This is a genomic window from Agrobacterium sp. V1 (assembly GCF_030518355.1).
Lineage (GTDB): Bacteria > Pseudomonadota > Alphaproteobacteria > Rhizobiales > Rhizobiaceae > Agrobacterium > Agrobacterium cucumeris.
In genome coordinates this window covers 1,958,099-2,060,000 of sequence record NZ_JAULSF010000002.1, presented here as the reverse complement: position 1 = coordinate 2,060,000, position 101,902 = coordinate 1,958,099, and the positions used below count along the sequence as shown (strand labels likewise).

Below are 101,902 nucleotides of genomic sequence, written 5' to 3'. Positions count from 1 at the left end.
AATTAAGGGCATTTGGTGGATGCCTTGGCATGCACAGGCGAAGAAGGACGTGATACGCTGCGAAAAGCCGTGGGGAGCTGCGAATAAGCTTTGATCCATGGATCTCCGAATGGGGCAACCCACCTTAAATGCTTGGAAAATCCAGTCTGTTTTAACGAACGGCCTGGGTTTCCAAGCATTGTGATAAGGTATCTTACTTTCGAATACATAGGGGTAAGAAGCGAACGCAGGGAACTGAAACATCTAAGTACCTGCAGGAAAGGACATCAACCGAGACTCCGCAAGTAGTGGCGAGCGAACGCGGACCAGGCCAGTGGCAATGATGAATAAAGCGGAACGATCTGGAAAGGTCGGCCATAGAGGGTGATAGCCCCTTACGCGTAGAACAGTCATTGTCCTTGAGTAGGGCGGGACACGTGAAATCCTGTCTGAACATGGGGAGACCACTCTCCAAGCCTAAGTACTCGTGCATGACCGATAGCGAACAAGTACCGTGAGGGAAAGGTGAAAAGCACCCCGACGAGGGGAGTGAAATAGAACCTGAAACCGGATGCCTACAAACAGTCGGAGCCCGCAAGGGTGACGGCGTACCTTTTGTATAATGGGTCAACGACTTAGTGTAACTAGCAAGCTTAAGCCGGTAGGTGTAGGCGCAGCGAAAGCGAGTCTGAATAGGGCGATTGAGTTAGTTGCATTAGACCCGAAACCGAGTGATCTAGCCATGAGCAGGCTGAAGGTTGGGTAACACCAACTGGAGGGCCGAACCCGTATCTGTTGCAATAGATTGGGATGACTTGTGGCTAGGGGTGAAAGGCCAATCAAACTCGGAAATAGCTGGTTCTCCGCGAAATCTATTTAGGTAGAGCGTCGACCGAATACCCTCGGGGGTAGAGCACTGGATGGGCTATGGGGACTCACCGTCTTACTGATCCTAACCAAACTCCGAATACCGAGGAGTACTAGTCGGCAGACACACGGCGGGTGCTAACGTCCGTCGTGAAAAGGGCAACAACCCTGACCTCCAGCTAAGGTCCCCAAGTCATGGCTAAGTGGGAAAGGATGTGAGGATCCCAAAACAACCAGGATGTTGGCTTAGAAGCAGCCATCATTTAAAGAAAGCGTAACAGCTCACTGGTCTAAATAAGGGTCTTTGCGCCGAAAATGTAACGGGGCTAAAGCCATGCACCGAAGCTGAGGATATGCCGTAAGGCATGTGGTAGCGGAGCGTTCCGTAAGTCTGTGAAGGCGGACCCGTGAGGGCTGCTGGAGATATCGGAAGTGCGAATGTTGACATGAGTAACGATAAAGGGAGTGAGAGACTCCCTCGCCGAAAGACCAAGGGTTCCTGCTTAAAGTTAATCTGAGCAGGGTTAGCCGGCCCCTAAGACGAGGCGGACACGCGTAGTCGATGGGAACCACGTTAATATTCGTGGGCCTGGTGGTAGTGACGGATCTCGTGTGTTGTACATTCTTATTGGATTGAATGTGCGGCGAAGAGGTTCCAGGAAATAGCTCCACCGTATAGACCGTACCCGAAACCGACACAGGTGGTCAGGTAGAGTATACCAAGGCGCTTGAGAGAACTATGTTGAAGGAACTCGGCAAATTGCACGCGTAACTTCGGAAGAAGCGTGACCCCATTTTAGGCAACTATGATGGGGTGGCACAGACCAGGGGGTAGCGACTGTTTATCAAAAACACAGGGCTCTGCGAAGTAGCAATACGACGTATAGGGTCTGACGCCTGCCCGGTGCTGGAAGGTTAAAGGGAGGGGTGCAAGCTCTGAACTGAAGCCCCAGTAAACGGCGGCCGTAACTATAACGGTCCTAAGGTAGCGAAATTCCTTGTCGGGTAAGTTCCGACCTGCACGAATGGCGTAACGACTTCCCCGCTGTCTCCAACATAGACTCAGTGAAATTGAATTCCCCGTGAAGATGCGGGGTTCCTGCGGTCAGACGGAAAGACCCCGTGCACCTTTACTATAGCTTTACACTGGCATTCGCCAAGGCATGTGTAGGATAGGTGGTAGGCTTTGAAGCAGGGACGCCAGTTCTTGTGGAGCCATCCTTGAAATACCACCCTTATCTTCGTGGATGTCTAACCGCGGTCCGTTATCCGGATCCGGGACAGTGTATGGTGGGTAGTTTGACTGGGGCGGTCGCCTCCGAAAGAGTAACGGAGGCGCGCGATGGTGGGCTCAGACCGGTCGGAAATCGGTCGTCGAGTGCAATGGCATAAGCCCGCCTGACTGCGAGACTGACAAGTCGAGCAGAGACGAAAGTCGGTCATAGTGATCCGGTGGTCCCGTGTGGAAGGGCCATCGCTCAACGGATAAAAGGTACGCCGGGGATAACAGGCTGATGACCCCCAAGAGTCCATATCGACGGGGTTGTTTGGCACCTCGATGTCGACTCATCGCATCCTGGGGCTGGAGCAGGTCCCAAGGGTATGGCTGTTCGCCATTTAAAGCGGTACGTGAGTTGGGTTCAGAACGTCGTGAGACAGTTCGGTCCCTATCTGCCGTGGGTGTAGGAATATTGACAGGATCTGTCCCTAGTACGAGAGGACCGGGATGGACGTATCTCTGGTGGATCTGTTGTCCTGCCAAGGGCATAGCAGAGTAGCTATATACGGAATGGATAACCGCTGAAGGCATCTAAGCGGGAAACCAACCTGAAAACGAGTGTTCCCTATCAGAGCCGTGGAAGACGACCACGTTGATAGGACGGGTGTGGAAGCATGGCAACATGTGAAGCTTACCGTTACTAATAGCTCGATCGACTTCTTCGTTCCCATTGTTCATGCTCATCGAACGCAGTTCGATGATCTGTTCTGTCCTGACGCCCGAAGGGCTCCGGACGGAGCCGCGCCACAGGGCGCGACGACCTCTGGTCTGTATGGCTGCCATGCTCAACCTCGAGCAAAGGTGGAATACGGATCGGTCACGGAAAGACGTGTTAAATTAAATAGGGCCTTGAGCTCTCCAGCTTCTCGAAACAGCAGTTTCCATGTGAAAACATGGAGCATGTTGCGTTTTGCCGACCTGGTGGTTATCGCGGGGCGGCTGCACCCGTTCCCATTCCGAACACGGCCGTGAAACGCCCCAGCGCCAATGGTACTCCGTCTCAAGACGCGGGAGAGTAGGTCGCTGCCAGGTCTGCAAAACGCAACATCTAATCTTCTCATTCACATTCTTCGGCCCAGCCGATAAAAAAAGGGCCGCTCAAGCGGCCTTTCGTCGTTTAAGACCAGAATAAAAAAAAGACGCCTCGTGCGTCCCTTAAAGGAGACAAATCGCCTTCGGCAATTTGCTCCGGCACCAAGCATAACCGCCATGCGGTTACGCTCTCGCGACAAGTTCTGCGAACTTGCGCTGGTAACGCGGGGTGGAGCAGCCCGGTAGCTCGTCAGGCTCATAACCTGAAGGCCGCAGGTTCAAATCCTGCCCCCGCAACCAAATCCCCTCAAAGACGACAATACAATAAAATACCCTCCCGCCGCGGAGGGCTTTTGCGTTCCAAGCACTCAAATACCCATGCGTCAACTGAAACGCGCCGCCATGACATGTGGTCGAGGCATATACAACGTGGCAGTATGCCAACGCCGCTTCTCGATAGGCCGGATGCGTCAAGGCCAAATGCTGCCCTATATATGCGCAATTGGTCGCGTGCCCCCGTAGATGCTCTTAAAAGAGGAAACAGCTAGGATATGAGTATTGCTCAGTGGTAGCTTAGGGATAGTGAATAATTATATCCAATAAAAACTCGTCACGACTAATACGGCTTTATAAAGTAATTTAATTTGTGTAATTATGGATTGTCTATAAATCTGAATAGATTGCCTCTGCCATTGATAAGTATTCCTTATCGAACGTGACAATGATTGTATATTGAGGGCATTGGGGAGTTGTTTGAGCATAAATAACTCTGTTTTCACAAATCCGATTGTATGGGTATTCACGTGAAGCCCGGCGGGGATATTGCCAAAAGAGGTATTCAGATTTCTCAACCGCGTGCCCTTTGGAATGCCAGGTTATCCTACCCACCCAATTCAAGGCAGATCTAGATGTTCAACTCAATTGTTACCGTCGAACAAGCGGCAGATCTGCTGCGCCCTCACCGCACGAAAGCTATCCGACTTGAGCGCGTCTGGCCCCCGCATCAAAAGACAAGTCTCCTGTCGCAGATTGGGGGAAGCCCCAATTTCCCACCGGACTGGAGCTGGCCGAAGATCGACTTTCCAGACTCGACGTCAGCCTCGCTCGACTTCTTGGCCCAGATAAACCTCGAAGAACTTCCAGACATGGAAGACCGGGACCTCTTACCCAGGGAAGGCATGCTTTACTTCTTTGCGCTGTCCCTATCGCACGAGCCTCTGCAGACATTTGGCAGCGATGCGTGGCGCGTTCTCTACTATCCTCACGCTCCCGATGGTCTTCCGGTCAGGGATGCGCCTGATGATGCCGGATGGGCAAAGGATTACATGTATTATAGCCGCATGCCCGGTTGGGAATATCGTGAGCCAGGAGCAAGCCCGGCATCGCTCTTCCCGAAATGCCCGATCCGTTTTGCGATCGCTGAGCTCTGGGCAGAACCGGAATTTACAGGTCCTGACGATCCAGCGTTGGGGCCGTTCGCCGCGACTTTGCTCAGCCAACAGATGGTCTGGGAACCTGAACCTCTCGGACTTACTGATCGACTTATGAACCTCGCCAGGCGGTTTGGGAGGCCGGGGAATTTAAAGGTGCCTGCCGCTTCTACGCGCAGGAATAGCGTCGATTTGCGTGAGATGAAAATGAAAATGCTCGTTCGGGACTGTCTAACGCTGGTCATGCGTGATGAGGATCGTGGAGGTTACGATCAGGATAAAGTCTTGGAGGACATCAGCCTCCCTTATCGTGCCGATGACGCCATCCTGCTTTTGAATGCGGTCCGCAACGATTGGCTCGAGAACGTCATGCCCATCAAGACCGTGTTGAATAGCGAAGGTAAATATTCTGACGATCTGTTGCTGCGCTATGAGGCCTGGAGAGCTCAAGCAGTTGATCTCACGCAGACACTTGTCGCAATCGGCAGGCAAACGAAATTGTCCGACGAGCAACGCGAGAGGGTCAACGATGTGCTGAAGCAACATGGGCAACTCCGAAAGGAGGCGACCTCTTGCGGTCTCATCCCATATAACCATTTGGCTCTGCGAGCATCTCTTCAGCCGCTGATGACCGCCTTCCCTGATATCGCCAATGAGGAAACGGAGCTCCTTGCGAGCTACGATCCCGCGCGCGATCCGCTCCTGAATGGCCCGGCCGCTCATCTGATGCTAAGCAAAGTCGGCGGCATCCAGTCCGATTTGGACCCTGATGAGGTCTTGCTCCTTCAGCTGGCAAGCGACTGCGATGGACCGCGCTGGAAATGGTGGGACCTCGGCGTTCTGAGATTCTCAATTAAGAAGGATGCACTTGCGGCAATGCGCTTCGATCTGGCGCAAGCGGAAATAGAGGGTCACTGAATGGCAACGTAAACTTAACGGGATGTGGAATCCGCTGTGCGATGAGGGGGCATGACAGATCGAGATCCTCTCTACCGTCGGTATCGCTATCCCGCTGAGGTCATTGCTCACGCTGTGTGGCTGTATTTCCGTTTCCCTCTCAGTCTGCGAATGGTGGAGGACCTGCTGGCAGCGCGTGGGATCATCGTCTCACATCAAACGATCCGGCTTTGGGCGGAGAAATTCGGGCGAACCTTCGCCAACGAGATCCGTCGACGCTCGTCCGGTCGGCTTGGTGACAAATGGCATCTCGATGAGGCCGTCGTTTCGATCCGGGGCAAGAAGCACTGGCTGTGGCGCGCCGTTGATCAGGACGGTTTTGTCCTGGAGGTGCTCGTGCAAAATCGCCGCAACGCCAAGGCGGCCAAGCGCCTGATGCGTAAGCTGTTGAAGAGCCAGGGCCGAGCACCGAGAGTGATGATCACCGACAAGCTTCGCTCTTACGACGCAGCAAAGCGTGACATCATGCCGGCTGTCGAGCACCGCTCGCATAAGGGCCTGAACAATCGGGCGGAGAACTCTCATCAGCCGATCCGACGGCGTGAGCGGATCATGAAACGCTTCAAGTCACAGCGACATCTACAACGTTTCGTATCGATCCACGACCCGATTGCCAACCTGTTCCACATCCCACAACACGACATCCCCTCCAGCCATCATCGCGAACTGCGTTTGGAGGCGTGGAACCTGTGGGCGAAAATTGCAAGAGCATGACCGACGAACTCCACCGGCGCCATGAATTGCCCTATTTGCCTTTAAGTTTACGATGCCCATTCCCGGTTAGCTATTCGATTTACTGCCGAGAGGCAGACACAGTGGCGTGCCATCGGCGGGATGCGGAATGACCATCGCCTCGACGCCGAAAATGGCGTTGATGAGGTGTGGGGTCAGCAGGGCGGAAGGGCTGCCTGTGGCGAGTATGCCGCCATCTGCAAGGGCAACCAGGTGGTCGGCATATTGCGCAGCGTGGTTGAGGTCATGCACAACCATGACGATCGTTCGGCCTTCGTCTGTGTTCAGCTTTCTCAGGAGGTCGAGAATTTCCAGCTGATGGGCGATGTCGAGATAGGTCGTCGGCTCATCGAGCAGGAGGAGCGGAGTCTCCTGCGCCAGCGCCATGGCAATCCAGGCGCGCTGCCTTTGACCACCCGACAGCCGATCGAGCTCGCGCTCGGTAAGCTCAAGAAGGCCGGTGGAGGCCAGTGCCTGTTCGACAATCTCTTCGTCGTGCCGGCTTGGGCGCGACAGGATGCCTTTATGCGGATGGCGACCGAAACGGCAGAGTTGTCTGACGGTCAGCCCATCCGGAGATACCGGGCTCTGCGGCAACAGGGCAAGCGATTGTGCAACCGTTCTTGCGGCCATCGTTCTGATTGGTTTGCCATCAAGATAGACCGTGCCGGAGGAGGGGTGAATGACACGCGCCAGCGTGCGCAGCAGTGTCGACTTGCCGCTGCCGTTTGCGCCGATCAGGGCCGTGATTTTCCCGTCCGGTATGGCGAGATCGACATCGTTCAATACAGGGGCGGCGGCATAGCCGACGGTGATTTTTTCGCAGTGAAGGCGTGTCGGGTGGGCATCAGCCATGGCGACCTGTCTCCTTGATCAATAGAAAGACAAGATAGGGACCGCCGATCACAGCGGCGACGATGCCGGCGGGAATTTCATTCGGCAGGGCGATCACCCGGCCGATCAGATCTGCCGAAGAAAGGGCAAGGGCGCCGACAAGGGCGCTTGCCGGCACAAGATGGCGTGCGCGGCTGCCGACGAGAATGCGTGCGGCATGCGGTGCGATGAGCCCCAGAAACCCCATGCTTCCAACAGCCGCGACGCCACCGGCGCACAGGAGAACGGATATGAGGATCAGGCCGCCACGCAGGGCAGGTGGTGAAATTCCGATGCTGATCAGCGTATCGTCACCGAAGCCGCCGGCATCCAGCCGCAGCGCAGAATAGATAACGGCCGGCAGGCAGGCGAGGAGCCAGAGCGAAAGGAAGAGCCCATCGCGTGCCGTGCTGCCATAGACGCTCCCAGCAAGCCAGACCATGGACTGGTCGGCGCGGGAAGGGTGGAGCACCATGATGTATTGCATCAGCGCCTGGGCAAGCATTCCGAGAGCGACGCCCGTCAGCGCGAGCGAGGCAACGCCACCAAAGCGCCGACCGATGAAAAGGAGCGCGGCCGCGCCGAACAGGGCGCCGGCGATCACGCCGAGCGGTACCGACCAGCTCACCCAGGCCGGTGGTGTCGCGAGCCCGGCGAGAAAAGCCCCTAGCCCCGCCCATTTGGTGATGCCGACGACATCCGGGGAGGCGAGTGGATTGCGCAGCGCACCCTGCAGGAAAACGCCGGCAAGGCCGAAGGAGAGACCTGCCAGAAGGGAGACGGCGATCCGCGGCAGACGATATTGCATCACGATGAAGGCGTTTTTACCGCCGCCGAGCGCATCGAGAACCTCGTGAAAACCGAGCGTGACGGCGCCCGCCATGATGCCCAGAAGAGCGATGGCCGCAAGCAGCAGAAAAAGTATGCCGCAGATGCCGATGGCACGCGCGTCTGCCTGTCGCTCCAGCGCGCGGCTCATGCACCCCTCCGGCGGTTGAGCAGCAGAAGAAAGGCTGGAGCGCCGATCAGGGCCGTCACGATGCCAACGGGCAGTTCAGACGGAAAGGCGGCGATGCGGCCGAGAAGATCGGCGGTGTTGAGCAGGAGCGGGCCGCAGAGCAGGGAGAGGGCAAGGACGGTTGCCTGGTCGCTGCCCACGAGACGCCGGACGATATGCGGCACCAGAAGGCCGATGAAACCTATGGGGCCGCTGACGGCGACGGCCGAGCCAGCCAGGACGACGATGAGAACCGCAGCCAGTCCGCCGACGCGCCGCGCATTCTGCCCGAGTGACACGCCGGTGCTTTCATCGAGCGACAGAACGCCGAAATGCCGCCCGGCAACAAGCGCCAATCCGCCACCCACCAGCGAGAACGGGAGGATCGTCCAGACCTTGGACCACTGCGCGCCGTTGACCGAGCCGGCGAGCCAGTAGACGATGTCCTGCGCCGCATTGTTGGCGATCAGGATTGCCTGGACGAGCGCGGACAGCACGAGCTGGATCGAGATGCCGGCAAGGGCGAGTTTCATATCGTTCATCGCCCCGGATACCGAGAGCGCCCACATCGCAAAGCCCACGATGGCAGCGCCCACGAAGGCCGGCCAGACTGTGCCTGCTCCCCGAAGCGCCGGAAAGGCGATCAGGCAGACGACGATGGCAAGCGACGCGCCGGCATTGATGCCGAAGGTCTGCGGCGATGCCAGCGGGTTGCGTGTCAGGGTCTGGATCAGGACACCGGCTACTGCCAGATTGGCGCCGACCAGAACGGCAAGAAGGACGCGCGGCAGGCGGATGTCCCAGACAAGTGCGTTTTCTGGCGACCCGTCGGGAGCCACCAGAAGTCGCAGGGCCGTCATTGGCGGCAATTGCGATACGCCGAAGGCAATCCCGGCGATCACGCTTGCGGCCAGAAGCACGATGAGAAAGGCTGCGATGAGAAGTGGCCGCCGTGTTTTGTTGTCCGGGCCTTTGGAGGCCATCGCCGTCACGATCCCTATTCCGCCCTGTAGACCTTGGCCAGCAGCTCCCGGGCGATCATTTCGGCAGTTCGCAATCCGCGGAACCGGGCGAACTGGTTGCGATCGACCTCGAAGACCATGTTGCTTCGGATTGCCGCGATGTTGGCCCAGGCGGCATTGCCCTTCCATTGGTCAAGCGCGGTACCGCCCGGGTCGGTAGCGACAAGCAGGATGTCGGGATTGACCGCGATCAGCCGCTCAAGGCTGGCCCCGCTCTCCACCGGATCGGAGGACCGGAGGGCGGGCACGAGGCCGAGAGCCTCAAAAACCGAGCCGGTGAAGGATGACGAGGTATGAAGGCTCATCGAATCCGGCGTCGCCACCGCAAGCAGAATGCGTCGCTGTTCACCGGGCGGGATGCGCGCGACCAGTGCGGCGATGGTCTCATCGTGCGCTGCAAGCACCTGCTGGCCCCTGTCGTGTTCGCCGAGGGCGTCGGCAATGGTGGCCACGCTCTCCTTGATGGTCCTGTAGTCACCTTCCCAGCTATTCAGAACGATGGTTGGCGCAATGGCACTCAGCTGGCCATATATGGCGGCGTGCCGTACCTCATCCGCGATGATCAGGTCCGGTGCAAGGGTGCTGACGAGTTCGAGATTGGGTTCAAGCCGAGTGCCGACCGAGGCGTAATCGATGCTCTTGCCCAGCAGCAGCTCGATGCGCTGGCGCTGGTTGTCGTCAGCTATGCCTGCGGGAACGACGCCAACTGCATCGAGAGCCTGCACGAAGGAGAATTCCAGTGCCACGACGCGGCGTGGTCTGCCGACGATTTCCGTCGAGCCAAGCTGATGGGCGATGCTTCTTGGTGCCTCTTCGGCTATGCCGGTTCGTGAAAACATGGCCGACGCGATCGTCGAAAGAAGCAGGATGCCTGTTGTTCTGCGAGTAAAGGTAATCATCGATGGTTCCGGAGAGTGCGGCAGGCCGGTACTATACCGGCCCGCAAATTTTACGCGATCAGAAAGCAACCGAGGCACTGACAAAGAAAGTGCGTGGCTGGCCGACGAACTTGCCGCCGTTGTTGTCAGTTGAGCGTGTGAAATACTCGTTGTCGAAGAGGTTTTTCACGCCGAGTGCGAATTTGGGGGCGTTCTTGTTGTTTTCCGGCTGGTACGCCAAGCGCAGGTTGACGGTGCCATAGCCCGGTATGTCGCCAAGGCGTCCGGTAGAGTCTTCTTCCGTGACATAGGTTGTGCCGCTTCCGGGGGAGCGCTGCTTCGACTGCGCCGTGACATCCGCATTGATGACCCAGTCTTCATATCGGTAGCTTGCGCCGACGGTGCCGAAGTGGCGAGAATAAAAGGGAAGATCTTTCCCCTTGAAATCTCCTGCTTCGTAAACGGCTTCCGTATAGGTGTAGTTCGCATAGACAGAGAGCCCGTCCAGCGACGGGGTGAGGCTGCCGAGATCGTAACGCCCCGCCGCTTCTATGCCCTGGTGGGTGGTTGCGCCGAGATTTGTCCACACGCCTTCACCGACGATGTTGCGGCTGAGCAGCAGTTCCTTGTCGAAATCGATGTAGAAGGCCGTCAATTCCGCGCTCAAGGCATCGCCCTGATAATGCGTGCCGATTTCATATGTCTTGGCCTTTTCAGGATTAAGGCCATCCGTGGTCGAGGCAAGATGGCTATATTGCTGAGGCCCGAAGGAAACGCCGGCATTTCCAAAGACGCTCCAGGCATCATTGATCTGGTAGGCGACGGAGAGCGTGGGCAGCAGTTCGTTCGCGTCGAATTGCGGCGAGCGCGATGCGGTGACGACACCACCGGCGAGGTCATTTACGGTGTTATTGGTGCTGATCATCTCGTAGCGGACGCCGGGCGTGACGGTCCAGTTGCCGAACTGGATCTTGTCGTCGATATAGATGGCGTGTGCCTTGGTGCCGCCCTCGCTGGTCTGGTAGGTGACCATCGGACGCGTATGGGGATTGTAGCCGGGAAGGCGGTCGTAATATGCGGTGCGCGCTGCCACCTCGGAGCTTTCCTCCCATAGATAACGATAGCCGACAGTCACCTCATGCGTGGTGTCGCCGATGTCGAACAGGCGCGAGTAGCGTGGTTCGATGCCGAAATATTCATAGTCGCGCGGTGCCGAAGTCAGACGATAGCGGTTTGCGCTTGCCCCTGTTCCCTGCTGTTCGACGAAGCTGCCGCGGAACGAATTTACATAATAGCCGAGGATCTCGAAGTTGTTTTCGCCATCATTGTGCTGATAGCGCAGCGAGATATCATTACGGCGTCCATTGAACTCGTCGTATTGCCGTGTCGACTGGAATGGGTCTGCCGCATATTCACCCGTTGTCAGGCCCCCTGGCATTTGCCCTTCGCCGCTGTAGTGGTGATATTGCAGGCTCAGCGTGTCCGTATCCGAAAATTCATACTTGCCCTTGAAGATCAGGTCGTCGATATCCGTGCGGTCGTTGCTGTCACGATAGCCGGTGCCATGAATGCCCGAATAGAGAAGTGCGGCCCCAAGCCCGTCATCATTGGTCCCGCCGATAAGGAAACTCGGCGTTGCCTTGGTGCCGCCGCCGAATTCAGCGGAGGAAGACATGCGAACCGTGACGTCATCCGGGATCGGGTGTGTCACGAAATTTATGATTCCACCGACATTCTGCGGTCCATAGCGTACGGAGCCTGCCCCGCGCACCACATCCACGGTATCGACATTGCCTAGCACGAGAGGGAATAGCGACAATTGCGGCTGGCCATAGGGAGCGTAGGACAGCGGTATGCCGTCCATCAACACGGTGGAGCGTGGTGACAGGCGCGAGGTGAGGCCTCGAACACCGAGGTTGAGAGAGACATCGCTGCCGCCGGTGCCGGCACTTTCCTGCACCTGGATGCCGGGAATCTGGTTGAGGGCGTCACGAATGTCGACGGCGCCGCGCTCTTCCAGCTCCGTTTTGTCCATGATGGTGCGAGCGCCGGGGTGCTTCAGCACCTTTTCCTTGTTGGGCTGCTCCAGCCAGTTGCCGGTAATGGTGATGGCTTCTAGGACGGTTTCGCCGCCATTGGCGCTATCCTGCGCGAAAACGCTGGCGGGTGCGAAGGCGACCGAAGCGAGGAGAACGGAATTTGCTAATCTACGGTAGGAAATCATCAGGGCCCCAGACTGAAAGCAGGACAACAAAATTCCTTCCGTGCCGGTACGGCGCGGTAAAGGGATCATCGGTTTGAAATGGTGTGTGGGAGCGGTTGCTTGCGCGCTTCCGCTAGAAAGTGATTTTTCGACTAGATTTCATGAGTGCCCCTCGACGGAAAATACGGGATCGGCCGCTGTCGCCCGCGGTTATGTCGTCACCACTACATTATTGAAGTGTGGATATCAATAAAACATTACTGATATTCTCATCTTTTTGAATGGCTCTTTCGAGATCCGCTATTGCGGTATCTGTTCGCGCAGCCGCGCGAGGCGCTTTCGGCTCTTGAGCGCTCGGTCCTGATTACGTGTAGCAATGCCGTAGGCAAGAATATCGGAGGTGACGACGGCACCGAGCGTCCAGCTTGCAAGTCCTGCCGCGGATCCGACGCATGTCAGCACTGCGGAAGCTCTGTCGCGATAACACTCCGTCAGCTGGACGCCACATACCAGGATGACACGACAGCCGATGTCGCTGACCTGATTGACAATGAGCCGCAATTCGGCTGTGTCGCGGGCGACGTGGAACAGAATGACGACGTCCTCCTGCCGCAGATCAACCAACTCGTTGGCGAGCGAAAAGCCGGATGATCCGGAATGACGGGTTCTCAGCCCGACGCGGCTGAGTGCTGTCGCGCAATGCCTTGCTTCCACCTCGGATCGTCCCATACCCAGGCACCACACGGTATCGGCGGCATCGAGCAACTGGATCGCATTCGCAAGCGAATCGATCTCCAGTTTTTCTTCACAAGAGGTCATGATCTCATGGGCTGTGGAGAAGATGCGTTTTTTGATCCTGCCAAGATCGTCGCCGGTGGCGCGGAACCGCTGCGACAGCCGTTCCGTTGTTGGAACGCTTTTCGCCATGTTGCGGCTGGAGAGCCGCTTGAGTTCCGGCAGGCCGGTGAAGCCTAGCCGTCGCGCCGCACGAATGACCGTTGCGTCGCTCGTACCGCTCTTGGCGGCTATATCTTCCGCGCTTTCGAAGATCAGGACATCGATCGGCGTTGCCAGTAAATATTCGGCAACAGCCAGTTCCGAACGGCTGAGTTTCGATTTGTGCTGCTGAAAGCGGTCCCGCAACACCATATGATTGTCGTCGCTCATGCCATTCCCGTTTTGAAAATGAAGTACTCACGACAAACTAGATAGCTGACAAGCCTTTCCATCGAAACAGGAAATCCGTTCACCGATGAGAATGAGCGGCGAAGGGATGAGCGGGCGCCAGCTTGGATCGCGGCACCCGGCGATTTTCATATCAGTAATCCGAGGCGAAGTTCAGGCGGAAACGCGCAGTCTGAACCGGGCGAGGATATGGTTCTGTCGCAAAATTTTCACTTCTGTTGAGCTAAGTCACCATCAACGTGCGTAATTGATTGAGCTGAATATAGGTGACAATTGATTTCAAAGGTGCTCATTTCCCCAAAAGTGTCATCCTGTATGCTGTTTTCTTCTATGTCCGTTATTCAGTTTCTTATCGCGAGCTTCAGGAAATCATGGCCGAACGCAGCGTAGAGATTGATCATGCAACGTTGAATCGGTGGGTTGTTAAATATTCGCCGCAGATTGCTGCTCAAGCACAAAGACGTAAACGACCAACCCTTGCATCCTGGCGTGTTGATGAGACGGAACAAGTACATCCCGATCAAGCGCTCGTTTCCCGGCAGGTATTCGAGCCGAACATTTTCTGGATGCAACATCTCCGCAATAGCTACGGCTTTCTTTGATTTGACCTACTGCCTCACGTGAGGTCGCACAGACGACGTCGGTTCTTCGTTGTCAGTCAATGCGACTGGCGGCAGAACTTCGGTCCTAACTCGACAAACTGCTCAGAAAGCTCCCCGCTGGATGCCTAGTGAGGAATATTCGCGGAGGGATAAAGCGCCGCGCCAACCTTCTGAGCCGCAGCCGCCAGGCGTTTATCCCTCGTCCACAAGCTTGATCGTCGATCGAGGAGGGTTGAAGTCAACAGATGTGCATCAGTATAGCCGATTCCCATGCTGAATATTGAATAGCCATCAATGACGGTCATTACCTCTGCATGGGTCGCGACTACTGCCTCACGCTGAGCTGCAAGAAATGCTAATACCGCATCCCGATCTCGCAGACTGCCTAGGGCCAGTTCGCCGACAATGAAAGGGTGGCAAAGTAACCGATCATCTCCGATGATTTTGATCAGCTCCGAGTCGCCGTGTCGAAAATGATCAATCCAGATTGAGCTATCGACAAGGATCACTTGCCCACTTCGCTCCGGCGGCGAGGCGCTACCTCGGCCTCGGGCATAGTGCCCCCAAGGGCGATCAGCCGTTTGCCGGATTCGACTCGTACCAAAGTCTCGAGTGCTTGACGCACAAGAGCCGCCGTTTCCTTTGTGCCTGTAAGGGACTTGGCCCGTTCCATGAGATTGTCGTCAAGATTGATAGTAGATCGCATAGCTAGCTCCCAGATGTTGATACGCTCATAGCACCAATTGGTGCGATAATCTACGCCCCTCGATCTGGCCATTGCCACCATGCCTATCGCGGGTCGCTGGTTCGATCCCCTTCAAGGTGTTAACCGGAAAATGTCTGCTCATGCGTTCTATTCCATCAACCGCAACTCAATGTCACTGAGGTAGATAAGCATCTGCCCCTTTGACGATGATATCTTCCTCGCTGAGACACCTGTGCCAGTGCGAATAGAGCACGAAGCGGTGACGGGGAAGCCCGACTTCCTTCTTCAGGTGGCGATGAATGGCACTGAATGCCTTGTGTTCGCATCCACCCCAGAAGAAGGTGTTCTCAGCGCATGCCGGCCACTGAATGGAGCGGATTGCATCCGGAAGCAGCGTCGTTGTGCCTGCAGCCTTGCCGTTGCGATACAACCACCGGATCGAAACATCGCTGGAAGAGCAGAGCGGCAATTCGTCGGCGGGCGTATCGACTTCGATGAAGACATGGCCGGTTGCCGTCGCCGGCAGATATTCGAGAATTCTGGCAATGCCGGGCAATGCGGTTTCGTCGCCGGCGAGAACGTAGAAGTCCGCCAGCCCCGGGCCGTTCGCCGCCGGCCCCAGAATACCGACGACATCGCCTGCCCGTGCATTCATCGCCCACACGGTCGCGGGACCGGGATGAGCATGGAGCGCGAAATCGATTGTGATTGTCTGTCTTGCCGTGTCGATGAAGCGGATCGTATAGACGCGCGTCGGAACCGCATTATTGTCCGGCCAGACGACATGCCCGCGATGGTCAAGTAGCGGCCAGCGTGGCGCGGCGATGTCGCGCGGCTGGAAAATGAGACGACAGTGGAGCTGGTCTTTACGGTCGTAACGTTCGAGGTTCTCTCCCTTGAAGACGATCCTGCGAAAGCGGGGCGACAGGTCCTCAATGGTCTGCACCCGCAAAATGCGCAGATCGTCGGGTAAGGCAGGGTCCGCATGGTCGCCTTCCCATTGAATATCGAGATTTTCACGGGCGGCGATGAAACCGATCGGCCCGACCAGAGCATGTTTCAGCCGGTTCAGGCCGCCGGGATCGGAAGCTTCCGCCGTCAACCGAAAACCGTTTGCCGTCGCCTCGAATGTGGCGTCACCGAATGGCGAATGGATGTGATGAATGCCACCTGCCTTCTTGACGGTCATGTCGTGCGTTGCAATCGATTCAACAATCGGTTCGATATAGTCGTTAATCTTTTCAAACTGGACAGCGGCATGTGCGCGGTATCGGTTGTTGCTGGTCGATGGCATCGGGTGTGGCTCCGTGTCTCAGATCGCCGCCCACAGCGGTCCCTTTATGGGAAATGCTGCGAAGTCGCGATTGATGGTGTCGAGAATGGCGGTTGGATCGATATCGGCACATCGATCCGGATGCAGCCATCTGGCTGCCTGGGCGATAAACAGCACGTTGAGGGGCAAGTTGGTAATCAACCCGGTCCATATCCCGTAAACACGTTCTGAGCGAACGCTCGGCAGATGTTCGAAACTCGGGCGGCCCTCGATCAGGTGCTGTAATCCCTGTCGACCCTGTTCGGCGTCGATTCCAGGGCCGATGGACGGACGGCCACCCGAGGCCCAGCCGCCGCCGGAGGCGATGTAGACCTCATGCGGTGTGGCAAGAAGATATTCGAGCGACAGCTTCTCAAACCACGGCGCGACCACGCCCGGAAGCGGCTGACCACCGGCCAGCGCCAGCAATTCGCCCCAGTTCTTTCTGCCTGCCGCCCAGCAGCAGTCGTCGAGTGTCGACTGGACCTCCAGATAGGTCGTGACGGGCTTCGCACCTGAAACGCACGTTGCAATGCCCGCCAGTTCCCGCTCGACAAAGGCGATGTAGGCCTCTGCTTTGCCTGAAGCACCCAGAAGTGTTCCCCACATGCGCATAGATGCTTTCATCGCATCAACCGGGCCGCTTGCCCGCGCCTCATCCGCCGCGTTTGAGGAGATGTCGCTGAAGACCACGGGAATGCCGATCTCCTTCAGCCTCTGCAGCAGGGAATTATCATCACCCTGCGGCGTCATGAAGGCCGTGGTCACGATCAGGTCGGGAGACAGGGCGATCAGCCCTTCAAGGGAAAGCGTGTCCGGGCTCAACGTCCCGACCGTGCTGACGGAATGGCCGTTCAGCAGGATCGTCTGCAATTCACCGCTGTCGAGCCGATCGACGGCGGCCCAGCCCACGACCAGCGACGCAGGATCGCGATGCAGGAGCGACATCGTCAGCAGGTCATGCGCCTCCAGCAGAACGATCCTTTTCGGCAGGGCGGGAAGATGTACCTCGCGCCCCGCCATATCCCTCACGATAACCGGCTGCTCGGCTCCAGCGGGCTGAATGCCGGAAAGGATGCCAGCTGCCGCAAAGGAGATGCAAAAGCCTCGTCTCGTTATGATCACGGCGACATCACCATTTATATCTGAGGCCGGCGAGCACCGTGCGGCCATTGCCGTACTGGCAATAATACTCGGAACTGCAGGAGGAGTAATAGTCCTTGTCGAGCAGGTTGGTGACGTTCAGTGTCGCCTGCAGCCCCTTGAGTTTCGGGTTCGTTGCTCCAAAATCATAACGAAGTGCGGCGTCAAGCAGGGTATAGCCATCGGCTTTCACCGTGTTGGTGTCGTTACCATAGCTGGAGCCGACGAAACGCATTCCGCCGCCGATGCTTAAGCCCTCCAGCGCACCGGATGAGACGGTGTAGTTCGCCCAGAGCGAACCATAGTAGCGTGGTACCGCCTGCGGGCGGTTACCTATGATCGACGTGATGCCGGATTCGGAAACTTCCGTGTCGAGCAGGGAAACCGCAGCGATCAGTTCGAGATTGCTGGTGAGGTTCCCCCTAGCCTCGAACTCCAGCCCGCGGGAGTGGATTTCGCCCTGTTGTTCATTGAAGCCTGATGAGGCGTTGTAATAGACCACATTCTGCTGGCGAATATCGAAAGCGGAGAGCGTGAACATGGCGTCCAGCCCTGAAGGCTGGTATTTTACGCCCACCTCATATTGCTGCGCTTCCGTCGGCTTGAACGGACTGCCATTGGCGCCAACGCTGGTGGAAGGTTCGAACGAGGTGGAATAACTGACATAAGGCGCAATGCCGTTATCGAAAAGGTAAAGCAGGCCGGCGCGATAGCTTGTTGCGCTGTCGGATCGTTTCAACGATGTTCCGGCAAGGAGATTGTCAGTGTCCTGACGGGCCCAGTCGTGCCGCACCCCGAAAACGCCGCGCAGCCCGCCGATCTCGATCTGATCCTGGAGATAGATGCCTGTCTGGCGAAGCGACTGATCATTGTCGACTGCCGTCATGAACGGGCCGACCGGTCGGCCGTAGACGGGATTGGCCACATCAAGCGGCGTCGCGCCACCCAGCAGATATTCCCAGCTGCTGCTTGAGCGCTGAATGTCGAGGCCGGCAAGAAGCGTATGACCGATGGCGCCGGTTTCGAACTTGAATTCAGCCTGGTTGTCGAAGGAAAAGCCTTCGGTGTCCTCGATGGAATGGACAGCCCAGCGGGGAATAATACCCGTCGCGGACATTGGCCCGTTCATCTGGAGCGAACGCATATCGGTATCCACGCCGGAATATCGGAAGTTGGAGCGGATGGTCACCTGGTCATCGAACCTGTGCTCGAACTCGTAACCGGCACCATACTGGGTGCGCCTGAACGCGTCGTAGTTGGGATCCCCGACATTGAGGTCCCGACTGAGGAAACCGGCATAACCTGCGGGCGCCAGAAACTTCGGATAAAGCGAGTTGAAATAGCCGCCTTCCGGATCGTGCTGATAATAACCGGAAACAACGAGCGAGGTATCCTCGTCCGGCTGCCACTTGAGGGATGGCGCAATGCCGAGACGCTTTTCATCCACATCGTCATAGCGTGTGCCGGAGGAACGGCCAACAATGCCGATACCATATTGCCATGTTCCATCCGTGGCGATGGGGCCGGTGGAATAAAGACCGCTTTGCACCCTTCCATCGGTCCCGACTTCGAGTCTTGCCTCGTTTGACTGCACGCTCGATGGCTTGCGGCTGACCTGATTGACGAGGCCGCCAGGGCTCACCTAGCCATAAAGAAGTGCTGCCGGCCCCTTCAGGACGTCGATGCGCTCAAGGAGAAACGGATCAATGGAGGGTGTTGCAAAGGCCTGACCACGTTGAAGTTTCAAACCATCCAGATAATTCACATAATTGGTCGCCGTGCCAAATGCGCCGAAGCCGCGAAGAAACACGGAATCGTAACGCGAATTCGAGTCCCGATCAGACAACACACCGGCTGTGTAGCGCAGCGCTTCACCGACCGTCTGCGGGTTCTGGTCGTCGATCTGCTTGCGCGTTATCACCGTAACGGATTGCGGCGTTTCGGCTAAAGGTGTTCCGGTCTTGGTTGCCGACCGAGTGGACTTGGCGACAATCGCAGCGGAGGTCCCGGCTGCCCCGCCATTGCCCTGCACGACGATTGTTTCCAACTGTGTGCCCTGCTCCTGCGCCAGGGCATGGGTCGCCACCAGAAAGGTTGTGGCTGTCAGAATGTTTTTAAAGGAAAGACCTTGCTTCACGAATTCGCCCCCATGGTCGAAGCTTGGGAAATCTGCTAGAGTGCATAAATCAAACGGGACCGTCCTGTCCAGTTAATATGAAGGCATTGGTCAACTTTTATGTTGGCAATCCTGTTCGACGTCTTCAAACAGGCCGGGCATGGGCAAGTGCGGAGGAAATCTGGTGTCGGAAAAAACAAATGCCACAGCGCGGGTCGGTCGGCCCTTGAAGGCGGAACAGAACGCCGCAGCCGAACGGATAATCGACGCTGCGACCACGCTTTTTGCGACGCGCGGCTTTGCCGGCACTTCAATGGAACAGGTCGCTTCGCAGTGCGGGGCAGGCAAGGATACTGTTTATCGCCGATTTCCCTCGAAAGTCGCCCTGTTCGAAGCCGTGGTGGAACATGCTCACGCCCGAGCGGTGGCGCGGCTGAGAGACTTGCCGATGGCACAGGGCAACGCTCTTCAGCGCCTGCGGGCCCTGATGCGCGAATTGCTGCATATCAACATGGAGCCGGACCTCATTGCGCTGAAGCGTATCACTTTCAGTGAAGCGGTCGTGTTCGAAAAGAAAAGACCGATCCCGCCGCAGCCCGATCCGATCATGAACCGGCTCGTCGATGCCGTGCAGACAGCGCAGGATGCGGGCATGGTTGCGACCGGGGATGTGAGCCTGATCGCCAGCCATCTCATTCACTGTCTTGTCGCAATGCCCACCTCATCCGCGATGATGGGCAGCGCCGAATTTGATACAAGACAGTCTGTCGACCTGTATTTCGACAGGACCTGGAACTGGCTCTACAGAGGAATATCGGCAGACGGCTAACAGCAGGGGTGACCATTTTTGTGGAGAGTTCTGGAGTTTGAAATCGAGCGTACTATCGCAAATCTTCCAAAGCCTGCCACCCGCCTCGTCTGGTGCCCCGTGCCGTTTTGTGATGCCACGATCCAGCTGTGAATGACTTGGAGGTTCCGAGCTGCCTCCTTCAGAACTATCGATAAATGACCGCTATTTCAGTTTGGATATTGGAACGGGTCATTCGGTCCCAGCCCCCCAAGCTCTTGGTTAGCATACGAATCTCGTACTGAGGGAATTTCGTAATAACGGGGCCGTCGGTTCATATCCCTTCAAAGCCAGGAAGCCTGGTACGGCATTTTAACCGGTATTACCTACAGCACATGTTCAACGACCGCTAGCGCTTTACTCATGAGGAACGCGGGTGACCAGAAAACGCGCTGGCAGGGCGGGATTCATTTCTCTTCCAAGTTTGGTGTCGATGACAAGAACCAAGGACTTCTGCCTCAAACCGAAGATCTGGAATATCGGCGAAGTCTTTCATCAGCATGTCTCGATACCCCGACAGCCCAAACGGCCGTCCGTTGTGTTCGACATTGTCATCAACGAAGGCGGCGAGTTCGTCGAAGGCCTGAGGCAGTCGACATAGGAAAGATAGATGTCGTTGAGTGCTTGCATATTGTCCTCCCGCATCGGCATGGCATGTCCCCCTCGATGGTGTGGATCAAGCTGCGATGAGATCGCAGCTGCCGTCATAAGGTCGATAAAATCCGTCCTGTGGAACGGGAAGTTCAAGCATTTCCCGCTTGGAAAGTCCGAGAAGAACACCACGAAAGATCCGCCCGAACAGACCATGGGAAATGGCGATGGTCGGGTGCTGGACATCCGATATCCATGACGTTGCCCGCTTGCAGGCGTCATCGAAACTTTCTCCTTCCGGCGCCCTGAAATACCAATCGAACCCGTCGGACCCGTCAAGGTGACCCGGAAACTCGCTGTCGATCTCCAATCGGGTCATCCCGTCCCAGGACCTGGTGGTGACCTCTGCGAGCCGGTAATCTTCGACACGCGGAAGCGGCACCTTGACCAGGATCCGCTCTGCAGTCTGCCGCACGCGGCCCAGCACCTTCCGGTCCGTCTCCGCGCTGATTTATCAGCAGCTTGGTGCCTTGGTTATATCGCCGTTCTGTCGATTATCCTTTCGATGGACGTCATTCCTATTAGCCAGCAAAACCAAGTTACCGCGGCCCTGCGACTGTGAATGAATTGTGTTGCAAATGTTTAGCCAATTCCAGGCGCGGGGTTGACGGTTCGACTACTTTCAAGAGCAATTAAAACATTCGACAGTCCATCTATCGTAACTGCCTCGCAACGGAGGAACTTGCGTCGCAAGCGCGATACTGATGCGCTGTTGCGACTGGATCCAAAAATCTTCTCGCGTTAATCATGACAACCGACTTTGCTTTACAACAGCAACGTCCGGTAATAGCGAATGAGGTAACCAACCTACTGAGCGGGTGCCCGCAATTTCGAATAGTGCTGCACTATGGTCTACAAGGCGTTTTTTCCGGTACTTCTTGCCCTCGTCATTCTGACAATACTTGTCATCAATATTCCCCAATTAGTCACGATTGCGGCGATAAGCATTATTGGTCTTCCAATAGCGTTGGCGCTATGGGCGGCGCCGTCACTTCTACTCTGTTGCATTGTCTTTCTGATCATCTTCAGGTTTTTACCGTTTCGCCGGCCACGTCGTGTGTTTCTTTCGGTCGCGCTTGTGCCAGCCACGCTTGCTTTGTTGCCACTTATCCTCACACTGCCGCTTTACCTAGAGGCACGAGAGTGGATTTCGGACGATCTCAACCGCGTCAGCCTTCCGCTCAATTCGCGAACAATCGCATTCCGCCAGGCAGAGGGTGACAGATGCGATGAGTTCTGCATTCTTGTATTGCTGGCAGGCTCAGTGGAAAAGGTGATTGTGGCGCGGACGATCCCCGGGCAAAAGGAGCTTGAACCACAGCAGAGCGCAAATGCGTTTCGGTTTGAGAGAAGGCCCGTCTGCCCGGTTGCCCAGGAAAAATTTAGTGCAAACGCGCTAGTTCAGGCTCAACAGGCGCGGCATACACCGCCGATCCGCATCAACGATGTCGTTAATCTGAAAGCAAGCCAGGGGCTATGCCTTGTCAGCGAACACGCCACGCTTTCCGAAGCCGACCTCGTGGTCACACGACAACAGGTCAAGAGCCGCGGTTACTCATTCGAAGGAAAACAGCGCGGCTACGACGACGCGCTTTCGGTATACAGGTTAAGTGCCCATGCCAGAGACGCGGCGTCGGCATCGTTTCGTGAAATCTATCGGCACACCGAAGTACGATACCGTACGCTCGGATATTTGTTGCTGCCTGTCCCACAAGGGGGCGGCTGGGTTCAGGAAATTGGTTGGTGGCAAATTGATCGGCGGTTGAGTGGGGGTGAAAGTGGTGAAAAACATGTAGACAGCGAAGAAGCCTGGAACAGATTTCTGACTGGTACGCTTGGGCTCGATTTAGTAATCGACGCCAGCGGTATCGAAGAAGCTATTGCTGCCGATATCGAAGCTGCAATAGCGGCTGGGCGCGCACCAACTGCTGGGGAGTGGAAAGCTTACACGGATTATCACAACAACCTACCGCTGTTCTTCGAACTCTCCAAGCCGGCATTTGATCTCCAGCTGAAAACCCTGGCAGATCCGGCGTTCCCACCACCTCCACGTCTTGGTCCTCTGGTGGAAGACGCGCGTAAGAACGAACGGGCGGCGTTATCGGTGCTGGCAAGCGAAATGATCAGACGCGCTCTCGCCGGCAAGACCTGGCCGGACTCGATTGGTGTCACCGTAGAGCAGTCACTCGAAAACCTGAGCAGTGGCATTGTGGCTTTGCCTGACAAGTCCCTTGAGCCATACATCGTCGAGATGACGCGGCTTTCCGGGCAACGGGAAGCACGAAAATGGATGAGGGGAGCGCTGACGAGACTTCACGTCTACGGAGAGGCGGCCGTTCCCGCAATGTTGAAGCTGATCGAAACCGGCTTAACAGAGAAAGACGGCATCTCTCAAGAAGGTCGTTATGAGGCCTATCTTGCGGGTGTACAAGGCCTCTGTCTGGCGGGTCGCTCCGCATCGTCCGCGCTCCCACAGCTGCGTGAGTGGCTCTCAAGCCATCGCCTTTCTCTGTCTGGCAGAGCCGGCGAAATTCTTGCGATTGCAATGGCAAGGATGGTCGCGCAACCCCCGGAGGCCTCTTCGGTTACAAATCGCGGCAAGGAGCGAAGTCAATCCGTGAGATATCTAGAGCTCAGCCGGTCGAGTGATCGCGATTGTCAAGGCTGATCGACGCGCCGCGCGATAGCGGCGATCCGTGCAGCAGACGTACCTTCCTCAAGACGGATTGTGACCGGGCTTACGACAATCTCGGCGCGGGAAACCGGCGTGACACTCGGCGGCTCAGACGAGAGGTGGTTCGCCCTCAGACCCGACGTTCCGCCCCTTCGTTCAACGTTTGCGGCGATAAGCCATGCAACGGGCAGAGATAACTTCTCCGTAATCTACGATCTTGGCTCGCGGGAGTTTCAGCGTCAGAATACGATCAAGCAGCTGCGGAAACGGCTGGGATCACTCAAGGCAAACGGAATGCAGCTGGGTGGCACGCTTGTTACCGATCCGACGATAACAGAGTGGCCAGACCTCGCGAGTTCAGAACTCCTCCGCACCGCCGGATTTTTTCCAGCGAACGGTGGGCTTGTCCTGCAATTCATAATCGTGCAGCGCTATGCGGAAGGGGCTCTACAGCTCGAGGGGTTTAGCGTTAATCTTGTGCATCCCGACAATGCGAATGCCCTGAAGCGAGAGGGCGAGCAGCAATGAAATATCCCCGCATTCTGATGTCGGCACTCTTTTCGCTGGTCCCTCAAGGAGCGTGGTCTGAGAAACGTGACGCACAACAACAGGCCATCCCGTTGCCAGTTCAGCAAGTGGGAGAAATCGGCCTCACGCAGTGCTCCTCTATTGTTCATAAAATGTCCCGAGCTGGGCTACAAGGCAGCTTTGAGAGCCAGGCTGGCTGGCATGAAAAAGCGCCAGCAGAACATCTGTTTCAGAGTGTCGCTGCTCTCCACCGGCCCGATGTGAAGCCGAGCAATGGTTTGGTAGCCATTATTGCCAGTCCAACCGATAAGTCCAATTGTGACGGCGCGCTTGTGCGGATATTCCCGCTTTCAGGCAGTTGCGCGACTGCGGAGTCAAAAATGATCGAAAATGGCGCGGTACGTACACCGATTGCGAATATCAAGATGATAATGGCGAACGTATGTTCCTCCTTCCTGGAGCAAACGAAACTTGCGTTGCAATTTCTGTAGATTCGTACTTTGGGAGCTAAGTGCGCGCTTTCTAAGCTGCGGCTTGAGATATGCTGAAACGGGATGGGAAGAGGCGCGCATTGTGGGATCCGGCCAAGAGATTACGCGGATCGTTGACCGCCACCGCCGCCGAAAGGAACGCGACGGACGTAGTAGCCGCCAGCCAGCAAAGTCATGGCGTTAATCCCGAATATTGAGATGCACGGCGCGCTTAAGTAGCCTTTTGGCCCTCTTTCGATCACCGAGCCGTTTCCCGGTTGTTGGTCGCTTTGCAGATCGCGGCTACTAAAATTCGTAGCCGGCAGACAAAGCGAAACCTGAACCTCCTCGTTGGGCAATACTGGCTGCGCCACGGACCGTCCAGTTGTTGTCAAAGCGATGAGATGCGCCCAGCGCAAATGCGCTCTGATCCCGCCACTGCCCAAATCCTATTGTAACCAGGCTTTTGCCCGGGGTTGTTGCCTGAACCAGATTTGCTACTGCCATTGCCGCTGCCGTACCGCCGTTCGAATCCTTTCGGTTTTCCTCAATCGAGGACTCAAGCTTCTCCATCCGGTTACCGAATCCGCCTAATTGACTATCGATCGCGCCAATCGCGCTGCCGACATCACTGTAGCCTCTGTCATTTACCGTATAAGATGGGCTAGTGATTTCACCGGTGCTGGTGACCGAGGAACCGCCCCCGATTGCACGTGCAACTGACTGCGCGGATTGATAGGCTTGCGCTCCATTCACCGCTTGCGTCGAAGTAGCATTGACAGCACCCGCCGCAATATTACTCAGCGTTGCTGGACCGCCAGCCGCGACCAAGGTTAAGCTGTTTGAAGCGATCCCTCCGTTGGGCACATCCGGTGTGGCGGCATTAGAATACTGAACAAGGCCTGCGCCGCCCGACGTCAAGCTTTCCAATGCTTGGTGCGTGGCAAATAGCTGGCTGCCGTTTACAGCATCTGTTGAAGATGCGGTGATTTGTCCGGCCGCGACGTTCTGTAACTGACGTTCTTGGCCGGCTGCTCCGACAGAGACCACGCCTGCCGGAGCACCTCCAGCAACTTGATAAGTCGTGCCTCGGATAGTCATCGATGAAACTGCCGTTGCGGAAGAGGTAGCAGAACCCGCACCGAGCGCCACGGAATTGGCTGTGTTAACACTCGCTCCGGAACCAAGTGCAAGGCCATTGAGGGTAGAGGCCTGAGCGCCGTCACCTAATGCGACTGACCCAGCAACGCTTGCGATTGAGGCATTACCCAATGCCACGGAACCTCGTCCTATTGCTTGGTTACCGTTACCGATAGCTACGGCACCATCGGCTGCAATCGTTCCCCCGGTGTCGCCGGCTGAAATATTGTCTGCGCCCAGAGCAACCGCGCCGGTTCCATTCGCGATATTTGGATCCCCGATTGCAACGGCCCCATTTCCTATGGCGGTTTGGCCACTGCCGATTGCAACGGCCTGACCGCCACTTGCACTGGAATTTTGGCCTATTGCAATCGAATTATCGCTTGCTGCATTCGCTCCGCTGCCCATGGCGATCGAAGCTGCTCCCGAAGATACGGCGGCAGGTCCGATCGCAACACTGTCCGTGCCGGATGCAATGCTGTCGGCCAGTGTAGAATTCGAATGGAAGAATTTGATGCCGCCACCGTTAGCTATGTTTGACAGACTTTGGTCAACAGCGGTAAACGCCGCGCCGACGTTATCGTAATTGCCTCCCTGGATCGTGTAGTTGGGTGCAGAAAAACTCCCGGTCAGAGGATCGTACGTAGCGCCTCCGCCGAGGTAACTGGCAGTGTTGCTGCCCAGCGTTGCTACCACTTGATTGGTGGCGTTAAGTTGAGATCCATTTACTGCATCAGTCGAAGTGGAATTGAGGGCGCCGGATGCAAGATTTGTTAGGGTTTGCGATTGCCCGGGATTAGCTCCGGACCCTCCTGGAGCAACCAACGCAAGCTGATTGGACACGCCAGTTTGTTGGATGGCGCCGATCGTTCCGTTCCCTAAGTTGTCTGCAATACTTGCCACAGCCGCGTTTGTGGCAAAAAGTTGTGAACCGTTCACCGCTTCTGTCGAAGTCGCGCTGATCGCACCCGCTGCCAGGTTCGAAAGCGTTTGTTCTTGACCGGGCGTTGTCCCGGTGCCGCCCGCAGCGACAAGTGCAACACGGTTGCCAATACCCGTTTGCTGAATTATGCCGATTGTCCCGTTATTAACGCCGTCTGACAAGTTGGCTATGTTTTCATTTGTCGCAAATAGCTGTGAACCATTTACAGCGTCACGCGACGAAGCATTTACGTCGCCAGCGCCAACATTCTTTAAGCTAACTGGCGATGTTGCACCGACACCGCCTAGTGTGATGCTGGATTTAGAGGCGTCATCATAGCCCACCGAACCGGTCGCAATCGCACCGATAGCGTTTATTGCCTGGTTTGAAGCAAAAAGCTGGGAGCCGTTCACAGCATCTGTGGAACTCGCCGACAGTCGACCCGCGCTTAAATTGGTTATGGTACGCTCAGTATCCGTCCAACCGATGCTGACAGTACCGACGGGCACCGTGCCTGCGAAATTATATGTTGCGCCATTGATTATTGCAGAGGGCGTGCCGACCACGTTCCCCACATCGGTATTGGAAGATGCACCAAGTGCGACGGAGTTTGCCTCATTCGCCAGTGCTCCATAACCAAGTGCGATGGAATCCTGAGACATAGCGTGAGACTGGTACCCCATTGCGATTGATCGTCCGCCTTCAGCCCATGCCCCACCTCCAATCGCAAGATCATCAGTTATGCCGGTTTGACCACTGACACCGGCGATACTATTGACCCCCAAAGCTATGCCTCCCTGGCCGAACGCACGTGCATTTTGCAGGGCAGCGAAAGATGAAACACCCGAGGCTACAGCCGCGTTACCCAGCGCAACAGTGTTTGCTCCAGAGGCAACGGAACTGTCGCCAACGGCTGTAGCATTTGCACCGGACGCGCTGCTCGAATGACCCAACGCGAGAGCCGAGGTATTCGTTGCTCTTGCATTCTGTCCCAACGCGGTGGAGTTGGCGCCCGTCGCGCGCGACATTTCACCGATTGCGGTGGCATTTGTTTGGCTTGCCACAGCGTTATGGCCGAAAGCCGACGTTTGTGCAGCCGTCGCTTCAGCTTGTCTGGCAATTGCAACGGAATTCAAGCCGGTTGAGATGGCGGCATCGCCAATTGCTACCCCGAAATTAGTGGCTTGCGCGCCACTTCCGGCTCCCACAGCTATCGAGAAAGCTCCGCAAGTCGCGGCGACTGTTCCCCCACTACCCATGACCGAGTTAACACCAAGCGCATCCAGCTGGATACATGTTCCTGCTTCCGTCGGTGAAACGAAGACGAAACACGCGGTAACTCCGCATGCTATTCCCAACATGCCCCGTGACAAAGCTGATGAGCCATTTAGCAGGAATGCCGTATAGTGGAGGGATTGCTGTTGATTGCCAATGGACTGCATATGATGGCACCTCATGATCTGAGAGTGAATGATGCGTATGTCATGTCAATTGCGTTCAAATGAGTACCGTTACAGTCAGGTACACGACAGGAATTCAAAGTAGCATTCTCGGTTTGGTGTATAATCTAAATAATGTTGTGTTTCTATTCGATTTTATTTCGAGAAATACTTTGCATTTATGTTGATTGTTGAGCGGCCAGAAATATTGACGATATTGAACGCGTCAGTACAATCCATTGGATTTTGACGCAGGTTTTTGACTGGGTATAGCTACTTTGGCGGCGTTGTCTTTTTTGACCTGCTCAGATGCATTAACAGTTTTTTGACTAACGGATTCAGTTTTGGCGGTTGCCTCAGGTTTACCGGATTTTTGGGTCTTTTCAGTCGACGCGGTTTCCTTTGCCGGTTCATGCAACGCCACCGCCAAGGTGAAGACACGAAACTGACGTTCAACTGGCTGAAACAGAAATTCGAAACTGAGACGCATTGCACCTGCGGGGAAGAACCCTGCGACATGTAGCATCCCGTTTTGTTCGATCTGCGGTCCGAAAGTAAACTGAGGTTCCAAAATGGTAACAGCCGACATGTCCAATAAGTCTTTGCGCTGGTTCGCAAAAATCTCGGCAAGGTGAGCAGGGTTATTACTTTGCATAAACCCGGGTGCACCTAACTCACGTAAAACGCTGTAGTTTCCGGTCCTGTTTGCTTGATCCAGAGCGACGAGAGTATAGCGGATGAGGCTGATGAGGGACGAACGTTCAAGCTGTAAAGGTACGCCTGGAGCGCGCTGACCGACATTCTCCGTTGAGGATTGTGTAAACCCGGGACGGGCCACAACGCTATTCATCATCGCGAGTATCAAAATTGCGGAATATTTGCACCAATACGAGCTAGAGACTGCCATAGAATCTTCCCCTTATGATTCCCATGAATGCAGAACTGAATACCCTTATGTCTAGAACTGATAGAAAATCGTTCCGACGCCGCCGTGTTAAAGAAGGCGTTCACCTTGACGAGAGGAGAATGGAATTTTTAAATTTTTCCTGACGTCGACAACTGGCCAATAGTCGCTTCACCTCCATTCAAATTGAGGTTCCGCAACAATCTGACTGTTCAAGGCTGGCCCTTCGAACCGCCATTCGCAACATCTAGAAAGGACCTACTGAAAAACGGTGGAACTCCGCCTGTATAAATGAAGGTACAGGAATGGACCCACAATCGACGAACGCCTTGCCGTCGACGCCAATGATTTAAAGGCCCCTGAAACGATGCCAGTCACGCCATGTTACTTAGCTCCTCCTAATATACACTAACAGAAGTCGAACCCGTTTGTCGAACGTAAATATGACATGTGCTAAATGTCGGCCTTGAAGGCGTCGAACAGGCTTCGCGGAGCGCGGGAGGATGGCGCGGGATTGTATAACTGCCTTCAAAATCCCGCTTCCTGAGCCTTCAGTGAAGTTGAATGAATGATGCGCCGCTTTGCGCGAGGTTCCTCGATTGCTGGACGCGCGATTACAACGCCCTGAATCAGTCTGGCATTTTGAGGCAGCGAAGCACTTCGAATTCGGCTTTTGAAGCTGCTAGGGGTCGACGTCAAGTCGTGCCTCGTGCTCATCGCTTAACGGGGCTTGAACAACCGGGCCGAAAACTAGCATGAGCCGTTTCGTAATCAGAGGGAACAAGACCGGCTTCCGATTTATATCGGGCCGATGCAAGATTTCGTGTCGATCATGGAGACGAAGAGATGTCATTTTATTGAGGTTATTCTCAAACGTTGCATCTCACATGGTGTAACAGGCCGTGTAACCTTAATGAAACCGTATGATCCCTTCCCCAGCTGCACCCTTCATTACTAATAATAATGATGGTAGCAGCGAAGGCATGGCATGAGAAACAGATCGACCATCGGCGGATTTAGGAGCCGTCTTTTTTCTTCCGTATCGTTACGTGGTGGCGTCTTAGGTTTTGTATTTCTCAATGCACCAGTATTTTTGACGATATCTCTCTCGGGTTTTTCAGGCTCCGCATGGGCTTCCTGCGTCTTGGCGGAGAACTTGTATACTTGTTCAGGAGCAAGCGTAACTGCCGGCAACGTAAATCTGACCAGTAGTACTGCCATACCGAATATCAGTGCAATTCTGGACCCAACTTACCTCCGGACAAATACCAACACCGTTGCGCCAAATGGCTTTGGTCTTCAAGTTAGAGCTACTGCAGGACACGGCGACATCTACCTGACGCAGGACGCAGGCAGCTCGGTCACAGGAGGCGTCACGGGTTTGTCAGTCCAAAACGACGGTTCGGGCAAGATTGACATGAAACTATCGGGCAATGTTTCAAGTCAAAATGGCGCTGCCGCTGCTATACAAGGATCAAGTGGTGACGTGATATTTGCCCAGCTCGGTGGTGTGATTGACGGTTCAACGGGCGCCACGGTAAGATCGGCCACGTCTGGCTCCATCAACGTTGATGTAAACGGGCAGATCATCGGACGACGTGCAAACGGTCTCTTTGTTGCCTCTGCTGGTCGCAGCGACGACCTCACGGTAATGTTCTCTCCTGAAAGCAGTGTTAGTAGCGTGGCTCCGGGTGCAACCGTTGCCAGAGTGGACCATCGAGGAACGGGTCAAATGTTGATAAACGCCGATGGGGCCGTCTTGGCTGGGTCGGCGCAAATAATTGGACTTGACCTCAGCAATTACAACAGTTCCGAGACATTTGTTTACAACCAAGCTTCAACCGGGCGTATCGACGCAACCTCACACGGAATTCTTTCGACAAACCGCGGGAGAGGAGCCACCGAGCTTAGGATAGGCGGCGTGGTCAAATCCGCTGATGGATATGGTGTTTTTGCCCGGAACGAGACCAATTCCACGGATTTCTCCATCGCGATATCTGGCGACGTCAACTCATCGTTAGCGGGTGTGGTTGGACAGCAACGAGGATCCGGAGCAACCGATGTTGTCGTTTCTGGCGACATTACAAGCGCAACCTCTGTCGGCTTACAGGTTGAACACGCAGGTCAAAAGGACGTTTCCGTGAAGCAGACTGCGGGAACGATTACCGGACATGTCGTAGGAATAAATATTAGAAATAATGGCTCAGCCGATGCCTCAATCAGTCTTTCCAGCAATGTTATCGGGGGCGTTCAGGTCCATGGTAGAGGCGATGGCAATATATCATTCACGCAGGACGCCGGGTCAATCAACAGTACGCTGGCGGCGGGTAGCGTCGCTATAGATAACGCAGGCGGGACCCTCGATTTCACTAATGGTGTCGGCCTTCATATCGTCAACTATTCCCGGGGATCATCGAGCATCGAGCTCGCTGGTGATGTGACAGCACCACATGTTGCTGTTGCGGCTGATAACACACATGCTTCGTCTTCCCTTAGTATTGTGCAGAAGTCCGGCGTTATCGCTGCTAAAGAGACTGCTATCAACCTTGGGGTGGCGGGAGACATTGTGCTGGATATCAATGGAACCGTAAGAGGCGGTGACGGCCATGCAATCTACATGCTAGCCCCCATCAAAGCCTCGGTCGATATCCGCGAAAACGCAAACGTCACTGCTACGTCTGGCACTGCAATTTTTAATGCCGACTTCGTGACACCCGATGGCGCGTTGATTGGTGGTGATCTCGTCGTCCGGTCAGCGGGAACCGTGACTGGCGACAGCCTACTTCGCGCTGGCAACGATAGGTTCGAATTACTGGGCGGTCGGTATACCGGAAATATCTACGGGGATTACGGCGACATACGCGATACGACTGCACGGGCTGACACGGATATTCCAGGAGGCAATGACACATTTATCTGGTCTGGTGGCACACTGCTTGGCGGGTTCTTTGGCGGCCAGGGCTCTGATCGAGCAGAAATAAGCGCTCCCGCTTATAATGGAACGCAGACACTCGACGGAGGTGACGACACGTCCATCGAAGACGATATGATTGATACGCTGACTTTCCGGGGCATTAACGCCACCTCCATGGGCGACAAGATCATGAACTGGGAAGACGTCCGATTGGATGCGTCGAACTTTAGTATCAGTGATGGTGCTTGGGCTGTCGGCATGGTCGGTCAACCAGAAACCGGTATTGCTTTAGCCAACAATTCGACGCTGAACGGCATGTCTGGGCTTCACCTGACTTCCAATTTAATGATCGATAACACGTCGTCGTTTATCGGGCAGGGCGGCGGGCAGGGCCGCTTTACCGTTAGTGGGAATGTCAACAGCGCCGGCACAGTTACGACGCAGGACGGCGCAGCTGGCGATATCATCGAGATTGCCGGGAATTATGTTGGAGATAGCGGTCGGGTTGCACTCGATACCATGTTGGGCGACGACAGCTCATCCACTGACCGACTGAAAATCTCCGGGGATACAAATGGCAACACACTGGTGAGCATCCGCAATGCCGGCGGTAGCGGCGCACAGACGAAGGACGGCATTAGGATCATCGAGGTTCAAGGCAAATCTGCCAAGGATGCTTTCGAACTGGACGGCGGTTTCCAATTCAATGGCAGATCGGCTGTTGTTGGGGGTGCCTACGCCTATCAGCTCTATCAAGGCTCGGTTGACGGGAGCAGCATGCAGGATTGGTACCTGCGCTCAGAAAGAAAGGATCCTTTTGCAACTGTTTCAAATCTGGAACCAGAGCATCGTTTCCAACCCGGGGTCCCGGTTTACGAGGCTTACTCCAACGTTCTGCTTGGAATGAATGGTCTCCAAACGCTGCATCAACGCATTGGCGGGTCTGACGAATCTCTTCCCCCAAAAACCGACAGCGGTCCGGGACTATGGACGCGGATAGAGGGCTCACACACTCGCATGGCACCCTCTTGGTCGTCGACCGGGGTAAGCTACCGACAAGACCACGAAAAGATTCAGGTAGGCATTGCCGGGATGGCACTCGATACCGAAGACGGGCAATTGATTGCCAGTGCGGCAGTTCATTATATTCACGGGGACGCAACCACCAAATCGCTCCACGACAGCGATCTCGGAGGCGGCCAGATTCTCACGAACGGCTATGGCTTTAGCGGCTCAGTAACCTGGTACGATGAGCGTGGGTTCTATATAGACATGCAAGGGCAAACCACCTGGTATCGCAGCGATTTAAGCTACGGCGGCGGTGGCGGCATTCTAAAATCCGACGTCGAGACGTTTGGACATGCTGTCTCAATCGAAGCAGGGCATCAGATTCCACTAAACTCGGCGTGGACCCTTGTTCCGCAAACACAGTTTACTTATTCAAGCGTGCGGTCCAATGATTTCACGGACGTCTTCGGCTCTCAAGTGAGGCTTGGCCAGGGCGAGAGTGTTGAGGGTCGGCTGGGCCTCGGGATCAGTCATGATCGTGCCTGGCAGGACGCTGAGGGTCGGACACACCGCTTTCGGTTGAACGGCACCACTGATCTTCACTACGCATTTAGTGATCACATCGGTGCGTCTGTCGCAGGTGTTTCCGCTGCTCAGCACAATGATCGGCTCTTTGTCGGTTTCACACCAAGTGCCTCTTACAGCTGGAACGATGACAAATATTTCATGTATGGCGGAGCGACGATAAAAGGCAGCGTCGATAATTTCGCGAATAGCCACGACATTCGAGGACACGTCGGTTTTCGTCTAACCTGGTGATTTTGGACGATCGGTTGAAATATTCTGGTGGCTAACTTCTCGGGCCGTGCCGATGGCGTCGACATTTTGGTCGACTTTCGAAATTCATGTATAATGCTGGCAGTGAAATCGAGCGGTTCAAACTTCGCTTCGAAGCAAATTATGCCCGGCATCAGATCGAAACCGACCGCCAGGCGCGTTGGTCCAGTCTGAAAGAGGACGCGATTGCAATTATATCGATGCTTGTAATGCCATGGGATACCGGGACTGCAGCAGGCCAATGGCGACAAACCGTCAAGGTGACGCGCGACCCAGGCGCAATTGAAGCGGTCTTTGCCAAACTCAAGGCATATATGCAAGCATGCGCCATCGGAAGTATTGACGCCCCAGACAAGCCGCCAACGGCAACCAGATTTTAACGATTTCTGACGAACATGATAGAGTTCGCGACATTTCTATGATCGGGTTGACGAGTGAGAACAGGAACCACAGTGCGTTTGACCGACGAAATCTGCAAGTGTCATGCAATTCCTGGCCGGTAATGGCATTCAACGCTGACGTCGCTTTTCTCAGGTTTTTGGCCAAGCAGCCTGTGTAACTGAATTCGCCGGGTGTCCAATCTTTCCCCATTGTCTCGCCCAAATGACCATAGCAGCGTTAGCAGTTACGGTGATATCTCTGGAGTAAACTACGACCGCAAAGGGGTGGGTAGTGATTTTAGGGCCTAAGATCGAGCAACAACTTCCTGGCCCGGACACGGTGAGACGAGCACTTGATCACTTGTTTGCCTCAGATGTTTTTAGCAAATCCGAAAGGATGCGGAGCTTTCTTGAATATATCGTTATCGAGACGATAGAGGGGCGTGGTGATCGCATAAAGGCCTACAGTATCGCTCTGGAAGTCTTTGGTCGTCAGGCGGACTTTGATGGGACGGAAGACCCAATCGTACGCACAGCTGCAAACCGCCTTCGCAATGCTCTCGAGCGCTATAACGCTTCGCCTCAGAGCAAGTTGTCTCCTCTTCTCATCAGCCTGCCACGCGGCAGATATGTGCCCGTTTTCGAGTCCAACTCCGATGAGGAGCCTAATGCTGATACACAAGAGAAAAACGAGGTCAGTACTCTTGCGCTCCCACGCCGATACCTCTCCTGGCGTGTTATCGTCATAGTCTTGAGCTTTATCGCCGTAACGATACTCGGCTCAATTCAGTTGCTACCTAACCTGTTTAACAAGGCGACCGCATCGCGAGGGGCTACCGTTCCGCTGCTTCTTGTTCAGAATACTCAATTCACACCGGGCAGCGACCCTGCCGAGCGGTTGGCGCATGACCTCTCGGAGCTAATTGCAATCAAGCTCGCTGCCCATGGCAGCGCTGGGGTTGTGGACTTGGCGAGGGAGCCAGGCAATGTTGCCTACGAGACTGCAGGACGAAATCTGACGCGAGTCGTCTACACGCTGGATTCGGCCATTGTCGATCAAGGCGGGGAGCTAGCTTTAGTCTGGAAACTCAACGATGCTCATACGCGAGAGGTGTCGTGGACTGACCATGTTTCGCTGGGAACCCCGAATGAAGATACTGTGAACAACGCAGTGGATGCTTTAGTTCGCGGGGTAGTTGGCATGGAGGGTGCGATAGCGAGCCTTGAATCGACGCATCAAGGCGAGATCAGTTGTCTTTCACCAAGGGAACGTGTCGCGCTGGTATATGTGGATCAGTCCCTTCCTGATATACGCGCCTGCCTCGAAAGTGTAGTATCAAAGTATCCATTGAATTCCCAGGCTTGGGCAATATTGGCTCGTGTCTACTTCCGTCTCGGCAGAGACGCCGCATCCCGCGGCGAAGATCCCAGCGAATATGGAGGGCTTTTGCGCACTGCAGCGCAAAAAGCAATGGATCTGTCACCTCGTTCGTTCGCTCCTCAACTAGCTGCCCTTTATGTCGCTTACAGTGCAGGTGATTTGGATACATATGAGCGCCTGAGTCGAAAGATGCTCACAGTGTTTCAGGACCCTCATCTCAAGTTAATTGTTGGAAACGCGCTTTGGAGTATCGGACAAAGAGACGAAGGCGTCGAACTGGTTGCGAAAGGCATCGAGGAGACTGGTGATGTGGGGAGCCTAGGCTACCTTGTACTGGCATCAGACCGCTATGAGCGTCAGGATTTTACTGGGGCCCTGGAGATGCTTGAGCGGATTTATAGACGAGAATTTTATCGAATTGATCTTCTTCAGGCGGCGGCGCTGGCGAAACTGGGGCGGAAAGACGATGCCCGTGCCGCGATCCAACGCCTTCATGATAAACGTCCAGGCTACGAAAACCACCTCTACTTCGATTTCCGTCACAACAATTTTCCCGAACCAATGATCGAGCACCTTGCTGAGGGGCTTCGTGAGGCGGGCCTGATCGTGCCGATTCCGGTAGAAAATCCGAAATAACCACCGTCGCTCGAACCTGTCAGGTGACGCCGCTCGCGGTGGAAGGAGCACCATCGCAGGGCCGTCGAGCCGGGCGCTGATCTGCGGTCGTGTTACCGCCCAAATTGGACCTGTCGGATCGCGGAATGCTGTAATGACAAAGGACGTTAAATTGTCAAACCAGGTGGTGGTTTGCTAGCGTCCGGTTCAACCGAGGTAATGAAGATTGGCGATACCTTACTGAGCAGGCCGACAAGTTGGGACTGCTGTGTGGTGCCTGTTTTTTGGAAGACGCGCAACAAATAAGAGCGCGCGGTACCAAAGCTGATATCGAGCTTTTCCGCTGTCTGCCTGAGCGGGTACCCTGCGGTCAATTCACTGGATAATTGCGCCTCCTTGTTTGTCAGACCGAACAGGCTTTTGAGAAGTTCGGGGTCGGGGCCGATACCGTTGCCATTCACCGAGGTAACGAATACAAAGCAGGATGCCGTTGCAAAAATATCGTGGGCTGCCCTGCGGATCGGAACAAGATGCAGGACCATGAGATCACCGGCTTGGTTCCGGATCCCCATGGAGCGGGGCGCGTAGTCCTGATCCGTTTCTACATTGCGTAGCAATGCATCCAGATGTTCATTATAGGCACTCAGATCGAGGCGGTTCCAGGCACCGCACATTTTAGCAAACCTGGTCTCGAACTGCTTGTTCATTGCATGTATGTGCCGGCCGGCGCTGATGCTTATGCAAGGCGTCCCGAGCCCCTCCATGACTTGCACGACGCTGTTTTGCTGCTGCAAATGCGAGCGCGCGGCAATGAATGCTGACTGCACAAGATCGGGGTAAATGGTATTAAGCAGCTCAGCCTGTTGTTTAGCAAAAGCACCATTGCGGACATGGCGGTCAAAACCGCAGACAATCATATTGCCGGTGGGGGGAGCGACGATGGTTGCGATATCATCACCGATGGAATGCTCTCTACACAAATCCACATATCCCTTGAGATAGGGGGGAATGGCGTCCTCATAGCTCGCACCAGACGCGAAGCGTCCGAGGACTGCTTCAGGTGCGCTTTTTCTGACCCAGCTGTGAAAATCATTGCCCCAATGAATACGGTCCTGGTTCACCGGCAACAGACGTTGTTCCGTGTGAACGCCACATTTCTGTCCCACCGAATAGAGATATCCGGCATCAGCATTGATAGCGACGCGCAACTCGTTAAGGACTTCTACCCAACGCTCAGGTATGAACGCTGCTTCGTATAGCTGTGTCCGCAGTGCAGGGTCTAAATGGCTCATTTCGCATACCGGACACAGTGGGTTAGATGGTCAGCGAGATATGTGGTGTAATGTCATTATGCGGACTGCATCCCCGGAAAATGAGTTCATATGACGCTTCATATTGTTCGATTGGAGCATCGAACATAAGGGCTCGCCGCGGTAGGTAGCGAACGGTTTCATCCGGATACAATAACGGCTGTAACAGTACGATTGTAACGCAAGGACCAAGCCCATAATGCACCAAGGTGCGCGCATTCACCGTCGGTGTGGGGTTGAATTTATCGAAGGTGGGGCGGTTCCGGCAGAGATCGTCACAAACGGCTTTCTCAACCTCGGTTTCGTAGAGCATAGCCTGCTGACGATGATCCTGTCCAAGAAGTTCGGCTAGCACCAGCCCTCAACCGCCAAAGCGAACGCTATGCCCATAAAGGCGTCGGCCTCAGCTGACAGACGCTGGGCGACTAGATTGAAACATGTGCCGCAGCATGGAAGTCACTTGATAATCTGATCGAAGCACATGTCTTTGCCGCCGAACGTGAACCTTTTTTAGTCGCAGCGCTCGCAGCTGTCCTCATTTATGATCAACAGGCTAGGCACGGCTGCGGCCCGGTATCCCAACGTCTTTGCTGTTCGCAAAATAAGACGCCAAAGAGCTGACGGTCCTGCCAAATGGCAGCTTTAGAGCCATTGGATCCTATTTATAGAGCTCACAGCTGCGTTCGGGGTTTCAAGCTAGCTGTTCAGGAATTCCGTCGTAGCCGCCTTGGCTATAAGTTTTGCGTGCGGGGCTCACCACTCAAGTTTGTACGCAATTCAAAAAGGACCTCCCCTTGAGAAACCTTTCCATTCGACTGGCGGCTACCCTCGCGGTCGCCGCAAGCCTCTCATCGTGCGCGACTTCCGAAACGAAGGTGCTGGAACCCTACAAGCTGGCAAATGGTGCGCAATACCAGGATGTCGTCACGATTGCGGCCAACGGCAAGGGGACGGCGCCGACGGTTACGCAAGTGAAGACCTTTGCGCTGGAGGAATCCGGTCGTAGCGTGCTGGTGACGGGTGCGGCCGGGTATGACCCGAGTGCGGTCAGCACCGTTGGTGCGGCTGTGGCGGGCGGGCTTGCTTCCAGCGTTCCGATTGCCATCGGACTTCATAACCAGCGCATCAAACGTACCGGCGATGGTAGCAAGAGTGGTAACGCAGGCCCTGCGGGTCCTGCAGGGCCAAATGGTCCAGCTGGCCCGGCCGGAACTGCAGGTGCAGTTGGGGCGCAGGGTCCGATGGGTCCTGTCGGGCCTGCCGGGCCTAAAGGCGAGCCGGGGCCCGCAATGGCAGTTCCTTGATATTGGTCGTGTAGCGCGGCGAACGGCGTTGAGCTTCGGTTTCACGGTATCGTGCGCGCTCAACAGCCGGTCCGACTGGTCTCGGTTGGGCGGGCACCTTCTCATTCACCATGATTCCCACCCTTGAATAGCGATGTCCATCGGAGGAAATTCGTCGGGGGCCTGCCCGGGTACACTGGCGGGCCATCGGCATATACGAAGGTCTCGATGCGGCCCGGCATGACTGCGATCTCCAGCGTCCCGCCTGAGATATCCTGTTACGGTAGATAGGCATCGGTCGTGATGAAACCGGCCGCCTGATGAAATGCATCGATACGGTTGAGTGCGACCGCGATGTCGGTGGCAGACACACTGGCGCCCCGTAGTGCTTCAAAGCCGTAGAGTTTTTTGCCGAACGGCTTGTAGCCTGTGATTTTGATCATCTTGATGTCAAAACAGGGTCCCCCCGGGGCCGGCGGGACGATGCTCGGCTCCGGAGGGAGGGTCAAGGGCGCGTTGGCGCGTTGGCGGGCGCGCTCGCGTCTTGACCGCTCAGCTTCAGCCTGACTGGAACTTTGATTGTGAAGCGTGTCCTGAAGGGCACGGGTTGCACGATCGAGATCCTGGGCTGAAGCGGACGACAGGGCTGCCCAAGACAGGCTGGCCCACGGAAAGGCAAGGGGTGCAAGCCGCATCACATTCATCGGGCGTGCTCCTTGTTGAGGTTTGTAAGTGCGTCCGAGAATCCGATCAGCGAGACCCGAAAATCGAGGGCTTCGCGGTTATCGGACCAAATCCTGAGCCGTTCCCCCAGCGCGCGCCATGTCCTGATTGGTGCCAATGCCAATCTCGAACAGGCGTCCTCGATAAAAGGCACCATTTGCCTCTCCGGCTTCAAAGCCTGCCTCAAACTGCTTCACAGAACCTGGAATGTCGCTACCATCAAGCAGCTTGACGCCTTCGGCAGCATTCGCCTGCGCCGACGAGAGAAGAGCCAGAAGCCAAAACGCAGCACCATATGCCCTGAAAAACATAAACGCCTCATGGAATAATCAACGCGATCACTCAATGAGATCCCAAATTGCAAATTAAGAACCATACCGTTACATTTTGCAACGAAACGGTGTCGGGCCGGATCGTCGATCATAGTTCCGCCCCATGAACACTGCCGCAGTTGCGCGTCATCGCGCACAGGCATGCCAGCCACAATCAACGGACTGGATCTAGCGTCTTTTATAAACCGGCCGTGGCCGTCGAAACAAACAACTCGTCAGGCGATCGGTGCTTGCTATCGCGGTCCGCGATCAGGCATGCAGAGTTTGGCTGTGTCGGCAGCAATTCCGCCGCATCCTCTATCGTGATTGTGCTTTCGTATTGCGGATGAACTGTATGATGTTGTACAGCGCCAACGTCTGGCGACCGGCTCGTTGTATGTCCCAAGCCTCCGGTGCAACAAGTGAGTCAATTATGCCCAGACGGGATTTCGGCCGCTCATTTCGCTCCCGCCAGCCATCGGAGATCAGATATCGCAACTTCGTGTCCATGGGCGCTGGCATACGAACATTGGTTATTCGATTCAAAGATTACAGCGGAGCGCTTTATTCCGAGCTTGTGCGGCTCTAACGAAAGTCTGGATTCGTTAATGGGTGCAACGCAGTTGATGTAACCGTTTGATACTGCCTATCGCCTAGCCATCGACAGCAAATTTGTTATTGCTGGGATGCACCAGTAAAAATCACCGACCTTCAAAGGCGAGACTAGGAAGTAAAGGCTTTCTGTTTCGCCTTTTTTTGGCATTTCGCCAAGCTCAAGGGCCTGCAAGCAGCATACGCATTGTTTCGAGGGTACGCGAAACAGGGAGAACGGCACCAGGTCGTCAAATCCTAACTTTCCGATCGTTGAGTTAACAGTAGGGAGGTGTCAGCCGTGGCGTGACACAATGCATCATGGGCAGATTCATGGCCCTCTGTTCTGCTGCGCGCTGACCCAAGGAAGACACGAGGCGGTGCACTGCCGATGCGGGAATCGTGAAAGGATAAAACATGAAGCGCGATACCTATCAGTTCATTACCGACAAGATCGTGGCTGTGCTCGAAACTGGTGTATGTCCTTGGTTGCAGCCGTGGGGCAAAGGTATTAGGCCACACCGGCCGTTACGTCACAACGGCATCCCTTATCATGGGGTCAACACCATCCTGCTTTGGTTAGCCGCGGCGGAACAGGGCTACAATTCGGCCTACTGGCTGACATTCAAGCAAGCGCTGGGACTTGGAGCATCGGTCAGAAAAGGTGAAAAATCAACGCTAGTCGTCTATTCACGCGCAATCGAAAAGGGCACGACAGTCGACCGAAAAATTTCCTTCTCGAGAGGCTACGCTGTTTTCAACGCCCAACAGATCGATGGATTGCCCGTATATTACTATTATAAGCCCGCGCCGACGGACGAGCCAAAACAGGCGATCAAGAATGCGGACATCTTTTTCGCGAACCTGGGAGCGGACATCCGCAACGGCGGAAACTCAGCCTATTACAGCCTGGAAACTGATCATGTTCAAATGCCGCGGTTTGATGCTTTTTCTTCAGCAGAGGCCTATGCAGGGACACTTGCGCACGAACTCATCCGTTGGACATCAAGCCGAAGCCGCCTTAACCGCGATTTGTTACGCTGTGGTCGGGATAAAGACGCTTACGCGCGCGAGGCGTTGATTGCCGAGCTTGGAGCGTGTTTTCTGTGCTGCGATCTGGGCATCAAGGCCAGGCCCCGCGACGATCATGCCTCCCATATCGGCCTGTGGATGAAAATCTTAAAGGGTGACAAACGGGCCATCTTTCAGGCCGCAAGTGTCGCCGAAAAGGCCGTTGGGTTCATGCAAGACCTACAACCACTTACCGATGTCGCGCCGTCTTACCGTCTGTAATTAGCTTCTACTTTGTGATCGCAACAAAATGGCGGACCCTAAAGGCTTGATCCTCAGCTCCTTATCAACGGATAGGCTCGTTGTTGATCACGAAAGAGCCCGCAGCTGGCGGGCTGCGGGCTCGGTACTGGCTGGTTAACAGCTGCTACCAGCTTGTTAAGACTAGCCAGCGTTTCGAATAAAGCAGGACGCCATTTCAACGAGAACGTTGCATACCGTTTGATACGGTCACGTCACTCCACGTCGATGCAAGTTTTGTCATAAGCCTCGAACCAACAAAAAATGTCGGTGAGAGTACGGGATGAACGAACGCGGAAAAGTATTGCAGAAGCGCCTGTTGCTGGTGAAATCAGGCGTATGCATGAAGGCCTTGCTTTCAGCTTTTCTGTCCACGCAGTCGGCTTTTGCCCAAGAGCGCGATCCAGCACATTTCGGTGCGTTTGGCCAAAACGTCAAAGTCGGTGTGCTCGTTGATGGGACATGGTCAGGCCATCGGGAGTTTAGGACGCGCGACAATCTCATGCGGTTTGCAGATCCCTTTGCAGATACGAACGTTGCCGGCGCGGGCGCCAAAGCCAACCCCGAACTCGTGACGATTGCAAAAGTGGCTGACGCGCTCAGTTACAAAATTCGCGTATTGCCAAAGCCTCAAGCTGATCGCGCTTCGTATCGTGATTGAGATGGATCCGGTTTAACCAAGAGTATCGCAGCCCGGCGGCTTATCGATCGCCGGGCCTTGTATCTGGCGGAAAGATTTTTCCTTTCCCCACACTTCCATCCCTTTAGCGCTTTGCCGTCATAGGTCGCGCAACGGCGCCTATGACCCGTCAGTGCCGGCAACCTCAGACGAAAGCTATTGGATCAAACGCATGAAGAAGGAGTTGACCGTGGTTTTAAGTCCGAAGATTGAGCAACATCATCCCGATCCTGATATGGTGAGAGAAGCGCTCGAGCATGTGTTCTCTTCGGAGGTTTTTATTAATTCCGGAAGAATGCGCACCTTTCTCGAGTACATTGTTACCGAAACAATGGAGGGACGTGGCGATCGTATAAAGGCTTACAGTATCGCTCTCGAAGTCTTCGGCCGTAAAGATGACTTCGCCATATCGGACGACTCAATCGTGCGCACAACTGCGAACCGTCTCCGCAATTCCCTTGAACGTTACAACGCTTCACCCGACAGCAGAAGGTCACCTCTTCTAATTAGCCTGCCACGTGGGAGGTATGTGCCGGTCTTTGAGAACAATCCCGCCTGCGTTCCAGTAGGAACTAACAACGGGCGGAAGCAGCTGTCTGAAGGGTTTGTCAACTTCCGACAAAAATATCGATTGTCACTTATTCTCCCAGGCCTTTTACTGATCAGCGTATTTGCGGCGCTTGTGGGACTTCGCGAGTGGTTTCCGCAGGTTGAGCGATCAACGGTGGCAGAGGCGGCCGGTGCCCCTATGTTATTGGTACAGGATACCCGGTTCTCACCTGGTAGTGCCGTTGCAAAGAAGTTGGCACATGATCTTTCAGCGCTAGCGACGAACAAACTTGCCGCCCATGGCATGGCCCGGGTCGTTGACGTGGCGAATGACGCCCAAAGTCTCGCGCGGGACCTCGCCGAGAGAAATCCCTCGCGTGTCATCTATACGCTTGACACGGCTATCGTCGGACATGGCGAGGAGTTTGCGTTAGTCTGGAAACTCAACGATGCACATACGCGGGAGGTGTCATGGGCCGACCAGATATCGCTGGGGAGCGTGAATCTGAATGGGAGTACTGCAGACTCCGCAGCAGATGCATTGGTAAGTGGCGTATTCGGATTGGACGGCGCTGTCCCCAGCCTTGAGTCCATGTATCAGGGAGAACTTAGTTGCCTAAGTCCACAGCAACGCGTCGCGATTATCTATGATGCCGGATTGATTCCAAATGCTCGCGAATGTCTTGAAAATCTGGTTGCGAGCCACCCGCGTCATGCGGAAGCCTGGGCAAGCTTAGCTCGTGTATATTTCAGATTAGCGAGACATGCTGCTTCCGTTGGCGAGGACCCTAGCGACTACGGCGAGCTTTTGCACGTTGCGGCGGAGAAAACGCACGAGCTGCTCCCTCAATCCTTTGGTGCTCAATTGGCTGTCGCCTTTGATGTATATAATCACGGAAAGGTGGAATTATTTCAGGAAATAGCGCGGGACATGCTCAAGAAATTTAGAGATCCCCATTTTAAAATAATCATTGGCAACGCTTTTTGGAATATCGGTCGTACCGCCGAGGGTACGACGCTCGTCAAGGAAGGAACGGAGGAGATGGATCGCCGGGGAACTCTAGCAGATCTGATATTGGCATTTGACCGCTACGAGAACGAGGATTTCGGTGAGGCTTTGAACATACTTGACGGGATCATCAATCCGGAGTTTTACCGCTTCTATCTTCTTCGAGCCGCGACACTTGCAAAGTTAGGGCGAACCGAAGCCGCTCGAGCGGCTGTCCATAAACTCCACGAGAAACGCCCCGGCTACGAAAATAACCTATACGCAGATTTCCGACACAACAATGTTGCCGATTCAAGGATCGAGCAGCTCGCCGAGGGGCTACGCGAAGCTGGCCTCGCCGTGCCAGTTCCGGCAGTGAATGCGAGATAAATATTTGATTTATCAGCGTGGCGTTTCGGACCGCAGGTTCGTGAACTGACACTGAACGACAATTATTGCAGTCGGAGTTGTCTTATGAGAGGACGCGCATGTCTGCTGGCACCATCTGAGAATTGCCATCGAAGTCGGTTCGGTTCCGTTCTCCGAGATAATTGTTCGAGGTCGTCCGCGTTGGACATGGCGATATCGAGTTCTCACGTTATAGACGCCCTCAAGCTTTCGTCGTGTCGTTGCCTCCGGTTCGAGGACGCGGAACGATGCGTCCTTTTCGTCAAGCTCATCAACGAGGTTGAGCCCGTCGCGGGTAGAGCGGCCAAGACTCACGGCATTTCCGGTGAAAAGTCAGAATTTTCGCGATTGCAAGCCGCCCCGATGAGGCGGCTTGCGTTAGTCGGTGACCGCTCACGCGGCCAGGGGCTTGGAAGCGCGAAGGGCCAGGTTGATCAGGCAGGTGATCGCGATGTTCGCCGCCAAGGCCAGCAGTCCCGTATAGACGGTGAAGGGTTCGCCGCCCAGGCTGACCGCGTGCAGGGGTTTCCAGCCGGCATCCCAGACAAGGTATGTTCCGCCGACAAAGCCAACGACCCATCCGGCAAGCAGTGCCGGCGCGCGGAACCAGTTGGAATAAAGACCAAAGATCAGCGCCGGTAGAGTCTGCAAGATCCAGATGCCACCCAGCAATTGCAGATCAAGAGCAAACTGCGTGGGCAGGAGAAGGATGACCAGCAGCGCCCCGACCTTGACGACGAGCGACGACAGCTTGGCCACCTTGGCTTCTCCTTCCGTGGTCACGTTCGGATTGACATAAGCCTTCCAGAAGTTCCGGGTAAACAGATTGGCGGCACCAATGCTCATGACGGCTGCCGGGACCAGTGCGCCGATCGCGATGGCGGCAAAAGCGAAGCCGGCGAACCAGCTCGGAAACAGCATCTGGAATAGGGCTGGCACGACGTCGTTCGGGCTATCCAGCTTCAGGCCGGCAGCGTGCCCCATATAGCCGAGCAGTGCCAGGAGGCCGAGCAGCAACGTATAGGCAGGTAGAAGCACAGCGTTTTTGCGGATCGTGTTGGCGCTGTTGGACGCGAATATCCCTGTTAGGGTGTGGGGATACATGAAGGCCGCCAGAGCCGAACCCAAGGCAAGGGTCGCATAGGCGACATACTGGTTTCCGCCGAGCAACAAACTCCCGGTGCCCTTGGCATCGAATGCAGCCTTGGCGGATGCGAAGACGTTGTCATATCCACCAAGCTTTGAAGGAATAAGCAGGACGGCGACGATCACCACGATATATATCATGATGTCCTTGACGAAGGCGATCAGAGCCGGTGCGCGCAGCCCTGCCGAATAGGTGTAAAGCGCCAGAATGATGAAGGCGATCGACAGCGGGATTTCGCCGTGAAGTCCGAGCGCCTTGAGCGCGGCCGTCATGCCGATCAGCTGCAAGGCGATGTAAGGCATGGTGGCAATAACGCCGGTTGCCGCGACGGCCAATTCGAGGGCGCGTGAGCCGAACTGGCCGTGGACGATGTCGCCAGCGGTCACGTAACCTGCATCGCGGGCGCGCTTCCAGAGCAATGGCATGACCGCGAAAACAAAGGGGTAGACGATAATCGTGTAAGGCAGGGCAAAAAAACCGTATGCGCCGACGACATAGACAAGCGCCGGTACTGCGATGATCGTATAGGCGGTGTAGAAGTCGCCGCCAACCAGGAACCAGGTGATCCAGGTGCCGAAAGAGCGCCCTCCCAGGCCCCATTCGTCGATATTGTCGAGGTCTTTGGGCTTGCGCCAGCGGGAGGCGACAAAGCCGAGCACGGTGACCAGAACGAAGAAGAAGGTGAAAACGGACAGTGCCGTGACGTCGATCTCAGTCGTCATTGCGCACACTCCGATAGGCGACATAGGTGAGGAAGGCTGTCAACGGTACCCAGGCCAGCTGATACCAATAAAAGAACGGGAAACCGAAAAGGGCCGGTTCCTCGATATTGTAGAAGGGAACCCAGAGAAGACCGATATACGGAAGAGCAAGAAGCGACAAAGCCGCCTTCTTGCGCAGAGACTTTTGCGCCATGGTATTTCCTCCCAACTTGGCGTGTACGCCTGAAGGTCGTAGGGTCATTGATTTATGGTTACAATCGCGCCGCCGGCAAACTTGAACGCGCATACCCAGAAGTGGGTATCGGTCACGGAGCCAAAACGCCAATGCCCCGATCGAGTGCGTAGCGCACTAATTCCGCTGTTGATTTCAGCGCCAGCTTCTTTTTCAGGTGCTTTCGATGGGTTTCGGCTGTCGCGATGGTGATTCCGAGAGCATCGGCAATTTCGCGGTTATTCTTCCCCGCAACCAGCTCGCGCAGCACGTCCCGCTCCCGGGTGGTCAAAAGCTCGGATTCATCTATACGTGCCGCCTCCAATATGGCGTCTGCTACACCGGACGAGAAATAGGTGCCGCCTTTCGCGACCGCTTCGATGGCGGCTGCGATCTCGTCGGTCGAGACATCCTTAAGGATGTAGCCGGAAGCGCCACGCAGCACGGACGACGAGATGTATTCTTTGTCATGGTGCATCGAGAGCATGATGATGCCGCATGCGGGCAAAGCGTTCTTGAACAGGCCTATCGCGTCTATGCCGCTGATCCTTGGCATGTTGATATCCAGCAGGATGACGTCCGGATGAAGCCCGGCTGCCAGGTCCAACCCCGCCTGCGCATCGGCGGCGATCCCCACGACGTTCAAATGCGCATAGGTCTGAAGGATGGCCCGGAGCCCATCCAGAACCACTGGATGATTATCGACAAGCAAGACCCGGATGGTATGGGGTTTATTCATGCCACTGACTCCGTCAGAACACGATGCGCCGAGCGCGGCATCAAGATGGTCAGTACGGTTCCCTTATCGTCGCTTTTGATCAGCAGAATACCGTGGAAATGTGCCACCCGTTCCTGCATGTTGCGCAAACCGAGGCCCGGCGACGTGTTGCTTTCGCTATTAAATCCCGTGCCATTGTCGCCGATCGTCATTCGGCTGCGGCCACGCTCGCTGCGCAGGCGGATGAAAACCGTGGTCGCACCGGCATGCCGCTCGACATTGGTGAGTGCTTCCTGCGCGATGCGGTAGAGGGCCGTACTGGCCTCCGCTTTCAGGCCGTCCGCAAAAAAGCTGGCGTCCAGCGTTGCCTGCAGGCCTGTCCTGACGCGAAAGCCCTCACACAAGGCCCGCAGCGCCGCTATAAGCCCCAGATCATCGAGCAGAGGTGGCCTCAGTGCATGTGACAGTTGGCGTACATCACGGATCGCATCGTTGAGTGTCTTGATGCCACCTTCGATCGCTCCCAAGACGTCATTGTCGCCCGCCTTGACCATGCGTTCGGCCAAATTCATCGCATAACGAGCACCGACCAGACTTTGCGAGATACCGTCGTGTAGATCGCGGGCAAGCCTTGTCCGTTCCTGCTCCTGTGTATCGATTACTCGCTGCGTCAACTGTCGCAGCTTGCGATCGGCAAGTCGTCGCTCGCTGACCGTGAGGACCATGCCCGTCGCAAATACCAGCAGGACCGCCGGTACTGTCACCAATGCGACGACTTTGAATGTCCAGCCGATGGTGTTGCGAAAGTCCAATTGTGCTGTCTTGGTCTGTACATGGATTTCATCAAGGTAGATGCCCGTTCCCAGAATCCAGCGCCAGTCGTCAAGTTTGGCCACGTAGGAAAGTTTGTCGCCGACCTGGTCCGTCGCCGGCCGCTCCCATTTGTATTGGACGAAACCGCCGCCCGCCTTCGCGGTGTCGATTAGGCTTGCGATGACCTTCTTGCCATCCGCGTCGATGAGATCCAGCCAGTTACGGCCGGGGAATTCGTTTTGTCGGGGATGGACGATGCTGTTACCGGCATAATCGTAAACGAAGAAATATCCGTCCTCTCCATAGTCCAGGCTCTTGATAAGTTCGATCGCCCTTTTCTGCTTCTCATCGTCCGAGAGGCCGCTCTGCGCCATGATCCCGCGGACGGCTGACATGGCCACATAGGTGAGATGAACGATTTCGCTCTCTTTGGCTTTCAGCATATTCCGCTCAAACGTGGATATGCTGCTCTCGGCCAACGTCCTGGACTGCCATGTGATGAAGGCCGAGATGGCGAGCACCGCCAAGACCAGCGGTAAGATGGAAAGGGCGATGATCTGCTGCCGAAAATTCATGGAAATGAAGGCCCTTTTCACCGGCACGTTGTTTTTAACAGTAAGATCAGCGCATATTTTTACGGCATTCAGGAAATGCTGCCAGTTTCTGCAATGTCGCTTTAATCCCGACAAAGGTTAGAATTTTGCGCCTAAGTTTTGCAAGGCGCATTTTGGCAGCGCTGTTCATGCGGCGATTTTGCCGAAATCTATATGGCTGTCCAGATCGAGGTCGAACCGGCCGTAGTGATTTTCGTGATGTGAGGCCGCGATAATCTTCCGGTGACATACGGCCGTGTCAGGCTGGTTTAAAGAGCAACGTTTGCAGCATGCAGGTGTTCACATAGATGAGCGAGATTTCAAGAAGATCGCCCCCGAAACATTCCGGTTGTGCATCGCTCGTATAGACGACCACCCTTTTGTCTGGCGATAGATATACTTGAACCCGAGTCGCAGAAGCGATGCTCGTCCCGCCGCCATTAGTTCGTCATATCAAGCAGCTGAAGAACGCGCCGAGCCATATCTGCGCCTCTGTCGTCGTTGCGCCATGCCAACAGCAATGGGACCGAAAATGTCAGCGGCAATGGAATTTTTTTCACCTTGGGGGAGGTTATCCCCACGGCTGAAGGTAATATCGAACAGTAGCCGTGGCCGACAATCAGCTGCACTGCCACCGGTATGCTGTCGATCTCGATTAACTGCACCTTTGACAGCCAGGTTGGTCCAAGCAGATGCTCGAGGAAGCTTTCGGCGGTCTGGCGCAGTCCGGAGGCGCGGGAAGGCAGTACCAGGCGGTGCTTGAGGATCGCCTCGCGCATCTGTGCCGGCGAATCCTGGTCCGCCGGATCAGCCGCGTCATGCTGCAGGAAACAGGAAAGGTGGCTGCGCAGAACCTCGCGGCTGCGGAGCCTGGAATTGTTTAGCGGCATGTCAACAAGCACTGCATCGTACCGCTGCTGTTCAAGCCCTTCCAGCAGGCTGTCTGCAAGCCCCGGCTGCATCAGCAGCGGTGTGTCGAAACGGCGTGCCCAGTTGGCGGCAATTCGCGCAAGAATGATTGCCGACGGGCTGTCCGTTGTTGCTGGAGGAATGCCGCCGAATGACCAATGCCGTAGATGCCGCTTGAAACGCAGTGCCGATGTGGAATCCAGCGTAGCCCAGATATCGCGTAATTTGCTGACGTGAGGTGATATGCGAAGCCCTTCGGGCGACGCGCGCGAACCGTCGCGGGTCCGTTCAAAAAGTCGGACGCCGAGATTTTCCTCCAGCATGGCGATCATCCGTGTAAGCTGTGGTTGTCCGATTTGCAGTCTCAACGCGGATTTGCGGATCGAGCCCGATTCGAGAATGTCCACGAAGCGGAAAAGCGCAATTAGCGACACGCTTTTCTGATAAATACCCTTCGCATGGTCATCACCGCACTTGCCGTGGATCGCGAAGATTTCATCGGCGGCCTGTGCGAGATATGGGCTGAGCCTGCCCCCTTCCGCCGTCAGGATCAGACCTTTTGCGCCGTGAACGAAAAACTTGACCGAGAGGGCGTTCTCCAGACGACTGACGGCATCCGATACGGTCGAAACCGGAATGCCCGTCGCGCTGGACGCAAGATGGATGCCGCCGAGGCGAACCACCTGATCACATAAAAGAATTGTCGAAACCTTCACTTATCGCGTCTCGTTTTTGACCTTCCCATTCCGGCATCAGCCGTCCGGATTTTGGGATATACCACTAATTCCATTGTGCCTCATAGTCGAAATATGACAGGAGGACGATATGGCGGATTTCGATACGGTTTTGGCGGGGCGTGTCATTCTGACGGACCGCGAGATTCCGCGGGGTTTCGTGGCCATTCGCGATGGGAAAACGGTACTCATCGGAGAAGGCCCGGCACCGGCTGGAAGAGAAAATCATGATTTTGGCACCGGTCTTTTATTGCCTGGTGCCGTCGACGCTCAGGTACATTCGCTGTCGCAAAAGGGGGCTGAAGGATTTGCCGCCTCGACCCGTGCGGCGGCAGCAGGCGGAGTTACGACAATCGTGGACATGCCCTACGACGAGGGCAATCTTGTATGTTCCGCCGAGGCCGTGGCGCGTAAGGTCGCGATGATCGACGAAGAGGCGCGCATCGACGTGGCACTTTACGGTACCGTCGATCCGCAAGAGGGTCCTGCCCGCATTGCTGAACAGGCGGCGGCGGGAGTTTGCGCCTATAAATTCTCGACTTTCGGCACGGATCCCCACCGGTTTCCGCGCATCCCGCCAGCGCTGCTGCGGGCCTGCTTCGCCGAGGTTGCAAAGACCGGGCTTGCGGCAGGCGTGCACAATGAGGACGATGCCTATGTCCGCGCCGCGATTGCCGAGGTGGAGGCATCCGGCATCACCGACTGGCGTGCACACGGCCTGTCACGTCCTGAACTGGCCGAGACGCTGGCGATGCTGCAGATTTATGAAACTGGCGCCGAGACAGATTGTCCGGCGCATGTCGTCCATTGCTCCGTCAGCCGCGGCTACGAGATCGCCGAGATGTATCGCAGGAATGGCCGGTATTCTTCCATCGAATGCTGCATTCACTACCTTGTTCTGGATGAGGAGAATGATGTTGCACGGCTTGGCGGCAAGGCCAAGATCAACCCGCCGATACGCGCCCGACGAGAAGTGGAGGCGATCTGGCGACATCTGGCCGAAGGGCGGGTGTCGATGGTGTCTACCGATCATGTGAGCTGGAGCGAGGACCGCAAGACCAACCCCGATATGCTGAAGAATGCCTCCGGCGTGCCCGGGCTGGAGGTAATGGTGCCGCTTTTCGTCAAGGGCGCGATCGCGCGCGGTGTGCCGCTGGTGTGGGCGGCCCGGCTGATGGCCGAAAATCCGGCCCGGCATTTTCGTCTGGACCACCAGAAAGGCGGGTTGCAGGTTGGGCGTGATGCCGACGTCATGGTGCTTGTCGATCGGCCCGCGGTGTACGACGCGGCCACCAGCCCCCACTCGATTGCGGGGTGGTCGCCTTATCACGGCATGGAACTGCCCTGGACGGTTGCAGCCACGTGGCGGCGAGGCGAGATGGTCTTCGACGGGGAAAACGTGCTTGCTGCGCCGGGAACCGGTATTTTTGTGCGGCCGCCCGAAACACTTGGTCTGCGCGAGGTGCTGTTGTGATGCGCCGCAATCTAGACGCGTCAATAAAGGACATAGAAGCGGATCTCGACGCACTGGCGCAGATTACCGATCCGGAACGTCCCTGGACCCGACGCGCCTTCTCGCCCCGTTTTGATGAAGGGCGCAACTATCTTCGTCGACGTTTGCTGGGTGAGGGATTGAATGTCTCGACGGATGCGGGCGGGAACCTGATTGGTCGACGCGAAGGCACCGAGCCGCAGGCCGGAACGATCATGCTGGGTTCGCATTCCGACACCGTGCCGGACGGCGGACGTTTTGATGGTGTTGCCGGTGTCGTCGTTGCATTGGAGGTCGCACGCATTCTCTCACGGCGCGGTGTTGCCTTGCGGCACAACCTGGCCGTCGTCGATTTTCTTGCTGAAGAAGTCTCCATTTTCGGCGTTTCCTGCATCGGTTCGCGAGCGATGGCGGGCGTTCTGCCGCAGGACTGGCTGAGGCGCATCAGCGACGGGCGCGATCTGGCGACGGCCATGCGTGATGTGGGCGGCAAGCCGGAAAGTCTTGGAGCGCCCCTGCTCGATGACCTGAAGGCCTTTCTGGAACTGCACATCGAGCAGGGGCCGGTTCTCGAACGGGAAAAGATTGCGCTTGGGGTGGTGACGACCATTGTCGGCATCAATCGCGTCGAGATCGAGGTTAAGGGTCGTCCCGATCATGCCGGTACGACTCCGATGGGGTTGCGCGCCGATGCCCTCGTCGCTGCGGCGCGGATCGTGAGTGAGATCGAGCGGTACGCGACGGAGCTTTCCGGTGGTCCCGGGCATTTTACCGCAACCGTGGGCGAGTTCGAAATCTCCCCCAACGCCGCCAATGTGGTGCCGGGGCGGGTCCGCATGCTGGTCGATATCCGCGCTGAACGGGCCGAGGACAAGGAGGCGTTCGTGTCCTGGCTGACCGGACTTGACGCGGACGGTGAAAATACGATCGAAGCGCGACTGATTTCCGGCAATCCCGGCGTGCAGATGGATGAGGGATTGCAGGAGACGCTGGCAAAGGCCGCAGACCGGCTGGACACGCCCTATCGCAAGATGGTGTCGGGTGCGGGCCATGATGCGGCGTTCATGGCACGGCTGTGCCCTTCGGCGATGCTCTTCGCTCCATGTCGCGACGGCCGTTCCCATTGCCCGGAAGAGTGGGCCGATGCGGCCGACCTCGCTCTGGCGGCTGAAGTTCTGGCAAACACGATTATGGAATTGGACAGAAAAAGGGAGGGCTGAAGGTGGCCAGAATTCTGACGGAAAAAGATGTGGAACCCGCAGTGCGGGGAGGCGCGGTCTATGCGGCCGGCGGTGGCGGCTGGGTCCACCATGGACGGATGCTGGGCTACGCCGCGGTGAACGCCGGTGCGCCGGAACTCGTCTCGATTGACGAATTGAACGAAGACGAATGGGTGGCGACGGCTGCCGCCATCGGCGCGCCGGCCTCCACCACGCCCTGGGAAATGCGGGGCGTTGATTATGTCAAGGCCGTGCAGCTTTTGCAGGATGAGCTTGGTGCGAAGGTCGCGGCCCTGATGATCGGGCAGAACGGCAAGTCCTCGACCCTTAACGCGTGGCTGCCTTCGGCTATCCTCGGCTGCAAGGTACTGGACGCGGTGGGTGACATGCGCGCCCATCCGACCGGCGATATGGGCGCGATCGGCATGGCTGGAAAACCGGACCAGTCGATCCAGACGGCCGTCGGGGGAAATCGGGATCAGAACCGCTATATCGAACTTGTAACGCGCGGCGCAACCGGCCGGATCTCTCCTATCCTGCGCACCGCCTCCGACATGTCGGGCGGTTTCATTGCCTCGGCCCGCAACCCGGTTCGCGCCGGTTACGTCGCGAAGAATGCGGCACTCGGCGGAATTTCCAAGGCGCTGGAACTTGGCCATGCAATCCTCGCTGCCGAGCCTCGAGGGCATGCGGCAGTCCTCGATGCGATCCTTGCGACCACGGGCGGCAGGATCATGATCGAGGGAGAGATCACCGCTAAGGATGTCCATTATACGAATGAGGCTTTCGACGTCGGTACCGTCACCATCGGCAGCGGCGAGGGGGCGCTGACCCTGCATGTGATGAACGAATACATGGCCGTCGAGGCGGTCGATGGTCGTCGCCTTGCGACCTTTCCGGATGTCATCACCACATTGTCGCAGGAGATCGAGCCGCTGTCGGTCGGCGAGCTGAAGGTCGGCATGAAGATCCACCTGTTGCATGTCCCAAAGACCCTCATTCCGATCGGCGCGGGCCTGATGGACCCGGCGATTTATGTCCACCCCGAAAAGGTCATGGGCATCAACCTGACCGACTACGCATTGGAGGCCTGAAGATGCCGAGAGAAAATCCCCGTAATCCGGGCTTCCCGATCCCTTCAGGCCCGGATATTCGAGCCAAGGGCTGGCGGCAGGAAGCCCTGCTGCGCCTCATGGAAAACGTGCTGGCTGTGGGTGAAGACCCGGAAAACCTCGTCGTCTACGCAGCACTCGGGAAGGCGGCGCGCAACAAGGCCGCATATGATGCCATCGTGCGTGCATTGACGACGATGGATGAGGATCAGACACTCGTCATCCAGTCGGGAAAGCCGGTCGGCTTGATGAAGACTTCGGCCGAGGCCCCGATGGTCATCATGGCCAATTGCAACATGGTCGGCCAATGGGCCAAGGCCGAGAATTTTTATGCTCTCGAACGCAAGGGCCTCATATGCTGGGGCGGCCTGACTGCGGGGGCATGGCAATATATCGGCTCGCAGGGCGTCATTCAGGGTACCTACGAAATCTTCATGCGCATTGCCGAACGCCGCTTCGGTGGCACGCTCAATGGGCGTTTCGTACTGACCGCGGGCCTTGGTGGTATGGGAGGAGCGCAGCCGCTTGCCGGTCGCATGGCAGGCGCGGCCATCCTGTGCATAGAGATCAATCCGGAACGGGCCCGCACCCGCAAGGATATCGGCTATCTCGACGAGATTGCCGATGACCTCGATAGCGCACTGGCACGAATTGAAGAGGCCCGCGCCAAGGGTGAGGCGCTGTCCGTCGGGCTTGTCGGCAATGCAGCGGAAATCTATACCGAAATAGCCGCACGTGGGATCATCCCGGATATCGTCACCGACCAGACCTCCGCCCATGATCTTGTTTATGGCTATATTCCAATCGGTTACGATCTGGAACGGGTACGCCGCCTGCGCAGCCAGAATCCGGATGAGCTGATCGAGGCCGGCAGGGCGTCGATTGCCAAACAGGTGACAGCCATGCTGGAATTCCAGCGGGCCGGCTCGGAGGTTTTCGACAATGGCAATTTGATCCGAACGCAGGCGCAGGCCGGTGGGGTTGCCGACGCCTTCGATATTCCGGTCTTCACCGAAGCCTATCTGCGCCCGCTGTTCTGCCGGGCGATTGGTCCCTTCCGCTGGATGGCCCTGTCGGGCGACGCTTCGGACATTGCGCGGATAGACGAGCTGGTGCTGGAGATGTTTCCGGACAACAAGATCGTCACCAACTGGATTTCGCTGGCGCGCAAGCATGTTCCGTTCGAGGGGCTGCCGGCACGTATTGCATGGCTTGGCCATGGCGAAAGAAGCGCGCTCGCACGGCGGGTCAACGGTCTGGTCGCTTCGGGTGAATTGAAGGGGCCGGTTGCCTTCTCTCGCGATCACCTCGATTCAGCGGGCATGGCGCATCCAAACATCATGACGGAGAACATGCTTGATGGTTCGGACGCCATCGCCGACTGGCCGCTTCTCGACGCGATGTTGCTCTGCGCTTCGCGCGCCGACCTTGTCGCACTTCATTCCGGCGGCGGGGGTTATGCGGGCTTCATGACCTCGGCAGGGGTCACGATCGTCGCTGATGGAACCAACGCGGCCGACGATCGGCTTTCGCAATCACTCGACAATGATACGGGGCTCGGCGTCATCCGTTACGCGGATGCGGGCTATGCCGAAGCACAGGATGAAATTGCCAGCAAGGGCATACATCATGTGCAGATCTGACGAGATCAAAGCAGCGAGGAGAGGCCATTAATCGCCACGAGCGGCGGAAAATTACGATCACCAATCAACACCGCCTGCCGCTGTCGGCAGGCCAAGAGGGGACAATAATGGAAAAAACACATCAAAATTTGTCAATGACACCGGTCAGACGGTCATCACCGGAGCGCGCCGTTGCTGCAGCATCGATAGGCAACGCCCTGGAATGGTATGACTTCACCGTCTATGCGCTGTTTGCCATCTATATCGCCCATAATTTCTTTCCCGGCGGCGATCACACGGTCGAACTCGTGAAAGCCTTTCTTGCCTTCGGGCTAGGCTTCGTGATCCGCCCCCTGGGAGCCATCGTGATCGGGGTCTATGGCGACAAGGCCGGCCGAAAGGCCGCGTTGTTCCTGACCATCATGATCATGGCGGCGGGCACCCTGTTGATTGCGGTGGCCCCGACCTATGCCGCGATCGGTGTGGGAGCGCCGCTCATGATCCTTGCCGGGCGAGTCCTTCAGGGCTTCTCCGCGGGTGGAGAAATCGGCGGAGCAGCCGCCTTTCTTGTTGAACATGCGCCAGCCGACAAAAAAGGCAAATATGCCTCCTGGCTCCAGGCAAGCATGGCGATTTCCAACATCATGGGTGCACTCGTCGCCTTTGCTGTTACCTCGCTCCTGACGGAGCAGGAGATTGGAGACTGGGGCTGGCGGATTCCGTTCTTCATCGGCGTCTTGATCGCGCCTGTGGGTCTCTGGCTGCGCAAGACGCTGGACGAAACACCGGCTTTTCAGGCGGAACAGGCAAGTCTCGAGAACCAGTCCGCCAAAACACCCCTGAAGCTCGTCTTCTCTGACTATTTCGGCCATCTGATCAAAGGTTTTGCTTTCTCGATCCTGTGGGCGGTTTGCGTTTACGTGCTGATCATCTACATGCCGATCTTCGTTCAGCGTGCTTTCGGTTTCAGCGCTTCGGAGGCGTTTACGGCATCGCTGATTGGAAACGTCTTCCTTGCGGTCGGTTGCGTCAGTGCTGGAAGTATTTCGGACAGGATCGGTCGGCGCTTGATGCTTGCTATTGCGGCCGGCGCAATGCTGGTTGCCGTCTACCCCCTGATCTGGTGGCTGCAATCTTCGCCGACGCTGACGACGCTCATCATCGTGCAAAGCCTGTTCTGCATCATGGTCTCGGGATATGTCGGGGTTGCGCCCGCTACCCTGTCCGAGCTTTTCCCGACGAATATCCGCACCACCGGCATGTCATTGGCCTATAACGCCGCCGTCACGATCTTCGGAGGATTTGCCCCGGCGACGCTGACCTGGCTCGGCAGCACGGAGATCGGTTATCACGCGCCGGGATTTTACGTCATGGCCGCCGCATTCATATCGCTGATAGCGGTCCTGATCCTACCAAAACCATATTCCACGAACTGAAGAGATGGGCCGCCGAAGGCCCAGCTCCCACATTGCTTAACCCACCATGTCTGGAAATTTACAGTCGAAGCGAAGCCGCTTCGACGGCCGGACACTGCTGCAAACACAACTGCATAATAACAACCAACTCAAGGGAACATCATGTCTGCTCAAACCGGGACTATATCTTGCCTCGCCATTGCCGCAGCTTTGGCGATAGTCGGGCTTACTGCTTCAAATGCGCAGGCGGAACACTGGTCCATCGATGGTCAAAATCTGACCGTGGAACAGGTTGTCGGCCTGGCGCGGGACAACAACGCCAAAATCACTCTCACCGAGAGCGCCGACAAACGGATCGCCGAAGGCTTTGATCTGGTGATGGAGGCTGCCCTGCAGGGCAAGGCGGTCTACGGTCTCACGGTCGGCGTTGGCTGGAACAAGGATCGCCCTGTTTTTGCGATGAAGGACGGCAAGCGCGTTCTGGACGATGATCTGCTGAAACTGTCACGCGCTTTCAATTCGACGTCTCTTCGCGCTCATGGCGCAGGCGTGGGTGAACCGATGGCGATCGAAACGGTGAGGGCGGGCATGGCGATCCGTCTAAATCAGATTGCCACCGGTCGAACCGGCGTTCAGAGCGCCGTCGCGGAAATGTACCGACAGTTCCTGGAGCAGGGGATCACCCCGGTGGTTCCTTCGCGTGGTTCTGTTGGAGAGGCGGATATCACCCTTGCCTCCCATATCGGTCTGGCGATGGTTGGTGAGGGTGAGGTCTTCATGAACGGCAACCGCATTCCCGCAGCGCGCGCGCTGACTGACGCCGGCATCACTCCGCTTGAGCCGGTCGGCAAGGATTTTCTTTCGATCCTCAGCACGAATGCACTGACCGCCGGGCAGGCTGCGCTGCTTGCGCGTGATACGGCGGGATATCTCGAAAAGGAAGCCGTCGTCTTCGGTTTGGCACTGGAAGGCTTTAACGGCAATGTCGCCCCTTTCCTCGAAGCGACGAACGATCTGCGCCCCTTCGGTGAAAATACATCCGGGGCACAGATGGTTCGCTCTGCCCTTGGCGGCAGCTATCTCTGGTCACCCTCGAAAGATCGGGCGCTGCAGGACCCTCTGTCTTATCGCACCATGGCCTATGTGCTTGGCGGAGCCGAAATTGCGATGCGGGATCTGACCAAGGCGTTGGAAATCCAGATCAATCACAGTGATGATAATCCTGTCGTGGTTGCGGGTGCCTCGGACGACAAGGCTTCCATGCAGGTCTCCCAGTATTTTATCGAAGGAGAGGTATCTGGAGCGATCTATCCGAGTGCAGGTTTTGAGATGCTGCCGGTGGCTTCAAGGGTTGAAGCACTGAACACGGCGCTGGTGCGCCTGTCACAAGCCATTACGATGCAGACGATCCGCTTCGAGAACCCGGATTTGACGCATCTTTCGCGGTTCCTCGCTGCTGAAACCAATCAAGGGCACGCGTTTGGTGCAATCCAGAAGCCACTTGTGGCGCTTCTGGCCGAAAATCAGCAGATCGGCGCGCAGGCCCCCGTCGGTTCGATCGCAATGGCAGGAAATATCGAGGATCTGGACAGCCACGCCCCGCTTTCGGTCGCCAATCTCGGCCGGATTCTGGATAACCTTTACTGGATGTCGTCAATCCAGCTGCTACATGCGGCGCAAGCTGTTGATCTGCGCAAGCCCGGGCAATTGGGAGCGGAAACAACGGCACTGTTTGAAGACTATCGCCGGAGTGTGCCTTTTGTGGCGACGGACCGAATATACAGCAATGATTTCAATACGGGTTATCGTTTTCTGAAGGCCCGTTGAGCGGTTGTTGTGTTGGCGTTGAACCAGATGAGAGGACCGACGTCTTTGGGCCGTTTCGCAAAGCAAATATGCGAAGCGCGGCACGGCTCGAAGACCTCGGCCATTCAGATCCGTGAGGAGCCCTGGATAGGATGGGCCCCTCACCATTTTTTAGATCAGCCTGGATGTGGCTTCTGTCACCTGGCGAGCGGCTTTTCCATTTTCCCGTATCGGACAGATCAGGATCGAATGGCTCGACATCCACCACTGATCGCGCTGGCTTAAGCTATGGGGTTACGAGCCAAAGCATCCGCGAAATCATTTCCCGCTATACCGGAATGTCCCTTGCACCACTCTATGTCTACGTTCGGATTGCGAAGGAGCAAGCTATCCACACTCCGCCACAGGGCTTCATCTGGTATCTGTCGTTTCCGAGCTCGCGAATTGGGGTTGATGCGTTTCCAACCGTTGGTCCGCCAGATTTTGCGATGGCGATGGCAACCCTCGACGACATGAGCGGAGTCCGTCCAAAGGACGGTTGTCCGGCCTGGAGCGTGAGCATCCAGCCATAAAAGTGCGTTCATGACTGCCATTATTTCAAAAGAATTATTTGTAAGTCCGATTTCCGTCCCACGCGCAGCATGGAGCTGCTGCCCCGTCTCCAGCACGACGAATGCCCAGCTTCCCGACACTTCAACGGGGTCGTAAGAGCCGTCCGTGTAGATTGTGAGTGGCGCAGTCATCGAACTCGTTTTCCCGTGTCAAAACCGCCTGAAAAAATGGCAATGCCTTTGAGTCACTTCTCCAGATGGCGTTTACCATGTCCTCTTCGAATCAAAACCTGCTGTTCTTTGTATCGGGGCAGAATATGTCTCGCTTTCGCAGAGTAGATTGCACCAGATAGAGAGGTCTCCAGCGCGGTAACCTTCACTCCACAGCTTCAATGAGAGACATAGCCCCCGCGCTTCACGTCGCGAAGCGCGACGAATACGGCCGCTGCCAGCACGGCAATCATCGTGCCGGTAATTATGAGAACCGATCCATGCGCCTGAGTGAAGGCGCTGCGCGCCGCTGTCCGTATTGCCTCAGCTTCATCTCCGCCCAAGCGCGCCGCCGCCGTCATCGCTTCACCGATGGATCCGCCTGCGCCGGCTGCTGGAGAAAACGCGCGTGAAACTGCGGAGAAATAGATTGAGTTTACAAGTACTCCGAAGAAGGTGATCCCGATGCCGCCGCCGAGTTCGTAGCCAGTACCTTCCAATGCACCTGCAGCACCTGCCTTATCGGCTGGCGCGCTTCCCATGATGGCGATGGATGATGCCAAAAGACCAATGCCGAGGCAAAGGCCAAGCATCGCCAGAAGCGCCGCGGTTATCGGCGGTGAAGCGATCAGATCGATGGATGCAAGACCGAACAGCGCTGCGGCGGCTCCGGTCATCGACAGCGTCGCGATCGGCCGAAGGCCGAAGCGGTTCGCCAGGTTGCCACCGAGTGGGCCACCCACGGCGGCCGCGATGACCAGTGGCAGCATGAACAGGCCCGCATCAAGCGGGGACATGCCGAGCACGTACTGGAGTTCCTGCGCAAGCACCAGCTCAAATCCTGCCAATGCGCCGGAGGCGACGAACGCCATCAGCATGCCGGCAGCAATCGCTGGTTTGAGGAAGAGCGACAGGTCGAGCATCGGATTGCGCGACGAGACCTGCAGCCTGCCAAACCAGCCGAGCAGAATTATACCCGCAGAGAGTGATGCCGCGACCGTACCGTTGATGCCGCCTTTCATCCCGGTCTTGATGCCGTAAACGGTCAGAACCAGACCCGCGACCAGCAATGTTGCCTGCCCGATGTTCCAGGCCCCCAGACCGGTACCAACCTTCTTCGGAACAAGGAACCAGACAAGGGCGATGACGACAGCCAACACCGGAAGATTGACGAGGAAGACCGATCCCCACCAGAAGTGCTCGAGCAGGATGCCCCCGACAAGCGGACCGATGGCGGCGCCCGCCATGCCGACCACACTCCACAAACCGAGTGCCCGCGCCCGCTCGCCATCATCCTCGAATGTCGTGCGAATGATGGCAAGGACACAGGGCATGATCATCGAAGCGCCAACGCCAAGGATGGCACGGGAACCGATCAGCATCGCGGGCGAGGTCGAGAAAGCGGCTGCGGCCGATGCTATGCCGAACACGACAAGTCCGGTCAAAAGCATCCGCCGGTAGCCCATGCGGTCTGCAAGCGTTCCCATCGGTACCAGCAGGCCGGCCATGACAAGCGCATAGATATCGATGATCCAGAGCACCTCGGTACCGGAAGCACTAAGTGCGATTGTCAGTGAAGGCACCGCAATATGGAGAATGGTGAGGTCGAGCACGACGGGCAGAAAGGCCATCATGACGGCAGAGAGAATAAGCCAACGATTGGCGGAGGACATGCGAGACACCTGCAATGCGAATTTTTTATCAGAACGATCGTTTCACTATTGCATTAATACACGATCGTTCGTAAAACAATCAAGTGACAAATTGGAGAATGATGTGGGTCGTATTCGCAGGATTCAGAAAGATGACATCTTGGATGCCGCCGAGCGCGTGGTATTGAAGCTCGGCGCCGCCGGGCTTTCAATCGATGCCGTCGCCCAGGAGGCGGGTGTCAGCAAGTCGACAGTCGTTTACGATCACAAGTCGAAGAGCGCATTGCTTGAGGCTCTGATCGACCGCCGTATATCGCAGGAACTCGAGCGGCAGGCAAAATCGGTCGAAGATGCTGCCGATACTCCTCATCCCGAGCTTTTCGGGCGGATCAAGCTCGCCGAACGTGTTGTGGATGATACCGAACGCGCGGTTGCCATGGCGATCAGCGCCTCCCTTTCGTCCGAAGAGAAGCTCCAGCAGCAGATGCGTGACTGGACGTTGGCAGACCTCAAGGCCATGCGCGAGGGTGCCCGTCCCGAAGCGGCGCTGATGGCTTATCTTACCCTTTCGGGCTTCTATTTTACCGAACTTTTCGGCTTCCACCAGTGGAGCGAGGATGATCAAGCCAGAATTCTCGAAGGTGTACGAACGATCTACACATCCTATCCCGAGAAGTAATCATCGCCCGTAGGGGCCAATAACAGCCGATTCAAGGAAGAAACATGTACCGCTGCAGCCAACTGCCGCGCCTAAGGGCGTGCCTTATTGCAACCTCTATTCTCGCTCTGACGGCGACGACTGCCCTTGCGCAGGAGGGCGGGGAGATGCCGCCCGCCGCCGTCGGTGTCATCGATCTCAAGGCCCATGCGATCCCGGTTATCAGTGAGCTTCCGGGCCGCGTGGCCGCCACTCGGGTCTCCGAAGTGCGTGCCCGTGTTTCCGGTATCTTGCAGGAGCGCGTTTTCGAACAGGGCGCGCTCGTGAAGGAAGGTGACGTCCTTTATCGGATCGATCCCCGTCTCTTCAAAGTCCGGGTTTCCAGCGCACAGGCAACCCTTCGCCGGGCGGAAGCCACGCGCGACAATGCCAAGGTTCAGCTGGAACGGCAGAGGATGCTGCGTGAACGCAATGTTGCCAGCGGCATCGACTATGACACCGCGGCCGTTAATCTTGCTCAGGCAGAGGCCGATGTGGCGCTCCAGCAGGCTTCTCTCGAGGAAGCAAAGATCAATCTCGAATATACCGAGGTTCGTGCTCCGATCACCGGCATCATCGGCGGCGCGCTCGTCACCGAAGGCGCGCTTGTTACCGCGGATGGTACATCAAGCCTTGCGCTCATTCAGCAGATCAACCCTGTCTATGCCGACTTTACCCAGTCCGCGCAGGATCTTCTGGCGCTACGCCGCGCCGTCACCAACGGCAAGCTGGCAAGCCCCGCTCCCGGGCAGGCAAGCGTAGAACTGGTTTTTGATGGCGGTGATGTCTACGGCGGGAAAGGCAAGCTGCTGTTTTCCAGCGCCAACGTGGATTCCACGACCGGTCAGGTGACATTGCGCGCCGAGTTTCCCAACCCGAATGGCGATCTCTTGCCCGGCATGTATGTGCGCGTGCGCATCGAGCAGGCCGTCCGTCAGGACGCGATCACCATTCCTCAGCGTTCCGTGCTGAGAACCCAGGACGGCAAAGCACAGGTCTACGTTGTCGAGGCTGACGACATTGCAAAGCTGCGGGATGTCCGGCTTGGCCAGGCGCTTGGCCAGGAATGGGTGGTCGAGAGCGGCCTGAAGGAGGGCGAGAAAGTCGTGGCCGACGGTGTGCAGAAGGTTCAGCCGGACACCAGGGTCGCCGCCGAATCCTGGTCGGCGGAAGAACACAAGCAATCTGGCGGCGTAATTCCCGCCAACTCGGGAAATTCAAGGTAATATAATGGCACAGTTCTTTATCAGCAGGCCGATCCTTGCCTGGGTCTTCGCCCTGTTCATTTCCATAGCGGGCATCATCGCCTTGCCCTTTCTGCCGATTGCGCAATACCCCAAGGTTGCGCCGCCGCAGCTCACCATTTCCACCTCTTATCCCGGCGCTTCCCCGCAGGAAATCTATCAGGGTGTGACGCGCCTGATCGAGGAGGAGCTGAACGGCGTCGCCAACATGATGTATTTCGAATCGACGTCGGACACATCAGGCGCCGTCAGCATCAACGCCACCTTCGAGGCTGGCACCAACATCGATCAGGCATCGGTCAACGTACAGAACGCTATCCGGCGCGTGGAGTCCCGTCTTCCGTCTGCGGTCACTTCGCAGGGTGTCAACGTCGAAGAAGCCGCATCGGGCTTCCTGATGATGATCACGCTGACCTCCACCGATGGTCGCATGGACGAAGTCGCACTTGGCGATTATCTGAACCGAAACGTTCTCGGTGAAATTCGCCGTATTGACGGCGTCGGTCGCGCCCAGATGTTCGCGGCCCAGCGCGCCATGCGCGTCTGGATCGACCCGGACAAGATGGTCGGCCTGAACCTGACGGCGGCAGACATCAATGCCGCCATCACCGCCCAGAACGCCCAGGTGGCCGCCGGCCAGATCGGCGCTGCCCCAAACCCTGTCTCGCAGGATCTGACCGCCACGGTTCTTGTACAGGGCCAGTTGTCTGATCCCAGGGCGTTCGGCGAGATCATTCTCCGCGCAAATCCCGATGGTAGCGCGGTCCTTCTGAAGGATGTCGCGAGGATCGAACTTGGCGCGGAGAACTACAACTTTACCAGCCGCCTGAACGGGCAACCGAGTGCTGCGGTCGGTATTCAGCTTTCCTCGACGGGCAACGCGGTGGCGACTTCGAACGCCGTCAAGGTGAAGATGGACGAGCTGTCGCAGTTCTTCCCCAAAGGGGTTGAATACGCCACGCCATACGACACCAGCCCATTCGTGTCGGCCTCCATCGAGAAGGTGCTGAGCACGCTGATCGAAGCTGTCGTGCTCGTCTTCGTCGTGATGTTCGTGTTCCTGCAGAATTTCCGTTACACCGTCATCCCGACCCTGGTCGTGCCCGTTGCGCTGTTGGGCACATGCGCCATCATGTTCGCGACCGGGTTCTCCATCAACGTGCTGACCATGTTCGCCATGGTCCTCGCCATCGGCATTCTCGTCGACGACGCTATCGTCGTAGTGGAGAACGTCGAACGCATCATGGCTGAGGAAGGCCTCTCACCCAAGGCCGCAACCCGCAAGGCGATGGGGCAGATTACCGGCGCGATCCTCGGGATCACCCTTGTACTCGCATGCGTATTCATCCCGATGGCTTTCTTTCCGGGTTCGACCGGCATCATCTATCGGCAGTTTTCGCTGACGATGGTCGTGTCGATCGGCTTCTCCGCTTTTCTGGCGCTGTCGCTTACCCCGGCGCTCTGTGCCACTTTCCTGAAGCCGATTGCCAAGGGGCATCACGAAAAAAAGGGGTTGGCTGGCTGGTTCAACCGCAATTTCGACGGCCTGACAAACCGCTACGTCAAGGTGACCAACGGCATGGCAAAGCGCGCCGGCCGGATGATGGTGATCTACCTCGCCCTCGTCGTTGGTCTTGGCTACCTCTTCATCAACCTCCCCTCGGCATTCGTGCCCGCGGAAGACCAGGGAACATTGCTGGTCGACATTCAGGGGCCGCCGGAAGCCAGCGCCAATCGTACACAGGCGTCGGTCAGGCAGATCGAAGAAATCCTGAAAGCGGAGTCCGGCGTCAAGGATGTCATCGCGATCCAGGGCTTCAGCTTTTCCGGTAGCGGCGCCAACGCCGCGCTGATGTTTGTCACTCTCAAGGACTGGAGTGAACGCGATGCGGAAAACTCGGCGCAAGCCATTGCAGACCGCGTGAACATGTCGCTGTTCGGCCTTAAGGATGCGACCAGCTTTGCGCTTTCCCCTCCGGCTATCGAAGGTTTCGGTGCCACGGGCGGCTTCGCATTCCGCCTTCAGGACCGCAACGGTGTCGGCCAGGCCGCCCTGTCTGCTGCGGGAGCCGAATTGATGCAGAAGGCCGGGCAAAGTCCGGTGCTGACCGGCATGCGTGTGGAAGGTCTTCCGGATGCGGCGCAGGTCCTGCTGGTGATCGACCGCGAAAAGGCGAACACGTTTGGTGTGACCTTCTCCGACATCAACAACACGATCACCGCCAACCTCGGATCGTCCTATATCAACGACTTTCCGAATGCCGGCCGCATGCAGCGCGTCATCGTGCAGGCCAAGGACCAGAGCCGTCTTCAGGTCGAGGATTTGCTCAAGCTGAACGTCCGCAATGCCAGCGGCGGCATGGTTCCGCTGTCGTCCTTTGCAATTGCACAGTGGCAGAAAGGTTCACCGCAGATCGTTGGTTACAATGGCTATCCGACGATACGCATCTCGGGTGAACCTGCTCCCGGCAACTCGTCCGGCGCGGCCATCGCCGAGATGGAACGTCTGGCGGGCGAAATGCCTGAAGGCATCGGATTTGAGTGGACAGGTCAGTCGTTGGAAGAAATCAAGTCCGGTTCGCAGGCGCCCTTCCTGTTCGGTATCAGCCTTCTCTTCGTGTTCCTGCTTCTTGCAGGTCTTTACGAAAGCTGGTCGATCCCGTTCTCGGTCATGCTCGTGGTGCCGCTCGGTGTCATCGGTTGTGTACTTGCGGTCATGCTTGCCGGAATGCCGAATGATATCTATTTCAAGGTGGGCCTGATCGCGATCATCGGCCTGTCGGCAAAGAACGCGATCCTGATCATCGAATTTGCCAAGGATAATTACGCTGAGGGCAAGCCGTTGCTGGAATCAGCGATCGAGGCCGCAAAACTTCGCTTCCGCCCGATCATCATGACCTCGCTCGCATTCACCCTCGGCGTCGTACCGTTGGCAATCGCCTCCGGTGCCAGTGCCGCCAGCCAGAACGCCATCGGCACCGCCGTTCTTGGCGGCATGATTTCGGCGACAATCCTAGGTGTGTTCTTCGTCCCGGCCTTCTTCGTCTTCGTGCTGAAACTGTTCAGAACGAAGCGGCCGGAGGCGGACGATGCAGCCGCGAGTTCCGAGATTATGCCAGTCACGCATGGTTCGCGCACATAACCTCAATCGCAGTTCGGGATGTATCCTCCTTTGCACTGCAAGGCTCCACCCCTTCCCCAAGGGGGGAGCCACCGTTCCAACTCAGTCCCAGATGATCGGATGCGCATCCGAGACAAAACAGCAGGCACTTTTTTCCAGTGAACCAATCACCAAGCGTATTGATGAGCGGTCACATATACGGCCGGCAGCTTTTCCTGAAAGAGCCAGAGACCGCCCGGCCAGGCCGGGCGATAATCTAGGGTGCCAGTTCCGCCGAAAACGCCGATTTGATGAGTGTTTCGGTATATTCAGCGGCTGGCCTGTTGAATATGTCGTCGGTTTCTCCCTCTTCCACGATCGTCCCGTTTTTCATGACAATGACGTAGTCCGAAATGGCCTTGATGACAGAGAGATCGTGGCTGATGAAGATGTAGGAAAGGCTGTGCGTCTTCTGCAAATCACGTAGCAGGTCGATAACCTGTCCTTGAACGGACCGGTCCAGCGCAGAGGTAGGTTCATCGAGAATGACGACATCCGGCTTGAGGATGATCGCACGGGCAATTGCGATACGCTGGCGTTGCCCGCCTGAAAACTCATGCGGGTAGCGGTTGCGGGTGGCTGGATCGAGACCGACTTCTTTCAGTGCTTCGATAGCCCTTTTGTCCCGCTCCGCACGGCTCAAGCGTTGCTCATGCACGAACAGACCTTCAGTGATTATCTCTCCGACCGTCTGTCTTGGCGAAAGCGAACCATAGGGATCCTGAAACACAAGCTGCAAATGCCGCCGCAATGGCCGCATGGCCTTTCGGTCAAGGTCACTGATTTCCGTCTCGCCAAAGAAAATGCGGCCCTTGGAATGGGCAAGGCGCAGAAGCGCGCGACCGAGGGTGGATTTGCCTGATCCGGACTCACCGACGATGCCGATGGTTTGTCCCTGGCGAAGGCTGAGATTGACGTCGTCGACAGCCCGAAACTTGCTCGACTTCGACAGGAAGCCACCCGGAATTTTATAATCGACCGTCACGTTCCGCCCGGAGAGAACGACAGACGCCTCTTTGCCGACTGGCAACTTGTGCCCGCTGGGTTCTGCATCGAGAAGCATCCTGGTGTAGTCAGCCTGCGGGCGATCGAAGATATCTTCCGTCGTGCCGGATTCGACGATTTCCCCGCGGCGCATAACCGCGACGCGATCGGCAAAATGGCGGACAACGCCGAGATCATGCGTGATCAGGACGACGGCCATGCCGAAGCGTTTCTGCAATGACTTCAGAAGGTCGAGGATCTGTGCCTGGATCGTCACGTCAAGCGCCGTGGTCGGTTCATCCGCAATCAAGATGTCCGGCTCGTTTGCGAGAGCCATGGCAATCATGGCGCGCTGGCGCTGACCGCCGGAAAGTTCATGCGGGTAGCTGTCTATGCGCCGCTCCGGCTCAGGAATTCCCACGAGCTTCAGGAGTTCGAGAACGCGGGCACGCGCCTCCTTTTTGCTGCCACCCCTGTGGTGAACGATCGGTTCGGCGATTTGCGCGCCGATCCTGTAGAGAGGATCGAGCGAGGTCATCGGTTCCTGGAAAATCATGGTGATTTTCGCACCCCGGATATTGTTGAGCTCGTTGACCGGCAGGCCGATCAACTCGCATCCACGATATTTTGCCGAACCCTCGATAATGCCGTTGGATGCAAGCAGCCCCATGATGCCCATCATGGTCTGGCTTTTGCCGGAACCGGATTCTCCGACGACGGCAAGCGTTTCCCCCTGTTTGACGTCGAGATCGATGCCCTTGACAGCGCTCACCGTGCCGTCAGGCGTCGTGAAGTCAACTTTGAGATTGCGGACGGTGAGGATGGTTTCAGATGTCGTATTCATGTCAACGATCCTTGGGATCGAGTGCATCACGCAACCCGTCACCCACGAAATTCAGCGAAAACAGGGTCAGCACGAAGAAGATCGCCGGGAATATCAGGAGCCACGGGGCTGACTGGATATTGTTGGCGCCTTCGGAAATCAGCGCGCCCCAGCTCGTAAGCGGCGCCTGCACACCAAGGCCGAGGAAAGAGAGGAAGCTTTCCAGAAGAATGACCTTGGGCACGACCACCGTAACGAACACGACGACGGGCCCGATCGTATTGGGAATGATGTGGCGGCGGATAATCTGCCAGTCGCTCAAACCCAAGGCCTGTGCGGCACCCACAAATTCCCGCCGCTTCAGGGCAAGCGTCTGGCCACGAACGATACGCGCCATATCCAGCCATTCCACGGCACCGATGACCAGGAAGATCAGGATGAAGCTGCGGCCGAAAAACACCACCAGGACGACCACCAGAAAGACGAAGGGCAGCGAATAGAGGATTTCGACGAAACGCATCATCACATTGTCGACACGCCCACCGATATACCCCGCGGTTGCGCCGTAAAGCACGCCGATCCCGAGTGAAACGAGGCTGGCCAGAACGCCGACGGCGATCGAGATTTGCCCACCCAGCATCACGCGCGCCAGCATGTCACGACCGTTGGAATCGGTGCCGAAGAAGAAGTACTCGCGGTTGACGTCGCCTTCCAGCTTCAGCGTTCGGCCTTCATCTTCGGTGGCGACGACCTTTGTGTTTTCGAATTCGTTGGCGCGGTCGAAATAGCGTGTGGTGCGCGGGTCAATCGGGCTGCTGGAGGTGACGGTTGCCGTGAAGGTCTGCCCTTCGACTGAAAATTCCTTCAGCTCGACGCGCGCCCGGTTGGCAACGCCCTCCATCACGTCCTGCAGGTTGTTCACATCCGGGCGTGGCTCAAGGCTCGGCGGGACGGAGACATAGGACGAAAACACCTGATCATAGGTGTGTGTGAGGAAATGCGGACCGATGAACGAGAAAAGCGTGATCAGCAGCAGCATGACGGAACCTGCCATGGCGGCCTTGTTTCGTTTGAAACGCAGGGCTGCCAGCTGGAACAGGCTTCGGCTTTTTACCAATGGTTGAGGGGCAATATTGCCGGGGATATCAGTCATGTCTGACCCTCGGATCAAGCAGGCCGTAGAGAATATCGACCACGAGATTGAACAGGATGACAAAAATGGCGACGAGAACGACGGTTCCCATCACCAAGGTATAGTCACGATTGATCGCGCCGAGAACGAAGTAGCGGCCGACACCCGGAATAGTGAAGATCGTCTCGATGACCGCCGAACCCGTCAACAGTGCCGCGGCGCACGGAGCCAGATAGGAAACGACCGGAAGCATCGCCGCTCGCATGGCGTGGAAGACCACCACGTTGCGCGCCGGAAGGCCATAAGCCTTGGCGGTGCGAATGTGGTCCATCCGCAAAGCCTCGATCATTGCGCCGCGTGTCAGGCGCGCGATGACCGCGAGCTGCGGCAAAGCGAGCGCGATCATCGGAAGGATGAGATATCGCAGCGATCCGTCGCCCCAGCTGCCGGCGGGCAGAAGCCCGAGTATGACGGCAAAGACAAGCGTGAGAACCGGTGCGACAACGAAGTTCGGCACGGTAACGCCAACCGTCGAAATCGACATGATCGAAAAATCGAAGGCACTATTCTGTCTGAGTGCGGCCAGAGTGCCGGCAAGAACGCCGCCCACCAGCGCCAGCAAAAGAGCATAGCTGCCGAGTTCCAGCGAATAAGGCAGACCCTTGCCGATCAATTGAGCGACGGTATTGTCCTTGTAGACGTAGCTCGGGCCAAAATCGCCGGTGACGGCATTGCCGAGATAGATGAGATACTGGCGCCACAATGGTTCATCCAGATGATAGGTTCTCATCAGGTTTTCCATCGTCTGCGGCGGCAGGGGACGTTCAAGATTGAACGGACCACCCGGTGCGAAACGCATCAGGAAAAACGAAATCGTGACGACGATAAACAACGTCGGCACCGCACTCGCCAAACGGCGCAGGATAAACGAGATCATGCTTTTTCGGGCTCCGGCATGGCACGGTGGTGTGAGCCACCGTGCCGACGCTGCTTATTCGGAAACGCTCAGGAAGCGGCTGAGGTGTTCGTTGGCAGCGTTGTCGGCCCAACCCTTGACACGGTTGGAAACCAGCCAGAGATCGGCCTGTGTCAGCAGCGGAGCGACCGGCTGCTCCTTCATGAGGATGGTTTCTGCCTCATGCAGCAGCTTGGAACGGGCAGCAGGATCCTTCTCGTCGTAGGACTTCTGCATCAGCGCGTCATATTCGGCGTTGTTGAACTTGGAATAGTTGAAGGTCTTGTTGGAAGAGACTGAAAGCGCCAGGAAGTTTTCGGCATCGGCATAGTCGGCAACCCAACCGGCGCGCGCCACGTTGAATTTGCCGCCTTCCTGAAGGTAGCCATAGTGCGAGGCGACGTCGAGGTTCACCAGTGACACCTTCGCGCCGAAGGTGTTCTTCCACATATCAGCGATAGCCGTCGCGACGCGTTCATGGTTCGGGTTGGTGTTGTAACGGATTTCGATGGAAAGCGGCTTGCCGCCCTCACCGTAACCAGCCTCCTTCATGAGCTTGAGGGCTTCGTCTTCCCGGTCGAGCTGCGACAGTGTGGCAAAATCGGCCTTTGCCGGCTCGCCGTAGGAATCCATGCCCGGCGGAACCATGGAGTAGGCCGGAACCTGAGAGCCGCTGTAGATCTCCTTGGCGAGGAAATCGCGGTCCACTGCCATGGAAAGCGCCTGGCGGACACGCACGTCATTATACGGCGCTTCGCGGGTATCGAAGGTATAATAATAGGTCGCAAGCGTCGGCGAAACGTGAACCTGTTCGCCATAGGCCTTGCGCAGACGGTCGATCTGATCCGCGGAAAAGTTGTATGCGAGGTCCATTTCCTTTGCTTCGAAACGACGAACGGATGCGGCCTGGTCATCGATCGGGTAGAAGATGACCTTGTCGATCTTGGTGTTGGATGCATCCCAGAAACTGGTGTTCTTGACGACCGTCAGGCTGTCATTGGGAACATGCGCTTCGAGCTTGTAAGCACCGTTCGAAACCATGACGCCCGGCTTTACGAAGTTCGTGCCGTTCTTTTCGTAGCTCGCCTTGGAAATCGGCAGCGCCGTCTGGTGAGCAAGAAGCTCAAGGAAGAAAGGTGTTGAGCGCTCGAGTGTGATCTCAAGGGTCTTGTCGTCCACCGCCTTGACGCCAAGCTGGTCAACCGGAACATCGCCCTTGTTGATCTTTTCGGCGTTCTTGATCGGGTAAAGAATATTTGCATATTTTGCGGCGGTCTTCGGATCTTCGACGCGCTGGTAGGAGAAAACAAAATCTCCGGCCGTTACCGGCGTGCCATCCGACCATTTTGCATCCGCACGCAGTTTGAACGTGTAGACGGTGCCATCCTCAGACAGTGTCCAGCTTTCCGCCGTACCGGGAATGATCTTGCCGGCGGCATCGTAAATGGTGAGACCTTCATAAAGGTCTTTCAGGATAAAGGCTTCGATGTTGATGGAGGTCTGTGCCTGATCGAGCGTCTGCGGTTCGCCGGAGTTGCCGCGATGCAGAACTGTTTCCGCAAGCGCGGAACTGGCGCCAATCAGAAGCGATCCTACCAGCAGAGTGGTGAGAGCTGTTGTTTTTATCGACATTGTTTTCTTTCCCCGTGAGTATTTTGAGTGCACAAACAAGGCCAAATTTCTCCGAAGTGCAACCACAATAAATTGTGAGTTGATGCGAAAGCCACAAGTTTCACTTAACTTGACATGTTCGCGGTAGACCCAGCGGTTTCTGATAGAACACTTTGGCTGAGGTCATCCTGCGCCGGGTTGTTCCATAGGGAACTGCCCTCCGACGACCGAGCGGTTCATGCCGAAGTCTCGTCGACGCACTATCCCTTTATCCCGCTCGCCGCGATACTGGAGATGAACAGTCTCTGCAGGCAGAGATAAAAGATCAGCACTGGCATGGTGATGATGGTGAGATAGGCCATGACTTCACCCCAGGGCGTGTTGAGCTGGAAGAAATATTGCAGCCCCACCATTACGGGTCTGTATGTCTCGGATTGGGTAACGAGAAGCGGCCATAGGTATTGCTGGCTGTACATGACGAGAAACTTCAGGATCGCCGCCGTTGCAATGACCGGGCCGCTGAGCGGCATCACCACCTGCGCATAAATCCGCAGCCAGCTGGCGCCATCGATGCGCGCCGCCTCCAGCAATTCCTTCGGCAGATCCTTGAAATATTGCACGAAGAGGAAAATCGTCAGCCCGTCTGCGATCCACGGAATGATCTGCACATGCCAGGAGTTGAGCCACCCCCAGGTAAATCCACCGCTGCTTATCCATGGCAGATTGTTGACTTCCAGCAGGAGTGGCACGGCAATTGTTTCAAAGGGAATGATGAGCGTTGCGAGGATGATCGAGAATAAAACATCCTTTCCGCGCCAGTTCAAAAAGGTGAAGGCGAAGGCGGCAAGCGAGCCAAAAAGCAGGGCGAGAAACACGGTAACGACCGTGACCAGAACCGAATTGAATATGAAGGTCGCAATCGGCGCCCGGGCGAAAGCTGCCGTGTAGTTTTCAAGCGAGAGATGTCCCACCGGCAGGAAGGCTCTTATCGACGTGGCGTCACTCAGCAACTGGTCATTTGGTTTCAGTGACGAGAACCCCATGAACAACAGCGGCAAAATGAAGATCGCCGCAAAGGCGAGCATGAGCACATAGTTGCCGATGAGAAAAGCGAGGCTCTTGCGTTGTCCGGCCTGCATCATTGCTTCTCCCTTGTCAGGTATCGCTGGGTCAAGGAAATGCACAGAACGAGCAGGAACAGGACGACCGAGATTGCGGAGCCTGCTGCGATGTCCTGCTGTCGATATCCTCGCTCAACGGCCTGGTAGACGATGCTCTGCGTGGAATCGCGAGGTCCGCCCTTGGTCATCACATCGATCTGCGCAAAAAGCGCAAAAGCCTGCATGGTGATGACGATGACAATCAGCACGGCTGTGTTGCGCAGCAGCGGCCAGGTTATCATGCTGAACCTCTGCCAGCGGCTCGCGCCTTCGATGTCGGCTGCCTCGTAAAGATCCGGAGAGATGGTTTGTAGGCCGGAGAGCCATATGACCATGTGGAACCCAACGCCCTGCCAGACCGACATCACCAGAATGGCCCATAAGGCGGTATCAGTTCTGCCCAGCCAGTCGATGGGCTGGAAGAGCCCGAAGCTCATGTAACTCAGGAGGCTGTTCAGGAGCCCGTTATCGGCTGCATAGATAAACCGCCAGAGCAGAGCCACCACCACCACCGACAGCACGACAGGCATGAAGTAAATCGCCCGGAAAATCGTGACGCCTGGGATCTTCTGGTTCACCAACAGGGCAAGAAACAGCGCCAGCGCAGCCTGAACCGGCGCTACGACGACCACGAAGGAAAGCGTGTTGACAAGGGCTGTCAGGAATACGACGTCGCTGGCCAGAATGACGATCTGGTCCTCGCCCCAGCTGAAGCTCTTATATTCCCGCATCCCCTCCAGATGGGGATAGTCGGGATTGTTGCGGGTGAAACTGCGAATTCTCGGATAGGAGACGGAACCATCCGCATCCCGGCTGATGCTGCCGTCCGCCTCCTTCTCTGGTTCGAGCGTCAGCACACCGATACCCAGCAGCCGGGTGTAGTTTTCAACGCCGACAAACTCGGTCGGATTGGGAGACGTCAGCCGCTGGTTGGTGAAGGAAAAACCGAGCCCCAGCAGAAAGGGCGTGATCAGGAACAGCCCGATCAGCACCATCGCCGGTGCAGCCATGAGCCAGCCCGTGACGCCGTCCCGGGTGAGTTTTCCCTTTGAAGAAAAGAACGCCATCGATCACGACCCTTATTTGGGTTGGTAACCGGAATTGCGCTCAATGTTGTTGTTTATCTCATCCGTTGCATTGTCCAGCGTATCGGCAACATCCGCACCGTTGGCAATGTCGGAAAGAGCCTTGGAAAAGACCGGCGAGATGAAGGCGTAAGCCGGCGTGACCGGACGCAACGTTCCCTGGCGCTTGGACAGTTCGAAGAAAACTTCGAGCGGGCCGCCCTGCTTGTAATTCTTCGTCATCTGGGCAGCCGAGGAGGTGGCCGGGATGAGGCCGACCGCATCGGAAAACTGCGCGAGATATTTGTCCTGTATGGCGAATTCGATGAAGGCCGACGCGCCTTGCGGATGCTTGCTTGTGGCCGACACACCAAACTGCCAGGATCCGGCACCGATCTTCGTTCCCTGCCCGAAATCAGGCGCCGGCAGGAACAGCAGGTCGTCGCCATATTTCTCCAGCGCCTTCACCGCAACCCAGTTGCCCATCCATTGCAAGGCGTGGCGACCTTCCAGAAAACCGGTTTCATGATCGGCAGGCGATTGTGACGTTCCGGGTGCCAGCTTCTTCTCAAACAGAGACTGCCACCATTCTCCGAACTTGACGGCACTGTCGCCGTTGAGGAAGTTTTCGGCAGTTTGATAATCTTTCTTGTCGATCAGGCTGCCGCCGAAGCTCTCCAGAAACGGGCTGAAGGCATAGCTGTACCATTCGGTTTTGTCGGCCATGCCAAGGTCGATCGCATATTCGAACTTGCCACCGGCCGCGATTTTCTCGAGCGCCGCATTGAACTCCTCGCCGGTCCACGGCTGTTCCAGTGTGGGAATGCGAATGCCGTTTTCATCGAGAACCGATTTGCGGGCGAAGACCGCAACGGCGGCATCCCACAGCCCGACGGAATAGAGCTTGTCTCCCCACTTGCCCACGGCGCCGGGCAGGAAATTTTCAAGCTTTACTTCATCGATCTGCAGTGGCTGCAAATAACCCGACCACGCCCAGTTAGGCATGTTCGGCCCATCGACATCCAGAATGTCGGGCAGCTTGTTGGAAAGTGCTGCGGCGGTGACGGATTCGTTATAGGCACTCTGCGGAAACTCCTGAAGCGAGACCCGCCAGTCTGACTGGGACGAATTGAAGTCCTCGATGATGCCGGCCAAAATCTTGCGTTCTTCAACATTGCCCGCGCCGTGATACCACATCGTCAGGTCGGTCTGCGCCAGTGCCGCAGTGGAAAAAAACATCGACAGGGCGGTGAATGCGCCCGCAAAAATGGCTTTGGTGCTCATGGATGGTCCTCCTCCTGAAGAAAGGTAACTTCACCATCCAGAGATTGTTCCGAAGAAAATCTGCTGCAAAGTCTAGCCGACGAGTTGGATGATCGGGAAACAGGTTTGTGAGCACCGCCGTGAAATTTCCCAGGCGAAGGCCCACCGTCCCGATTCGCGCGCTCGCACCGCTTGACTGGATCGTCGACGGCCTCGAGCAAATAATTGACAGAAACTGGCAAGGCGCTCAGTCCAAAGCAGGCAATGCTGTCAGGATGTGCAGTTGCGCTTTCTTGGATCGACAAAGCATCTGAGGCGCGGCGATTCCTCGCCAGCCTGCTTATCCGGCCAGTCTCTCACATGTTCGTTTTCGTTTTTACGATTTTGGTACGCGATATCGTTGCCCGTTGGAAATCGTCGTACGGGCGCTCACACGTTACAAGAGCCCAGAATTTACAGAATTGTATTTTTATATTGCACCTAATGTGTACTTTAAGTACACAATCGCTTGACGCCATGCCTTGCCCGTGTAATCTTCCAGTTATCAACATCAGGAAGCTCGGAGTTACGCGATGGCGAAGACCGTTAAGAGCAGTCTCTATGAGGATCTGAAGCGGCAGATTCTGACGATGGAGCTCGATCCGGACGCGGATCTCGATGAAGTGTCCCTGAGCGAACATTACGGCCTGTCCCGGACGCCGGTGCGTGACATTTTTCGTCGGCTGGCAGGCGAGGGATATATCGATATTCGTGAGAACCGGGGCGCGCGTGTCATCCCGATGAACCACACGACGCTTCGCAACTTCTTCCAGGTCGCGCCGATGATTTATGCCGCGATCGGGCGGTTGGCGGTGCAGAATTTCAAGCCGGCACAACTCCTCGATCTGAAAGAGACGCAGGAGCGGTTCCGCAAGGCCAGCGGCGACGAAGACGCGTTGAGCATGGTTTTGCAGAACAATCGCTTCCACGAGATTTTCGGCGAAATGTCGGCCAATGCCTATCTGCAGCCGAGCCTCGGTCGCCTTCTCATCGATCACGCGCGCATCGGCCACACATTCTTTCGGCCGCGCAGCGCCGACATGAAACGGCGCCTGCAGCTGGCCGTCGAACATCATGACAGTTTCATCGAGGCGCTGGGCGCCCATGATGAGGATGCTGTTGTTGATCTCGTCTTCGAACATTGGGAGCTGTCGCGCGAGAACATGGAGATGTTCATCGCCCCGCAGGGCATCAAGGCGGATGCGATGCTCGGCGCTCCGGCCACGCAATCACTGGAGAAGTCATCGTGAAATTTGAGGGGATCTACACCCCGGCGATAACGCCGCTCGACGAGCGCGGCCAGATCGACCGGAAGGCGTTCGCCGCAGTGCTGGAATCGCTGATCGAGGCGGGTGTTCACGGCATCATCGTCGGCGGTTCGACTGGTGAATATTACGCCCAGACCAGCCAGGAGCGGTTTGATCTTGCAGCTTATGCCAAGGAGGTCATCGGCACCCGGCTGCCGCTGATCATCGGAACCGGTGCGACCCGCACTGAGGATTCGATCGAATACGCGAAGGCCGCCAGGGAGATCGGCGCAGACGCAATCCTGGTTTCGACACCGCCCTATGCGCTGCCGACCGAGCGGGAGAATGCGGTCCACGCGCTTGCCGTCGACCGCGCGGCCAATATGCCGATCATGCTTTACAATTATCCGGCACGCATGGGTGTGATGATGGGTGAGGAATATTTCTCGCGCGTCGGCAAATCGAAGAATGTCGTCGCCATCAAGGAAAGTTCCGGCGAAATGGCGAACCTTCATCTGCTCGCCCGCAAGTTTCCGCATATCGCCCTGTCCTGCGGCTGGGACGATCAGGCGCTGGAATTCTTCGCATGGGGCGCCAGAAGCTGGGTCTGTGCCGGCTCGAATTTCCTGCCGAAAGAACACGTCGCGCTCTATGAGGCCTGCGTCATCGAAAAGAATTTCGACAAGGGGCGCGCGATCATGACCGCAATGCTGCCGCTTATGGATTTCCTTGAATGTGGCAAGTTCGTCCAGTCGATCAAGCATGGTTGCGAGATCATCGGGCTGACGGCCGGCCCGGTCCGCGCACCGCTGCGGCCGATGAATTCCGAAGAAAAGAGAACACTTGAGACCGTTGTCGCCACCTTGAAGCGGACGGTCGGCCAGATCACGTCGGGAGCCAATCGTCATGCATGAACCGTTGACCGCCGCCGAATATAAGGCGATTGCCGCCAATCTCCAGTTTCCGACGGGCGCTTTTATCGATGGCGCATTCCGTCCGGCCAGTTCCGGCAAGACATTCAAGACCAAGAACCCGGCAGACGGCGAAACGCTTGCAAAGATTGCCGCATGCGACAGCACGGATGTCGATCTCGCGGTTCTCAAGGCTCGCGATGCATTCGATGACGGTCGCTGGCGTCTGCAACATCCGGGCGAGCGCAAGACCGTGCTCCTCAAGCTCGCAAAGCTTATCGAAGAGAACCGCCACGAGCTGGCGGTCATGGAAAGTCTCGATAGCGGCAAGCCGGTGCGCGAGTGCCAGACAGTCGATATTCCCGACACCATTCATACGTTGCGCTGGCATGCCGAGCTGATCGACAAGCTCTACGACAACACTGCCCCTGTCGGCTCCAATGCGCTGACCATGATCATGCGCGAGCCGATCGGCGTCGTTGGATGTGTGCTGCCATGGAACTTCCCGCTGCTGATGCTGGCCTGGAAGATCGGCCCGGCGCTGGCCGCCGGTTGTTCCGTCGTCGTCAAGCCGGCGGAAGACACGACACTCACCACGCTTCGGGTTGCGGAACTCGCGCATGAGGCCGGAATTCCGGCCGGTGTTTTCAATGTCGTCACCGGCAGTGGCAAGGATGTGGGCGAACCTCTCGGCCTGCATATGGATGTCGACATGGTCGCTTTCACGGGTTCGACACCGACCGGCCGCCGCTTTCTGCGTTATGCCGCCGATTCCAACCTCAAGAAGGTCGTGCTGGAATGTGGAGGCAAGAACCCGGCAGTCGTTCTCGATGATGCCGAGGATCTCGACCTCGTGGCCGAACAGGTCGTCAACGGCGCCTTCTGGAACATGGGCGAAAATTGCTCGGCCACCTCGCGCCTGATCGTCCATTCGAAGGTCAAGGACGAGCTTCTGAACAGGATCGGCGCTTATCTGCGGGAGTGGAAAACAGGCGACCCGCTTGATCCGGAAAACCGCATCGGCGCGCTGGTCAACAAGGCGCATTTCGACAAGGTGACCTCGTTCCTTGAGGACGCCAGGGCGGAGAAACTGTCGGTCGTCCATGGCGGCGGCACACAGAATGGCGCCTTTGTGGAGCCGACCGTTGTTGATGGCGTTACGCCGAAAAGCCGGCTGTTCCAAGAGGAAATCTTCGGGCCGATCCTGTCTGTGACGACGTTCAACACGCTGGCCGAGGCTGTCGCGCTCGCCAACGACACCAATTACGGACTGACGGCCTCGGTCTATACCGGCAGTCTGCGACACGCCATCAGGCTGTCGCGTGAAATCCGTGCCGGCGTCGTCACCGTCAACTGCTTCGGCGAAGGTGACGCCAGCACGCCATTTGGTGGCTACAAGGAATCCGGTTTCGGTGGTCGCGACAAGTCTGTCTTCGCCCATGACAATTACTGCGAGCTGAAAACGATCTGGATCGATGTTTCCGAGCGCTCCGTGGACGAGACGGTCAGATGACAACGGGAACCGTGAGACGTCTTCCAGTCGAAAACGGCGTCTCCGGTTGGGAGGCGATCAGCCAGCGCCCTTTCCTGCTTAAAAAGCTTGAAAGCGCCGTATCGGCCGATTGGCTGGTGATCGGCGCGGGTTTTGCCGGCCTTTCGGCGGCCCGGCGTCTGCAGGCTCTCCGCCCTGGCGAAAAAATCGTGCTGGTGGATGCGGGTGAAATCGGCAAGGGCACGTCAGGCCGCAATTCCGGTTTCATGATCGATGTTCCGCATAATCTTTCCGCAAGCGAATATTCCAGCGGCGGAGCCGAAGCGACGCGGGTGGAGATGGCGCAGAACCGCTTTGCCATCGCTTTCGCGAAAGACGCGGCGCAGGACTATGGAATGTCGCGCGAGACCTTCGATCCGGCGGGCAAGACCAATGCGGCTGCCACCGGGCGTGGCATGAAGCTGAACGAGAATTTTGGCCAGTCGCTGAAGGCGGCCGGTGAGAAGCACCTGTTTCTCGACGCACAGGAAATGCGGGAACTTACCGGGTCAAGCTATTATCTCGGTGGGCTTTATACGCCCGGAACAGTGCTGATCCAGCCCGCCGATTATGTGCGCCAGTTCGCCGCCGGCCTTTCGGACAAGATCGAGATTTTCGAACGCTCGCCGGTCACATCGCTCACACGGAAGGATGGACGTTGGACTGCTTCGTCTCCTGCCGGATCGGTCAGTGCCACAAAGGTTATTCTCGGCGTCAACGGACATATCGATGATTTCGGCCATTTCGGTGGCCGGCTGATGCATATCTTCGCATATGCCTCGATGACGGCCGGCTTCCCCGCTGGTGCGTCCGGTTCTTCGGTTTCCGGCAGGGATCGCTGGGCGCTGCTTCCCGCAGACGCGATGGGAGCGACCATTCGCAAGATCACCACCAATGGCGTTTCGCGGATCGTCATCCGCACCAAGTATACCTACGAGACGAAGGTTGCCGTTGGCGAGCACCGGATGGCCAGGATGAAAGAGGAGCATCGCCGTTCGCTCGATGCCCGTTTCCCGGAACTGGCGCAGATCGGTTTCGAGCATAGCTGGGCCGGGCGTCTCTGTCTCAGCCGCAACCATGCGCCCGCCTTCGGCGAGGTGGAGGAGGGGCTGTTTTCCGCCTGCTGCGAGAACGGTCTTGGAACAGTAAAAAGCACTCTGGCCGGCATCATGGCCGCCGATCTTGCGACCGGGACGACATCCCCGGAACTCAGCCGATACATGGATCACCCGCAGCCTTCGCGAATACCGCCCGAGCCGTTGGCATGGCTGGGCATCAATGGCGTGATCCGATTGCAGGAATTGCGTGCAGGCCGCGAGGGGTGAACCTTCGCCGCGCAATAAGAGGCACGCGCCCGGCGCGGCTTCAATAAAGATGGGAACAAGAAACCAGGAGTAAGAGCGATGAAGACGATGTGGAAGGCGCTTTGCGCCGCCGCCATGATTGGAATGAGCATGCTTCCCGCCCGTGCGGAAGAAAAGACCATCAACATGGGCACGTTGTCCTGGGAGGATCTGACACCTATTACCGGTATCACCAAAAAGGTCCTTGAAGATTCCGGTTATACCGTCAAGGTCACCGAATTCTCCGAATGGGGCATCGCTTACGCCGCTCTTGCAAAGGGCGACATTCAGGTTCTGGCCTCGCAGACCGACTATGTGGCCCAGGATTACTGGAACAAGAACAAAAACCGCCTCGAGAAGATCTCGCCGGTTTCGCACGGCCTTTATCAGGGCATCGCGGTTCCGAAATACGTGCCGATCGACAGCCTCGAGCAGCTCAATGAGAACAGCGACAAATTCAGCGGCAAGATCATCGGTATCGAGCCGGGCTCCGGCCTGATGAAAGACGCGTCGAACGCCGTCAAGGAATACGGCATCAAGCTGCAATTGGTGGAAGGCAGCACCGCGGCCATGACGGCGGCACTGAAGTCGGCCTATGACCGCAAGGAATGGATCGCGGTGACGGTCTGGGAACCGTCATGGATGGTCCAGAAATATGAAGTGAAATATCTCAAGGATCCGAAGGGCGTCTTCCCGCCGCCACAGGGTTATTACTGGATCGGCCAGAAGGGTTTCTCCGCCGACAATCCGCATGCCCGCGAAGTCATGGCCAGCGTCTACGTGCCGATCGCCGATATCACCGCGATCAATGGTGCGGTCAAGGACGGCAAGACCATGGACCAGGCCGTGCAGGACTGGATCGGCGCCCATGCCGACCTGATCAAGCGTTGGGAAAATATCAAGAAGAACTGATCGCGCAATGGCCGCCCGGCATCGGTCGGGCGGCTTTTGTCAAAGCAACCAGAGAAGCCAGCGCAATTGGCTCAAGGGAACCGCCATGAAAATCGACGCTGCTCAATCGAGCGAAATCCTGATCGACTGCCAGTCTCTCTGGAAGGTCTTCGGCGACAAGACGGGCGCCGCGATGCGATCGATTGCCGAACGCGGGCTTGGCAAGAAGGAAGTGTTGCAGCAATTCAACTGCGTTGTCGGTGTGAACAATGCCAGCCTGCAGGTTCGGCGTGGCGAAATCTTCTGCATCATGGGCCTTTCAGGCAGTGGGAAGTCGACGCTGATCCGCATGCTGAACAAGCTCATTACGCCCAGCGCCGGCAAGGTGCTGGTCAAGGGACGGGACGTCGCCGCCCTGTCGCCGCCCGATCTGCGTGAAATGCGGGCGAAGAACATCGGTATGGTGTTTCAGAACGTAGCACTCCTGCCGCATCGAACGGTTCTTGAAAACGCTGCCTTCGGCCTTGAAGTTCAGGGCATATCAAAGACCGAGCGCAACAGCACGGCAAAGCAGGCTCTCGAAAAGGTTGGTCTGGCCGACTGGCTTGAGCGATACCCGGCTGAACTGTCGGGCGGAATGCAACAGCGTGTCGGTCTTGCGCGCGCTTTGGCTTCCGATCCCGAAATCATTCTCATGGACGAGCCGTTCAGCGCGCTTGACCCGCTGATCAGGCGGCAGCTGCAGGACGAATTCCGCCAGCTGACAAAGCAGCTCGGCAAGTCCGCAGTATTCATCACCCATGATCTCGATGAGGCGATCCGCATCGGCGACCGCATCGCGATCATGAAAGACGGCGCGATCATTCAGACCGGGACTGCCGAAGACATCATTCTCAATCCGGCGGATGATTATGTTGCGGAATTCGTGGCCGGTATTTCCCGTCTGCATCTGATCAAGGCGCATTCGGTCATGCACAGTGTCAGCGACTACAGAAAGGACCAGCCGAATTCGGACCTTTCGACGCTGGTACGCACGACGCCGGACGCCGACATCGATGAGCTGATCGCGCTGACGATGCAGTCGGAACGCGATGCGATCGCCGTGGTCGATAACGAGCAGGTCGTCGGTATCGTCACTCCCCGCAGTCTCCTCATGGGCGTAAAGGGTTCCTCCAACAACGACCGCGCGGCGGCCTGATTTCTAGCTGGAGCTTCGTGAAATGGACACTTCAGGCTTCACAGACGCCTTCGATGAATGGACGGATGCAACGCTGGAATGGGTGAGCGAGAATGGCGAATCCCTTTTCGATTATGTCCGGCTGGTTCTCGAAGGTCTCTATGATGGTATTCTCTGGCTGCTGGAGCTGCCGCCTTTTTATCTGGTGGCGGTCGTCGTGGCGCTGATAGGCTGGCGGCTTGTCAATCGCTGGTTCGCGGTTCTGAGCGGTCTCGCTCTTGTTCTCTGCTACGCCATGGGCCTCTGGCCGGAAACCATGAGCACGCTGGCGCTGGTGCTGACTGCGACCGTAATGGCGCTGGTCATCGGTATTCCGATCGGTATTGCGGCGGGTTTCTTCACCGCGCTCGACAGGTTCATGGAGCCGGGGCTGGACCTGATCCAGACATTGCCGCCCTATATTTATCTGCTGCCGGCCATTGCGCTTCTCGGATACGGCCCCGCCACGGCGCTGATTGCCACCGTTGTCGTTGCCATTCCCCCTGCGATCCGCCTGACCTCGCTCGGCATCAGAATGACACCCCACGAGTTTCTCGAGCTGGGCGAGGCAATCGGCATGACGCCGCGCAAGATGTTCTTCAAGATCCGCCTGCCGTTTGCGCTTCCGAGCATCATGGCCGGTGTCAACCAGAGCCTGATGATGGCCTTCGGCATGGTGGTGATTGCGGGCATCGTCGGTTCTGGCGGGCTCGGCGAGACGATCTATGGATCGATCCGCACGCTCGATATCGCGACATCGATCAACGGTGCGATTGCTATCGTCGTCCTGACGATGGTGCTTGATCGCATTACCCAGAGTGCCGCCCGTATCGGGGCAGGGAGGAAGTGATGGCTGATACAATCCTGCAGTTCTCACCCGGTGCCTTCCTGGCTCCGGCCGTCGACTGGCTCAACACCAACCTGCATCCGCTTTTTGCGGCGATCGGTTATGTGGTGGAGGCCGTCCTTTCGGCCCTTGAGGCGACGCTGCTTTCGGTGCCGCCTTATGCGTTGATCGTGATTGTTTTTATCGCCGCGTTTTTTGCCGTCAGCATCAGGGCGGCGATCCTTGCCGGCCTGTGTCTCGGTTTCTGCCTGCTGGTAGGTCTGTGGACTGCGTCGATGCAGACGGTGTCGCTGGTGACTGTCGCCGTCCTGATCTCGGTTACGATCGCATTTCCGATCGGCGTCCTGTGCTCCCGGCACAAGACGCTGGAAGCAATCGTCCGCCCGGTTCTCGACGTCATGCAGACGGTGCCGCCGTGGGTCTATCTGATCCCGGCGGTCATGATCTTCAGCCTCGGGCGCGTGCCGGCGATCATCGCGACGATTGTTTACGGTATCCCACCCATGCTGCGATTGACGACATTGGCTTTCAATCAGGTGCCGCGGGAATTCCTGGAGCTCGGAAGCGCCATCGGCGCACATCCCCGCTCGGTGCTGTGGAAGATCGAAATTCCGCTCGCCAGACAGACGCTTCTGGTTGGCCTCAACCAGTGCATCCTTCTGTCTCTGGCCATGGTGGTGCTTGCCGGTCTTGTCGGAGCGGGAGGGCTCGGCGCGGAAGTCACACGTGGTCTGACGCGAATGGAAATGGGTCTTGGCCTGCGTGCCGGCCTTGCGATTGTCGCTGTCGCACTTCTTCTCGATCGGCTGAGCCGCGGTCTGCTTGATCGTAACACGGTCGCGAGACCCGCACTGGATTGAGGAAAGCCCGTGAGACATTCGTTCTTTTGCATCGATGCCCATACCTGCGGAAATCCGGTCCGCCTCGTCGCAGCCGGTGGACCGATGCTGCCGCATCTTCCAATGGGCGAGCGGCGGGAAATCTTCATTCGCGAGCATGACTGGGTCCGTCGGGCGCTGATGTTCGAGCCGAGGGGGCACGACATCATGTCGGGCGCCATCATATATCCCGCGCATCGCGCCGATTGTGATTTCGCCGTTCTTTTCATCGAGGTCAGCGGCTGCCTGCCGATGTGTGGTGCAGGAACGATCGGGGTTGTCACCGCTGCCATTGAAGAAGGCCTGGTGAAACCTCGCACGCCGGGTGTCGTTGCAATCGAGACGCCCGCCGGCAGGGTGGATGTCACCTACACGATGAAGGATGGTTTCGTTGATGCGGTCCGGCTCCATAATGTAGCGAGCTACCTTCACCAAAGCGACATCGAGGTCGATGTCCCCGGTATCGGCCGGCTTGTCGTTGATATCGCTTATGGCGGCAATTTTTACGCCGTCATCGAGCCCCAGAAACACTGGGAAGGCTTCGAAGGAATGACCGCATCGCAAATTATCGAATACAGCCAGAAGCTTCGTCATGCTCTCAAGAGTGTTTGCGATCCCGTCCACCCCGATGACGAGCGCATCAGGGGCGTGCATCACGCCATCTGGTGTGATGTGCCCGTCGATAGCGGTGCCGATGGCCGGTCGGCGGTGTTTTATGGCGACAAGGCGATTGACAGATCTCCGGGTGGCACCGGCACATCCGCACGCATGGCGCAGCTCCATGGAAAAGGACGCCTGCCGGTCGGTTCAACCTATAGAAACGAGAGCCTCATCGGCACGATCTTCGAAGGGCGTGTCGAAAGCGCCGCAAATATCGGTCCCTTTGAAGGGATAATCCCAAGCATTGGCGCCTGGGCCCGCATCATCGGACACAACACGATCTATGTCGATGATCGCGACCCGCTCGCCCACGGATTTCAGATTTCGTGAGTGGGTGAGACAACGGTGAGGAGAGCGAGGCGATGCGTCCGGAACAGCACAAAGAGGGTGAGGCAACGGACCAGACAAACCGGCTCAAGGTCGGCTTCGTGCTGGCGCGCTCATTCACGCTGTCTGCCTTTGCGATGTTCGTTGATACCCTGCGCCTTGCGAGCGACGAACAGGATCGCTCGGGACGGGTAAAAGCCGACTGGCAGGTGCTGGGCAGCACCCGTCATCTCATCATTTCAAGCTGTGGTGTTCAGGTCGCCCCGACATCGGATTTTGTCGATCCCACCCGGTTCGATTATATCGCCGTCATCGGTGGATTGCTGAACAGGGAAGATCCCGTCGATCACGAGACGATCGCGTTTTTAAAGCTTGCCGATGCGAGAAAGGTTCCCCTGCTCGGCATTTGCACCGGCACCTTTATTCTGGCTGAAGCGGGTTTGATGAAGAGCCACGACGTCTGCGTGAGCTGGCTTCATGCCAAGGCGTTCAGGGAACGGTTTCCCGGACTGTCAGTCCGGTCGGACAGGATTTTCAATCTCGACAGGCGCCGGGGTTCCTGCGCCGGAGGCAGCAGTGCCGCCGACATGGCGGCAGCTCTCGTCCGGCGCCACATCAGCCCCGATGCGGAGCGAAACGCCCTTGAAGTGCTGCAGATCGAGAAGGCGCGCTCCCATCTGGAAATCCAGCCAAGAAGACCGCTTTACGAGGAGTACAGTGACACGCGTCTCAGGGCGGTCATGATCATGATGGAACAGCATCTGGACGGCGATATGCCGATTGCTCAACTCGCAGCATTCGTGGGTGTGACGCGCAGACAGCTGGAGCGGATCTTCGAGAAGGAAGCGGGCATTTCGCCGGCACGCGCCTATGTGCGGGTGCGCCTTGAACGTGCCAAGGTACTTCTCACGCAGACGAAATTGCCACTGACCGATATCGCGCTCGATCTCGGCTTTCACACGGCCTCGCAATTCACGCGCTCATTCAAGAAAGAGTTCGGGCAGACCCCGTCACACCTGCGTTCGGCTCTTTTGGCAGGGAATTGACGCTGCACCGCAAGCACTGACGGTCGACTTTTTCGGGTCTTGCAAGAATGGGAAACGGCATCCTTATATGCGATGCCGTTTACCCATGCTGGTGTTTAGCGATCGATGACAAGATCGCTAAGCGGTCGCGAACAGCAAGGCAGGAACATTCCGGCATCGATCTCCCGTTGCCGTATTCCGCCATTGTGGTTCATATCGACGGTGCCGGAGACAAGCTTCGACTTGCAGGTGCCGCAAACGCCGTTGGAGCAGGACGAAGGCAGGCGAACCCCGGACTTTTTTGCCGACGACAAAACGGTCTGGTCGCTTCCCACTTCAATGTTCCGGCCCTGCTTTTGAAATTCAACCTGCCATACCCTGCTTGCAGCGGCCTCCCCTGCTGGAAGCCCCGATTCATCGATCACCGCCGCGTCGAAACTCTCTTCGATATAGTTTTGAGCTGAAACACCGAGCGCCGATGAAATCGAACGGGCTGCCGCCATGAAAGGCGCCGGGCCACAGCACATGACGGTTCGATCAGCAATATCGGGTACGGCAAGCTTCAAGAATTCGGCTGTGATGCGGCCGGTCAGGCCCGGCCATGACGGCTCTCCAAGCACTGTTTCAGGAAGAAAATGCAGACGCAGCCCCTTCATTCGAGCGGCAAGACAGTTCAGTTCATCGCGGAATATCAGATCGCGCGGCGTCCGCGCCGCGTGCATGAAGACGACATCTGCGGGTTCGCAGCGATCCGCGAGGTCGCGAAGGATCGACATCACCGGAGTTATTCCCGAACCGCCGGAGAGAAGAAGCAGTTTGGAAGAGACGGCATGCGGGCGGATGAAGTGCCCAAGCGGGCCTTGTGCGCTGACCGTCATGCCCCTGGCCAAATTGTCGTGAAGCCAGTTCGATACCCGACCGTTCGCCACGCGCTTGACCGTGACGCTGAAAGCATTCGACCGGTGGGGTGATGACGAGATGCTGTAGCAGCGCGCTTCGGCGTCGCTCCCCATCGGAAAATCGAAGAGAAAATACTGGCCGCCTTCGAAATCGAACCGCCTTCCATGCGGGGATGCGAAGGTGAAACTCTTCACATCATGGGTTTCCTGATGAACGTCGATGCAGACAAGCGTGTCGTCATGCTCCGGATCCCACACGCCGCGATCTGCAACCGCACCGCTTTTCCTTGTTGCAAGATCAATATCCATTGGCGCGCATCCGGTCGATGTACCACGTCGCGAACTTGTCGAGATTGGTTTCGGAAAAGCGGGAATAGGGGCCAGGCCGGTAGGCGGGATCGAGGGCGCCAGCATGGGAGCGGGCGACCAGATCCGCATCCTGATCGGTGGTCGCGATCCACACATCGGTCAGCTTGTCGAAATCATAGTCGACGCCTTCAACGGCATCCTTGTGAACCAGCCACTTCGTTCGCACGAGGGTTTTTCCAGCCGAGAGCGGAATGACGATTGCAACAACCGCATGGTCCCCCATGAAGTGGTTCCAGGAATTGTGTCCCCAGAGATGTGTGTCGCCCAGATCCTTCCGGGTCATATGGCCGAGAAGTCTGGTGGAAGCGGCCGTCGCATCATGGGTCTGGGATTCACCTGCGCCGGAAATGATCAGACGCTGCGTTCTGAAGTTGGTTGCGCAATCGGTAAGTTGTTCGACGGCCGAGGAGGGAAAGCCATCCGTTTCCCATGCCCTTGTCCGCTCTTCATAAAGCCGGAAATGTTCCTCGGCCTGCTCCCGGTCTTCGGGGCTCAATGTCTCCGGGTCGAAACCGAAGTCGAGATCGACGAAGGAAACGCAGAGCTCCGGATGGTTTGCCGAGCAATGATAACACTCGCGGTTGTTTTCCATCGTCAGCTTCCAGTTGCCATCTTCGATGACGTCGGTCTGATGTGCGATCTTTGCATTGCGAATGTCATAGGGGGCGAGACGTTCTGCCATCGTCCGTTCGAGGAGGTCGATATCTTCTGGCGGATTGTCGGAAAGACAGACGTAAATCAAGCCGCCGATCGATTTGAAATTCACCTGCCGCAGGCTGTGACAATTCCTGTCGAAGTCCTTGCCCATGTGCGGCGCATAGCTGAGCTCGCCGGTCAGTTCATAGGTCCAGGTGTGGTAGGGGCAGACGAGCTTCGAGATGATCGTGCTGCCGGCGTCCAGCAGACGCGCGCCGCGATGGCGACAGACATTGTGCAGTACGCGGATTTCGCCTTCGTCGTCCCGCAGGAGGATGAGGCTCGTCCTGCCGATGTCGACCACCGTGGCGTCGCCGGCTTCCGGAACGTCGCAGTCGAGACCCACACAGATCCAGTGCTTGTGAAAGAACACCTCGATATCGGCGTCGAACACGTCGTCGCGCGTATAGAGACCGGCGGGCAGGGAATGCCCGTTGGTACGGGCATCGAGCAATGACGAGATGGATGATGCGAGCTTGTTTAGCATGATATCCCCTAATGTTTATTTCCATGGAGATTGCGCTTGCATCCCTTGCTTCTCAACGGCATTAATTCTTACGCTGGCATAATGAAATGTAATGCAAAGAGACTATGATGCAGTTTCGCAGACGCCTGCCGTCGCTGACGGCGCTGATCATGCTTGAGGCGGTTTTGCGTCGGAGAAGCTTCACCGCGGCTGCCGGGGAACTTGGCGTTACCCAAGCGGCGGTCAGCAGACAGATCGCCCTGCTGGAGGATGAGCTGGGTGTACCGATGTTTATCCGCAAGCACCGGGCGATCGAGCCCACGGCTGCCTGCGAGGCTCTCGGAGCGTCATTGGCGCAAAGCTTCGTCAACATCGCAGAGACCATAGATGCCATCAAGGGATCGGCGAAAGACGTCGTCACCATCGGCGCAACGGTTGCGTTCTCGTCTTTCTGGCTGCTTCCGCGCCTTGCCGATTTCCGCGCGCAGAATCCCGGAATTCAGATCCGGGTCGTCTCGCAGGATGCGCGCATCAATCTTGATGACGGCGATATCGACATAGCCATCCGATACGGTGTTCCTCCGTTTAACGACGGCACTGTCATCGCATCGCGTGACGACATGCTCATGCTCGTATGTTCACCCGCCTATCTGGAAAAACGCGGGACGGGACCCTTGGTCGCGTCGGATGATCTGATAGAAACGGATGTCGAGGACAGGTCATGGCTTTCATGGAGCCACTGGCTTTCCAACCTCGATGTCAGGTTCGAAATAAAGCCGACGCTGCGCTTCAATCACTATACCGAAACCATCTTTGCTGCGCGCGAAGGGCAGGGGCTGGCGCTTGGCTGGGGGCTTCTGGTCAAGACCTTCCTGGACGACGGGACGCTGGTGCCCTTTGATGACACGCGAATGCCCTCCGGCGCTCGCTACAACATTGTCCTGCCGATCAAATCGCGAAGGACAATGGCGATCGACCGCGCGGCGGCCTGGCTTACTGCGGCGCTGCATGGGTAAACGGCGGGATACATCGCTCAGTAACTGACCGTCACAACGACAGTATCGCTGTAAACTCCCGGTGCCGGTGTATTCTGCGCCGGGACGCGTCCATAGACGGTCAGTGTCTGCAGGGTACCGGTTCCGGTGCCGGTGGTGATTTGGCCGGCCGCACTTCCCCAGACATTCGTGCGGTTGACATCGCGATAGAGCCCATAGGTTATCGATCCGCCAGCCAGTACCATCCGGCGCGACGCCGGCGGGCTGTTGCTCAGGCCGCCGTTGAGCGCGACGCTGTAATTCAGGTTGCTGGTGCAGGTGAGCCCGATGGCCCCCGTCGCATCGACTGCGGTATTGAGAACGCCATGACTACCGAAATTGATGTTCTGTGCCGAGACAATGCAGGTCGGCGAGACCGCAGCTGTAACATTGAAGGGTACTTGTGTCGGGTTCTGGGTTATGTCGGAGCAGTTCGGTGCCAATAAAAGAAATGACGTATAGGTGAAACTGGTCTCGGCACCGGCAAAGCTGGAGAGATAGGGGCCACGGGCGGCAGCGGCCTGACCGGCGGTAATCCTGCCGTAAACGGTACGGGTTGTGCTGTTGAGAAGGAGGGGCAGCGCCATATCGATGGGCGGAGGTGATCCAAGCGCGGGCTGGGTGACCGATCCCCAGGGCGTTGTGCGCCCGGAGTTCTGGTACAGCTGATAATTGAGGACGTTGCTACCTTGCAGCATCCGTCGGATGCCGCCCGATTGCCCGCCGCTACCGGCGTTGATGTTGGGGCAGATGCGGATTGAAAGCGCCAGCGACAAAGGGTTGGAGCAGGTCACCGACAATGTGGCGGTGGTATCCACGGCGCTGCCGCTTGTAAGGTTGACGAAGCCGAAACTCATGTCCGACATGCTGAAGCTGCAGCTTTGCGCCAGAACCGGTGTCCCGGACAGGAAAGCGGCGATGGCAAGGGTAGCCCGGGTCAGAACCTTCATTGAACGCTCCTGCATGTGGCTTCGAGGGTGGCGCGTGTCTTGGCGGCAGGGGAGACCGTAATCTGCGCTTCGCACTCTCCCTTTGTTGGTTGCGTGATGGAAAGCCGATGTGTTTCGCCGATATTATCGAGATAGGCCTGTCCGTCATAACCGACGATGAAGTCACGCTCACCGTCGATCTTGCCGGTCGATCCGGTTTCGATAAACTGGCCGCTTTCATCCTTCAGCGTCACCAGCGCCACCTGCCCCTCGGTTTCCACCTTGAAGTTGACGACTGCTCCGGCGCGTTCTGTCGGTTTGACGGTTTGTTTTGTCGTGTCGATGCGGGCATCGACGGGAAGATTGCTGGGGTCCAGCGTGATGTTGTTGACGTCATAGGATCGCAGGTTCGGAAGCAGTATCTTTCCGCGTCGGTTCGTCTGGCCGATCGGGCGGTTTTCCAGCAGAATATCGACACCGGGTGCGCCCGCATCCACGACGGCGAAGGCATCATCGATCCGGTTTCCAATGAAGACATCGCCGCCGGCCAGCGCTATTGATCCGTCGATCTGGGCATAGGCCTGTGTCGTGCGGTTGAATTGATCGACGCCAGCTGACACGCGCGCGACGCTGCCGCGATAACTGCCGGAGGCGGAGGCGATATCGTTGCCGCCCATCGAACCGCGCAGGCGCCAGCCATAACTTCCTTCCGCCTGTTCCTCGGATTTTCCGACTTCGGCCGTCATGGAATATCCGTCCGCATCGGAGGACAGGCCGGCTGAACCGGAGACGCCGCCGCCGAACGACCAGGAGAGGCCGGCATAGATGCCATAGGAATTGCTGTCCTCGAGGTCCTTATAAGCGGTGATGAAGATATTGCCGTTTTCGCCGAAGGGCCGCGTGGCGGAAAGGCCAAGCAGCCGGGATTTTCTTTCATCGAAGGTTTCCAGCTGTGTGTAGGAGAAGTTAAGGCTCGTCTCATCGAAGCCGAGTTGCGTGGACACGGAAATCTGGTCGAGCGCGCGCGGTGGCCGCGCACTGAGCAGGCCGGCTATCGTGCGGACTTTTGATGTATCGGCGGAAACGGATGCCATATCGTTATAGTCGCCGAATGTCCGTTGCGAGCGGGCGTTTAACCGTACTCCAAGCAATTCGGCTTCGACATTTGCGGAAAGCTGATAACCGCTTTCCGCGCCAAACCGGCTCGATGCGCCCGAAATCGCCGCCAGTCCATGGGCTCCAAGCGTGAAGACGCCGCCGAAGCCGATATTGTAGAAATCCTCGCCGCCTTCGGCGTGGCCCTCCAGCGTCAACCCGTCCGACAATCCATAACGCACCGTCGCCGAGCCGAGTGGCCTGTCATCATAATCGAAAGACGAGGTGCCGTAGTTGCGCCGGGCAAAGCCAAGCTCGGCCGAAAAATCGATGAGACCCTTCGCGAGCAGATCCGGCGAGGTGTAAAAAGGCGTTTCGGACACGGTTTCACGCCCCAGCGCATCCCGCACCACCAGTCTTGCATTGCCCGCGCCGCTGATGACCGGAAGATTGGTGATGGAGAATGGTCCCTCGGGAACATCCTGCGACAGGCGGCGGATATTGTTGACATAGACATCGACGGTGGAGGGCACCGCAGCGGAGCCTGCGAATTCAGGCATCGGCATGGTGACGATATCCGGCCGCAGATCGAAGTTTCGGCGGATCTGCACGCCGCCCAACCGCGTCGGACGTGTCCAGCTCAGCCCCCCGGTGATCAAGTCTCCGGCCCGGTATGTCGTCAGGCTGTCCTCATCGGAGTAGCTCCAGGTGGTGTCGAGGCGCTGGGTGTCGAATTGCGACAGGCGGGATGTGCTCAGGACCTGAGACGAAGACAGCACGCCCAGCGGGCCAAACACCCGGCTTTCCAAAAGGGCGGAGACACCGTTGAAGTCGGTAAGATCCGACCATTTGTTGCCGCCGGACGAGCCGTAGATCGTGTAGTTCACCAGACCTCCAAAATCGCCAGTGGCCTTGTCCTGCACATCCTCGTCTTCCTCCTCAGCGCTCCTGCCGGATGCGTCGATGACCTTGCTCGCCCGAGCCGCCGTGGGCAGGGTGAAATGGACCGACTGCGTGCTTTCATCATAACGGGTCACCACATCCGGCAGCCTGGAGACATCGATCCAGCCATCGTCGCCTGCCGCGCTTTCAACCGGAGAAATCCCGATGTTTTTCAGCTGTTCCGGTTCGATAAGAAGCGACCCGGCGTCGTTTTGACGAAATGTGGCGATCAGTTCCGTTGAAACATCGTTGATGTAGACTTCGAGCTGCAACTGCCCGGCTTCTTTTGCAGCAAAAGAAGTGGGCGGCGTCGCAGGGGGCAAATCCTGCGCCACGGATAAACTGCTCGATGAAAAGATCGTCAAACCTGCAATCGTCAAAACGGCAAGGTCAGCCGCCGTTGACGCGCGCCGTCGCATTGACGGGGCCGCCTTCGCTCTCAGCCGAAATCTTCAGTGTGCCACCAGCTTTTTTGCCGCCGGTTGCCGGAACAAGAAAGCTTGCGCCGGATTTGCCAAGCACATAGCCCACCAGGCCCTGCTGCTGGGCAATTGCTTGCCCGTTGCCACCCAGAACTTTCAGGTTGGCGATCCGTATCCGTTTCTGACCATTGTTGGAAACGGATACCCTGTAACCTTTGCCCTGTGGCGTTATCGACCAGACCGGCTCGGCATCGCCTGTGGAAGCGGGCGAAAAGAAAACCGGGATGGAGTGGCGAACGACCAGACTGACCGTGCCGGACTGGGGTCTTCCCGCAGCGGGCAATTCATCCACGATGACGCGGTAGCTCTCTTCCGCCCTGATGGGTGTTTTGGAAAGCCGGACGATCCGGATAAGGTTCTCGGCGCCCGGCTTCAGCTGCGTCATCGGCGGGCTGGCGACGACGTCCTCCGCCGCGGTGTAGACGTCCGAGCCGTTTTGCTGGGTCCAGCGGAATATCCTGACCTGAACGTTGATCGGCGTTTTCGCATCATTCCATATGCGCAGGCTGGACGCCGCCGCCGGCGCCCTTAAATCCAGAATGACTGGTGAAACCCGCAAAGATGCGGCGTGTGAAGGTGAGACACTCAAACCGGCAATAAACGCAGCCGCTAAGGTAAAAAGACGCATGCGCGATCCTCCCTATGGCGATCAGTAATTGAGCGTGGCCGTCACCGTATCGGTATAGACGCCGACCGCAGGTGTCGTCTGGGCAGGTACGCGCCCATAGACCGTGAATGTTTGCGGCGCTCCGGTTCCCGTTCCTGTCTGACGATCCGTCCCCACGGTGTTGCCCCACACGGTGGTATGTGCCGCAGTCGTATAGAGTGAATATGCAATGGTGGCGCCCGCCGGCGACGTCATCAGGCGGCTGGCGACAGTGGCGCCCGAACCGGCGCCGGCGCTCAGGCCAAGGCTGAAGGGTGTGCTGGAGGTGCATTGAACGACGACCTGACTGGTCGCGTCGATATTGTTGCTGATGACACCATTGGTGCCGAAATTCAGATTGCCGGCCGAGTTGATCTGGCATGCCGCCTGAATGGTGATCTGTACCGTGAAGTTTGAAGTGGCGACCTGCGCCATGCCTGATGACGGCGCAAGGGCGAGCGCCACAAGTGATAATAGGTAGCCTGATGTTGCGAACTTCATGCTCTCTCCCCAAGCGGCTGCGCTGCAGATTTCCTCGGTCACAACGCAGGATCACCCCAATAGCGGGTAATTAGAATAATCTAATACTCGCTTCGATTTGGTTAACAAATCCTTAACGACGGGGCCTAGAAAACTACAGGATGAAATACAGTATAAAGTACAACCGTAAATTCCGTGGTATTCGCGGATGAGAGAGTAGATGAATCCTCGAAAAAATTCAGATAATCAGTGGCTTGTCCATTTCCTCGCAGCGAGGTTGGATGTGATGGTACACACTTGGATGAAGACGCCAGATTGTGACCTTTGGCCGATGGTCATATAGGGAGCCCTTATTCCTGACTTTCGAGTCGATAGCGGCTTCCGGGATACAATAACCGTACCGATGTTACTGCACGGCTTGAAGACCATGTCCGTCGCCGAACCTGCAGGCAGGGTTCGTGCCGGCCGATCGCCAGCAATTTGCATTCCCATGGCTGGGGCGCTGCTGCCTCGATGAACTGTTCGGTGCGGGAAATTGGCGCCAATGCCGTCAGATAGGCATTTGGCGTCGTCAAGCTGAAGTCCTGTCGCAGATAGTCCGGGGCGACCGCGGCATTCACGAAACGATCTTCCAGCTGGATCGGCACGTCGTCTTCGTGATGAACGATGATCGAATGGAAAATCGTAGCGCCAACGTCAATCTCCAGCGCCGAGGCAAGATCGGGACCGCATACTTCGGTCTGCGCCAGGATCAGGTTGGCCTGGTGGGAGGAGCCCCGTTCCTTGATCTCGTCGGCGATGTTGCGCACACCCATCATCGCGGCGCTTCTCTTTTTCGATGCGACGAATGAGCCTCGTCCCTGAACACGCACGATGACACCTTCGGTCGCAAGCTCCCGCAGGGCACGGTTTGCCGTCATCCGGCTGACGCCCAGCATCTCCACCATCTCGTTCTCGGAAGGAACCCGGTGGTGAAGGGGCCACTCGCCGCTTGCGATCTTTGCCTTGATTTGCGTTTTCACACGCTCATAGAGCGGCAGAGAAGGATACTCGCTGGAAGTTGCGAGGTCGCTTTCGATCACGGACGGCATTTAAACTCCCTGAAAATCGGCATGCTGCCTAAAATATAACCAGCATTTCGGACGCATGCAAAATATCATCTTTGCGCTTGCTTGTCTCCTAGAACCATGCAAAGTTACATATACAACTTGTGAAACATCGATGGGACTTGAAAAATCGATCTTTTGCAGGCGCATTTTTCTCGTAAGTGGCTGAAGTGAGGATGTTTGCGTGCCGACCCGCTCCGAAAGGGGAATGCAGTCTGGCTCGCCGATATCGGGAGAAAGGGCTGTGAATGCGTGGTTATGAACCGTTTACGGCTTTATTGGTTTGCAGGCGGCCGCATATGTTTCGGCGCGAGACAGCTGGATTGGCCGCGTTCAGGGTTCGAGCGGTGCCGGTTCTCCAGGCGCTCTTTCATCGCCCTTCCTGCTTGCCGCCATTCTCCGCCATCAAAGCCGATTTCGTAAAGTTGTATAGTGAACTTAAGGAGAGCTATTTTCGTTGCCGGCAGGGGGTAGGTGTCTTGATCGGACCTGCGCCAAACAGCCCCGCTGACCGGGCGAAAGGTCGACATTCCTTCATTATATTTTCAGGGAGATCCTGCGCCGGCACCGCATGAATTTGTGCCGACAGCATGCCAACCATCAATCAAAAAGGGGAATAAGATGTTGAATACAAAATTTAAATTCGCGCTCGCCGCCACGGCCCTGTTTGCGGCGCTGCCCTTGGGCTCGGCCCATGCAGCCAGCTATTGCGGCGAGGGAAAGACCGTTACTTTCGCTGGCATCGATTGGGAAAGCGGCGCCTTCATCACCGAAGTCATGAAGGCCATCCTGTCGAAGGGATATGATTGCAAGGTTGATTCCATTCCCGGCAATTCGGTGACCCTGGAACAGGCCACGGCCAATAACGACGTCCAGATTTTTGCCGAGGAATGGATCGGCCGGTCCGACGTCTGGAACAAGGCCGCTGCCGCAGGACAGGTTACCTCGGTCGGCAAGACCTTCGTCGGCGCTTCCGAAGGCTGGTTCGTTCCTGAATATCTGATCAAGGGTGACGCGACAAAGGGCATAGAGGCAAAGGCCCCCGACCTGAAAAGTGTCGAGCAGCTTTCCGATCCGAAGATCGCCGCCCTTTTTCAGGACCCTGAAGAGCCGTCCAAGGGACGTTTTCTCAATTGCCCGTCAGGCTGGACCTGTGAGGGTGTCAATACCGCCAAGCTTCAGGCCTACAAGCTCGACACGACCTACGTGAACTTCCGCCCGGGCACGGGCACGGCGCTGGATGCGGGGATCAGCGCCGCCTATCTTCAGGGTGAGCCGCTGCTGTTCTATTACTGGAGCCCGACCGCAATCATGGGCAAATACAAGCTCGTGCAGCTTTCCGAGCCGGCCTACACCGAAGCCTGCTGGAAGGACCTGACAAGCGCCGATGGCAAGCGGGAGGCGGGATGCGCTTTCCCGGCGGTTGAGGTCGCCTATGGCGTCAACAGCGACTTCGCCAAGGCCGCGCCGGATATCATCGAAATCCTCGGCAAGGCGACCTTCCCGCTCGAAGAGGTCAATTCCAGCCTCGCTTATATGGTTGACGAAAAGGCCGATGCGGTGGCCGCAGCGACGCGCTTCCTGAAGACCAAGGGCGACATCTGGGGCGCATGGGTGTCGCCGGAGGCCAAGACCCGTATCGAAGCCGCGATCAAGTAGCAATCACGGGGCCGCATGCCGGATTGGCATGCGGCTTTTCTCTTTTCCCGTCAGAGCCGTGACCGTCGGGGACGGAAGACGGCAAAGTGCGAGGACGCCACCCGATGTTTCCTGAGTCTCTTCATATTTCCATTCGTGGCCCGATCAATGACTTCGTCCAGTCGCTGGTGGTCAATTACGGCTTCGTCTTCAAGGCTATTTCGCAGACCATTCTGCAGGTTATCCTGTTCATGGAATGGATATTGCGCGGCCTGCCATGGTGGCTGGTCCTGCTTGCCTTCCTGGTGCTCGCATGGTTTGCCGCGCGCAAGATCTCGCTTGTCGTCATGGTCGGGGTCATGCTGCTCATCGTCGGCGCTCTCGGGCTTTGGGACCTGACGATGCAGACGTTGGCGCTGATGCTCATCGCCAGCCTGATTTCCATCATCATCGGTGTTCCGGTAGGCATCTGGCTCGCCAAGAGCCAGATCATGCGGCGTATCACGCTGCCTGTCCTCGACGTCATGCAGACGATGCCGAGTTTCGTTTATCTGATCCCGGCAATCATGCTTTTCGGCCTCGGCAAGGTGCCAGCGGTGCTCGCGACCATCATCTACGCCGTGCCACCGCTGATCCGCCTGACCGATCTCGGCATACGCCAGGTGGATCGCGAAGTGGTGGAGGCGGCAACCGCTTTCGGCAGCAGCCCGTCGCAGATACTGTTTGGCGTCGAACTGCCGCTGGCCACACCCACGATCATGGCCGGCTTGAACCAGACGATCATGATGGCTCTTTCCATGGTGGTGGTCGCTTCGATGATCGGCGCGCGTGGTCTGGGCGAACAGGTCCTGAACGGGATTCAGACACTGGATGTCGGAAAGGGTCTCGAGGCAGGTCTGGGCATCGTCATTCTCGCCATCGTCCTCGACCGTATTACGCAGGGCTTCGGCCAATCCAGCCGGAAGGAGCGCGGCGATGACTGATATCGCAATCCGTAACGTTTCCAAGATTTTCGGCGGCAACTGGAAAGCCGCGCTCGCCATGACGAAGGACGGTGCCGACAAGGCTGAAATATTGGCCAAGACCGGTTGCAGCGTCGGCCTCGACGATGTCAGCCTCGATATTGCCGGCAGCCGCATCTTCGTTATCATGGGGCTCTCGGGTTCCGGAAAATCGACGCTTGTGCGCCATATCAACCGCCTGATCGAACCGACGAGCGGTGAAATCCTGGTTGGCGGCAGCAATGTGCTTGATCTCAACGCCAAGGACCTGCGGGATTTCCGCAATCGCCGTGTCAGCATGGTGTTCCAGAATTTCGGCCTCATGCCACACCGCACGGTTATGCAGAATGTCGTTTATGGCCAGCGTGTACGCGGCCTCTCAAAGGCGGAAGCAAACCCGATCGGCATGCAATGGATCGAGACCGTCGGGCTTGCCGGTTATGAAAACAAGATGCCCCATCAGCTTTCCGGCGGCATGAAGCAGCGTGTCGGCCTTGCGCGGGCTCTCGCTGCCGATACCGACGTTATTCTGATGGATGAGGCATTTTCCGCTCTCGATCCGCTGATCCGCGCCGATATGCAGGATCAGCTTCTGCAGCTGGAGAAGAACCTCTCGAAAACCATCGTCTTCATCACGCATGATCTTGATGAGGCGCTGCGTATCGGCGCGCAGATCGCGATTCTGAAGGACGGGAAACTGGTGCAGGTCGGAACGCCGGACGATATTCTCAATCGTCCCGCCAATGATTATGTCGCCCGCTTCGTGCAGCGCCGCACGGGTGCGGCGGTCGCCCACCATGATTGAGACCTTTATCATCGATCAGGGCATCTCGTGGCGGGATGTCGCCATGGTGGCAAAAGGTGCACGACTGCAGCTTGCCGATACCGCGTGGAAGCGTCTCGCCGCCGCGCGTGACATTGTCGAGGCGCTGGTGTCGAAAGGCGTGCGCGGCTATGGCATCAATACCGGTGTCGGTGCCCTGTGCGATGTGATCGTGGACAGGGATCGGCAACAGGCACTGTCGCGAAACATCCTGCTCAGCCATTCCTGCGGGGTCGGAGAACCGTTGGGGCGGGAGCAGACACGTGCCATCATGGCCGCGCAGATCGTCAATTTCGCCCATGGTTTTTCCGGCATCCGCGTGGAAACCGTCGAGGCGCTGCTGGCCCTTTTGAATGCGGATGTTTTGCCCGTCATTCCCTCACGCGGTTCGGTCGGATATCTCACCCATGCTGCGGCAATCGGGCTGGTATTGATCGGCGAAGGCGAAGCGGTGCGTGATGGTGAAAGACTTTCCGGCCGGCAGGCGCTGGGGGCGGTCGGTCTCTCTCCGCTTGTGCCTCTGGCCAAGGAAGGGCTGAGCCTCGTCAACGGAACGCCCTGTGCCACCGGACTTGCCTGCCTGGCGCTGTCGCAAATGGAAAATCTGCTGGACTGGGCAGATGCGGCGGCGGCAATGAGCTATGAAAATCTGGGCGCGCAATCCGATCCTTTTTCGGCAGCGCCGCTCGCTCTGCGCACATCCCCGGGGCTTCAGGCCGTTGGGAACAATCTCCGCCATCTGCTGGCGGATAGTCCCCTCTTGGCGCGCTCGGCGGGATCGCGCACGCAGGATCCGCTCAGTCTTCGCGCCGTGCCGCAAATCCATGGCGCCATTCGTGACAGCGTCGCTCAGATCAGCGAAGTGGTGAATCGCGAACTGGCAAGTGTTACGGACAATCCGGTGGTTGCCGGTTCGCCTGATATGCCGCAGGTGCATTCGCAGGCCCATGCGGTTGGCGCGGCATTGGGGCTTGCCATGGATGGTCTGGCCGTAGCCGCTGCAGAACTGGCAAGCATTGCGGAGCGCCGGATCGACCGTCTCGTCAATCCGCTGGTCAGCGGCCTGCCGGCTTTTCTGGCGGAAGGCAGCGGTGTCTGCTCCGGTTTCATGATCATTCAATATACGGCAGCGGCGCTGGTGGCGGAAAACCGGCGGCTGGCTGCGCCCGCCAGTCTGGATGGAGGCATTACCTCTGCCTTGCAGGAGGATATTCTCACTCACGCCACGCCGGCGGCCGACAAGGCGCTTTCCATCATCGCCAATCTGGAAACGATTCTTTCAATCGAAATCATGTGTGCGGCGCAGGCTTATGACATGCAGCCGGGAGACGCCGGCATGGCGCCCGGCACCAAGGCCCTCTACCGGCGTCTTCGCGCAGACGTTCCCTTTTACCGCGATGACCGGCCGCTCAATTCCCTGCTTGCCATGGTCGAAAAGCTGCTGCGTGGCACGAGTGCCGGGATTGAGCATCTGTCATAAGCGTCGGTGATGCGCCGCCGGTGACGAATTTTATCCACCGGCGTCGTCTTCAATCCAGCATCACCATATGCGCGGGCAGTTGCTCCTCGAAAAACCTCGAGAAGGTCGCGATGCGGGGCGGCAGCTTCTGGTAGGGCGGATAATAGAGCGTCAGCCAGAGTTCCGGCGGCGACCAGCCGCGCAGAACATGTGTCAGCCGGCCGCTGCGGATATGTTCGGCGATATGAAACCCCGGCAACATGGCCACCCCGGCACCATCCGCCGCCAAATCTGCCAGAACCTCGCCATTATTGGCGCTGAATCTGCGGCCGGCGGAAATCGTGATGCTCGATCCGCCATCCGAAAGGACCCAGTTCTCCCGCCGGCTTTCACCGCTATAGGCAAGGCAATCGTCGGGCGTCAGCTCGCCTGGATGTTCCATCTGCGTGAACCGGCTGCCCGGCGCCGCCACCAATATTCTCGGCACGGCCCTGATCTTGCGCCAGATGGTGAATTTGTCTGATGGAGCAGACGAAATGCGGATCGCGAGGTCGTAGTCGTCATCGACGATGTTGACCAAACCATCGGATAGCGAAATCTCGAAGCACATTTTCGGGTACAGTTCCCGGAAACCCGAGAGTATCGGTGGCAAAACGGTTTTCCCGAGCCATGTCGGCGCGCTGATCCTCAGTCTTCCCTGATCGGCCTTGTGAGCATTCCTGACGTCGCGCCGGGCATTTTCAAGCGCTTCTATTGCCGGCTGAATCTGCGCGGCGAAGACGGCTCCGTCGGTCGTCAGCGACACCTGGCGGGTGGTGCGGACGAATAACTGCACGCCGAGATCACATTCAAGCGCGGCAATGGCGCGGGTGACGGCTGCTGCCGTCATGCCCAGTTCGCGGGCCACCTGCGCGAAGTTGCGCTTTTCGGCCGCCATCAGAAAGGTTTTGAGAGCTTTGTGGTCGTTCATCTCTATTATTTCAAAAACCGCAATTCAGTCGCAAGAAATATTGCAATTCTTCGATGCAATCAAGCGGCGTATATCTTTGTCATCGAAACGGACACACCAACGAAGAAAGGCGCCGACGATGATCAAGGATATCAAGGGCCTGCACCACGTTACCTCCATGGCGTCGGATGCGCGGCAGAATAACAGTTTTTTCACTGAAACGCTCGGCCTGCGCCGGGTGAAGAAGACCGTCAACTTTGATGAGCCCAGCGTCTATCACCTTTATTACGGTGATGAAACGGGAACGCCCGGCACGGTCATGACCTATTTTCCCTTCGCCCAGATGATGGCCGGTCGTCCCGGTGTCGGTGAAGTGGGCGAGACCCAGTTCTCCATTCCGAAGGGTTCGCTCGGCTTCTGGAAAGATCGTCTCATTGCCAAAGGTGCCGCCGGCATTCAGGCCGACACGGTTTTCGGCGACAATCGCCTGCGCTTCACCGGTCCCGATGGCGACGGTCTCGCGCTGATCGAAACCGGCAATGATGCACGTGCTGGCTGGTTGGCCGAAGGCATATCAGAAGAAAACGCCATACGCGGTTTCACCGGCGCGCGCTTCAATCTTCACGACACGGCTGCGACCGAGGAGCTTCTGCGTTTCATGGGTTATGAGCGGGCCGAAGTTGAAGGGAACGTCACCCGTTTCGTCATTCCCGGTGGCAATGGCGCGGATACGATCGATCTGGCGGCGCTGCCGAAGACACCCTTTGCCCGCCCCGG

The 101,902-nt window shown here is 57.0% G+C and carries 79 protein-coding genes, 1 tRNA gene, 2 rRNA genes and 2 pseudogenes (2 of these 84 cut by a window edge); 43 read left to right on the top strand and 41 right to left on the bottom strand.

The genetic code is table 11. The features are described from left to right. From QSV77_RS23205 to QSV77_RS23185, 5 genes are all read left to right on the top strand, one after another. Positions 1-2,790 (top strand): 23S ribosomal RNA (locus QSV77_RS23205); it begins 9 nt to the left of the window's first position. A 252-nt stretch (positions 2,791-3,042) separates the two neighbouring features. After that, a 5S ribosomal RNA gene (gene rrf, locus QSV77_RS23200) occupies positions 3,043-3,157 on the top strand. 223 nt (positions 3,158-3,380) lie between these two features. Then, a tRNA-Met gene (locus tag QSV77_RS23195) sits at positions 3,381-3,457 on the top strand. A 608-nt stretch (positions 3,458-4,065) separates the two neighbouring features. After that, positions 4,066-5,505, top strand: a complete 1,440-nt coding sequence (locus QSV77_RS23190) for a DUF1963 domain-containing protein (protein ID WP_302735212.1) — start codon at positions 4,066-4,068, stop codon at positions 5,503-5,505. Between the two features lie 51 nt (positions 5,506-5,556). Then, a complete protein-coding gene (locus QSV77_RS23185) occupies positions 5,557-6,258 on the top strand; it encodes an IS6 family transposase (protein ID WP_302735211.1) in 702 nt (233 codons plus the stop codon). Positions 6,259-6,324: 66 nt separating this feature from the next. Here the strand turns inward: QSV77_RS23185 and QSV77_RS23180 are convergent, their stop codons facing one another. The 6 genes from QSV77_RS23180 to QSV77_RS23155 all read right to left on the bottom strand — a co-directional run bounded on the left by QSV77_RS23180 (position 6,325) and on the right by QSV77_RS23155 (position 13,416). Then, positions 6,325-7,131, bottom strand: a complete 807-nt coding sequence (locus tag QSV77_RS23180; RefSeq protein WP_302735210.1) for an ABC transporter ATP-binding protein — start codon at positions 7,129-7,131, stop codon at positions 6,325-6,327. Continuing rightward, positions 7,124-8,128: an iron ABC transporter permease gene (locus QSV77_RS23175; RefSeq protein ID WP_302735209.1), complete on the bottom strand. Its 1,005-nt coding sequence runs from the start codon at positions 8,126-8,128 to the stop codon at positions 7,124-7,126. Before QSV77_RS23175 ends, QSV77_RS23180 begins: the two co-directional genes overlap by 8 nt. Then, entirely contained in the window at positions 8,125-9,129 is a 1,005-nt protein-coding gene (locus tag QSV77_RS23170) for an iron ABC transporter permease (RefSeq protein ID WP_302735297.1), read from the bottom strand. The genes QSV77_RS23175 and QSV77_RS23170 overlap by 4 nt, the downstream gene beginning before the upstream one ends. Positions 9,130-9,143: 14 nt before the next feature. Beyond that, entirely contained in the window at positions 9,144-10,067 is a 924-nt protein-coding gene (locus QSV77_RS23165; RefSeq protein ID WP_302735208.1) for an ABC transporter substrate-binding protein, read from the bottom strand. Between the two features lie 58 nt (positions 10,068-10,125). Further along, positions 10,126-12,270, bottom strand: coding sequence for a TonB-dependent siderophore receptor (locus tag QSV77_RS23160; protein ID WP_302735207.1), 2,145 nt, complete (start codon positions 12,268-12,270; stop codon positions 10,126-10,128). Between the two features lie 279 nt (positions 12,271-12,549). After that, positions 12,550-13,416 (bottom strand): MurR/RpiR family transcriptional regulator, encoded by an 867-nt coding sequence (locus QSV77_RS23155; RefSeq protein WP_302735206.1) that lies wholly within the window; start codon positions 13,414-13,416, stop codon positions 12,550-12,552. Between the two features lie 284 nt (positions 13,417-13,700). On the opposite strand from QSV77_RS23155, the pseudogene QSV77_RS23150 reads away from it, so the two are divergent. Beyond that, positions 13,701-13,937 (top strand): annotated as a pseudogene (locus QSV77_RS23150) (IS6 family transposase); the annotation flags it as partial. A gap of 224 nt (positions 13,938-14,161) precedes the next feature. Here QSV77_RS23150 and QSV77_RS23145 read toward each other — a convergent pair. From QSV77_RS23145 to QSV77_RS23120, 6 genes are all read right to left on the bottom strand, one after another. After that, positions 14,162-14,545, bottom strand: a complete 384-nt coding sequence (locus tag QSV77_RS23145) for a type II toxin-antitoxin system VapC family toxin (RefSeq protein WP_302735205.1) — start codon at positions 14,543-14,545, stop codon at positions 14,162-14,164. Next, entirely contained in the window at positions 14,542-14,742 is a 201-nt protein-coding gene (locus QSV77_RS23140) for a type II toxin-antitoxin system VapB family antitoxin (RefSeq protein ID WP_271363583.1), read from the bottom strand. Before QSV77_RS23140 ends, QSV77_RS23145 begins: the two co-directional genes overlap by 4 nt. Before the next feature lie 172 nt (positions 14,743-14,914). Beyond that, entirely contained in the window at positions 14,915-16,036 is a 1,122-nt protein-coding gene (locus QSV77_RS23135; RefSeq protein WP_302735204.1) for a siderophore-interacting protein, read from the bottom strand. An 18-nt stretch (positions 16,037-16,054) separates the two neighbouring features. After that, positions 16,055-17,179: an ABC transporter substrate-binding protein gene (locus tag QSV77_RS23130; protein WP_302735203.1), complete on the bottom strand. Its 1,125-nt coding sequence runs from the start codon at positions 17,177-17,179 to the stop codon at positions 16,055-16,057. 7 nt (positions 17,180-17,186) lie between these two features. Next, positions 17,187-18,839: a TonB-dependent siderophore receptor gene (locus QSV77_RS23125; RefSeq protein ID WP_302735202.1), complete on the bottom strand. Its 1,653-nt coding sequence runs from the start codon at positions 18,837-18,839 to the stop codon at positions 17,187-17,189. Next, positions 18,840-19,334, bottom strand: coding sequence for a TonB-dependent receptor plug domain-containing protein (locus QSV77_RS23120; protein WP_302735201.1), 495 nt, complete (start codon positions 19,332-19,334; stop codon positions 18,840-18,842). It abuts the gene before it with no gap. A gap of 163 nt (positions 19,335-19,497) precedes the next feature. On the opposite strand from QSV77_RS23120, the gene QSV77_RS23115 reads away from it, so the two are divergent. Next, positions 19,498-20,142, top strand: a complete 645-nt coding sequence (locus tag QSV77_RS23115; protein ID WP_302735200.1) for a TetR/AcrR family transcriptional regulator — start codon at positions 19,498-19,500, stop codon at positions 20,140-20,142. A 379-nt stretch (positions 20,143-20,521) separates the two neighbouring features. Here QSV77_RS23115 and QSV77_RS23110 read toward each other — a convergent pair whose 3' ends face one another. Further along, positions 20,522-20,752 (bottom strand): ester cyclase, encoded by a 231-nt coding sequence (locus QSV77_RS23110; RefSeq protein ID WP_302735296.1) that lies wholly within the window; start codon positions 20,750-20,752, stop codon positions 20,522-20,524. 84 nt (positions 20,753-20,836) lie between these two features. Beyond that, positions 20,837-21,235: pseudogene (locus QSV77_RS23105) on the bottom strand (histidine phosphatase family protein); the annotation flags it as partial. A gap of 423 nt (positions 21,236-21,658) precedes the next feature. On the opposite strand from QSV77_RS23105, the gene QSV77_RS23100 reads away from it, so the two are divergent. From QSV77_RS23100 to QSV77_RS23090, 3 genes are all read left to right on the top strand, one after another. After that, positions 21,659-23,479, top strand: a complete 1,821-nt coding sequence (locus QSV77_RS23100; RefSeq protein WP_302735199.1) for a hypothetical protein — start codon at positions 21,659-21,661, stop codon at positions 23,477-23,479. A 99-nt stretch (positions 23,480-23,578) separates the two neighbouring features. Beyond that, positions 23,579-24,013, top strand: a complete 435-nt coding sequence (locus tag QSV77_RS23095) for a hypothetical protein (RefSeq protein WP_302735198.1) — start codon at positions 23,579-23,581, stop codon at positions 24,011-24,013. Further along, positions 24,010-24,504, top strand: coding sequence for a hypothetical protein (locus QSV77_RS23090; protein WP_302735197.1), 495 nt, complete (start codon positions 24,010-24,012; stop codon positions 24,502-24,504). The genes QSV77_RS23095 and QSV77_RS23090 overlap by 4 nt, the downstream gene beginning before the upstream one ends. 285 nt (positions 24,505-24,789) lie before the next feature. On the opposite strand, the gene QSV77_RS23085 is transcribed toward QSV77_RS23090, so the two are convergent. Beyond that, the gene (locus tag QSV77_RS23085; RefSeq protein ID WP_302735196.1) at positions 24,790-27,987 is read right to left on the bottom strand and encodes a YadA-like family protein; all 3,198 of its coding nucleotides are present in this window, start codon (positions 27,985-27,987) and stop codon (positions 24,790-24,792) included. Positions 27,988-28,210: 223 nt separating this feature from the next. Continuing rightward, a complete protein-coding gene (locus tag QSV77_RS23080; protein ID WP_302735195.1) occupies positions 28,211-28,837 on the bottom strand; it encodes a hypothetical protein in 627 nt (208 codons plus the stop codon). Positions 28,838-29,876: 1,039 nt separating this feature from the next. On the opposite strand from QSV77_RS23080, the gene QSV77_RS23075 reads away from it, so the two are divergent. The 3 genes from QSV77_RS23075 (at position 29,877) to QSV77_RS23065 (ending at position 36,044) form a co-directional block, all read left to right on the top strand. Further along, complete coding sequence (locus QSV77_RS23075) at positions 29,877-33,629, top strand: autotransporter outer membrane beta-barrel domain-containing protein (RefSeq protein WP_302735194.1); 3,753 nt, start codon at positions 29,877-29,879, stop codon at positions 33,627-33,629. An 86-nt stretch (positions 33,630-33,715) separates the two neighbouring features. Next, on the top strand, positions 33,716-34,027 hold the full coding sequence (locus tag QSV77_RS23070) for a hypothetical protein (RefSeq protein WP_302735193.1): 312 nt from the start codon (positions 33,716-33,718) through the stop codon (positions 34,025-34,027). 292 nt (positions 34,028-34,319) lie between these two features. Continuing rightward, positions 34,320-36,044, top strand: a complete 1,725-nt coding sequence (locus QSV77_RS23065) for a M48 family metallopeptidase (RefSeq protein WP_302735192.1) — start codon at positions 34,320-34,322, stop codon at positions 36,042-36,044. Between the two features lie 146 nt (positions 36,045-36,190). Here QSV77_RS23065 and QSV77_RS23060 read toward each other — a convergent pair whose 3' ends face one another. Then, a complete protein-coding gene (locus QSV77_RS23060; protein ID WP_302735191.1) occupies positions 36,191-37,315 on the bottom strand; it encodes a hypothetical protein in 1,125 nt (374 codons plus the stop codon). Positions 37,316-37,532: 217 nt separating this feature from the next. Between QSV77_RS23060 and QSV77_RS23055 the strand changes: the two genes are divergently transcribed. Further along, on the top strand, positions 37,533-37,685 hold the full coding sequence (locus QSV77_RS23055) for a hypothetical protein (RefSeq protein WP_302735190.1): 153 nt from the start codon (positions 37,533-37,535) through the stop codon (positions 37,683-37,685). Positions 37,686-38,127: 442 nt separating this feature from the next. Beyond that, complete coding sequence (locus tag QSV77_RS23050) at positions 38,128-38,637, top strand: hypothetical protein (protein ID WP_302735189.1); 510 nt, start codon at positions 38,128-38,130, stop codon at positions 38,635-38,637. Positions 38,638-38,894: 257 nt separating this feature from the next. On the opposite strand, the gene QSV77_RS23045 is transcribed toward QSV77_RS23050, so the two are convergent. Both QSV77_RS23045 and QSV77_RS23040 read right to left on the bottom strand, forming a co-directional pair. Further along, on the bottom strand, positions 38,895-39,320 hold the full coding sequence (locus QSV77_RS23045) for a hypothetical protein (RefSeq protein ID WP_302735188.1): 426 nt from the start codon (positions 39,318-39,320) through the stop codon (positions 38,895-38,897). 78 nt (positions 39,321-39,398) lie between these two features. After that, positions 39,399-39,650, bottom strand: coding sequence for a hypothetical protein (locus QSV77_RS23040; RefSeq protein WP_302735187.1), 252 nt, complete (start codon positions 39,648-39,650; stop codon positions 39,399-39,401). 1,008 nt (positions 39,651-40,658) lie between these two features. On the opposite strand from QSV77_RS23040, the gene QSV77_RS23035 reads away from it, so the two are divergent. From QSV77_RS23035 to QSV77_RS23025, 3 genes are all read left to right on the top strand, one after another. Continuing rightward, complete coding sequence (locus tag QSV77_RS23035) at positions 40,659-41,534, top strand: ArdC family protein (RefSeq protein ID WP_302735186.1); 876 nt, start codon at positions 40,659-40,661, stop codon at positions 41,532-41,534. Between the two features lie 301 nt (positions 41,535-41,835). Further along, a complete protein-coding gene (locus QSV77_RS23030; RefSeq protein WP_302735185.1) occupies positions 41,836-42,213 on the top strand; it encodes a hypothetical protein in 378 nt (125 codons plus the stop codon). 190 nt (positions 42,214-42,403) lie between these two features. Beyond that, positions 42,404-44,158: a tetratricopeptide repeat protein gene (locus QSV77_RS23025; RefSeq protein WP_302735184.1), complete on the top strand. Its 1,755-nt coding sequence runs from the start codon at positions 42,404-42,406 to the stop codon at positions 44,156-44,158. A gap of 411 nt (positions 44,159-44,569) precedes the next feature. Here QSV77_RS23025 and mctP read toward each other — a convergent pair whose 3' ends face one another. The 5 genes from mctP to QSV77_RS23000 form a co-directional block, all read right to left on the bottom strand. Next, positions 44,570-46,045, bottom strand: a complete 1,476-nt coding sequence (mctP, locus tag QSV77_RS23020; RefSeq protein WP_142842587.1) for a monocarboxylate uptake permease MctP — start codon at positions 46,043-46,045, stop codon at positions 44,570-44,572. Then, the gene (locus QSV77_RS23015; protein WP_161991413.1) at positions 46,035-46,238 is read right to left on the bottom strand and encodes a DUF3311 domain-containing protein; all 204 of its coding nucleotides are present in this window, start codon (positions 46,236-46,238) and stop codon (positions 46,035-46,037) included. The genes mctP and QSV77_RS23015 overlap by 11 nt, the downstream gene beginning before the upstream one ends. 112 nt (positions 46,239-46,350) lie before the next feature. After that, a complete protein-coding gene (locus tag QSV77_RS23010) occupies positions 46,351-46,995 on the bottom strand; it encodes a response regulator transcription factor (RefSeq protein WP_142842585.1) in 645 nt (214 codons plus the stop codon). Next, on the bottom strand, positions 46,992-48,362 hold the full coding sequence (locus tag QSV77_RS23005) for a cache domain-containing protein (RefSeq protein ID WP_302735183.1): 1,371 nt from the start codon (positions 48,360-48,362) through the stop codon (positions 46,992-46,994). The genes QSV77_RS23010 and QSV77_RS23005 overlap by 4 nt, the downstream gene beginning before the upstream one ends. Positions 48,363-48,820: 458 nt before the next feature. Beyond that, entirely contained in the window at positions 48,821-49,972 is a 1,152-nt protein-coding gene (locus QSV77_RS23000; protein ID WP_302735182.1) for a LysR family transcriptional regulator, read from the bottom strand. A 142-nt stretch (positions 49,973-50,114) separates the two neighbouring features. On the opposite strand from QSV77_RS23000, the gene QSV77_RS22995 reads away from it, so the two are divergent. From QSV77_RS22995 to hutH (QSV77_RS22970), 6 genes are all read left to right on the top strand, one after another. After that, a complete protein-coding gene (locus QSV77_RS22995; RefSeq protein ID WP_302735181.1) occupies positions 50,115-51,497 on the top strand; it encodes a dihydroorotase family protein in 1,383 nt (460 codons plus the stop codon). After that, positions 51,497-52,735 (top strand): Zn-dependent hydrolase, encoded by a 1,239-nt coding sequence (locus QSV77_RS22990; protein ID WP_302735180.1) that lies wholly within the window; start codon positions 51,497-51,499, stop codon positions 52,733-52,735. Before QSV77_RS22995 ends, QSV77_RS22990 begins: the two co-directional genes overlap by 1 nt. A 2-nt stretch (positions 52,736-52,737) precedes the next feature. Then, entirely contained in the window at positions 52,738-53,829 is a 1,092-nt protein-coding gene (locus tag QSV77_RS22985) for a DUF917 family protein (protein ID WP_302735179.1), read from the top strand. A 2-nt stretch (positions 53,830-53,831) separates the two neighbouring features. Then, on the top strand, positions 53,832-55,490 hold the full coding sequence (locus QSV77_RS22980; protein WP_302735178.1) for a urocanate hydratase: 1,659 nt from the start codon (positions 53,832-53,834) through the stop codon (positions 55,488-55,490). Positions 55,491-55,624: 134 nt separating this feature from the next. Beyond that, positions 55,625-56,905 (top strand): MFS transporter, encoded by a 1,281-nt coding sequence (locus QSV77_RS22975; protein WP_271362671.1) that lies wholly within the window; start codon positions 55,625-55,627, stop codon positions 56,903-56,905. Positions 56,906-57,046: 141 nt separating this feature from the next. Continuing rightward, on the top strand, positions 57,047-58,711 hold the full coding sequence (gene hutH / locus QSV77_RS22970) for a histidine ammonia-lyase (RefSeq protein ID WP_302735177.1): 1,665 nt from the start codon (positions 57,047-57,049) through the stop codon (positions 58,709-58,711). Between the two features lie 260 nt (positions 58,712-58,971). Here the strand turns inward: hutH (QSV77_RS22970) and QSV77_RS22965 are convergent, their stop codons facing one another. Next, a complete protein-coding gene (locus QSV77_RS22965; protein ID WP_302735176.1) occupies positions 58,972-59,433 on the bottom strand; it encodes a ribonuclease H in 462 nt (153 codons plus the stop codon). Positions 59,434-59,630: 197 nt separating this feature from the next. Then, positions 59,631-61,124, bottom strand: coding sequence for an MFS transporter (locus tag QSV77_RS22960; protein WP_302735175.1), 1,494 nt, complete (start codon positions 61,122-61,124; stop codon positions 59,631-59,633). Between the two features lie 103 nt (positions 61,125-61,227). On the opposite strand from QSV77_RS22960, the gene QSV77_RS22955 reads away from it, so the two are divergent. The 3 genes from QSV77_RS22955 to QSV77_RS22945 are packed head-to-tail and all read left to right on the top strand — an operon-like array spanning position 61,228 to position 66,186. Further along, on the top strand, positions 61,228-61,782 hold the full coding sequence (locus QSV77_RS22955) for a TetR/AcrR family transcriptional regulator (RefSeq protein WP_302735174.1): 555 nt from the start codon (positions 61,228-61,230) through the stop codon (positions 61,780-61,782). A 44-nt stretch (positions 61,783-61,826) separates the two neighbouring features. Further along, positions 61,827-63,026 (top strand): efflux RND transporter periplasmic adaptor subunit, encoded by a 1,200-nt coding sequence (locus QSV77_RS22950; protein ID WP_302735173.1) that lies wholly within the window; start codon positions 61,827-61,829, stop codon positions 63,024-63,026. Positions 63,027-63,030: 4 nt separating this feature from the next. After that, complete coding sequence (locus QSV77_RS22945; RefSeq protein WP_302735172.1) at positions 63,031-66,186, top strand: efflux RND transporter permease subunit; 3,156 nt, start codon at positions 63,031-63,033, stop codon at positions 66,184-66,186. 235 nt (positions 66,187-66,421) lie between these two features. Here QSV77_RS22945 and QSV77_RS22940 read toward each other — a convergent pair whose 3' ends face one another. The 7 genes from QSV77_RS22940 to QSV77_RS22910 form a co-directional block, all read right to left on the bottom strand. Then, the gene (locus QSV77_RS22940) at positions 66,422-68,032 is read right to left on the bottom strand and encodes an ABC transporter ATP-binding protein (protein WP_302735171.1); all 1,611 of its coding nucleotides are present in this window, start codon (positions 68,030-68,032) and stop codon (positions 66,422-66,424) included. Between the two features lies 1 nt (position 68,033). Continuing rightward, positions 68,034-69,164 (bottom strand): ABC transporter permease, encoded by a 1,131-nt coding sequence (locus QSV77_RS22935; RefSeq protein ID WP_142842571.1) that lies wholly within the window; start codon positions 69,162-69,164, stop codon positions 68,034-68,036. After that, positions 69,157-70,080: an oligopeptide ABC transporter permease OppB gene (gene oppB, locus QSV77_RS22930; RefSeq protein ID WP_035265000.1), complete on the bottom strand. Its 924-nt coding sequence runs from the start codon at positions 70,078-70,080 to the stop codon at positions 69,157-69,159. The genes QSV77_RS22935 and oppB overlap by 8 nt, the downstream gene beginning before the upstream one ends. A gap of 54 nt (positions 70,081-70,134) precedes the next feature. Next, the gene (locus tag QSV77_RS22925; protein ID WP_142842569.1) at positions 70,135-71,730 is read right to left on the bottom strand and encodes a peptide ABC transporter substrate-binding protein; all 1,596 of its coding nucleotides are present in this window, start codon (positions 71,728-71,730) and stop codon (positions 70,135-70,137) included. Positions 71,731-71,969: 239 nt separating this feature from the next. After that, positions 71,970-72,851: a carbohydrate ABC transporter permease gene (locus tag QSV77_RS22920; RefSeq protein ID WP_302735170.1), complete on the bottom strand. Its 882-nt coding sequence runs from the start codon at positions 72,849-72,851 to the stop codon at positions 71,970-71,972. After that, positions 72,848-73,936 (bottom strand): carbohydrate ABC transporter permease, encoded by a 1,089-nt coding sequence (locus tag QSV77_RS22915; RefSeq protein ID WP_302735169.1) that lies wholly within the window; start codon positions 73,934-73,936, stop codon positions 72,848-72,850. The genes QSV77_RS22920 and QSV77_RS22915 overlap by 4 nt, the downstream gene beginning before the upstream one ends. A 12-nt stretch (positions 73,937-73,948) precedes the next feature. Beyond that, positions 73,949-75,217: an extracellular solute-binding protein gene (locus QSV77_RS22910; RefSeq protein WP_302735168.1), complete on the bottom strand. Its 1,269-nt coding sequence runs from the start codon at positions 75,215-75,217 to the stop codon at positions 73,949-73,951. A gap of 551 nt (positions 75,218-75,768) precedes the next feature. Between QSV77_RS22910 and QSV77_RS22905 the strand changes: the two genes are divergently transcribed. The 10 genes from QSV77_RS22905 (at position 75,769) to QSV77_RS22860 (ending at position 86,132) form a co-directional block, all read left to right on the top strand. Further along, positions 75,769-76,485, top strand: a complete 717-nt coding sequence (locus QSV77_RS22905; RefSeq protein ID WP_046801950.1) for a GntR family transcriptional regulator — start codon at positions 75,769-75,771, stop codon at positions 76,483-76,485. After that, the gene (locus QSV77_RS22900; RefSeq protein WP_302735167.1) at positions 76,482-77,396 is read left to right on the top strand and encodes a dihydrodipicolinate synthase family protein; all 915 of its coding nucleotides are present in this window, start codon (positions 76,482-76,484) and stop codon (positions 77,394-77,396) included. The genes QSV77_RS22905 and QSV77_RS22900 overlap by 4 nt, the downstream gene beginning before the upstream one ends. Further along, positions 77,389-78,906: an aldehyde dehydrogenase gene (locus QSV77_RS22895; protein ID WP_302735166.1), complete on the top strand. Its 1,518-nt coding sequence runs from the start codon at positions 77,389-77,391 to the stop codon at positions 78,904-78,906. The genes QSV77_RS22900 and QSV77_RS22895 overlap by 8 nt, the downstream gene beginning before the upstream one ends. Continuing rightward, complete coding sequence (locus tag QSV77_RS22890) at positions 78,903-80,249, top strand: FAD-binding oxidoreductase (protein ID WP_302735165.1); 1,347 nt, start codon at positions 78,903-78,905, stop codon at positions 80,247-80,249. Before QSV77_RS22895 ends, QSV77_RS22890 begins: the two co-directional genes overlap by 4 nt. A 78-nt stretch (positions 80,250-80,327) precedes the next feature. Further along, a complete protein-coding gene (locus QSV77_RS22885) occupies positions 80,328-81,179 on the top strand; it encodes a glycine betaine ABC transporter substrate-binding protein (protein WP_302735164.1) in 852 nt (283 codons plus the stop codon). A gap of 85 nt (positions 81,180-81,264) precedes the next feature. Next, positions 81,265-82,356, top strand: a complete 1,092-nt coding sequence (locus tag QSV77_RS22880; RefSeq protein ID WP_302735163.1) for a glycine betaine/L-proline ABC transporter ATP-binding protein — start codon at positions 81,265-81,267, stop codon at positions 82,354-82,356. Between the two features lie 22 nt (positions 82,357-82,378). Next, on the top strand, positions 82,379-83,224 hold the full coding sequence (locus QSV77_RS22875; protein WP_302735162.1) for a proline/glycine betaine ABC transporter permease: 846 nt from the start codon (positions 82,379-82,381) through the stop codon (positions 83,222-83,224). Continuing rightward, a complete protein-coding gene (locus QSV77_RS22870) occupies positions 83,224-84,081 on the top strand; it encodes a proline/glycine betaine ABC transporter permease (RefSeq protein ID WP_302735161.1) in 858 nt (285 codons plus the stop codon). The genes QSV77_RS22875 and QSV77_RS22870 overlap by 1 nt, the downstream gene beginning before the upstream one ends. A gap of 9 nt (positions 84,082-84,090) precedes the next feature. Continuing rightward, on the top strand, positions 84,091-85,089 hold the full coding sequence (locus QSV77_RS22865; protein ID WP_302735160.1) for a 4-hydroxyproline epimerase: 999 nt from the start codon (positions 84,091-84,093) through the stop codon (positions 85,087-85,089). Positions 85,090-85,121: 32 nt separating this feature from the next. Next, complete coding sequence (locus QSV77_RS22860; protein WP_302735159.1) at positions 85,122-86,132, top strand: GlxA family transcriptional regulator; 1,011 nt, start codon at positions 85,122-85,124, stop codon at positions 86,130-86,132. 95 nt (positions 86,133-86,227) lie between these two features. Here QSV77_RS22860 and QSV77_RS22855 read toward each other — a convergent pair whose 3' ends face one another. Further along, positions 86,228-87,319 (bottom strand): hybrid-cluster NAD(P)-dependent oxidoreductase, encoded by a 1,092-nt coding sequence (locus tag QSV77_RS22855; RefSeq protein WP_302735158.1) that lies wholly within the window; start codon positions 87,317-87,319, stop codon positions 86,228-86,230. After that, positions 87,309-88,562, bottom strand: a complete 1,254-nt coding sequence (locus QSV77_RS22850; RefSeq protein ID WP_302735157.1) for an aromatic ring-hydroxylating dioxygenase subunit alpha — start codon at positions 88,560-88,562, stop codon at positions 87,309-87,311. The genes QSV77_RS22855 and QSV77_RS22850 overlap by 11 nt, the downstream gene beginning before the upstream one ends. A gap of 107 nt (positions 88,563-88,669) precedes the next feature. Between QSV77_RS22850 and QSV77_RS22845 the strand changes: the two genes are divergently transcribed. Next, entirely contained in the window at positions 88,670-89,557 is an 888-nt protein-coding gene (locus QSV77_RS22845) for a LysR substrate-binding domain-containing protein (protein ID WP_302735156.1), read from the top strand. A gap of 17 nt (positions 89,558-89,574) precedes the next feature. Here the strand turns inward: QSV77_RS22845 and QSV77_RS22840 are convergent, their stop codons facing one another. The 5 genes from QSV77_RS22840 to hutC form a co-directional block, all read right to left on the bottom strand. Beyond that, positions 89,575-90,525 (bottom strand): spore coat U domain-containing protein, encoded by a 951-nt coding sequence (locus QSV77_RS22840; RefSeq protein ID WP_302735155.1) that lies wholly within the window; start codon positions 90,523-90,525, stop codon positions 89,575-89,577. Further along, the gene (locus tag QSV77_RS22835; protein WP_302735154.1) at positions 90,522-92,876 is read right to left on the bottom strand and encodes a fimbria/pilus outer membrane usher protein; all 2,355 of its coding nucleotides are present in this window, start codon (positions 92,874-92,876) and stop codon (positions 90,522-90,524) included. Before QSV77_RS22835 ends, QSV77_RS22840 begins: the two co-directional genes overlap by 4 nt. A 55-nt stretch (positions 92,877-92,931) precedes the next feature. Continuing rightward, on the bottom strand, positions 92,932-93,651 hold the full coding sequence (locus QSV77_RS22830) for a molecular chaperone (protein ID WP_302735153.1): 720 nt from the start codon (positions 93,649-93,651) through the stop codon (positions 92,932-92,934). A 21-nt stretch (positions 93,652-93,672) separates the two neighbouring features. Continuing rightward, positions 93,673-94,170, bottom strand: a complete 498-nt coding sequence (locus QSV77_RS22825; protein ID WP_302735152.1) for a spore coat U domain-containing protein — start codon at positions 94,168-94,170, stop codon at positions 93,673-93,675. Between the two features lie 329 nt (positions 94,171-94,499). Then, positions 94,500-95,240 carry a histidine utilization repressor gene (gene hutC, locus QSV77_RS22820; protein ID WP_302735151.1) on the bottom strand — a complete coding sequence of 247 codons (741 nt, stop codon included), beginning with the start codon at positions 95,238-95,240 and terminating at the stop codon, positions 94,500-94,502. 636 nt (positions 95,241-95,876) lie between these two features. Here hutC and QSV77_RS22815 point away from each other — a divergent pair. The 4 genes from QSV77_RS22815 (at position 95,877) to hutH (QSV77_RS22800) (ending at position 100,197) form a co-directional block, all read left to right on the top strand. Beyond that, a complete protein-coding gene (locus tag QSV77_RS22815; protein ID WP_142842559.1) occupies positions 95,877-96,914 on the top strand; it encodes an ABC transporter substrate-binding protein in 1,038 nt (345 codons plus the stop codon). Between the two features lie 104 nt (positions 96,915-97,018). Further along, a complete protein-coding gene (locus QSV77_RS22810) occupies positions 97,019-97,876 on the top strand; it encodes a proline/glycine betaine ABC transporter permease (protein WP_271362700.1) in 858 nt (285 codons plus the stop codon). Then, positions 97,869-98,699, top strand: coding sequence for a glycine betaine/L-proline ABC transporter ATP-binding protein (locus QSV77_RS22805; RefSeq protein WP_149901305.1), 831 nt, complete (start codon positions 97,869-97,871; stop codon positions 98,697-98,699). Before QSV77_RS22810 ends, QSV77_RS22805 begins: the two co-directional genes overlap by 8 nt. Further along, complete coding sequence (gene hutH / locus QSV77_RS22800; protein ID WP_302735150.1) at positions 98,692-100,197, top strand: histidine ammonia-lyase; 1,506 nt, start codon at positions 98,692-98,694, stop codon at positions 100,195-100,197. Before QSV77_RS22805 ends, hutH (QSV77_RS22800) begins: the two co-directional genes overlap by 8 nt. 49 nt (positions 100,198-100,246) lie before the next feature. Here hutH (QSV77_RS22800) and QSV77_RS22795 read toward each other — a convergent pair whose 3' ends face one another. Further along, on the bottom strand, positions 100,247-101,146 hold the full coding sequence (locus QSV77_RS22795) for a LysR family transcriptional regulator (protein ID WP_142842555.1): 900 nt from the start codon (positions 101,144-101,146) through the stop codon (positions 100,247-100,249). A gap of 118 nt (positions 101,147-101,264) precedes the next feature. Here QSV77_RS22795 and QSV77_RS22790 point away from each other — a divergent pair, with 118 nt between their 5' ends. Next, a protein-coding gene (locus QSV77_RS22790) for a VOC family protein (protein ID WP_302735149.1) crosses the window boundary here: on the top strand, positions 101,265-101,902 show its 5' portion. 295 nt of this gene lie beyond the right edge of the window; 638 of the gene's 933 nt are visible here — the first part of the coding sequence; its start codon is at positions 101,265-101,267; its stop codon lies beyond the right edge, outside the window.

Excerpts from the sequence above, each read along its gene's own strand:
- QSV77_RS23090 (WP_302735197.1), top strand. The coding sequence starts at position 24,010 with ATGAAATATCCCCGCATTCTGATGTCGGCACTCTTTTCGCTGGTCCCT.
- QSV77_RS22855 (WP_302735158.1), bottom strand. The coding sequence starts at position 87,319 with ATGGATATTGATCTTGCAACAAGGAAAAGCGGTGCGGTTGCAGATCGC.
- QSV77_RS22905 (WP_046801950.1), top strand. The coding sequence starts at position 75,769 with ATGGCGAAGACCGTTAAGAGCAGTCTCTATGAGGATCTGAAGCGGCAG.
- QSV77_RS22875 (WP_302735162.1), top strand. The coding sequence starts at position 82,379 with ATGGACACTTCAGGCTTCACAGACGCCTTCGATGAATGGACGGATGCA.
- QSV77_RS22815 (WP_142842559.1), top strand. The coding sequence starts at position 95,877 with ATGTTGAATACAAAATTTAAATTCGCGCTCGCCGCCACGGCCCTGTTT.
- QSV77_RS22915 (WP_302735169.1), bottom strand. The coding sequence starts at position 73,936 with ATGGCGTTCTTTTCTTCAAAGGGAAAACTCACCCGGGACGGCGTCACG.
- QSV77_RS22925 (WP_142842569.1), bottom strand. The coding sequence starts at position 71,730 with ATGTCGATAAAAACAACAGCTCTCACCACTCTGCTGGTAGGATCGCTT.
- QSV77_RS22880 (WP_302735163.1), top strand. The coding sequence starts at position 81,265 with ATGAAAATCGACGCTGCTCAATCGAGCGAAATCCTGATCGACTGCCAG.
- QSV77_RS22890 (WP_302735165.1), top strand. The coding sequence starts at position 78,903 with ATGACAACGGGAACCGTGAGACGTCTTCCAGTCGAAAACGGCGTCTCC.
- QSV77_RS22975 (WP_271362671.1), top strand. The coding sequence starts at position 55,625 with ATGACACCGGTCAGACGGTCATCACCGGAGCGCGCCGTTGCTGCAGCA.
- QSV77_RS22830 (WP_302735153.1), bottom strand. The coding sequence starts at position 93,651 with ATGCGTCTTTTTACCTTAGCGGCTGCGTTTATTGCCGGTTTGAGTGTC.
- QSV77_RS22895 (WP_302735166.1), top strand. The coding sequence starts at position 77,389 with ATGCATGAACCGTTGACCGCCGCCGAATATAAGGCGATTGCCGCCAAT.
- QSV77_RS23190 (WP_302735212.1), top strand. The coding sequence starts at position 4,066 with ATGTTCAACTCAATTGTTACCGTCGAACAAGCGGCAGATCTGCTGCGC.
- QSV77_RS23080 (WP_302735195.1), bottom strand. The coding sequence starts at position 28,837 with ATGATGAATAGCGTTGTGGCCCGTCCCGGGTTTACACAATCCTCAACG.
- QSV77_RS23035 (WP_302735186.1), top strand. The coding sequence starts at position 40,659 with ATGAAGCGCGATACCTATCAGTTCATTACCGACAAGATCGTGGCTGTG.
- QSV77_RS22885 (WP_302735164.1), top strand. The coding sequence starts at position 80,328 with ATGAAGACGATGTGGAAGGCGCTTTGCGCCGCCGCCATGATTGGAATG.
- QSV77_RS23155 (WP_302735206.1), bottom strand. The coding sequence starts at position 13,416 with ATGAGCGACGACAATCATATGGTGTTGCGGGACCGCTTTCAGCAGCAC.
- QSV77_RS23180 (WP_302735210.1), bottom strand. The coding sequence starts at position 7,131 with ATGGCTGATGCCCACCCGACACGCCTTCACTGCGAAAAAATCACCGTC.
- QSV77_RS23185 (WP_302735211.1), top strand. The coding sequence starts at position 5,557 with ATGACAGATCGAGATCCTCTCTACCGTCGGTATCGCTATCCCGCTGAG.
- QSV77_RS22840 (WP_302735155.1), bottom strand. The coding sequence starts at position 90,525 with ATGAAGGTTCTGACCCGGGCTACCCTTGCCATCGCCGCTTTCCTGTCC.
- QSV77_RS23075 (WP_302735194.1), top strand. The coding sequence starts at position 29,877 with ATGAGAAACAGATCGACCATCGGCGGATTTAGGAGCCGTCTTTTTTCT.
- QSV77_RS23040 (WP_302735187.1), bottom strand. The coding sequence starts at position 39,650 with ATGTTTTTCAGGGCATATGGTGCTGCGTTTTGGCTTCTGGCTCTTCTC.
- QSV77_RS22965 (WP_302735176.1), bottom strand. The coding sequence starts at position 59,433 with ATGACTGCGCCACTCACAATCTACACGGACGGCTCTTACGACCCCGTT.
- QSV77_RS23010 (WP_142842585.1), bottom strand. The coding sequence starts at position 46,995 with ATGAATAAACCCCATACCATCCGGGTCTTGCTTGTCGATAATCATCCA.
- QSV77_RS22980 (WP_302735178.1), top strand. The coding sequence starts at position 53,832 with ATGCCGAGAGAAAATCCCCGTAATCCGGGCTTCCCGATCCCTTCAGGC.
- QSV77_RS23060 (WP_302735191.1), bottom strand. The coding sequence starts at position 37,315 with ATGAGCCATTTAGACCCTGCACTGCGGACACAGCTATACGAAGCAGCG.
- QSV77_RS23045 (WP_302735188.1), bottom strand. The coding sequence starts at position 39,320 with ATGAATGTGATGCGGCTTGCACCCCTTGCCTTTCCGTGGGCCAGCCTG.
- QSV77_RS22920 (WP_302735170.1), bottom strand. The coding sequence starts at position 72,851 with ATGATGCAGGCCGGACAACGCAAGAGCCTCGCTTTTCTCATCGGCAAC.
- QSV77_RS22850 (WP_302735157.1), bottom strand. The coding sequence starts at position 88,562 with ATGCTAAACAAGCTCGCATCATCCATCTCGTCATTGCTCGATGCCCGT.
- QSV77_RS22860 (WP_302735159.1), top strand. The coding sequence starts at position 85,122 with ATGCGTCCGGAACAGCACAAAGAGGGTGAGGCAACGGACCAGACAAAC.
- QSV77_RS23005 (WP_302735183.1), bottom strand. The coding sequence starts at position 48,362 with ATGAATTTTCGGCAGCAGATCATCGCCCTTTCCATCTTACCGCTGGTC.
- oppB (WP_035265000.1), bottom strand. The coding sequence starts at position 70,080 with ATGATCTCGTTTATCCTGCGCCGTTTGGCGAGTGCGGTGCCGACGTTG.
- QSV77_RS23085 (WP_302735196.1), bottom strand. The coding sequence starts at position 27,987 with ATGCAGTCCATTGGCAATCAACAGCAATCCCTCCACTATACGGCATTC.
- QSV77_RS22910 (WP_302735168.1), bottom strand. The coding sequence starts at position 75,217 with ATGAGCACCAAAGCCATTTTTGCGGGCGCATTCACCGCCCTGTCGATG.
- QSV77_RS22870 (WP_302735161.1), top strand. The coding sequence starts at position 83,224 with ATGGCTGATACAATCCTGCAGTTCTCACCCGGTGCCTTCCTGGCTCCG.
- mctP (WP_142842587.1), bottom strand. The coding sequence starts at position 46,045 with ATGACGACTGAGATCGACGTCACGGCACTGTCCGTTTTCACCTTCTTC.
- QSV77_RS23165 (WP_302735208.1), bottom strand. The coding sequence starts at position 10,067 with ATGATTACCTTTACTCGCAGAACAACAGGCATCCTGCTTCTTTCGACG.
- QSV77_RS22845 (WP_302735156.1), top strand. The coding sequence starts at position 88,670 with ATGCAGTTTCGCAGACGCCTGCCGTCGCTGACGGCGCTGATCATGCTT.
- QSV77_RS22935 (WP_142842571.1), bottom strand. The coding sequence starts at position 69,164 with ATGACTGATATCCCCGGCAATATTGCCCCTCAACCATTGGTAAAAAGC.
- QSV77_RS22950 (WP_302735173.1), top strand. The coding sequence starts at position 61,827 with ATGTACCGCTGCAGCCAACTGCCGCGCCTAAGGGCGTGCCTTATTGCA.
- QSV77_RS22960 (WP_302735175.1), bottom strand. The coding sequence starts at position 61,124 with ATGTCCTCCGCCAATCGTTGGCTTATTCTCTCTGCCGTCATGATGGCC.
- QSV77_RS22940 (WP_302735171.1), bottom strand. The coding sequence starts at position 68,032 with ATGAATACGACATCTGAAACCATCCTCACCGTCCGCAATCTCAAAGTT.
- QSV77_RS23015 (WP_161991413.1), bottom strand. The coding sequence starts at position 46,238 with ATGGCGCAAAAGTCTCTGCGCAAGAAGGCGGCTTTGTCGCTTCTTGCT.
- QSV77_RS22945 (WP_302735172.1), top strand. The coding sequence starts at position 63,031 with ATGGCACAGTTCTTTATCAGCAGGCCGATCCTTGCCTGGGTCTTCGCC.
- QSV77_RS23170 (WP_302735297.1), bottom strand. The coding sequence starts at position 9,129 with ATGGCCTCCAAAGGCCCGGACAACAAAACACGGCGGCCACTTCTCATC.
- hutC (WP_302735151.1), bottom strand. The coding sequence starts at position 95,240 with ATGCCGTCCGTGATCGAAAGCGACCTCGCAACTTCCAGCGAGTATCCT.
- QSV77_RS22825 (WP_302735152.1), bottom strand. The coding sequence starts at position 94,170 with ATGAAGTTCGCAACATCAGGCTACCTATTATCACTTGTGGCGCTCGCC.
- QSV77_RS23055 (WP_302735190.1), top strand. The coding sequence starts at position 37,533 with ATGCACCAAGGTGCGCGCATTCACCGTCGGTGTGGGGTTGAATTTATC.
- QSV77_RS23030 (WP_302735185.1), top strand. The coding sequence starts at position 41,836 with ATGAACGAACGCGGAAAAGTATTGCAGAAGCGCCTGTTGCTGGTGAAA.
- QSV77_RS22995 (WP_302735181.1), top strand. The coding sequence starts at position 50,115 with ATGGCGGATTTCGATACGGTTTTGGCGGGGCGTGTCATTCTGACGGAC.
- QSV77_RS23070 (WP_302735193.1), top strand. The coding sequence starts at position 33,716 with ATGTATAATGCTGGCAGTGAAATCGAGCGGTTCAAACTTCGCTTCGAA.
- QSV77_RS23025 (WP_302735184.1), top strand. The coding sequence starts at position 42,404 with ATGAAGAAGGAGTTGACCGTGGTTTTAAGTCCGAAGATTGAGCAACAT.
- hutH (WP_302735177.1), top strand. The coding sequence starts at position 57,047 with ATGTCTGCTCAAACCGGGACTATATCTTGCCTCGCCATTGCCGCAGCT.
- QSV77_RS22810 (WP_271362700.1), top strand. The coding sequence starts at position 97,019 with ATGTTTCCTGAGTCTCTTCATATTTCCATTCGTGGCCCGATCAATGAC.
- QSV77_RS23175 (WP_302735209.1), bottom strand. The coding sequence starts at position 8,128 with ATGAGCCGCGCGCTGGAGCGACAGGCAGACGCGCGTGCCATCGGCATC.
- hutH (WP_302735150.1), top strand. The coding sequence starts at position 98,692 with ATGATTGAGACCTTTATCATCGATCAGGGCATCTCGTGGCGGGATGTC.
- QSV77_RS22990 (WP_302735180.1), top strand. The coding sequence starts at position 51,497 with ATGCGCCGCAATCTAGACGCGTCAATAAAGGACATAGAAGCGGATCTC.
- QSV77_RS22805 (WP_149901305.1), top strand. The coding sequence starts at position 97,869 with ATGACTGATATCGCAATCCGTAACGTTTCCAAGATTTTCGGCGGCAAC.
- QSV77_RS23135 (WP_302735204.1), bottom strand. The coding sequence starts at position 16,036 with ATGCCATCGACCAGCAACAACCGATACCGCGCACATGCCGCTGTCCAG.
- QSV77_RS23100 (WP_302735199.1), top strand. The coding sequence starts at position 21,659 with ATGGTCTACAAGGCGTTTTTTCCGGTACTTCTTGCCCTCGTCATTCTG.
- QSV77_RS23140 (WP_271363583.1), bottom strand. The coding sequence starts at position 14,742 with ATGCGATCTACTATCAATCTTGACGACAATCTCATGGAACGGGCCAAG.
- QSV77_RS23160 (WP_302735207.1), bottom strand. The coding sequence starts at position 12,270 with ATGATTTCCTACCGTAGATTAGCAAATTCCGTTCTCCTCGCTTCGGTC.
- QSV77_RS22795 (WP_142842555.1), bottom strand. The coding sequence starts at position 101,146 with ATGAACGACCACAAAGCTCTCAAAACCTTTCTGATGGCGGCCGAAAAG.